This is a genomic window from Bradyrhizobium sp. CCBAU 45384, from assembly GCF_028128665.1.
Classification (GTDB): Bacteria; Pseudomonadota; Alphaproteobacteria; order Rhizobiales; family Xanthobacteraceae; genus Bradyrhizobium; species Bradyrhizobium manausense.
This window is the reverse complement of record NZ_LBIZ01000116.1, coordinates 343505-439097: the sequence shown is the minus strand read 5'-3', so window position 1 is coordinate 439097 and position 95593 is coordinate 343505. Positions and strand designations below refer to the sequence as shown.

At 64.6% G+C, this 95593-nt stretch carries 80 protein-coding genes and 1 pseudogene; 32 read left to right on the top strand and 49 right to left on the bottom strand.

Translation table 11 applies throughout. From position 1 onward, the window contains the following. Positions 1 to 13 precede the first annotated feature (13 nt). From XH80_RS31500 to XH80_RS31485, 4 genes are all read right to left on the bottom strand, one after another. Positions 14 to 2380, bottom strand: coding sequence for an efflux RND transporter permease subunit (locus XH80_RS31500; protein ID WP_271601951.1), 2367 nt, complete (start codon positions 2378 to 2380; stop codon positions 14 to 16). Between the two features lie 207 nt (positions 2381 to 2587). Next, positions 2588 to 3373 (bottom strand): ethanolamine ammonia-lyase subunit EutC, encoded by a 786-nt coding sequence (gene eutC, locus XH80_RS31495; RefSeq protein ID WP_271601950.1) that lies wholly within the window; start codon positions 3371 to 3373, stop codon positions 2588 to 2590. Beyond that, positions 3370 to 4956 carry a B12-binding domain-containing radical SAM protein gene (locus XH80_RS31490; protein WP_271601949.1) on the bottom strand — a complete coding sequence of 529 codons (1587 nt, stop codon included), beginning with the start codon at positions 4954 to 4956 and terminating at the stop codon, positions 3370 to 3372. Before XH80_RS31490 ends, eutC begins: the two co-directional genes overlap by 4 nt. 171 nt (positions 4957 to 5127) lie before the next feature. After that, positions 5128 to 6510: an ethanolamine ammonia-lyase subunit EutB gene (locus XH80_RS31485; protein WP_271601948.1), complete on the bottom strand. Its 1383-nt coding sequence runs from the start codon at positions 6508 to 6510 to the stop codon at positions 5128 to 5130. A 313-nt stretch (positions 6511 to 6823) separates the two neighbouring features. Here XH80_RS31485 and XH80_RS31480 point away from each other — a divergent pair, with 313 nt between their 5' ends. Continuing rightward, the gene (locus XH80_RS31480; RefSeq protein ID WP_271601947.1) at positions 6824 to 8554 is read left to right on the top strand and encodes a methyl-accepting chemotaxis protein; all 1731 of its coding nucleotides are present in this window, start codon (positions 6824 to 6826) and stop codon (positions 8552 to 8554) included. A 583-nt stretch (positions 8555 to 9137) separates the two neighbouring features. Here XH80_RS31480 and XH80_RS31475 read toward each other — a convergent pair. The 4 genes from XH80_RS31475 to XH80_RS31460 form a co-directional block, all read right to left on the bottom strand. Further along, the gene (locus tag XH80_RS31475; protein ID WP_271601946.1) at positions 9138 to 9629 is read right to left on the bottom strand and encodes a septal ring lytic transglycosylase RlpA family protein; all 492 of its coding nucleotides are present in this window, start codon (positions 9627 to 9629) and stop codon (positions 9138 to 9140) included. A 385-nt stretch (positions 9630 to 10014) separates the two neighbouring features. Continuing rightward, positions 10015 to 10590, bottom strand: a complete 576-nt coding sequence (locus tag XH80_RS31470) for an HdeD family acid-resistance protein (protein WP_271601945.1) — start codon at positions 10588 to 10590, stop codon at positions 10015 to 10017. Between the two features lie 104 nt (positions 10591 to 10694). Beyond that, a complete protein-coding gene (locus XH80_RS31465; protein WP_271601944.1) occupies positions 10695 to 12218 on the bottom strand; it encodes an FAD-dependent oxidoreductase in 1524 nt (507 codons plus the stop codon). A gap of 67 nt (positions 12219 to 12285) precedes the next feature. Beyond that, positions 12286 to 13176: an alpha/beta fold hydrolase gene (locus tag XH80_RS31460; protein ID WP_271601943.1), complete on the bottom strand. Its 891-nt coding sequence runs from the start codon at positions 13174 to 13176 to the stop codon at positions 12286 to 12288. Between the two features lie 330 nt (positions 13177 to 13506). Here XH80_RS31460 and XH80_RS31455 point away from each other — a divergent pair, with 330 nt between their 5' ends. The 3 genes from XH80_RS31455 to XH80_RS31445 all read left to right on the top strand — a co-directional run bounded on the left by XH80_RS31455 (position 13507) and on the right by XH80_RS31445 (position 15369). Next, a complete protein-coding gene (locus tag XH80_RS31455; protein WP_333932706.1) occupies positions 13507 to 14046 on the top strand; it encodes a sigma-70 family RNA polymerase sigma factor in 540 nt (179 codons plus the stop codon). A gap of 1 nt (position 14047) precedes the next feature. After that, the gene (locus XH80_RS31450; protein ID WP_271601941.1) at positions 14048 to 14701 is read left to right on the top strand and encodes a ChrR family anti-sigma-E factor; all 654 of its coding nucleotides are present in this window, start codon (positions 14048 to 14050) and stop codon (positions 14699 to 14701) included. Positions 14702 to 14769: 68 nt separating this feature from the next. Next, the gene (locus XH80_RS31445; protein ID WP_271601940.1) at positions 14770 to 15369 is read left to right on the top strand and encodes a sigma-70 family RNA polymerase sigma factor; all 600 of its coding nucleotides are present in this window, start codon (positions 14770 to 14772) and stop codon (positions 15367 to 15369) included. Positions 15370 to 15374: 5 nt separating this feature from the next. Here the strand turns inward: XH80_RS31445 and XH80_RS31440 are convergent, their stop codons facing one another. The 9 genes from XH80_RS31440 to hpaR all read right to left on the bottom strand — a co-directional run bounded on the left by XH80_RS31440 (position 15375) and on the right by hpaR (position 28488). After that, positions 15375 to 16202 carry an HD domain-containing protein gene (locus XH80_RS31440; protein WP_220003739.1) on the bottom strand — a complete coding sequence of 276 codons (828 nt, stop codon included), beginning with the start codon at positions 16200 to 16202 and terminating at the stop codon, positions 15375 to 15377. Between the two features lie 305 nt (positions 16203 to 16507). Next, complete coding sequence (locus XH80_RS31435) at positions 16508 to 17386, bottom strand: transglutaminase family protein (RefSeq protein ID WP_271601939.1); 879 nt, start codon at positions 17384 to 17386, stop codon at positions 16508 to 16510. After that, a complete protein-coding gene (locus tag XH80_RS31430; RefSeq protein ID WP_271601938.1) occupies positions 17383 to 19908 on the bottom strand; it encodes a circularly permuted type 2 ATP-grasp protein in 2526 nt (841 codons plus the stop codon). The genes XH80_RS31435 and XH80_RS31430 overlap by 4 nt, the downstream gene beginning before the upstream one ends. A 27-nt stretch (positions 19909 to 19935) precedes the next feature. Continuing rightward, positions 19936 to 23205: a transglutaminase family protein gene (locus tag XH80_RS31425; RefSeq protein WP_271601937.1), complete on the bottom strand. Its 3270-nt coding sequence runs from the start codon at positions 23203 to 23205 to the stop codon at positions 19936 to 19938. 211 nt (positions 23206 to 23416) lie between these two features. After that, positions 23417 to 24721 (bottom strand): methyl-accepting chemotaxis protein, encoded by a 1305-nt coding sequence (locus tag XH80_RS31420; RefSeq protein ID WP_271601936.1) that lies wholly within the window; start codon positions 24719 to 24721, stop codon positions 23417 to 23419. Then, a complete protein-coding gene (locus XH80_RS31415) occupies positions 24699 to 25220 on the bottom strand; it encodes a PAS domain-containing protein (RefSeq protein ID WP_271601935.1) in 522 nt (173 codons plus the stop codon). The genes XH80_RS31420 and XH80_RS31415 overlap by 23 nt, the downstream gene beginning before the upstream one ends. A 174-nt stretch (positions 25221 to 25394) precedes the next feature. After that, on the bottom strand, positions 25395 to 26918 hold the full coding sequence (locus tag XH80_RS31410) for a UxaA family hydrolase (RefSeq protein ID WP_271601934.1): 1524 nt from the start codon (positions 26916 to 26918) through the stop codon (positions 25395 to 25397). A gap of 95 nt (positions 26919 to 27013) precedes the next feature. After that, positions 27014 to 27790: an HpcH/HpaI aldolase family protein gene (locus XH80_RS31405; RefSeq protein WP_271601933.1), complete on the bottom strand. Its 777-nt coding sequence runs from the start codon at positions 27788 to 27790 to the stop codon at positions 27014 to 27016. A gap of 179 nt (positions 27791 to 27969) precedes the next feature. Further along, positions 27970 to 28488 (bottom strand): homoprotocatechuate degradation operon regulator HpaR, encoded by a 519-nt coding sequence (gene hpaR, locus XH80_RS31400; protein WP_057752966.1) that lies wholly within the window; start codon positions 28486 to 28488, stop codon positions 27970 to 27972. A gap of 111 nt (positions 28489 to 28599) precedes the next feature. Here hpaR and hpaH point away from each other — a divergent pair, with 111 nt between their 5' ends. From hpaH to XH80_RS31370, 6 genes are all read left to right on the top strand, one after another. Beyond that, positions 28600 to 29406 (top strand): 2-oxo-hept-4-ene-1,7-dioate hydratase, encoded by an 807-nt coding sequence (gene hpaH / locus XH80_RS31395; RefSeq protein ID WP_271601932.1) that lies wholly within the window; start codon positions 28600 to 28602, stop codon positions 29404 to 29406. A gap of 24 nt (positions 29407 to 29430) precedes the next feature. Continuing rightward, positions 29431 to 29829 carry a 5-carboxymethyl-2-hydroxymuconate Delta-isomerase gene (locus tag XH80_RS31390; protein WP_271601931.1) on the top strand — a complete coding sequence of 133 codons (399 nt, stop codon included), beginning with the start codon at positions 29431 to 29433 and terminating at the stop codon, positions 29827 to 29829. Beyond that, positions 29822 to 31360, top strand: coding sequence for a 5-carboxymethyl-2-hydroxymuconate semialdehyde dehydrogenase (gene hpaE / locus XH80_RS31385; RefSeq protein WP_271601930.1), 1539 nt, complete (start codon positions 29822 to 29824; stop codon positions 31358 to 31360). Before XH80_RS31390 ends, hpaE begins: the two co-directional genes overlap by 8 nt. 124 nt (positions 31361 to 31484) lie before the next feature. After that, entirely contained in the window at positions 31485 to 32468 is a 984-nt protein-coding gene (gene hpaD / locus XH80_RS31380; RefSeq protein WP_271601929.1) for a 3,4-dihydroxyphenylacetate 2,3-dioxygenase, read from the top strand. 3 nt (positions 32469 to 32471) lie between these two features. Next, the gene (locus XH80_RS31375) at positions 32472 to 33341 is read left to right on the top strand and encodes a fumarylacetoacetate hydrolase family protein (RefSeq protein ID WP_271601928.1); all 870 of its coding nucleotides are present in this window, start codon (positions 32472 to 32474) and stop codon (positions 33339 to 33341) included. A gap of 26 nt (positions 33342 to 33367) precedes the next feature. Beyond that, entirely contained in the window at positions 33368 to 34993 is a 1626-nt protein-coding gene (locus XH80_RS31370; protein WP_271601927.1) for a thiamine pyrophosphate-dependent enzyme, read from the top strand. A gap of 89 nt (positions 34994 to 35082) precedes the next feature. Here the strand turns inward: XH80_RS31370 and alkB are convergent, their stop codons facing one another. From alkB to XH80_RS31325, 9 genes are all read right to left on the bottom strand, one after another. Beyond that, positions 35083 to 35736, bottom strand: coding sequence for a DNA oxidative demethylase AlkB (gene alkB, locus XH80_RS31365; RefSeq protein ID WP_271601926.1), 654 nt, complete (start codon positions 35734 to 35736; stop codon positions 35083 to 35085). A 9-nt stretch (positions 35737 to 35745) separates the two neighbouring features. Then, the gene (locus tag XH80_RS31360; RefSeq protein WP_271601925.1) at positions 35746 to 36495 is read right to left on the bottom strand and encodes a 2OG-Fe(II) oxygenase; all 750 of its coding nucleotides are present in this window, start codon (positions 36493 to 36495) and stop codon (positions 35746 to 35748) included. Between the two features lie 280 nt (positions 36496 to 36775). Then, on the bottom strand, positions 36776 to 37462 hold the full coding sequence (locus XH80_RS31355) for a DUF2848 domain-containing protein (RefSeq protein WP_271601924.1): 687 nt from the start codon (positions 37460 to 37462) through the stop codon (positions 36776 to 36778). Next, positions 37455 to 38804 carry an amidase gene (locus tag XH80_RS31350; protein ID WP_271601923.1) on the bottom strand — a complete coding sequence of 450 codons (1350 nt, stop codon included), beginning with the start codon at positions 38802 to 38804 and terminating at the stop codon, positions 37455 to 37457. Before XH80_RS31350 ends, XH80_RS31355 begins: the two co-directional genes overlap by 8 nt. Positions 38805 to 38846: 42 nt before the next feature. Further along, a complete protein-coding gene (locus XH80_RS31345) occupies positions 38847 to 39566 on the bottom strand; it encodes an ABC transporter ATP-binding protein (RefSeq protein WP_271601922.1) in 720 nt (239 codons plus the stop codon). Continuing rightward, on the bottom strand, positions 39556 to 40287 hold the full coding sequence (locus XH80_RS31340) for an ABC transporter ATP-binding protein (protein WP_271601921.1): 732 nt from the start codon (positions 40285 to 40287) through the stop codon (positions 39556 to 39558). The genes XH80_RS31345 and XH80_RS31340 overlap by 11 nt, the downstream gene beginning before the upstream one ends. Continuing rightward, a complete protein-coding gene (locus tag XH80_RS31335) occupies positions 40277 to 41197 on the bottom strand; it encodes a branched-chain amino acid ABC transporter permease (protein WP_220003718.1) in 921 nt (306 codons plus the stop codon). The genes XH80_RS31340 and XH80_RS31335 overlap by 11 nt, the downstream gene beginning before the upstream one ends. After that, complete coding sequence (locus XH80_RS31330) at positions 41190 to 42113, bottom strand: branched-chain amino acid ABC transporter permease (protein WP_083514502.1); 924 nt, start codon at positions 42111 to 42113, stop codon at positions 41190 to 41192. The genes XH80_RS31335 and XH80_RS31330 overlap by 8 nt, the downstream gene beginning before the upstream one ends. A 40-nt stretch (positions 42114 to 42153) precedes the next feature. Further along, positions 42154 to 43401 carry an amino acid ABC transporter substrate-binding protein gene (locus XH80_RS31325; RefSeq protein ID WP_271601920.1) on the bottom strand — a complete coding sequence of 416 codons (1248 nt, stop codon included), beginning with the start codon at positions 43399 to 43401 and terminating at the stop codon, positions 42154 to 42156. Positions 43402 to 43607: 206 nt separating this feature from the next. Here XH80_RS31325 and XH80_RS31320 point away from each other — a divergent pair, with 206 nt between their 5' ends. From XH80_RS31320 to XH80_RS31310, 3 genes are all read left to right on the top strand, one after another. Next, on the top strand, positions 43608 to 44021 hold the full coding sequence (locus XH80_RS31320; RefSeq protein ID WP_271601919.1) for a Zn-ribbon domain-containing OB-fold protein: 414 nt from the start codon (positions 43608 to 43610) through the stop codon (positions 44019 to 44021). Positions 44022 to 44024: 3 nt separating this feature from the next. Next, positions 44025 to 45164, top strand: coding sequence for a thiolase C-terminal domain-containing protein (locus XH80_RS31315; protein ID WP_271601918.1), 1140 nt, complete (start codon positions 44025 to 44027; stop codon positions 45162 to 45164). Between the two features lie 105 nt (positions 45165 to 45269). Continuing rightward, the gene (locus XH80_RS31310; protein WP_271601917.1) at positions 45270 to 46184 is read left to right on the top strand and encodes an SDR family oxidoreductase; all 915 of its coding nucleotides are present in this window, start codon (positions 45270 to 45272) and stop codon (positions 46182 to 46184) included. Between the two features lie 92 nt (positions 46185 to 46276). On the opposite strand, the gene ppc is transcribed toward XH80_RS31310, so the two are convergent. Both ppc and XH80_RS31300 read right to left on the bottom strand, forming a co-directional pair. Then, complete coding sequence (gene ppc, locus XH80_RS31305; RefSeq protein WP_271601916.1) at positions 46277 to 49069, bottom strand: phosphoenolpyruvate carboxylase; 2793 nt, start codon at positions 49067 to 49069, stop codon at positions 46277 to 46279. Positions 49070 to 49200: 131 nt separating this feature from the next. Beyond that, positions 49201 to 49605, bottom strand: coding sequence for a YccF domain-containing protein (locus XH80_RS31300; protein ID WP_057752947.1), 405 nt, complete (start codon positions 49603 to 49605; stop codon positions 49201 to 49203). Between the two features lie 188 nt (positions 49606 to 49793). On the opposite strand from XH80_RS31300, the gene glgX reads away from it, so the two are divergent. Continuing rightward, a complete protein-coding gene (glgX, locus tag XH80_RS31295; protein ID WP_271601915.1) occupies positions 49794 to 51911 on the top strand; it encodes a glycogen debranching protein GlgX in 2118 nt (705 codons plus the stop codon). Positions 51912 to 52013: 102 nt separating this feature from the next. On the opposite strand, the gene XH80_RS31290 is transcribed toward glgX, so the two are convergent. Both XH80_RS31290 and XH80_RS31285 read right to left on the bottom strand, forming a co-directional pair. Continuing rightward, the gene (locus XH80_RS31290) at positions 52014 to 53558 is read right to left on the bottom strand and encodes an acyl-CoA synthetase (RefSeq protein WP_271601914.1); all 1545 of its coding nucleotides are present in this window, start codon (positions 53556 to 53558) and stop codon (positions 52014 to 52016) included. Positions 53559 to 53718: 160 nt separating this feature from the next. Continuing rightward, a complete protein-coding gene (locus tag XH80_RS31285; RefSeq protein ID WP_271601913.1) occupies positions 53719 to 54528 on the bottom strand; it encodes a crotonase/enoyl-CoA hydratase family protein in 810 nt (269 codons plus the stop codon). Between the two features lie 105 nt (positions 54529 to 54633). On the opposite strand from XH80_RS31285, the gene XH80_RS31280 reads away from it, so the two are divergent. Together XH80_RS31280 and XH80_RS31275 are read left to right on the top strand one after the other, a co-directional pair. After that, the gene (locus XH80_RS31280) at positions 54634 to 55506 is read left to right on the top strand and encodes an SDR family oxidoreductase (RefSeq protein WP_271601912.1); all 873 of its coding nucleotides are present in this window, start codon (positions 54634 to 54636) and stop codon (positions 55504 to 55506) included. Positions 55507 to 55768: 262 nt separating this feature from the next. Then, entirely contained in the window at positions 55769 to 57346 is a 1578-nt protein-coding gene (locus XH80_RS31275) for a fatty acid--CoA ligase (RefSeq protein WP_271601911.1), read from the top strand. 117 nt (positions 57347 to 57463) lie between these two features. On the opposite strand, the gene XH80_RS31270 is transcribed toward XH80_RS31275, so the two are convergent. Further along, positions 57464 to 58738 carry an acyl-CoA dehydrogenase family protein gene (locus XH80_RS31270; protein WP_271601910.1) on the bottom strand — a complete coding sequence of 425 codons (1275 nt, stop codon included), beginning with the start codon at positions 58736 to 58738 and terminating at the stop codon, positions 57464 to 57466. A 213-nt stretch (positions 58739 to 58951) separates the two neighbouring features. On the opposite strand from XH80_RS31270, the gene XH80_RS31265 reads away from it, so the two are divergent. After that, complete coding sequence (locus XH80_RS31265) at positions 58952 to 59731, top strand: enoyl-CoA hydratase-related protein (protein ID WP_271601909.1); 780 nt, start codon at positions 58952 to 58954, stop codon at positions 59729 to 59731. Positions 59732 to 59864: 133 nt separating this feature from the next. Here the strand turns inward: XH80_RS31265 and XH80_RS31260 are convergent, their stop codons facing one another. The 3 genes from XH80_RS31260 to XH80_RS31250 are packed head-to-tail and all read right to left on the bottom strand — an operon-like array spanning position 59865 to position 62030. Then, complete coding sequence (locus XH80_RS31260) at positions 59865 to 60242, bottom strand: DUF6285 domain-containing protein (RefSeq protein WP_271601908.1); 378 nt, start codon at positions 60240 to 60242, stop codon at positions 59865 to 59867. 2 nt (positions 60243 to 60244) lie between these two features. Beyond that, a complete protein-coding gene (locus XH80_RS31255; RefSeq protein ID WP_271601907.1) occupies positions 60245 to 61231 on the bottom strand; it encodes a phosphotransferase family protein in 987 nt (328 codons plus the stop codon). 10 nt (positions 61232 to 61241) lie between these two features. After that, entirely contained in the window at positions 61242 to 62030 is a 789-nt protein-coding gene (locus tag XH80_RS31250; RefSeq protein WP_271601906.1) for an enoyl-CoA hydratase/isomerase, read from the bottom strand. Between the two features lie 200 nt (positions 62031 to 62230). Here XH80_RS31250 and XH80_RS31245 point away from each other — a divergent pair, with 200 nt between their 5' ends. Both XH80_RS31245 and XH80_RS31240 read left to right on the top strand, forming a co-directional pair. After that, positions 62231 to 62611: a VOC family protein gene (locus XH80_RS31245; protein WP_271601905.1), complete on the top strand. Its 381-nt coding sequence runs from the start codon at positions 62231 to 62233 to the stop codon at positions 62609 to 62611. 297 nt (positions 62612 to 62908) lie between these two features. Further along, positions 62909 to 64186 carry an acyl-CoA dehydrogenase family protein gene (locus tag XH80_RS31240; RefSeq protein WP_057753141.1) on the top strand — a complete coding sequence of 426 codons (1278 nt, stop codon included), beginning with the start codon at positions 62909 to 62911 and terminating at the stop codon, positions 64184 to 64186. A 135-nt stretch (positions 64187 to 64321) separates the two neighbouring features. Here the strand turns inward: XH80_RS31240 and yghU are convergent, their stop codons facing one another. Then, positions 64322 to 65194, bottom strand: a complete 873-nt coding sequence (gene yghU / locus XH80_RS31235; protein ID WP_271601904.1) for a glutathione-dependent disulfide-bond oxidoreductase — start codon at positions 65192 to 65194, stop codon at positions 64322 to 64324. A 314-nt stretch (positions 65195 to 65508) separates the two neighbouring features. Here yghU and XH80_RS31230 point away from each other — a divergent pair, with 314 nt between their 5' ends. Both XH80_RS31230 and XH80_RS31225 read left to right on the top strand, forming a co-directional pair. Next, positions 65509 to 66642 (top strand): nitronate monooxygenase, encoded by a 1134-nt coding sequence (locus XH80_RS31230; protein ID WP_271601903.1) that lies wholly within the window; start codon positions 65509 to 65511, stop codon positions 66640 to 66642. Positions 66643 to 66830: 188 nt separating this feature from the next. Beyond that, positions 66831 to 68345 carry an acetyl-CoA acetyltransferase gene (locus XH80_RS31225; RefSeq protein ID WP_271601902.1) on the top strand — a complete coding sequence of 505 codons (1515 nt, stop codon included), beginning with the start codon at positions 66831 to 66833 and terminating at the stop codon, positions 68343 to 68345. Positions 68346 to 68495: 150 nt separating this feature from the next. Here XH80_RS31225 and XH80_RS31220 read toward each other — a convergent pair whose 3' ends face one another. The 4 genes from XH80_RS31220 to ltnD all read right to left on the bottom strand — a co-directional run bounded on the left by XH80_RS31220 (position 68496) and on the right by ltnD (position 73327). Next, positions 68496 to 70187 (bottom strand): methyl-accepting chemotaxis protein, encoded by a 1692-nt coding sequence (locus tag XH80_RS31220; RefSeq protein ID WP_271601901.1) that lies wholly within the window; start codon positions 70185 to 70187, stop codon positions 68496 to 68498. Positions 70188 to 70341: 154 nt separating this feature from the next. Next, on the bottom strand, positions 70342 to 71619 hold the full coding sequence (otnK, locus tag XH80_RS31215; RefSeq protein WP_271601900.1) for a 3-oxo-tetronate kinase: 1278 nt from the start codon (positions 71617 to 71619) through the stop codon (positions 70342 to 70344). Beyond that, complete coding sequence (otnI, locus tag XH80_RS31210; RefSeq protein WP_271601899.1) at positions 71616 to 72398, bottom strand: 2-oxo-tetronate isomerase; 783 nt, start codon at positions 72396 to 72398, stop codon at positions 71616 to 71618. Before otnI ends, otnK begins: the two co-directional genes overlap by 4 nt. 11 nt (positions 72399 to 72409) lie before the next feature. Further along, positions 72410 to 73327: an L-threonate dehydrogenase gene (ltnD, locus tag XH80_RS31205; protein WP_271601898.1), complete on the bottom strand. Its 918-nt coding sequence runs from the start codon at positions 73325 to 73327 to the stop codon at positions 72410 to 72412. A gap of 116 nt (positions 73328 to 73443) precedes the next feature. On the opposite strand from ltnD, the gene otnC reads away from it, so the two are divergent. After that, positions 73444 to 74130, top strand: a complete 687-nt coding sequence (gene otnC, locus XH80_RS31200) for a 3-oxo-tetronate 4-phosphate decarboxylase (protein WP_271601897.1) — start codon at positions 73444 to 73446, stop codon at positions 74128 to 74130. Positions 74131 to 74440: 310 nt separating this feature from the next. On the opposite strand, the gene XH80_RS31195 is transcribed toward otnC, so the two are convergent. The 6 genes from XH80_RS31195 to XH80_RS31170 form a co-directional block, all read right to left on the bottom strand. Continuing rightward, positions 74441 to 75145: an ABC transporter ATP-binding protein gene (locus XH80_RS31195; protein WP_271601896.1), complete on the bottom strand. Its 705-nt coding sequence runs from the start codon at positions 75143 to 75145 to the stop codon at positions 74441 to 74443. Further along, positions 75129 to 75860, bottom strand: coding sequence for an ABC transporter ATP-binding protein (locus tag XH80_RS31190; protein WP_271601895.1), 732 nt, complete (start codon positions 75858 to 75860; stop codon positions 75129 to 75131). Before XH80_RS31190 ends, XH80_RS31195 begins: the two co-directional genes overlap by 17 nt. After that, positions 75857 to 76840, bottom strand: coding sequence for a branched-chain amino acid ABC transporter permease (locus tag XH80_RS31185; protein ID WP_271601894.1), 984 nt, complete (start codon positions 76838 to 76840; stop codon positions 75857 to 75859). Before XH80_RS31185 ends, XH80_RS31190 begins: the two co-directional genes overlap by 4 nt. Then, positions 76840 to 77718 carry a branched-chain amino acid ABC transporter permease gene (locus tag XH80_RS31180; RefSeq protein ID WP_057753786.1) on the bottom strand — a complete coding sequence of 293 codons (879 nt, stop codon included), beginning with the start codon at positions 77716 to 77718 and terminating at the stop codon, positions 76840 to 76842. Before XH80_RS31180 ends, XH80_RS31185 begins: the two co-directional genes overlap by 1 nt. A gap of 154 nt (positions 77719 to 77872) precedes the next feature. Beyond that, a complete protein-coding gene (locus tag XH80_RS31175; protein WP_271601893.1) occupies positions 77873 to 79117 on the bottom strand; it encodes an ABC transporter substrate-binding protein in 1245 nt (414 codons plus the stop codon). A gap of 85 nt (positions 79118 to 79202) precedes the next feature. Beyond that, positions 79203 to 80018 (bottom strand): putative hydro-lyase, encoded by an 816-nt coding sequence (locus tag XH80_RS31170; RefSeq protein ID WP_271601892.1) that lies wholly within the window; start codon positions 80016 to 80018, stop codon positions 79203 to 79205. A gap of 119 nt (positions 80019 to 80137) precedes the next feature. On the opposite strand from XH80_RS31170, the gene XH80_RS31165 reads away from it, so the two are divergent. The 4 genes from XH80_RS31165 to XH80_RS31150 all read left to right on the top strand — a co-directional run bounded on the left by XH80_RS31165 (position 80138) and on the right by XH80_RS31150 (position 84600). After that, entirely contained in the window at positions 80138 to 81055 is a 918-nt protein-coding gene (locus XH80_RS31165) for a LysR family transcriptional regulator (RefSeq protein WP_057753159.1), read from the top strand. Positions 81056 to 81181: 126 nt separating this feature from the next. Next, on the top strand, positions 81182 to 82432 hold the full coding sequence (locus tag XH80_RS31160; RefSeq protein ID WP_271601891.1) for a Zn-dependent hydrolase: 1251 nt from the start codon (positions 81182 to 81184) through the stop codon (positions 82430 to 82432). 12 nt (positions 82433 to 82444) lie between these two features. After that, complete coding sequence (locus XH80_RS31155) at positions 82445 to 83356, top strand: NAD(P)-dependent oxidoreductase (RefSeq protein ID WP_271601890.1); 912 nt, start codon at positions 82445 to 82447, stop codon at positions 83354 to 83356. Between the two features lie 170 nt (positions 83357 to 83526). Then, the gene (locus XH80_RS31150; protein WP_271601889.1) at positions 83527 to 84600 is read left to right on the top strand and encodes a malate/lactate/ureidoglycolate dehydrogenase; all 1074 of its coding nucleotides are present in this window, start codon (positions 83527 to 83529) and stop codon (positions 84598 to 84600) included. 182 nt (positions 84601 to 84782) lie between these two features. Here the strand turns inward: XH80_RS31150 and XH80_RS31145 are convergent, their stop codons facing one another. Then, positions 84783 to 85856, bottom strand: a complete 1074-nt coding sequence (locus tag XH80_RS31145; RefSeq protein ID WP_271601888.1) for a tartrate dehydrogenase — start codon at positions 85854 to 85856, stop codon at positions 84783 to 84785. 156 nt (positions 85857 to 86012) lie between these two features. Between XH80_RS31145 and XH80_RS31140 the strand changes: the two genes are divergently transcribed. Both XH80_RS31140 and XH80_RS31135 read left to right on the top strand, forming a co-directional pair. After that, positions 86013 to 86789 (top strand): SDR family oxidoreductase, encoded by a 777-nt coding sequence (locus XH80_RS31140; RefSeq protein WP_271601887.1) that lies wholly within the window; start codon positions 86013 to 86015, stop codon positions 86787 to 86789. 118 nt (positions 86790 to 86907) lie between these two features. Continuing rightward, positions 86908 to 88323: an amidase gene (locus tag XH80_RS31135; protein WP_271601886.1), complete on the top strand. Its 1416-nt coding sequence runs from the start codon at positions 86908 to 86910 to the stop codon at positions 88321 to 88323. 66 nt (positions 88324 to 88389) lie between these two features. Here XH80_RS31135 and XH80_RS31130 read toward each other — a convergent pair whose 3' ends face one another. Beyond that, on the bottom strand, positions 88390 to 89493 hold the full coding sequence (locus XH80_RS31130; protein WP_271601885.1) for an amino acid ABC transporter permease: 1104 nt from the start codon (positions 89491 to 89493) through the stop codon (positions 88390 to 88392). A 2-nt stretch (positions 89494 to 89495) separates the two neighbouring features. Further along, positions 89496 to 90682: pseudogene (locus XH80_RS31125) on the bottom strand (amino acid ABC transporter permease). 87 nt (positions 90683 to 90769) lie between these two features. Between XH80_RS31125 and XH80_RS31120 the strand changes: the two are divergent. The 4 genes from XH80_RS31120 to XH80_RS31105 all read left to right on the top strand — a co-directional run bounded on the left by XH80_RS31120 (position 90770) and on the right by XH80_RS31105 (position 94843). Then, entirely contained in the window at positions 90770 to 91642 is an 873-nt protein-coding gene (locus tag XH80_RS31120) for a MurR/RpiR family transcriptional regulator (RefSeq protein WP_271601883.1), read from the top strand. 3 nt (positions 91643 to 91645) lie between these two features. Beyond that, positions 91646 to 92995 carry an aspartate aminotransferase family protein gene (locus XH80_RS31115; protein WP_271601882.1) on the top strand — a complete coding sequence of 450 codons (1350 nt, stop codon included), beginning with the start codon at positions 91646 to 91648 and terminating at the stop codon, positions 92993 to 92995. Positions 92996 to 93007: 12 nt separating this feature from the next. Next, positions 93008 to 94021 (top strand): amino acid ABC transporter substrate-binding protein, encoded by a 1014-nt coding sequence (locus XH80_RS31110; protein ID WP_271601881.1) that lies wholly within the window; start codon positions 93008 to 93010, stop codon positions 94019 to 94021. Positions 94022 to 94192: 171 nt separating this feature from the next. Beyond that, positions 94193 to 94843 carry an aspartate/glutamate racemase family protein gene (locus XH80_RS31105; RefSeq protein WP_271601880.1) on the top strand — a complete coding sequence of 217 codons (651 nt, stop codon included), beginning with the start codon at positions 94193 to 94195 and terminating at the stop codon, positions 94841 to 94843. Here XH80_RS31105 and XH80_RS31100 read toward each other — a convergent pair. Then, the gene (locus tag XH80_RS31100) at positions 94840 to 95487 is read right to left on the bottom strand and encodes a TetR/AcrR family transcriptional regulator (protein ID WP_271601879.1); all 648 of its coding nucleotides are present in this window, start codon (positions 95485 to 95487) and stop codon (positions 94840 to 94842) included. The genes XH80_RS31105 and XH80_RS31100 overlap by 4 nt on opposite strands. Positions 95488 to 95593 lie beyond the last annotated feature (106 nt).

The following is a 95593-nucleotide window of genomic DNA, read 5'->3' as shown; positions in this document are numbered from 1 at the left end:
TTAGTCGTCCCGCTCAGATCGCCGGCTTGTCGGCGCCGTGCAGCCTGGCGTGCAGGTTGATCAGCCACATCGCCGTCGGCCGCAGGATGAAGAGGTCGGCGACCAGTGCCGCCACCATCGAGAAGGCGCTGAGCCAGCCGAACAGCCGCAGCGACGGCAGGTCCGAGAAGACGGTGACGACGAGGCCGCAGGCCAGCACCACCGTGGTCAGGATCAGCGCAGGTCCGACCAGCACGGTCGCGCGCTCCACCGCGAGCGCCGAGCCGACGCCGGGCTTGCTCTCCAATCGCAGACGATTGAGGAAGTGGATTGTCGCGGACAGGCCGAGGCCGAACGAGACGGTGAGCGCGACGACGCTGGCGAATTGCAGCCCCTCGCCCATTGCCCACAGCACCGTTCCCGACATCACCACCGGGAAGATGCCCGGCAGGATGCAGGCCAGCATCACGACCCAGGAGCGGAAGGCAAGACCGATAAAGATCGCGACCAGCGCGAATTCGACAGTGAGGCCGCGGTTCAGCTTCTCGATCATGCCGGCCGAGTTGCGCGCGGCGATGGCGGCAAGACCGGTGACGGCAACCTCGTAGCCGGGATGCTTCTTGCGGACGACGTCGAGCTCGGAATCGAGCTTGTCGACGATCGGCAGAAGCTGGCTGGAATCCTTGTCCGGCACGCGGCCGGCCACGACCACCGCATCCTGCTCGGCATCGATGAAGCGTCGCACCAGATGCTCGGGGATGACGCCCACGTATTCCTTCAGCGTCGCGACGTCGCTGCTGCCGGCCTTTTCCGCCAGCCAGCGGCGCAGCGTCTCTAGCGACCAAACGTTGCCGACACCGGCCGCCTTCTCGACGGTCGCATGCACGTCTGCGATGGTTTGCAGCGTCTCCGGCGAGTACAGTGATTGACCCTTGGGGAACGTGATCAGCACGTTGACCGGATTGGCGCCGGTCAGCTTGGCGTCGAGCCGGTTGCTGGCGGCCACCGCCTGGCGCTTGTCCGGCACCTGGTCGGCGAGCCGGTAGCGCGGCTGAAGATTGGCGTAGATGACGCCGAGGCTGCCGACGAACAGCAGCGCGATCAGGCTGAACAGACCGGGCCGGCCGACCATGCGCACCGCGATCCAGTAGCAGAAATTGCGCAGCGCCTGCACGCCGGCGTCCGCGCTCTGGAACTTGACCGCAAAAATCTTCTCGTTGCGCACGAACAGCACGCCGAACACCGGCACCAGCGACAGCACCGTGATGAGCGCGATGATAGTGGCAGCCAAGCCCGCTTCGCCGAACTTGCGGATCAGGTCGGAGTCCGAGAACTGCAGCGCGATGAAGGAAATGCCGGCGGTGCCATGCGTCAGCACGCAGGCCGGGCCCACCACCAGCACCGCGTTCCTGAACGCGGTGAACTTGTCCTGTCCTGCGATCAGCCGGTCGCGCGCGGCAAAGGTGAGCTGCATCGAGTCCGAGAACGAGATCACCATGATGAGCGGCGTCATCACGTTCAGGAACATGTTCAGATTGAAATTGGCCCAACCGAGCGCGCCAAGTGCGATCAGGATCGCGATCATCGGCGGGAATGCCGCCACCACCATGAACGAGATCTTGCGGAAGAAGATGATGGCGATGATGCAGCCGGCGAGAATGCCGAGGATGTTATAGGTGAGGCCGTCGCGCTCGACCGCGTTGCGGATCTCGAGCTGCATCACCGGAACGCCGGACAGCTGCACACTGAGCCCGGTGTCGCCGAGATCCTCCTTCATCAGCGCGCGGATGTCGCCGACGACCTTGCCGAGCTTGCTGGAGGCGACCACCTGCGGATCGAGCGAGAGCACGATCAGCGCGAGCGTGCCGTCCTCGGACAACAGCTTGCCGCGGATGATCTCGTTGTTCTTGACGGTCTCGATGAACTGGTCATAGGCCGCGCCCTCGGGCAGCTCGGCCGGGAACAGAGCGGCCGGCAGCTTGCCCGGCGCCGGCGCCTGACGCGCCGAGAACAGCGAGACGAGGCCGCGCGTGCCCTCGACCAGCTGCATGTCGGTGACGAAGTCACGGAGCTTCTCGAGGTTATTCCGCGCCAGCAGGGTCTTGCCCTCGACCACGACGAGGACGTCGAACTCCTCGGCCGGGAACTTCTTGGTCACCTCTTCGTACTGGCGGAATTCGCGGGTGTTGGAGCGGAACAGCTGCGACAGCGAATCGTCGATCTTGATCCGCTCGATGCCGAACACGGCGGCGACGATCAGCGCGAGCAGGATGACGCAGGAGACGATCGGCGCCCGGACCGCGATCAGCCCGAGACGCTCCAGCCCGAAGGCGATGGAGGACGCAGGCCCCTGCTCGACCTTGTCGACATGAACCTCATTCTCGCGGTGCTTTTCGAGCATGCCTTTGTCCAGTTCCTCAATCGACTCGGTCTTGAGAGCTTATTGCGCTCCGCGAACGGCTTGAAAACGCCATACCAATGGGAGGCTTGCCCGTTGAAAACGCGCGGAAAATCGCCGGCAGCGGTTTAGCAGGTCAAGCGCCCTTCTCGCAAGCACGCCGGGGGTCTCCGAATCGATCAAGATGCGGCGATTTTGCCGGAATGCCCGTCATTCTGGCACGGCCGTGCCGATTCGACGCGGGGCGCGGTCGGCGCTCTCGTCCTTGAGCGCCACGCCCGTGACCTGGCGCGCCAGCCCCTCGCGGACCAGCCAGGCGATCTTGAGGGCCGCCTCGTCATAGCTCAAGCCGGCCTTGTGGATGTTCGACACGCAATTGCGCTCGGCATCGGTCAGGCCGGGCTTCGGCGCGAAGGTCAGATAGGCCCCGAGGCTATCGGGCGCTGATAGCCCCGGCCGCTCGCCGATCAGCATCACGATCATGCGGGCGCCGATGATAGCGCCGATCTCGTCACCAAGGGCGACGCGCGCGCCTGAGGCGACGACGACATGGCCGATCGCGACCGCCTCCTCTTCGGCGAGGCGTGGCAGCAGGCTTTGCAGCAGCCTGGCCGCATGGGCATGGACCGCAGCAGCCGACAGGCCGTCACCGATGACGACCGCAAGCTGGCACGGCGCGGCGGCAATCCGCTCCAGCGTCGCGGCGGAGCCGGCATCGAGCTGCCGTCCAAGATCCGGCCGGCGCAGATAGTCGCCGCGATCGGCGGCCCGGCTCCGGACCTCGGTGGCGGCAAGGCCGAGCGCCCTCACTTCGGCAACCAGACGCGGCGCGTCGAAGGCGGCATGCACGGCATCGCGGGCGCGGGCATGCGCCAGCGTGAAATCGAGTAGCGGCCTGGTCGGCAGGCTCGCGCCACTGCGCCCGAGCGCAACGCGCGCAGGCGTGAACGATTTGAGGTCGATGATCGGGCGCGCCGGAACGGGCTCGTCGCTCATTCGGCGGGAACGGAAGCTTCGCGCAAGCGGATCGAATAGTTCGAGGCGTTCTGCTTGCCGCTGGTGGCCGCCCGCGCAAAGGTGATGAGATGATGCGCGATCATGGTGCAGCCGATCAGGCCCTCCATGTCACCGCGGCGGATCCGCCCCAGCGCGAATTTCCAGAACACGCGCCTGTAATCGCCGAGCACGCCGACCTTCCAGAAGATGTTGCGCAGCATGACGAGGCCGCGCCGGATATTGGCCCAGGTCTTCATCTCGTCCGGCACCGGCATCTTGAGGCGGTGCACGTAGACGTGGTCGCATTGATACTGGAAGCGCTCGTAGACCTTCTCGGGCTCGTAGGCGACGCTCATGGCGTGCTTCCAGGACGCGACAACCTCGTCATAAGGCAGCAGGAAGTCGACGTTGGAATCGCGCCCCTCATCGTCGACCAGGCGCCCTTCCCTCTCCAGGCGGTCCCACAGCGGCGTCTTCGGCAGGGCCTGAAGCAGGTTGATGGTGAGCAGCGGAATGCGTGATTCCTCGACGAAGGCGAGCAGCGCATCGGAGGTGTTGGGCTTGTCGGTGTCGAGCCCCATGATGATGCCTGAGACCACCTCCATCCCGTAGGAATTGATGGTGCGCACGCCCTCGAGGATCGGGACCATCATGTTGTGGTCCTTGTGCATGGCCTTCAGTGCGTCCGGGTCCGGCGTTTCGATGCCGCAGAAGATGGTGATGAAATAGGCCTCGCGCATCTTCTTGAGGATCTCGGGACGCTTGGCGATGTTGAGCGTCGCCTCGCAGGCGAGCCGCATCACATAGCCGGTCTTCTTTTGCCATTCGATGAGGTGCGGCAACAGGTCCATCGCGGCCTTGCGGTTGCCGATGAAATTGTCATCGACGAAGTAGACCGTGTCGGTCATGCCGCATTCGCGCAGACGGTCGAGCTCGGCGATGATCTGCTGCGGCGTCTTGATCCGCGGGTTGCGGCCGTAGAGGCCGGGAATGTCGCAGAACTCGCACTCATACGGACAGCCGCTCGAATATTGGATGCTGCCGAGGAAATAGCGCTTCACGTCGGCGAGCTCATAGGCCGGGATCGGAAACTCCGTCATCGGCACGCGGTCCTTGGTCGTGAGCACGACCTGCTGTTCGGGGCGCGAGGTATCGCGCGAAAGAATCTCGATCAGCTGATTGGTGGCATCGCCGAGCTCGCCGACATGCAGATAGTCGAACGAGGGATAATAATCCGGGCAGGCGCTGACCGAGGGACCGCCGAGCGCCACCGGCAGGTCGAATTCATGGGCACGGCGGCAGATGTCGTTCATCTGCTGGCGCTGGATGTGCATGCCGCTGACGAAGACGGCCTCTGCCCATTCGAACTCCTCCTTGGTCGTGCGGCGGAGGTTCTCGTCGACGAATTTGACCTGCCATTCCCTGGGCAGGTAGGCCGCGAGCAGCAACAGGCCCTGCGGCGGCATGAAGGCGCGGACTCCATCGGTCAGCGGATAAGCGTGCTCGAAGGTGCCGAAGGATGAGGTGTAACGCGGAAAGACGCAGAGAATCTTTCGGCTCGTTCCGTTGCTTTCAGCGCGCATCGAACTTCCCCCAACCACGTTCTGCTGACGGTACTGACGAGGTCTCCAGAAACATAGCGTAACGCTGCGACCGGAATTCCTCAATATTGTGGCAGCGAACTAATTCGTGAGACGCGCCAGTGGTTTCCCCGGTTCACGGCGGCGAACAGGGTTTTGCCGGATCTTTTCGCATCACGCGATCAGCCGCGAGGCAAAATCGGGCAAGAGGCCCGCATCGCCCGCAAGCCGGAAGTCGACGCCGGCAATGCCTGATCGCACCAGCCAGTCGTCGAACTCCGGCGCGCGGGCCACACCGAAGACGTCGCGCACATAGAGCGCGTCGTGGAAGGACGTGGACTGGTAGTTCAGCATGACGTCGTCAGCGCCGGGCACCCCCATGATGAAGGTGACGCCGGCCGCGGCGAGCAGCGTCAGGAGATTATCCATGTCGTCCTGGTCCGCCTCGGCATGGTTGGTGTAGCAGATGTCGACGCCAAGCGGCAGGCCGAGCAGCTTGCCGCAGAAATGATCCTCCAGCCCCGCCCGGATGATCTCCTTGCCGTCGTAGAGATATTCCGGGCCGATGAAGCCGACCACGCTGTTGACCAGCAGCGGGGCATAAGCGCGTGCCACCGCATAGGCCCGCGCCTCGCAGGTCTGCTGGTCGACGCCGTGATGGGCGCCCGCCGACAATGCCGAGCCCTGGCCGGTCTCGAAATACATCACGTTGTGGCCGACCGTACCCCGCTTCTGCGACAGCCCGGCCGCGTGCGCCTCCTTCAGCAGCGAAAGGTCGATGCCAAAGCTGCGGTTGGCAGCCTCGGTGCCGGCGACCGACTGGAAGACGAGGTCGACGGGCACGCCCTGCCCGATCAGCGACAGCGTCGTGGTGACATGGGTCAGCACGCAGCCTTGCGTCGGGATTTTCAGCCGCGCGATGATCTCGTCCAGCAATCGCAGCAATTGCCCGATCACGGCCGGATCGTCGCTCGCCGGATTGATGCCGATGCAGGCATCACCGGCTCCGAGCAGCAGCCCGTCGAGGATCGAGGCAGTAATGCCCCTGGCGTCGTCGAAGGGATGGTTGGGCTGCAGCCGCGTGCTCATCCGCCCCTTCAGGCCGATGGTGTTGCGGAAGGCGGTCGTGACCTCGCATTTCCGCGCTGCCAGGATCAGGTCCTGGTTGCGCATCAGCTTTGACACCGCAGCGGCCATTTCCGGCGTGATGCCCCGCGCAAGCTTGCGCAAGGTCTCGGGAGTGGCGGCGTCCGATAGCAGCCAGTCGCGGAATGCCCCGACCGTCAGCGAAGAGACCTGCGCCAAGGCCCTGGCGTCATGGCTGTCGATGATCAGGCGGGTGACCTCGTCGGCTTCATACGGAATGACGGCCTCCTGCAAGAACTGCCCGAGGGGGACGTCGGCCAGCGCCATTCGCGCGGCGATCATCTGCTCGGCGCTCTCGGCAGCAATGCCGGCCAGCCGGTCGCCGGAGCGCGGCGGCGTCGCTTTGGCCAGGAGGTCGCGTAGGTCGGCGAAGCGATAGGTCGTGGCGTCGATGGTGTGGCGATAGACCAAAGGCCCCTCCTGAAATCGTCGGCCAGTGACCGACTCCGGTCGGCGCGAAAGGCGGCGCTGGTGTCAGGGAATACGCGCTTGACGGTCAGTATGCACGCCGATGTTTGGGGCATTCCGGGCGATGCCCGGATCAATCTGCCGGGAACCGATCGCGCGGCACCAAACCACTGAGATAGCTCGCATTTCCCTCGAGCTTCGGCGCACGCGCCGGACTTGCGCGTTAACACTGCGTCCATCTTCATTCTGCATAGTTTTGCGTCAATTTATACGACCGCGCACACCGGCCGCTCCTGGCCATCTGGGCCCGAACAGCATGCAAATCGACCGATCTGGGAATGCCGCCGGCCTCGCAGGCCGTTTCTCGCTTGCCACCAAGCTCTATGCGATCTTCGCGCTGTTCGCGCTGCTCACCGCGGCGATCGCGATGCTGTCCGACTACAACAGCCGCCGCAGTGCCGAGCTGACGAGCGCGATCGAGACGGCGAATGCGGCTGCGTTGAATGTCGAGCGCGTCAACTCGCTGGTCTATGCGGTCGTGATGGAATCGCGCGGCGTCTACATGTCGACCGAGCCGGCGGTGGTGAAGAAATACGGCGAGGGCCTGCTCAAGTTCAACGAGCAGATTCTCGGCGTCGTGAAGGGCTGGGAGAACATCGTCAAGGCCGATGACGCCGAGCAGTTCGCGACCTTCAAGAAGCGCATCGAGCAGTTCGTCGAGTTCCGCAAGGAGCTGGTCCGCCGCGGCATCGAGATCAATGCAGCCGCGGGACGCGAATGGGGCGACAACGACGCCAACCGCGCGGTGCGCTCGGCGCTGAACAAGGACCTCGAGGCGCTCTCCAAGGTCTATGCCGAGCGCGCCAGGCAGATCGCGCTTCAGACCGAGACCAACCGCACGCTGTCCTTGGTGCTGACCTGCCTCGCCGGCCTCGCGCTGGCGCTGGTCGTGATCGGCATCATCATCATCGCCCGCTCGATCGCCCGGCCGCTCGCCGCGATCACCGCGACCATCAAGCAGGTCGCCGACGGCGCCGAGAATGTCGTGGTGCCGCATTCGGGGCGTGCCGACGAGATCGGTGCGCTGGCCCGCGCCATCGAGGTGTTCCAGGACGCGATGGGCCGCAACCGCAACCTCGCCTCGCAGGTCTCGCAGCACTCCGCCGCGCACGAAGAGCGCGCGCGCCATATCGAGCAATCGGTCGAGGCGTTCCGCGAGGCGATCGGCGCGATCATGCGCGGGCTCAGCGACAACGCCAGTGTCATGCGCGAGACCGCGCAGACCATCACACGCGTCACCGCGGATGCGAGCAACCGCGCCGGAACGGCAGCGAACGCCAGCGAGCAGGCCTCGCACAACGTCACCGCGGTCGCAGGTGCGGCCGAGGAGCTGTCGGCCTCCGTCGAGGAGATCGGCCGCCAGGTGCGTCAGAGCGCAAGCGCGGTCGAGCAGACCGGCCAGCGCACAGAGAAATCGATCGCCGAGATCGAGAGCCTTGCCGCCGCCACGCAGCGCATCGACGGCGTGCTGACACTCATTCAGACCATCGCCGAGCAGACCAACCTGCTCGCGCTCAACGCCACCATCGAGGCCGCCCGTGCCGGCGATGCCGGCCGTGGCTTTGCCGTCGTCGCGCACGAAGTGAAGGCGCTGGCGGGACAGACGGCGAAGGCAACCGCCGACATCAGCGAGAACGTCGCGATGATCCAGGCCTCCACCCGCAACGCGGTGGATGCGGTGCGCGAGATCGGTGGCGCGGTGCGCGAGATCAACGAGGTCACCTCGGCGATAGCAGGTGCCGTCGGCCAGCAGGACCAGGCCACGCGCGAGATCTCCTCCAATGCGCAGAGCGCCGCCCAGGGCAACGAGACGCTGGTCGCCAACATCACCTCGCTGCGTGACGCCATCGGCGAGACGGATACGGCGGCATCCTCGGTGCTGTCAGCGGCGAGCAGCCTGACCGCGACCGCGGACACGCTGTCGCGGGAGGTGGAAAACTTCTTCCAGAACCTGCGCGCGGACAACCGCATCGCCAAGGCGGGATGATCGCCATCGGCATGACGTCGTCATGGTGGCGGAAAGACCGCCGAACACGATGAGGATGGGCTTGGAGGATGGGCTTGCCTATCATGCCTCATCGTCCGCCGGCGCGCCTGGATCTGCAACGGCTCGGGTACCGACAGCCTCAAAGCAGCATGGAGACGATGGCTATCAAGCCGATCGCCGTCAGCCCCCACACCAGCGAATGCAAAGCCCAAGGCTGCATCATCGCACCTCGTCCGCCTGTCCTGCCGAACGCAGGAAACGCCGGGGCGCGGTGCGTCGATTGAGATAGATCAATAGCCGAAAATGAGCACGGAAGCGGCAGCCACGGTGAAAGCAGCGGCCGCAACGACGACGACACGTATGATCAGCTCGCTGCCCATGGCCAAAGTTAACCTATGATAACGCAGCGCGTCTGTGCAGTTTGTGCCAAAACCGCAGCTGAAGCGACTGGGACGGTGCTCTCATGGGACTGAACACATACCTCAGGACCCACATGATGAGGCTCCGCACGATGCGAGCGGGAAGGCGCGATCGCATCGCGCCATCCCGCGGCATTTCCTCGTTGATCCAGATTAACGAGGCTTCAGCCTACCGGCCCCGGTGTCCAATCATTGCCGGACAGCGGCCTGACCGTGACGTCGGGAATGACGCCAAGCTTCATGCGCGGATCGAAATGGCGCATCGTCCGCTCGTTGAGGTCGATGATGCGGCCGGGCCTGAGCGGCCCCACGTCGTTGATCTTGACGATGACCTTCTTGCCGACAGCTTCGACCAGCGCAAATTTCGGTCTCGCGCCGAATTGGACCCCGCCGAACTTCCGACGCAAGCTCGTCTTGATCGCAGCGGTCCACACCTCGGGATCGTAACGCTCGCCGGAGGCCGTTTTCGGTCCGCCCTCCTCCTTGCCGGGCTTGAACGGATTATAGGTCGATGCAGCGCCAACGATCGCTCCCTCGCAGGCGGCCTCGACGACGGCACTTGATTGAACCCCACTTGTTTCACTGCGAGCAACGGTTACTGAAACGACAAGCGCAACCAGGGCGCCGCAAGTTGCGGCGCTCGAGCGGAACACCATTACATCTCCTTTGATTTTCGTGCGGTTCCCGATGTCGCAGGACATGGCCAAGCGAACGCGTCAGCGTTCTTGAACTTGCACCAGTCTCTTGCGAATTCGCGCCAACCCCTGGCCGCGGAACCGTTGCGGGAACCTAAGCGGTCCCGCGTGTTTTCGTTGTCGCTGTCTAAAACAGGGAATGAGTCAGCAACATGACCTCAGCCGTGATCGATCACATACCCCGGAGTCTTACGCGCTCAGCGGCCAGCCCTCGCGCAGGCGCCCATGAAATCCGCAGTGGCCGGGAACTCTAGCTGAACACCACGATGTGGCCGCGGCGACGAGGTCGCGCACGGCCTTGTTGCCGCCGCGATTCGTCGGCGGCCCGGCGTCGAGTTGCCGATTGCTATCCGCGCCGCTTCAGCGCGAGGCCGAGGCTGATCCAGCCTGCGCCCGCCATGATCAAATCGATGCCGAGGAACAGGCCGAGGATGTAGACGCTGTTGACCGGCCAGCGCGCCACGATCAACAGGCCGAGCAGCAGCGTGATGGCGCCTGATAACGCGACCCACACCCACGGACTCTCGCGCTTCATGCTGAAGGCGAGAAACAGCCTGACGGCGCCGGAGGCGATCAGCGATATGCCCAGGAACAGCGTCAGCAAGACTGCCGCGAACAGCGGGTTGTCGAAGGTGAGGATGCCGGCGATGACGTAGAGCACGCCGAGCAGCACCCAGATCAGGAACTTGCCCCAGCTCTTCATCTGGAAGGCGCCGATGATCTCGACCGCACCGGCGACGATCATCATCGCACCGACCACGAGCACGCTCGCCACCGTTGCCATCACGACGCTGCCGAGTGCGACGAAGCCGGCGATGAGATAGACCGCACCCATGGCGACGATCCAGCCCCATTTGCCATGCAGCGCCGCAACGCCGGAACCGAGGCCGAGATGGGAAGAGGTATCCGAAGCAGACGTCATGACGCACCTCCTGCATGTGATGCCCCAGAGCACATTTCAAGATAGCACGGGACCCGGGACCGCAACCAGCAAATCAGCCAGGCGGCCGCCGACGTTGACGCAGATCAAGCGCGCGACCGCTCCATCTCGAGCTCGGCCTTGAGATTATCGAGATCGCGATAAATCGAGGCAACGGCGAGCACCCGGCCATCCTTGCGGTACTGCAACAGGCAATCCCGGTCCTTGATGCTGCCTTCGATCGCGATGTCGTCATAGCTCTCGGCGTGGCCGACATAGTTGATCGGCACGTCGTAGTGTTGGCTCCAGAAGAACGGCACGGCGTCGAAACGCTCGCGTCTGCCGAGCATGTTGCGCGCCGCGGTCTGGCCCTGCCGCTCCGCCACCACCCAGTGCTCGACGCGGATGGTCTGCCGCGAATGCGGATCCGGCCACCGCGCGATATCGCCGGCCGCGAAGATTCCAGCGACGCTGGTCTCGAGATATTCGCTCACGCTGACGCCGCGATCGACGGCAAGCCCCGCATGCTCCGCCAGCGCGAGGCGGGGCTTGACCCCGATGCCTGCTACGACGAGGTCGGCCTCGATCATGCCGCCACTCTTCAGCGTGGCACGGGTGCCATCGAGCTTCTCGACGGTGTCCTTGAGATGGAAGATCACGCCATTGTCTTCGTGCAGTGACCGGACGAAGTCGCCCATCTCGGGGCCGAGCACCTTCTGCATCGGCCGCTCCTCGGGCGCGACCACGTGAACCTCGATCTTGCGCGCGCGCAAGGAGGCCGCGACCTCGAGCCCGATGAAACTGGCGCCGATCACCAGCGCGCGCTTGCCGCTTCCTGATGCCTTGATGATGGCGCGGCTGTCGGCGACGGAGCGCAAGATGTGGACATGCGGCTGGTCGGCGCCTGGTATCTGCAGCCTGACCGGCTCGGCACCGGTTGCGAGCAGCAGCCGATCGAATGGCAGCTTGTCGCCATTGCCGAGCGTGACGCTGCGCGTCTTCGGGTCGATCCCCGAGACGCTGGTATTGAGCCTGAGATCGATGCCGGCGTCCTGAAAATAGTCCTCGCCGCGCAGCGGCAGCCAGTCCTCCGGCGCGTTGCCGGCGAGATAGTCCTTGGAGAGGTTGGGCCGGTCGACCGGCATCGCGCCGTCATTGCTGAGCATGGTGATGGCGCCGGCAAAGCCCTCGCGGCGAAGCGTCTCGGCCGCCACGAAGCCGGCCGCACCGCCGCCGACGATGACGAATTTTTCTGACGTCGGCGCGCTGCGATGAGCGATCGAGGGCTTCGGCGCCTCGCGCTTGCGCGCAACGGTGATCCAGTCCTGATCGCGCGTGACGTCCCATGCTGCCAGCGCATTCAGCGCCGGCGGCCGCGTGGCTTCGCCTGACCGCAAGGCGAAACAGGCGTGATGCCAGGGGCAGCGGATGGTGTCGCCGACCACCAGCCCCTCGGCGAGCGGACCATGATAGTGGCTGCAAAGCGGCTCGATCGCAAAGATCTCGCTGCCGGCCTGCACCAGCAGGACGTCCTCCTCGCCGACATGGCCGAGCAGCTTGCCCTCCTTGAAATCACCAATCGCCACGCCCTTGGTCAGATCAGGTCCGCTCGGCTTCTTGTCCTCGGCCATGTGTCATCTCCCTGGCAGTTCAGGATTGGACGACGGCGACCGCGAAAAGTTCCCGTGGTCGCGAAAATCAGGACGCCGCTTTCCGCACGTCCAGCACGGCCTGCGCCCATTCGGCGGGCCGCTCCTGCGGCAGATTGTGACCGGCGCCGGCGAAGACACGCCGCTCGTAGAAACCCTCGAATTTCTCCGCATGATGAGCGGTACCAGGGATGACGCCGTCGCTGTCGCCGTCGATCGCGATCGTGGGGACGCGGACCTTTGGCTGCGCGGCGAGCTTTGCCTCGATCACGGCGTAGGCGGGATCACCCTCGACCAGCGCGAAGCGGTGGCGATAGGAATGGGTCACGACGTCGACGAAATCGGGATTGTCGAACGACACCGCAGTTCTGTCGAAGGTCGCGTCATCGAATTGCCATTTCGGCGACCACATCGTCCAGAGCTGCCGGGCAAAGCCGCGCCGGTTACGTTCCAGTGCGCGGCGGCCGCGCTCGTTGTGGAAGAAATATTGGTACCACAGCGCGGCCTCATGCGGCGGCGAAGCCGGCTCCATCGCGCGCGCGATGTTCTGGATGTTGTAGGAATTGCCGGAGACGAGCCCGACGACGCGCTCGGGGTGGAGCACCGAGACGATGCAGGCCGCACGGCCGCCCCAATCATAGCCGCCGACGACGGCGCGTTCGATTTTGAGCGCATCCATGAAGGCCAAGAGATCGGCGCCCAGCGCCGCCTGCTCGCCGGAACGCAACGTCCGAGCCGAGCGGAACCGCGTCGGCCCGTAGCCGCGCAGCCACGGCACCAGCACCCGTGCGCCCGCTTGGGCCAGGATCGGCGCGGCCTCGGCATAGGCGTTTACGTCATAGGGAAAGCCGTGGCTCATGATGCAGGGCCAGCCATCGGGCGCGCCGTAGTCGAGATAGGCAATCTCCAGAACCTCAGTCGTGACGGATTTGTATTGCATGCTGCGCACCTCGCTACCTCCCGCAGCGTAAATCGAACGCCTCCGGCAATCCATCCGTTTCGGCGCACAGCCTGATGCGGTTCAGAATGCCGAGGCTTGTCGCGCCCGGGCCCGGTCCCTAAAACAAGCCGGTTCATGGAGTGATCCGGATGGCCATGCCCGGCGTTATGGTTGGGACATGTTATCAGAGGCTCCATGACGACCGGTCTTACCGCTGCGAGCAGGCCCCTGTGGCGCAGCAAGCCTGCAGCAGTTCCCCGGGGGGATTGGCCTCGACGAGTTTCAGGCGGAAGGCCCAACGAAAGGCCCAAAGAAAGGCCCAAGGCGACAGTGGAATGGGCTGAATTGATCGGACGTGTCGCGGCCCATGGCGATCGGGACGCGTTCAAGCTTTTGTTCGAGCATTTTGCTCCGCGCGTGAAGGGATTCCTGGTCAGGACCGGGATGAATGCCGACGCCGCGGAGGAGATCGCGCAAATGACGCTCCTGACGGTTTGGCGGAAGGCGGCCCGGTTCGACCCGACGTCCGCGGGCGCGGCTGCGTGGATTTTCACGATCGCGCGCAATCTGCGCATCGATTCCGCAAGGGCTGCGACGCGGCTGGCCAAGGCTGCCGTGAGCGCGCAGCAAGATGAGACGCCCGAGGTCGCTGACTCGCCCGAAACCGTGATGAGCCGGCGCGACGACATATCGCGCGTATCGGCGGCGCTTCAGCAATTGTCAGACGAGCAATCCACCGTGATCCGAATGTCGTTTATCGAGGAGCAGCCGCATAGCGAGATCGCGGAAAGGCTCGGTATCCCGCTCGGAACGGTGAAGTCTCGCATCAGGCTCGCCATGGCGCGGCTCAGAGATCTCTTGGACGATTGACATGACCATCAACCATCATCCACCCGAAGATCTGCTGGGCGATTTCGCCGCCGGCCGGCTCGACGAAGCCGATCGCCTCGTCATCGGCGTCCATGCCGCGCAATGCCCACGCTGCCAGCGTTTCATCGCCGCGATCGAGCAGCTTGCGGGTGCCGCACTTGAACAGGCCGCTCCGGTCGCCATGGCGGACGATGCGTTCGCGACGATCATGGCTGCGATCGACGAGCCGGAGACGACATCAACGCATGCGCCGGCCTCTTCGCGGCCGGTGCCGCTGCTTGACGATGACCTGCCCGAGATGCTGCGCAAATGCCGGTTCGCCAAAAGCCGGCGCGTGGCACCGGGCGTCAAGATGCAGCCGATCGTTCTGCCTGGCGCGGACACCTCGCGCGCGTTCCTGCTGTGGTCCGCACCTGGCACGCGCATGCTGGAGCATTCGCACACAGGGACCGAGCTGACGCTGGTGCTCAAAGGCAGCTTCAGCCATCAGGGCGGCGATTTCAGGCCAGGCGATTTCGACTTCGGCGACGGCGAGGTCGATCACCAGCCGATCGTCGGCAGCGACATGCCGTGCCTGTGCCTTGTGGCCATGCGCGGCGACTTGCAGATGCACGGCTGGCTTGGCCGGTTGATCTCGCCCTTCGTGCGGCTTTGAGCATCCTCATGTGATCCAGTCGCATCGCGCCGCCGTTCTCCTGGCAAGCAATGCTGGAGGATGAGGGAATGAGCTGCGGCAGACGGACGGCACGGGACCCGACGATCGAACGCCTGAGCGATCTTCTCGCCCGGGTCGGGCGCGGCGACCAGCGCGCCTTCGCCGAGCTTTTCGCCGCGACGCGCAACAAGCTGCGCATGACTGCACGCCCGATTGCGCCTGTGAACGCCGATCTCGATGACCTGCTCCAGGACGCCTATTTGAAGATCTGGAAACATGCGGCCCGCTTCGATCCTGCCCGTTCCTCACCGATCACCTGGATGTGTGCGATCATGCGCCACACCGCGATCGACGCTGTCAGGCTCAAGCAGGTGCCGATGGCGGATTTCGACGAAGCGCTGTCGGTGCCCGAAATCTCCGAGCACGAAGGTGCGTTCGACTACGACCTCGTTCAACCGATCGCGGCTCGCGCCATTCAGCGGCTTCCCGATCAACGCCGTCAACTGCTGTCGCGGGCTTATCTCGACGGCGAAAGCCGGAGGATGCTGGCAGAGCGCTTCGGGGTGCCGGTCGGGACGATCAAGACCTGGCTGCGGCGGACGTTGGATTCCGTTCGGCGCGATTGCATCGAAGGCGCCAGCAGTGGTGCCGTCGCGCAGACCGGTTGAGAATTCTATTTCTGCGGTCCGGACAGCGAGATCTCGCGTTCGGCGCGGAACACATTGCTGTAGAGATTGGCGATCCACTGCCGGCCGATCTCGGTCTTGTTGAGATAGCCGATCTCGGTCTGGATGTGGGGTGCGACGCTGTTCCAGTAGAATTGCGGATAGCGGTTCACGATGTCGGCGGGCGAGTCGTAGCCGAGCTGGCGGTTCATGCCGACTTCCTCGAACTCGTAATAGAGCGCGTTGGCCTTGCGCAGATAGTTGGGATCGCCGAGCTGTCCGATGAAATCGGCGGCGCGCAGGATCGAGGCCTCGTGGTCGTATTCCTGGCCCTGGCGGGCCGGAAAGCGCGTCCCCTCGATGGCGCGGGCAACCCGCTCGGAGTCAACGCCACGGATCGGCGGCAACCGCCGCCGCACGAAAAGTTTCGAGCGGTCGACATGATACATCATCAGACTGGCATCGGACGCACCGCGCGGCAATGACACTTTGGTGCCGGCCTCGTCGATGATGAAACCGTCTTCGTCGTCTTCCGGAAACAGCCCGCGGACATAGCCGATATCGTGCGCAAGGCAGGCGATCAGAACGTGAATGTAATCCTCGGCATCGATATGGGCATGGAGATTGCGGCCCAGCATGATCGCCTGGGCCGCCAGCGTCACCAGCATCGTGTGCTCGATGTTGTGATAGAGCGCATCGCTGTTGCCGATGCATTCCATCGCGGTGCGTGTCGAGGCCTCCACGACCCTGGCATAGGTCTCGTCGTACCTGCGACGCATGAACGAGCCCAGCAACTTCTCCAGGGATTCAGCCGCCAGTCGCGGTAACGTCATCATGGATGCAGTCCCGTCTGTCGGTGGTTTCCCACGGCAACTCCCGAGCCTCGTTCTGGTCCTCGACGCAGCCGCCAGCATAGCCCAATCTGGGGCGACTGACCAAATCCCGGAACGAAAATACGTAAATGTGTTACTCTCCCGCCGCGCAACATCACGGATACGGTCACACTGCGATGCACGCCACGGTCAGGTTGTGCGGGCGCTCTGCCGGCATGTCCCTTGGCCGACCGTTCATGTTGTGAGGAAGCCCGGGCGCTGGCGGTACCGCGGCGCGGCCAGAGCGCCTGCACCGCATTGCGGACCGGTCATTCCACCAGCAGCACGTCCACGGCGACGCCGAGCTTCTGCTTCGGCGAGCCGACGATGATTCCGTCGACCGGAGACACATCGGAGAAGTCGCGGCCGACCGCCAGCACGATGTGGTCGTTGGCGACCAGGAGATCGTTGGTCGGATCGAAATCGATCCAGCCGAGCTCGGCCCCGCACCACAGCGACACCCAGGCGTGGGTTGCGTCTGCGCCCTGCAAGCGCGCCTGGCCCGGCGGTGGAATGGTGCGCAGGTATCCGCTGACATAGGCCGCAGGCAGGCCGAGCCCGCGCAGTCCCGCGATCATGACATGAGCAAAATCCTGGCAGACGCCGTGGCGTTGGTCGAAGACCTCGTTGAGCGGCGTCGAGATCGCAGTAGCCTTGGGGTCGTAGCGAAACTCGGCGCGGATGCGGTGCATCAGATCAACCGCGCCGGCGAGGATGCCGGTGTCGGGCTTGAAGCTCTCCGCAGCGTAGGCGCTGACGGGACGCAGGACCGGCACCAGCGGACTGGCAAAGACATAGCCGACCGGCGAGGACGGCCCGAGGCTCGTGGCCTCGAAGGCAATGTCGCGGATGCTCTCCCAGCTCGGGCTCACGGCATCGCGCGCCGGCGGCTTGCGATCGACGGAAACGCGCGAGCGCGAGTCGATGCGCAAATTGCGATGCGCGGCTTCGATGACGATGCTCTCGGTCAGCGTGCCGAAGAAGTCGCGGCGGACGTTGCGCTCGGACGGACGCGGGCGGATCTCGACCTTGTGCGAGATCAGCTCCTGACCGTGAGCGCTGTTCGGCTCGAGCCGCAGCGTGCAGCGTGCGAAGCTGACCGGGTTCTCATATTCGTAGGTGGTGACGTGCTGGATGTCGTAGATCACGCCAGCCCCGTCAGCTTTTCCGGCCGGCTCGCATTCGGACCATGCGGGAAGTAATGCAGCCCGATCGCCTCGGCGAGGCTGAGCAGGTCCTGCTCCAGCGCGAACAGCGCCTTGACCTCGAGCTTCTCGGCCTCCGCGGTCGCCAGCATCGCCTGCACCGCCACCGCAAGCCGCTGCGGCTGTTCGATCAGGCCGTGCTCCTTCAGGCTCGGCAGCGCCGCGATATGCTCGTTCAAGGTCGCGACCTGGAACGCAACCGAACGCGGATTGTAGCTGTCGAGCACCGCGAGATCGCGCACCGGCGCCAGGATCGGCGCCAGCAGATAGCGCGAGCGATAGGTGATCTGGGAATCGACAAGCGTCAGCAGGATGTCGAGATCCTCATCGCCGGCCTCGTCATAGGCGAACTGCCGCGCGAAGCGCGCGGTGTTGATGGCGCGCTCGGTGCGGCGGCCGATATCGAGGAAGCGCCAGCCGGCGGCGCGGTTCATGTTCTCCTGCGCAAGGCCGGCGAAGCTGGCAAGTTCCTGCAGGGTCAGCTCGGCCGCGCTCAGCACGCTGTCGTCGTCCTCGACCTCGTAGGAGAGACGCTCGGCCATCTCGGTGATGACCTGCCAGGCATCGGGCGACAGCCGCTCGCGCAGGGAGGTGGCCGTGCGCAGCGCCGAGCGCACCAGCGACAGCGCCGAGCCGAAACGCGCCTCGCTCTGCAAGGCTTCGGCGACGATGCGCCCCGGTGCCGCGCGCGAGGTCTGCGAGATCGCGCCCCAGGTCACCAGCAGACGCTGGATCCGTTCGGCCGATTGCAGCGAGGCCGCGGTGCCCTTGTTTGGCCCGCTCGGCGAGCCCAGCGCGCGCACCAGCCGCAGCGTCGCTTCGGCACGTTCGAGATAGCGGCCGAGCCAGAACAGATTGTCCGCGGCGCGGCTCGGCAGCACACCGGCGATGCGGCGGATGCGCACCTTGTCGGTGGCCGGCAGCAGGGATGCGGTCGAGACTTTCTTCTCGGAGACAACCCAGACGTCGGCGGCGCGCGCACCATCGCCCATCGACACCGCACGCGCGTCCGCCTGCTCGGCGATGCGGCAGAAGCCGCCGGGCATGATGGCCCAGCCCTCGGGCGTTGCGGCTGCAAAGACCCGCAGCACGAAAGGCCGCGGCGTCAGCTGGCCGTGTTCCCACACCGGCATGGTGGACAGGCGCACCACCTCCTGGCCGACATAATCCATGCCGCGCGCAGCTATGGAATCGATCAGGCGCTGACGTCCTTTGACATCGAGCTCGCTCGCGAGCACCGGACCGTTGCTATCGAAGCCCGGCACGCCGCGCTGATAGGCGCCTTCGATCGCGACCTCGTCGAGCCGCGACAACACCTCGTCGCGCGCCAATTTCTGGCCGCACCACCAGGTCGCGATATGCGGCATCTTCAGCTCTTCGCCGAGCAGGCGACGGCTCAAGGCCGGCAGGAAGCCGAGCAGCGCCCTTGCCTCCAACACGCCAGAGCCCGGCATGTTGGCGACGACCACGCCGTCCTTGCGCAGCACGTCGATCAGGCCGGGCACGCCGAGATGCGAGGAGGCATCGAGCTCGAGCGGATCGAGCGAGTTGGAATCGACGCGGCGCAGGAGCACGTCGAGCCGCTTCAGCCCCGCAACAGTGCGGATGTGGATGCGGTTGTCGCTGACGGCGAGATCGTCGCCCTCGACCAGGAGGAAGCCGAGATAGCGCGCCAGCGTCGCGTGCTCGAAATAGGTCTCGCTGAAACTGCCGGGCGTGAGCACCCCGATGCGCGGCTCGTCGCGGTCTGCACGCGCGCGCAGAGAATCGCGAAACGCCTCGAAGAACGGCGCGACGCGCGGCACGTTCATCGACTTGTAGAGATCGGAGAAGGCGCGCGACAGCACGAGGCGATTCTCGAGCGCATAGCCGGCGCCCGACGGCGCCTGCGTGCGGTCGCCGAGCACCCACCAGCGGCCGTCGGGCCCGCGGCCGACATCGGCGGCATAGAGCGAGAGATAGCGCCCGCCCGGCGGCGGCACGCCGCAGACGGGGCGGAGATATTCGGGGCTGCCGGCGATCGCGCCGGCAGGTAGCGCGCCCTCCGCGATCAGCCGGCCCTCGCCATAGATGTCGCGCAGCACGAGCTCCAAGAGCTCGGCGCGCTGGGTGATGCCGGCGCAGAGCTGCTGCCAATCGGCTTCATCGATCAGCAGCGGAAGATGGCTGAGCATCCAGGGTCGATCGGCGCTGTCGCCTGGCGCGCGATAGGTGACGCCGGCCTCGCGCAAGTGACGGTCGGCCATGCCGAAGCGCCGCTCGACCTCGTCAGGCGCCAGCGCACCAAAAGCCTCGAAGAACCGGCTCCAGACCGTGCGCGGGGCGCCATCGGGGCCCAGGAACTCGTCGGGGATGCCAGGCAGGCGGCTGTAATCGCGGACCCATTGCGCGAGGCGGCGCTGGCCGTCGCGCTGGCCTTGCCCCTTACCTGTCCCCCTGTCCCCTTCGGCTGCGCCCTCGCCCATGCGCCTCTCCCTGCCCAACCATCATACTCATTGCAGGAGCGTGGTTCGCAAGTCGAGGGTCAGGGGAAATTCACTTGTGCGTTCCTCGGGCGGCGGCTGGATCGGCCCCGGCGTATGGCCGTGGTCCTGGAAGCGCGCCAGCCGCCGCGCCTCGGCCTCGTAGGTGTTGACGGGCTTGGTCTCGTAGTTGCGGCCGCCGGGATGGGCGACGTGATAGACGCAGCCGCCGAGCGAGCGGCCGTTCCAGCTGTCGATCAGGTCAAAAGTCAGCGGCGCATGGACCGGGATGGTCGGGTGCAGGCCGGAGGCCGGCTGCCAGGCCTTGAAGCGGACGCCGGCCACGGCCTCGGCCGAGCGGCCGGTCGAGGTCATCGGCAGGCGGCGGCCGTTGCAGGTGATGATGTGGCGGCCTTCGACGAAGCCCTCGGCCTTGACCTGGAGCCGCTCGACCGACGAATCGACATAGCGCACCGTACCGCCGGCCGAGCCTTCTTCACCCAGGACGTGCCAGGGCTCCAGCGCCTGCCGCAGCTCCAACGTCACGCCGCCGTGATGGACGCGGCCGAAGCCGGGGAAGCGGAATTCGAGTTGGGCCAGATACCATTCCGGCTCGAACGCATATCCGGAGCTTTTCAGCTCGGAGAGCACATCCTGGAAATCTTCCCAGATGAAATGCGGCAGCATGAAGCGATCATGCAGTGCGGTGCCCCAGCGCACGAACTTGCCCTGTTGCGGCTCGCGCCAGAACTTTGCGATCAGCGCGCGGATCAGCAGCTGCTGCGCCAGCGACATGCGCGGATCGGGCGGCATTTCGAGCGCGCGGAATTCGACAAGGCCGAGACGTCCCGTCGGACCGTCAGGCGAATAGAGCTTGTCGATGCAGATCTCGGAGCGGTGGGTGTTACCGGTGATGTCGACGAGCAGATGCCGGAACAGCCGGTCCACCAGCCACAGCGGCACCTGATAGCCCGGCGGCGGCACGTGCGAGAGCGCGATCTCGAGCTCATAGATGCTGTCGTGGCGGGCTTCGTCGATGCGCGGCGCCTGGCTGGTCGGGCCGATGAAGAGACCCGAGAAGAAGTACGACAGCGACGGATGCCGTTGCCAATACAATACGAGGCTCTTCAAGAGATCGGGCCGGCGCAGGAAGGGCGAATCCTGCGGACTCGAGCCGCCGATCACGACGTGATTGCCGCCGCCGGTGCCGGTGTGGCGGCCGTCGAGCAGAAAACGATTGGCGCCGAGACGGACTTTGCCGGCGTCCTCATAGAGGCCCGAGGTGATCTCGACCGCGTCGCGCCAGCTCTGCGCCGGCTGGATGTTGACCTCGATCACGCCGGGGTCGGGCGTCACCTTGATGACCTCGATGCGCGGATCGAACGGCGGTGCATAGCCCTCGACATGGACCTGGAGCTGCATCTCTTCGGCGGTGGCCTCGATCGCCGCGATCAGCTCGAGATAATCCTCGATGCGCTCGACCGGCGGCATGAAGGCGCAGATCACGCCGTCGCGTACTTCGATCGACAGCGCGGTGCGGACGGGAATGGATGTGTTGAGATGCTCGGGCGCGGCGCGCGGCGGCGCTTTCGGGCGCTCCGGGAGCGTGAACACCGGCAGCTTGCCGCGCGCCTCCATCGGGTCCTGCTCGACGATGTAGGGATATTGATTGGGCGGGACATAGCCGAGCGAGCCGAGCGGCAACCGCAGGCCGAGCGGTGAATCGCCCGGCGAGAGAAACAGGTGGCCGCGCCGGAGTTGCCAGCGCTCGCTGCGCCAGCGCGGCGGCGCGTTCCAGCGCTGCACCGGCAGCACGAAGCCGCGCGGCGCGCGGAGGCCCTGGTTGAACACCCGCGCCATGCGGGCGCGCGCTTCGGGATCGGACAATTTCGAGTCGGACGGGTCAACGTTGATCGGAAGCTCGGCTTCCTTCTGGAGCCAGTAGACCGTGTCCTCATAGGCCGGAATGATGTAGCCGGGATCGAGCCCGAGCCGTGCCGCCGTGCCCTCGATGAAATCCTCGGCATCCTCGGTCTGGGCGCGCCTGGGATTCTCGATTTTAGCGATGAGGTCGGCGTTCTTCCAGATCGGCACGCCGTCCTTGCGCCAGTAGAGACCAAAGGCCCAGCGCGGCAGGCTCTCGCCCGGATACCATTTGCCCTGTCCGTAATGCAGCAGGCCGCCCGGTGCGAAGCGATTGCGCAGACGGCGGATCAGTTCGTCGCCGAGCGTGCGCTTGGTCGGACCGACGGCTTCCGTATTCCATTCCGCCGCTTCGAGATCATCGACGGACACGAAGGTCGGCTCGCCGCCCATGGTGAGCCGCACGTCCTGCGCGGCGAGATCGCCGTCGACCTGCTCGCCGAGATCATTGAGGCGCGCCCAGGAATCGTCCGAGAATGGCTTTGTGATGCGCGGCGCTTCGCGGATGCGCTTCACGCTCATGTCGAAGGAGAACTCGACCTCGGCAAAGCCGGCGCCGCCCGAGATCGGCGCGGCCGAGCGGTAATGCGGCGTGGCGGCGACGGGGATGTGCCCCTCTCCGGCCAGCATGCCCGAGGTCGCGTCAAACCCGATCCAGCCCGCGCCCGGCAGATAGACCTCGGCCCAGGCGTGCAGATCGGTGAAATCGTTCTCGACCTCGGGCGGCCCCTCGATCGGATCGATGTCGGGGCGGATCTGGATCAGATAGCCGGAGACGAAGCGGGCGGCGAGGCCGAGATGGCGAAAGGTCTGGATCAGCAGCCAGGCGGAGTCGCGGCATGAGCCGGCGCAGGAGGTGAGCGTCTCCTCCGGCGTCTGCACGCCGGGCTCCATGCGGATGATATAGCTGATCTTCTTTTGCAGCTCGCGATTGAGGTCGACCAGGAAGTTGACCGTGTTCGGCGCCTCGCGCGGGATCGAGGCCAGATATTTTGCGAAGGCCGGATCGGGCTTGATAGTCTCCAGATACGGCGCCAGTTCGGTCTTGAGATCCCTGGGATACTCGAAGGGGAAGCTGTCGGCATAGGGCTCGACGAAGAAGTCGAACGGGTTGACCGTCGTCATCTGCGCGGTGAAGTCGACCTCGAATTTCAGCTCGCTGGTCTTCTCCGGAAACACGTAGCGTGCCAGCCAGTTGCCCTGCGGGTCCTGCTGCCAGTTCACGAAATGATTGGATGGCGTGACCTTGAGCGAATAGCTCAGGATCGGCGTCCGCGTGTGCGGCGCCGGCCGCAGGCGGATGGTCTGCGGTCCCAGATCGATCGGGCGGTCGTATTTGTAGTGCGTGACGTGGTGTAATGCGACGTAGATCGACACGGGGTACGGTGCTCCAGCAGCTTTTTTGAGCAGAACACCTGACGTCAATGCGATCAAGCACTAACAACGGGCAGAGGGTGCCTATGAAGTATCCCGGTTGCCCCTCAGCCCGGATGGAGCGAAGCGTAATCCGGGGTTCTTCATCCGCGGATGGACCGCCCCGGATTGCGCTTCGCTCCATCCGGGCTACGGGAGCAAGCTAGCGGCCGCGCTACGCTGCCGAGGTCAGCCTTTGCAAAAACTGCGTCACCTCGCGCCGGAGAGTCTCGACCTCGCCATGGACGCGCTCGGAGGCGCTGTTGACGCGGGCCGCGACGCGGCCGGTGTCGGCGGCGGCCTCGCTGATGCCCGTCACATCGGAGGACATCTGCGCGGTACCGGCCGAGGCTTCCTGGACGTTGCGGGCGATCTCGCGGGTGGCGAGACCCTGCTGCTCGATCGAGGCCGCGATCGAGGCGGTGATGCCGTTGATCTCGGCGATGGTCTGTGCGATCGCCTCGACGGCCGCGACCGAGTTGGTGGTCGATTGCTGCATCTCGCCGACCTTGGCGCTGATCTCCTCGGTCGCCCTGGCGGTCTGGTTGGCGAGGCTCTTGACCTCGGAAGCCACGACCGCAAAGCCGCGGCCGGCCTCACCGGCACGCGCCGCCTCGATGGTGGCATTGAGCGCGAGCAGATTGGTCTGCGAAGCAATCTCGCTGATCAGCTTGACGACGTCGCCGATCCGCAGCGCGGCATCCGCCAGGTTTCGGATCTCGCTGCCGGCGCGGTTCGGTTCAGTCACGGCGCGGCCCGTGCTCGCGGTCGAGCCGGTGACCTGGCGGCCGATCTCGGCGATCGAGGATGCGAGCTGCTCGGCGGCACCGGCGACGGTCGCGACGTTGCGCGAGGCCTGGTCGGAGGCGCTGAGCACGCCGGAGGTCTGGCGGCTGGTCTTCTCGGCTGCGGTCGCCATCTGGCCGGCGTCGGATTCGAGATCCGTTGCCGCGCCCATCAGCGTGCCGGCGACGGCGTCGAGATGAGTACCGAACTGTCGTGCGAGATCGCCGATCTCGACCACGCGGCGGCCGAGGCTGTCGGTGCCGGAATTGATGACGGCGGCCGAACGGCGGAACGAGCCGGGCAGACCGCGCGCGAGGATCTTGCGGAAATACTTGCCTCGACTGGCATAGTCCATCGACGCCGAAGCTTCGCGGACGAAGGCGTCGGTGATGTCGAGCATGTCGTTGACCGATTTCTGGATCGATCCGATCCGGCCGGCCTGACGATCGCTCAGGATACGCGCTTCGAGATCGCCGTGCGAGGCCTTGCGGCAGACATCGGCCACCTCGTCGACGGCCACCGCCGTGCGATGCTGGCACCAGACGGCGTAGCCGAGCAGCGCGACGGTTGCGCCGAGCAAAGCCGCAGCGAAAAGTCCGGTCACGCCAAGAAGCGAGAGGACGAGCGCGACCACGGCAAAAACCCACGCGAGCGCGGCCGCTCCCTGCGCCTTAGAGAGAGAGCACAAATTCATCGTAACCGACACCCTGTTGCTTTAGGAGTCCGACCATCGCATCGAAGCTCGCATGCATGCCGTCCTTGGCATTGGCGTGCCGCGCCTCTTCGGCGCACAGCGTCTTGTAGATCGGCTTGATTCGCTCGATCTGGACGGGATCGGGCTTGCGACGGTTGGAGTGATAGCCGACAATATTGCCGCGCTCGTCGAAGGTCGGCGTGACGTGCGCGAATACCCAGTAATGGCTGCCGTCCTTCGCCAGATTGACGACATAGGCGAAGATCTCCTGCCTGGACTGCAGCGTGTCCCACAGCAGCTTGAAGACGGCGCGCGGCATCTCGGGATGGCGGATCAGGCTGTGGGGCGCGCCCATCAGCTCCGCGTAGCTGTACTTCGCCATGCGGACGAAGACGTCGTTGGCGTAAGTGATGCGGCCCTTCAGATCGGTCTTCGACACGATCAGCTCTTCCTCGCCGAGGAAACTCTCCACGCCGGTCGGTCGTATCGCACGCGTCATCTCGCCCAATCCCTCGCGAAGGGGCAGCGCCTTGAGGAGTCGAGCCCGCTTCGATTCAGGATTACGGCAGCAAATATTAATCAGCGGTGAGCACGGGAACCCGTGCGATCAAATGACGCCTACGTATGATTACGTAGCCGGCGGCCTGCTGTGTCCAGCTACCGCCGCGCGCGATCACATCGTTGCGCCAAGCACCCAGGGCGCGAACTCGGCGCCGCCGAAATCGAAGCTTTCGCTCTTGGTCGGCTGGCCGGAGGCGGTCTTCAGGATGAGATCGAAGATGCGCTCGCCGCATTGCTGGACGCTCTCCTCGCCTTCGAGGATGGTGCCACAATTGACGTCCATGTCCTCTTCCATGCGCTTGTACATCGGCGTGTTGGTGGCGAGCTTGATCGAGGGCGCCGGCTTGCAGCCGAACACGCTGCCGCGCCCGGTGGTGAAGCAGACGAGGTTGGCGCCGCCGGCGACCTGCCCCGTTGCTGCGACAGGGTCGTAGCCGGGCGTGTCCATGAAGACAAAGCCCTTCTTTGTGACGGGCTCGGCGTAGCGCAGCACCTCGACGAGGTTGGTGGTGCCGGCCTTGGCCATCGCGCCGAGCGACTTTTCCAGAATCGTGGTGAGGCCGCCGGCCTTGTTGCCGGGGCTCGGGTTGGCGTTCATCTCGGCGCCTTCCCGCGCGGTGTATTCGTCCCACCAGCGCATGAGATCGACCAGCTTCTCGCCAACCTCGCGGCTGACGGCGCGCCGCGTCAAGAGATGCTCGGCGCCATAGGTCTCGGGCGTCTCCGACAGGATCACGGTGCCGCCGTGGCGCACGATGAGGTCGCTGGCCGCACCCAGCGCCGGGTTGGCCGAGACACCGGAATAGCCGTCCGAGCCGCCGCATTGCAGCGCCACGGTGAGCTCGCTCGCGGGCACGCTCTCGCGCTTGACCTTGTTGGCGTCGGTCAGCGCCTCGCGCACGAAGGCAATGCCGGCTTCAACGGTCTTGCGGGTGCCGCCGACCTCCTGGATGTCCATCGCGCGCAGGCGGCCGGCGAGCTTCTGCTCTTCCATCAGGCCGCCGATCTGGTTCACCTCGCAGCCGAGGCCGAGCACGATGACGTGGGAGAAATTGACGTGACGCGCATAGCCGCCGAGCGTGCGGCGGAGCAGCGCGAGCGGCTCGTTCTGCGTCATGCCGCAGCCAGTCTTGTGCGTCAGGGCGACGACGCCGTCGACGTTCGGAAACTCGGCCAGCGGATTGTCGCCCGTGAAGGGATTCTTCTTGAAGACGTCGGCGACGAGGCCAGCGACATGTGCGCTGCAATTCACCGAGGTGAGGATGCCGATATAATTGCGCGTGGCGACGCGGCCGTCCGGACGGCGGATGCCTTCGAAGGTCGCGGGCAGGTCGAAATTGGGCGTCGGCTTGACGTCGGCGCAATAGGCGTAGTCCTTGGCGAAATCCCCCATGCCGATGTTCTGCACGTGCACGTGCTGACCCGGCGCGATCGCCTTCGTCGCAAAGCCGATGATCTGGCCATAGCGGATCACTGGCTCGCCCACCGCGAACGGCTTGATCGCGACCTTGTGGCCGGAGGGAATGCGCTCGACCGTGGTGACGCCGTCGGCCACCAATGTTCCCGGCGGCAGGCTGGCGCGCGCGATCAGCACGCCATCATCGGGATGCAGGCGGATGACGGGGCTGATGGTCATGGGAGTCTCCTTCGGAGGCGAGTAGCGAATGTTGAGTGGCGAATGGAAAAGGGAGCAGCCGTTCGCTACTCCCCATTCGCCATTCGCGAGACTTGTCAGGCCTTGCCGCCGGAATCCTTGCGGGTGGCGTTGACCTGCATCCTGGCGTAGGTCGTCATCATGCCGACCTCGTTCGAGAGCGTCACGAGCTTGAAGCCCATGTTGATGGCGCGTGCTGCGCCTTCGGCGCCGCTGCAATGGATCCCGGGGTTGAGGCCGCGCTTGCCGCATTCCTTGATGATCTTGTCGTAGATCGCCAGGATCTCGGGCTCGGTGCGGTCGAGCTTCGGCTCCAGGCCGTAGGAGAAGCCGAGGTCGGACGGGCCGACATAGACGCCGTCGATGCCCTCGACGTCGAGGATCGCTTCCATGTTCTCGACCGCAGTCCTGGTCTCCATCATCGGCAGCAGGATGGTGTCGGCATTGGCGGTCTTCTGGTACGAGCCCGCGGTGCCGTACATGCCGGCGCGGATCGGGCCGTTGGAACGGACTCCTTTCGGCGGATATTTCGAATAGGAAACGAGGTTCCTGGCCTCCTGCGGCGTGTTGACCATCGGGCAGATCACGCCATAGGCGCCGCCATCGAGCACCTTGCCGATGATGCCCGGCTCGTTCCAGGGCACGCGGACCATCGGGGTCACCGGGTGCTTGTCCATGGCCTGGAAGCACTGCACCATCGACAGATAGTCCTGCACGCCGTGCTGCATGTCGACGGTGACGCTGTCGAAGCCGCATTGCGCGATCATCTCAGCCGAGAAGCCGGAGGGAATGGCGAGCCACGCGTTGACCACGGCCTTGCCCGACTTCCAGATTTCCTTGACCTTGTTCGCCACGTTGCCTTCCTTCTTGTTGCTTCGACCGCTGTTTGGATCTTCGTCACCATGACGAGCGTCGCGACAGCGCGATCCTGCCTTCCGGTGCCGATTTTGGACGGATCAGCTTGGGCGGCACTTTGAGCGAAAAACGGCGGCAATGTCCATGGCTGTTGCCGCGCTGGCGCGCATATCTGGTTTCACTCCTCGGCACTTGCCTCATCGCTCGCGCCAAGCTCCGCAAGGCTCCGCTCGAGCTCTGCAAGCATCTCCTGCAATTCAGCGAGCTTGCGTGCGCCGAAGCGCCGCGTGATCTCCGCATAGATCGCTTCCGAGGATGGCGCAACGGAGGCCATCAGCTTCACGCCCTCTTTCGAGATCGAGACCATGCTGCGGCGCTGGTCGGCCTTCGCCGTCCTGCGCTCGATCAAATTGCGCGCCTCGAGATCGCGCAGGATGCGCGAGAGGCTTGGCCCCAGGAGAAAAGCGGTGCGCGCGAGTTCCGTGACCTCGGCGGCCTCGATGGCGGCGAGCGCGCGCAGGATACGCCATTGCTGCTCGGTCAGGCCATGCTCGCGCAGCGAGGGACGGAACTGCCGCATCACCGCCTCGCGCGCCCGCAGCAGCGACATCGGCAGCGAGCGCGAGAAGTCGCGCATCGGCACTTGCCGGGCGGCGGGCGCGCTTGCGCTGATCGGATCAGCCGGTCTCTTCGCCATGATACCCTTTCAGACCACCAAACGTTTGCAGTGCAGCAAGCCGGATTTGTGTTTGACGCATTCACTTAACATGTTAAGCATCTCCGGGCACCAGGTTTTGTAAGATCACGGATGGCGCTTTCCAACGACGATATCCAAGCTTGCGCGGGCCGTCTGCACCAGGCGGAGAAGACCCGCGTGCAGATCCGGCAGCTGTCGCAGGATTTCCCCGAGATCACCATCGCCGATGCCTACGCGATTCAGAGGGCATGGGTCGACATCAAGATCGCCGAGGGACGGATCGTCAAAGGCCACAAGATCGGCCTGACCTCGAAGGCGATGCAAAGCGCGCTTGACATCAACGAGCCTGATTCCGGCGTGCTGCTCGACGACATGTTCTTCGCCGATGGCGGGATCGTTCCGACCGACCGCTTCATCGCGACGCGGATCGAGGCCGAGCTCGCCTTCGTCATGAGCAAACGCTTGGCGGGGCCGGACTGCACGATGTTCGACGTGCTCAACGCCACCGACTTCGTGGTGCCGGCGCTGGAGATCCTGGACACGCGGATCGAGCGCGTCGATGCCAAGACCAAGGCAACGCGCAAGATCTACGACACCATCGCCGACAACGCGGCCAATGCCGGCATCGTGCTCGGCGGGCGGCCAATCCGTCCGCTCGAGGCTGACCTGCGCTGGATCGGTGCGCTCTGCTTCAGGAACGGCCAGCTGGAAGAGACCGGCCTTGCCGCCGGCGTGCTCAATCATCCCGCAACCGCGGTTGCCTGGCTTGCCAACAAGATCGCGCCGCTCGGCCTTGCGCTCGAGCCCGGACAGGTCGTGCTCGCCGGCTCCTTCATCCGCCCGATCGAGACCCGCAAGGGCGACACAATTCAAGCCGATTACGGTGCCTACGGCTCGGTCAGCTGCTACTTCGCTTAAGACGACCTAAGGAGTGAAACCGCCATGCCGCATTTCACGATCGAATATTCGGCCAATCTCGATGGCCGCCTCGACATCGGCGCGGTGTGCGAGGTCGTGCGCAAAGCGGCGGTCGAGACCGGTATCTTCCCGCTCGGCGGCATCCGTGTTCGCGCCATCAAATGCGAGCATTACGCGATCGCAGATGGCAGGCACGATTACGGCTTCCTCGACATGGTGCTGCGCATCGGCGAGGGCCGCGATCTGCCGACCCGCCAGAAAGCCGGCGAGCACGTCTTCCAGGCGCTCGCAAAGCATCTCGATCCGGTCTTCGCCGCCAGCAAGTTCGCTCTGTCGTTCGACATGCAGATCAACGACAAGGACACCAGCTGGAAGCGCAACAACATCCACGACGCCCTGAAAGTGGAAGCCGCCCATGGATAAGCCCGCTCCGAAAGCCGACGTATTCCAGGCCAATCGCGACCGCGTCGCGCCGCTGCTGAAGACACTCAGGGCGGACGGCATCGGTCACATGATCGACGGCAAGATCGTGCCGTCGATATCAGGCGAGACTTTTGAGACCAAGTCCCCGGTCGACGGCGCGACACTCGCAAGCGTTGCGCGCGGCAACGCCGAGGACATCGATGCCGCGGCTACCGCCGCGGCGCTTGCCTTCAAGTCCTGGCGCGACATGGGACCGGTAATGCGGCGCAAGCTGCTGCATCGCGTTGCCGATGCAATCGAGGACAATGCCGAGGACATCGCCGTCCTCGAATGCATCGACACGGGACAAGCCTATCGCTTCATGGCCAAGGCCGCGATCCGTGCCGCCGAGAACTTCCGCTTCTTCGCCGACAAATGCGCCGAGGCGCGCGACGGCCTCAACACGCCGAGCGATGAGCACTGGAACATCTCGACCCGCGTGCCGATCGGCCCGGTTGGCGTGATCACGCCGTGGAATACGCCGTTCATGCTCTCGACCTGGAAGATCGCCCCCGCGCTCGCCGCCGGCTGCACCGTCGTGCACAAGCCGGCCGAGTGGTCGCCGGTGACGGCGGCCATTCTGGCGCGGCTGGTCAAGGAAGCCGGCGTGCCCGACGGCGTGCTCAATACGGTGCACGGTTTGGGCGAAGAGGCCGGCAAGGCGCTGACCGAGCACCCCGCCATCAAGGCGATCGGCTTCGTCGGTGAGAGTGCGACGGGCTCGGCGATCATGGTGCAGGGCGCGCCGACGCTGAAGCGCGTGCATTTCGAGCTCGGCGGCAAGAACCCCGTCATCGTGTTCGACGACGCCGATCTCGACCGCGCGCTCGATGCCGTCGTGTTCATGATCTACTCGCTCAATGGCGAGCGCTGCACCTCGTCGAGCCGCCTGCTGATCCAGCAGAACATTGCCGAGAAATTCGTTGAGAAGCTGACTGCGCGCGTGAAGGCGCTGAAGGTCGGCCATCCCCTCGATCCCGCCACCGAGATCGGGCCGCTGATCCACGAGCGGCACCTCGCAAAGGTCTGCTCCTATTTCGACGTCGCGCGCCAGGACGGCGCGACCATCGCCGTCGGCGGCAAGGCTTATGACGGTCCGGGCGGCGGACATTATGTCGAGCCGACCTTGGTGACAGCCGCGCACGGCAGGATGCGCGTGGCGCAGGAGGAGGTGTTCGGCCCCTTCCTCACCGTGTTGCCGTTCAAGGACGAAGCCGACGCCATCGAGATCGCCAACGACATCCGCTATGGCCTCACCGGCTATGTCTGGACCAACAATGTCGGCCGCGCCTTGCGCGTCGCCGACGCGCTGGAAGCCGGCATGATCTGGCTGAACTCGGAGAACGTCCGCCATCTGCCGACGCCGTTCGGCGGCATGAAGGCCTCAGGCATCGGCCGCGACGGCGGCGATTACTCGTTCGACTTCTACATGGAAACCAAGCATGTCTCGCTGGCGCGGGGTACGCACAAGATTCAGAAACTGGGAATTTAGGAAACGGTACATTCCGGGTCGATGCGAAGCATCGAACGGAATCCATTCATCCACCAACTCTGCCGCGTGATGGATTCCGGGTTCGTGCTTCGCACGCCCCGGAATGACAAGAGGGGAAACGCCAATGCCCGTACCGCACCATATCTTCGAGCCGCCGTTCAACATCATCCGCTCGAGCCACGTCGTGCTCGACGTCACCGATCTGAAGCTGAGCCGCGAGTTCTACGAGATCACCGTCGGCCTGCATGTCGAGGATGCCGACGGCAACGTCGTATACCTGCGCGCCGCCGAGGAGCATCAGCACCACTCGCTGGTGCTGCGGAAAGCTGCGGCGCCGGCCTGCGCCCGGCTCGGCTTCAAGGTTGGCAATGACGGCGATCTCGACAAGGCCGCAAAGTTTCTGTCCGAAAACGGCCTCGCCCATGCCTTGGTCGATCAGCCGTTCCAGGGGCGCACGTTGCAATTCACCGATCCCTTCGGCTTCCAGATCGAGCTCTATGCCTCGATGGAGCGGCGGCCGCATCTCTTGCGCCGCTACGACCTCTACCGGGGCTGCCACCCGCAGCGGCTCGACCATTTCAACGTCTTCGCCGCCGAGGTGCAGGACACAGTCGACTTCTATGCGCGGCTCGGCTTCCGCCTCACTGAATACGCCGAGGAAGATGGGCCGAACGGCCGCATCGCCGCCGCCTGGATGCATCGCAAGGGCAACGTCCATGACTTTGCGATCACGAATGGCAAGGGCCCCCGCCTGCACCACTTCGCCTATTGGACGCCGATGGCGATGAACATCATCCATCTCTGCGACGTGATGGCTTCACAGGGCTTTGTGAAGAACATCGAGCGCGGCCCCGGGCGCCACGGCATCTCGAACGCGTTCTTCCTCTACGTCCGCGATCCCGATGGCCACCGCCTCGAGCTCTACACCAGCGATTATTTTACCGGGGATCACGACCACGAGCCGCTACGCTGGTCGCTGCGCGACCCGCGCCGCCAGACGCTGTGGGGCGCACCTGCCCCCCGCTCCTGGTTCGAACAGGGCTCGCCGTTCACCGGCCAGGCCGTACGGGAGCCGAAATTCGTCGCCGACGTGCTGGTGGCGGATTAAGCGATGAAACTCCCTCGCCTCGCTACCTATTCCGTCAAGGGTGAAACCCGCTACGGCGCCGTCCTGGAGGGCGGCATCGTCGATCTCTCGGCGCGCTACGCCAAGGACTATCCGACCCTGCGCGAGGTGATCGCCGCCGGCAAGCACGTGCCCTTCGCCGAAGAGGCCGCCAGCCGTACGCCGGTTCACGCGCTCGGCGAGATCACATGGCTGCCGCCGGTGCCCGCGCCGGAAAAGATCATCTGCATCGGGGTCAACTATCCTGACCGCAACGCCGAATACAAGGACGGCCAGGAGGCGCCGAAATATCCGAGCATGTTCATGCGCTCGCCCCGCTCCTTCGTCGGCCACGACACGCCGCTGGTGCGCCCGCGCGCGTCCGCGCAGCTCGACTATGAAGGCGAGATCGTGCTGGTGATCGGCAAGGCCGGCCGGCACATCAAGCAGAGCGCTGCGCTCGATCACGTCGCCGCGCTGACGCTCTGCAACGAAGGCTCGGTGCGCGACTGGCTGCGCCACGCAAAATTCAACGTCACGCAAGGCAAGAACTTTGATTCCAGCGGCAGCCTCGGGCCGTGGCTGGTGCCCTACATCAGGGAAGCGCAGATCGCAGACATCAGGCTGACCACGCATGTCAATGGCGAGCTGCGTCAAGACGACCGTACCAGCCGGCTGATGTTTCCGTTCCGCTATCTCATCAGCTATATCTCGACCTTCGCGACGCTGGTCCCCGGTGACATCATCGTCACGGGCACGCCGACCGGCGCGGGTGCGCGGTTCGATCCGCCGCGCTACCTGAAGCCCGGCGACGTCATCGAGGTCGCGGCCGAGGGTATCGGAGTTTTACGCAACGGCGTCGTCGACGAAGCCTAAGACAACAACACGAATGGAATGATGCAATGACCACCCTGACCGGCGGCGAAGCGATCGTAAGCGGGCTCGTCGCCCATGGCGTCGACACCGTGTTCGGCCTGCCGGGCGCGCAGGTCTACGGCCTGTTCGACGCCTTCCACCAGGCTCAGCTCAAGGTGATCGGCGCGCGGCACGAACAGGCCTGCGGCTACATGGCGTTTGGCTATGCGCGCGCGAGCGGCCGACCCGGCGTGTTCAGCGTGGTGCCCGGCCCCGGCGTGCTCAATGCCAGCGCAGCGCTGCTCACCGCCTTCGGCTGCAACGAGCCGGTGCTGTGCGTCACCGGACAAGTGCCGACGCAGTTTCTCGGCAAGGGGCGCGGCCATCTGCACGAGATGCCGGACCAGCTCGCGACCTTGCGCAGCTATGTGAAATGGGCCGATAGAATCGAAGCTTCTGCCAATGCACCGACCACGGTGGCGCGCGCCTTCCAGGAAATGATGTCCGGCCGACGCGGCCCCGCCTCGGTGGAGATGCCCTGGGATATCTTTACGCAGCGCGCGGACACCGCCGCTGCGCAGGTGCTGGAGCCCCTGCCCGCGCCGCTCCCAGACCCCGATGCGATCAAGCAGGCCGCAGCGCTCATCAAGGCCAGCAAAGCACCGATGATCTTCGTCGGCAGCGGCGCGATCGAGGCAGGCGAGGAAATCCTCGAGCTCGCCGAGATGATCGATGCGCCCGTGGTCGCCTTCCGCAGCGGCCGCGGCATCGTCTCCAATGCGCACGAGCTTGGCCTGACCATGGCCGCCGCCTACAAGCTATGGGCCAAGACGGACCTGATGATCGGCATCGGCACGCGGCTGGAATTGCCGACGATGTCGCGCTGGCCTTATCGGCCGGATGGATTGAAGAGCATCCGGATCGATATCGATCCCGTCGAGATGCGGCGCTTCATTTCGGACGCTTCCATCGTTGCCGATGCCAAGGCCGCGACCGCCGATCTCGTCGCCGCCGTCAGCAAGGTCGGCTACAGCAAGATCGCCGGCCGCCGCGGGGCGATCCGCGAGGCGACCGCGACGGCGCTGGCAGAGATCCAGCGCGTCCAGCCGCAGATGGCGTATCTCAACATTTTGCGCGAGGTGCTGCCGGCGAACGCGATCGTCACCGACGAGCTGTCGCAGTTCGGCTTCGCCTCCTGGTACGGCTTTCCGATCTACCAGCCGCGGACCTTCATCACCTCTGGCTATCAGGGCACGCTCGGTTCGGGCTTCCCGACGGCGTTAGGGGCCAAAGTCGCCAGTCCCGACACGCCGGTGGTTGCGATTACCGGCGACGGCGGCTTCATGTTCGGCGTGCAGGAGCTGGCCACCGCCGTGCAGTTCAACATCGGCGTGGTGACGCTGGTGTTCAACAACAACGCCTATGGCAATGTCCGCCGCGACCAGCGCGAACGCTTTGACGGCCGGGTGGTGGCATCCGATCTGGTCAATCCTGACTTCGTCAAGCTGGCGGAGTCCTTTGGCGTGGCATCCGCGCGCGTCACGGCGCCGGACCAGTTCAAGTCCGCGATGGAGAAGGCGCTCGCCCATCGCGGGCCGTATCTGATCTCGATCGAGGTGACCAGGGATTCGGAAGTCAGCCCGTGGGCGTTCATTCACCCGCAGAAGCCCTAGTCCGTCATTCCGGGGCGCGCGAAAGCGCGAACCCGGAATCTCGAGGTTCCGGATTCGATGCTTCGCATCGCTCCGGAACGACCGCTCTTTCAGCGCGTCCGGCGGAACGTCAAATTGATCCTGATACGTCCCAGCAGCCCGTGCTCGCCCTCGGCCAGCGGCGCGACGCCGTGATAGGCGAGCCGGCTCGGCCCGCCCCACACCACGACGTCGCCATGCACAAGGCGAAAGCGGCGCGGCTTGTCGGCGCGCGCCAGGCCGCCGAACAGGAAGGTCGCGGGCAGGCCGAGCGAGACCGAGACGATCGGCGCCGAATAGTCCAGCTCGTCCTTGTCCTGATGCAGTGAGAGCCGCGTGCCGGGCTCGTAGCGGTTGATCAGGCACGCGTCGGGCGCGAAGTGCTCGAAGCCGCCCTGCTCCGCCGCGCGGCGGGCGAGATCGCGAAACACCGGCGGCATCACCGGCCATGGCGCGCCGGTTCGCGGATCGATGGGATCATAGCGGTAGCCGGTGTGATCGGTGATCCAGCCGCGCTCGCCGCAATTGGTCATGGCCACCGACATCTGGTAGCCTCCGGGCGTGGTCATTCGCCGGAACGGCGACTGCACCACGATGGCGCGCACCGCTTCGATCAGCTCGCCCTCGATCGGCCTGACGAAGCCGCGCAGCAGCACGGCGCCGTCCGCGATCTCCTCGCGCGACGGTTGGGCTTCGGCAACGCTGTCGAACAGATCTGCCGTCAATGGCTCCGCTCATTTGGCATCATGGAAGATCACACCCAGCGTGTGGCGCTGGCCGGACCTGATCCGGCTGACACCGTGACGCAGATTAACGCGGTAGGTGCCGCGTGTCCCCTGCACCGGGCGATGGTGCACAGCAAAGGCAACGGCGTCGCCCTGCGTCAGTGGAACCACCTCGGCGCGGGACTGCATGCGCGGCCGCTGCTCGGTCAACACGAACTCGCCGCCGGTGAAATCACCTCCCGGCTCGGACAGCAGGATCGCGACCTGGAGCGGGAACACATGCTCGCCGTAGAGGTCCTGATGCAGGCAGTTGTAGTCGCCGGCCTCGTATTGCAGCAGCAGCGGCGTCGGGCGGACCTGCCCCGCCTCATGGCAGCGCTTCAGGAACGCGGCGTGCGAGGTCGGATAGCGGATGTCGATCCCCATCGCCTCGTTCCAGCGGTTGGCGACGCCTTGCAGATGCCTATAGAGCGCCGGGCGCAGCTCCGCGATCGGATCGGGCAGCGGATAGGAGAAATATTTGTACTCGCCGCGGCCAAAGCCGTGGCGGCCCATGACGATGCGGCTGCGGAAGTGCGCATCGTCTGGGTAGAGCGCGGCGATGGCGCGGCATTGCTCGGGCGTCAGCACGTTCTTCAGGACGGCGCAGCCATGGGAGTCGAGTTCGGCGGTGATCTGGGGCCAATCGAGGGTGTCGACATGGGTGGCGATTTCGGTCGTTTCATCGAAACCGACGGGAACACGTTTTGCGATGGCCATTGCTATCATCCTTCGTCATTCCGGGGCGCGACGCAGTCGCGAGCCCGGAATCCATTCATCCATCGGCGCTGCCGCACGATGGATTCCGGGCTCGCGGCCAAGAGGGCGCGCCCCGGAATGACGGAGAGTGTGTCGCAGGTTCGAGCAGCCGCGGCCACCCGATTTCCGATGACTATCTCGGACCGTCATTGCGAGCGGAGCGAAGCAATCCAGAATCCCTCCGTGGAACCAGTCTGGATTGCTTCGTCGCAAGGGCTCCTCGCAATGACGCGGAGAGAGTTCAGCCCCGCACCGGCAGCGCCACCACCTCGTAGCCGTGCCTGATGATCCGCTTCAGCACGGGATCCTCCAGCTCGAACTCGAACCGGTCCGCAGGGCGGATGCCGCCCTTGGCCGCAAAGGTGCCACCGAACATGGCGCAGCCGTCGGGGAACCTGCCGCCCGCGAAGCCCCGCGCGATGAGCTCGGCCACCGGCAGCATCGCGTCCAGCGTACCCTCCTGGTAGAGCACGCGCTGGCCGTTGATGGTGGCGTAGGAGCGCAGGATCATCTTGTCCCAGTGGCCGATGACATCCTCGAGCTCCCACAGCGTGGAAGCGATCGGCTTGTCGCACATCTGCTTGGACACGGTGACGCTGTAGGCCTCGACCTTGCGGTCGGTGTGATCCGAGCCGCAGCCGACGAAGATACGGCCCTGCCAGCCGACCAGCACGAACTCGACCTCGCCTGAGGAATCGCCGCCGGTGCATTCGATGCTGTCTTCCTGGGTCAGCCGGCGCGCCGAGGCGCGGTAGTAGATCGGCGTCGAGGCCGGCGGGGCGATACCCATCTCCTGCAGCTCGGCAATGTGCTTGTCGCGCGCAACAGGATCGCGGCCGGTCCATCCGGCGATGACCATCTGGTCGATCGCCAAGGTCAGCGGCGTGGTGGTGTCCAGGGCATCGATGGTGAAAGTCAGATCAAACACGAATGACGGCCTCCATGCCGGCAGCAAGTTCAAAAATACGGCGGTCCGAGCCGCCCGCTCCGGCAAGCATCAGGCCGACGGGAACCTCGCCCTCGCGATGCGCCGGCAGCGAGATGGCACAGCCGTCGATCACGTTGATCAGCGTGCAATTGCGCAGCGCGCGCAGGTTCTGCGTCGTGAACGCCTTGTCGTCGGCGAGATCTGCGATCTTCGGCGGCGTGTTGGCGGTGGTCGGGAGCACCAGCGCGTCGTAGGGTGCAATGCGGGCGTTGACGCGGGCGATCAGCGAGCGGCGCTCGTTGAGCAGATCGATGTAGTCGGCCGCGCTCTGCGCCTCGCCGCGCATGATGCGGACGTAGACGCGGGGATCATAGACGTCGCCCTTGGAGGTGATGAGATAGCGATGCCAGGCATAGCTCTCGGACGCCGCAAAGCCACCCTTGGCGTTCATCGGGCCGATGTCGTGGAATTCGGCCATCTCGATGCGCTCGATGATGGCGCCGTGATCGGCGAGCGATTTCAACGCGCGTTCGAAGGTTTCCGCGACCGGAGCGTCGAGATCGTCGAGCGCAACCGTGGTCGGCACGGCCAGCCGCATGCCCCTCACGGGACGCGGCGTGAGCGCCGTGACCGGCTCGTTGGCCAGCACCGCATCGAGAATGGCACAACAACTGACCGAGCGCGCCAAGGGGCCGATGCTGTCGAGCGAGAACGACAGCGGCACGGAGCCATCCAGCGGCACGCGGCGCTGCGTCGGCTTGTAGCCGACGATGCCGTTATAGGCCGCGGGAATGCGGCAGGAGCCGCCGGTGTCGGTGCCGAGCGCGCCATGGGCCATGCCGTCGAGCACGGAGACCGCCGCGCCCGAGGACGAGCCGCCCGGCACGTGCCCCTCGGCCCGGTTCCAGGCGCCTTTAGGTGTCCCATAATGCGGATTGATACCGATGCCGGAATAGGCGAACTCGGTCATGTTGGTGCGTCCGATCACGACAAAGCCGGCCTTGCGCAGCCGCGCGACCGCCGCCGCATCGTGCTCGGCCGGATCGGAATCGTCGAGCGCACGGGAGCCGGCGCGCGTGGTCTGTCCCTTGATGTCGAACAGATCCTTGATCGAGATCGGGATACCGGCATAGCGCGAGGGCGCCGCCTTGACCTTGCGCAGGGCATCCATGGCATCGGCGGTGGTCAGCGCGGCGTCCTTGTCGACATGGATGAAGGTGCGCTGCCCCTCGCCGGCGGGATCGGCGATCCTGGCGATGCACGCCTCGACCAGTTTTCGGGAGGTGGTACGGCCGCTTTCGAGATCGTCGGCCAGTGTGGCGAGAGTCGGGGCGTTCGGCATGTCTGGTTCGCCTGCGTCGGGCGCGGCCAAAACGCTGCCGCGCTATTTCAATCCAAAATAGGCGCGCCGCAGCGCCTCGTTGTCGGTCATCTCGGCAACCGTGCCGGAAAAGCGAATGCGCCCGCCTTCCAGAACAAATACGCGGGTTGCCACTTCAAGGAAACCGATATTCTGCTCGGCGATCAAAAGCGCGATCCCGCGCCCCTGCAGGCCGTTCAGGATACGGATGACCTCCTTGACGAACAGCGGCGACAGCCCGGCCGAAGGCTCGTCCATGACGAGAAGCTTCGGCTCGGCCGCGAGCGCCTTGGCGATCCCGAGCATCTTGCGCTGCCCGCCTGACAGGCTGGAGGCAGCGTCGCGGCGCTTGTCGCGCAGCACGGGAAAGAGGCCATAGAGTTCGTCGAGGCGCCGGCGCGGGTTGGCATGTCCCAGCGCCTGGGCCCCCACCAGGATGTTCTCCTCGATCGACAGGTCAGGAAACACCGCGAGCTCCGACATGTAGGTCATGCCGAGCTTCATGCGGTCGCTGGAGCGCATATGCGCGATATCCTGGCCGCCGAGCGCGATGCTGCCGTGACGGGCCTCGACCAGGCCGACCAGCGATTTCAGGAACGTGGTCTTGCCGGCACCGTTGGCGCCGAGCAGCAGGACCGTCTCGCCGGACTTGACGTCGAGATCGACGCCCCACAGCACCTGCATGGTGCCGTAGCCCGCATCGACGCCTTGCGCCTGGAGAAGAGGTGTTGCTTCAGGCGGCATGCTCGCCTCCCAAAAACACCTCGATCACCTGCGGTTCCTTCACGGCCGCAGCGAGCTTACCCTCGAAGATTTCCCGTCCCGCATTGAGAACGATGACGCGGTCGGTGATGTGCTCGATGAAGCCCATCAGGTGCTCGACGACGATGATCGACATGCCGCCTGCCGCGAGCTGCTTGATCCGCTCGGCAATCCAGTCGAGCTCGGCGGGATTGAGCCCGGCGGCGAGCTCGTCGAGCAGCAGCAGGCGCGGTCGCGTCGCCAGGGCGCGGACCAGATCCAGCATCTTCTGCTGCGCGCTGTTGAGATCGGCTGCCGGCCGATCGGCGACCGCGTCCAAACGATATTCGTCGAGCAGCGCATCGAGCGCCGGCGGCATTCCGCCAATGTGGCCGTAGGCCAGGGCGACCCTGACGTTCTCCCGCACGGTCAGCGACATGAACGGCTTCGGCACCTGGAAAGTCCTGTTGATGCCGCGATGGACCAATTTGTGGGACGCAATGCCGCCGATGGGCTCGCCATCGAAAGCGACCTCGCCGCCATCGGGGGCGTAGAGACCCGAAATCACGTTGATCGCCGTGGTCTTGCCCGAACCATTCGGACCGACCAGCCCCAGCACCTCGCCGGGCGCGGCATGAAAGCTGAGGCCGTCGAGCGCGACGAAACCGCCGAAGCGCTTCACCAGCTTGTCGACGCTGAGAATGGGTTTTGTGTCAGGGGACATGCCAGCCCCTCCGCGTCGCCAGCGAGACCAGCCCTGCCGGCAGGAACAACACCAACCCCATGATGAGAAGACCGTAGATGAGCTGGAAATATTGCGGGGTCGTGAACCCGATCAGATTGTAGACGCCGTACAGGATCAGGACGCCGATGATCGGACCGGAGATCGTCGCGACACCTCCGAACAGCGCGAAGACGATCGCGAAGATGCTGAACTCGCCGCTGAAGACATTGTCGGGATAGAACACGGACACGTACCAGGCATAGATGCCGCCGGCGAGCCCCGCCACCAGCGCAGAGGCCAGCCAGGCCGCGATGCGCATCTTGACGACGTTGACCCCCGCCATCGACGCGCTCACCGAATCCTCGCGTACGGCCTGCAGTGCAAGCCCAAAGCTCGAATTCTTCAGGAAGACGACACCGCCCACCGTCAATGTCAGCACCACCAGCGCCGCATCATAGGCGTGCGAGGGGTTGAACGTGCCCGTCAGCGACACGCCATACGGCCCCTTGGTAATGCCCTCCAATGCGGGATTGGCGACCAGGTGCAGCACAGCCAGCGACGCGGCGAGATTGGCAATGGCAAAATAGGCGCCGGAGAGCCGCAACAGCGGTGTCAGCAGCAGGCCGAGCAGCACGCCGACCAGCCCCGCCGCCAGCACGGCCACCAGCGCCGGCGACTGATAATGCATCACCAGCACCGCAAATCCGTAGGCGCCGGCCCCGAAGAAGCCGACATAGCCGAACGGCAAATAGCCGGTGAAGCCGTAGATGATGTTGACGCCCTGCGCGAGGATCAGGAAAGTGACGAAATTGAACAACAGCAGATGGTTCTGGTAGAGGCCCGGCAACACCGCAAACACGGCGATCAACGGCACCAGAATGAACAGCACATGCTTGACGGCATTAGGCAACGCGCACCCGCCTTCCAAGCAGGCCGCTCGGACGTAGCAAGAGGATCAGGATCAGCAGCACATAGGGCAGAAGGTCCGCCCATGAGCTGAGATAGGTCTGCACCAGCATATAGCAGACACCATAGACGACACCGCCGAGGGCCGTGCCGAGCGGATTGCCGAGCGAACCCAGCACGACGATCGCAAACGACGTCACCGTCGCGTCCGCGCCGAAGGCCGGCGTGATCGAGCCGAACATGAACGGCGCAAACACGCCCGCAACCGCAGCAAGCCCGAGTCCAATTCCGAACGCCGCGGCCGAGACACGATCGACATCGATGCCCGAGGCCAGCGCCTCGTCGCGTCGCGACATCACGGCGCGCGTCAAGGTGCCGAGCCGCGTGCGATAGAGATAGACGTAAACGAGACCGATCGCGACCAGGCTGATTCCGGCAGCAATCACCCACGGCGCGGGAAATCCCTGGCCGAGGATGCGGATCGGACCGTTCTGCGGCTTGCCGCCGAACAGCTGGACCTTGATGGTCGAGAACACCGTGCCGAGCAGCCGGCTCTGGATCGAGCGCTCGCTGGTGCCGGCGAAGATCGTGGTGATGGCTTCGACCACCTGCGACAGGCCGAAGAACAGGATGATCGACAGCATCTCGGGATTTGCCGATCCCTGCAGACGCGGCACCAGCACCCAATAAAGCAGCGTGCCGACCAGCAGAAACAGCACGAATGCCAGCGGCACCGCAAACAGCGGGTCGATTCCGGCCAGGGTGACGACGCCCAGCGCCACGAAGGCGCCGAGCATCAAGACGTCGCCATGCGCAAGGTTGACGATGCGCATGACGCCGAAGACGAGATTGAGCCCCATACCGACCAGGCTGAAATACAGCCCGAACAGGACGCCGGCGACCAACGCGTAGGTCAACATCAGCAGCCGACTCCCAGCACTTGCTCAGCGGGGTTTCCCGTCATGGACGCGGATAGACCGGCTTTCCGGTCGCCGTCTCATGGGGATAGATCGAGATGAACTTGAGATGCCCGTGATCGCCAAGCTCGAGCTGGCCGAGCGGCGTGAGCTCACCGATCTGACCGCCCATCTCGTCGAGCGCGAACGTGCCGTCCAGCGTTTGCAGCTGGTTGGACAGGCTGAAGGTTGCCTTGCGCAGCTCGAGCTGATCGAGGCTGGTCGCGACCGACAGGGTCTTTTCGATCACCAGAGCCGTGGTGTAGCCGGCAACCGAGTTGAAGCCGAACTCGACCTTGCCGTCAGGATATTTCTTGTTCCAGGCCGCTTTGTACTCGTCGATGTTCATGCCGAAATTCACCGGATATTTCAGCTCTTGCGGCGGCACGTAGGTGAAGACGTGCTCCAGTCCCTTCTCGCCGACGTTCTTCTCGAGCAGCTCGGTCTCCAGACCGGCATAGATCGAGAACAGCATCTTGAAGACGACGCCGACGTCCTGAACGTTGCGAAGGAAGGCGATGTCGTTCGGCGCATAGCCGAAGTGAATCACCGCGTCCGGGTTGGTGTTGGCGATGTTGTTGATGATGACGGTGTAGTTGGTCGTCTCGGTGGGAACGCCCTGATCGTAGACGATCTCGATCGGCGCGCCCGATTCCTTGACGAACTTCCGGAAGGCATTGGCCTGCGTGCCCGTGAACTCGTTGGTCGCATAGAGGATCGCGACCTTCTTGATGCCGAGGCCAGGTCCATCATGCGAGACGAAATCGGCGACCGGCTTCGGCCAGACGGTCGACACCGGGTCGGCCATCAGGGCGATGTAGGGATTGTCCTTGGAGAAGAAGCTGGCGCCCGTACCGGTCTGGTCGAACAGGAACATCTTGTGGTCGCGAGCAATCGCAACCGCAGGCGCGGTCAGCACCGAGCCGGAATCGGCAACCAGAAGATCGACCTTATCCTGGGTGATGAGCTGATTGTACAATGTCGCCGCGGTCGCCGTGTTGCTCTGGTCGTCATAGGCAACGAGCCTGATCGGGATCTTCTTGTCGAACGCCTTCACATAGACGCCGCCTTCGGCGTTCTTCTGTTCGACCCACAGCTTCAGCCCATAGTGAACCGGCATCGAGATCGAGGCATAGCGCCCGCTCGAGGCGTAGAGCGTTCCGATCTTGATCTCGGCCGGCGCATCCGCAGCAAGGGCCGGCGCAGCGAAGGTCAGACCTGCAACCAGCGCAACGCCTACTGATCTCAACATGGAATCCTCCCGATCTCTTCTTGTCTCGGCACTTATGTACCGTGCGAACTTACTGGCACACAAGCACGCCGTCAGCAATTGTGCGCATGGTGGAATACGGGGCGTGCAGAGCTCAGTGCTGGACCGTTGACGCGCGATAGTCAATTGGCGCATCAAGATTGAAACAGACGAGCATCGAGTTCTCGCCTTTGGGAGGAGCTGCCGACATGGCCGAACCGCAGCGCGCACGACCGAAACCAACGCCGGAGACCCAGCATTTCTGGGACGGCACCAAAGCGGGCGAGCTGCGCCTGCAACGCTGCGATGCCTGTGCGCATGTCTACTTTCCGCCGCGCCCGTTCTGCCCGTCCTGCGCCTCACGCAAGGTCTCCGTCTTCAAGGCGAGCGGCAAGGGTTTCCTCTACAGCTACGTCATCAACCACCGCCCTGCCGCGCCGGGCTTCACGCCGCCTTACGCGATCGCTGTCGTTGAGCTCGACGAGGGACCGCGGATGATGAGCAACATCATCGACTGCCCGCAGACGCCGGAGGCGCTCGCGCTCGACATGAAGCTTGAGGTCGCGTTCCAGCAGCTGGACGACAAGATCACCCTTCCCATATTCCGTCCGGCGAAGGGGTAAGCCATGCGCAAGAACCAGGTTGCCGTCGTCGGCGCGGCCGAGACCACCGAACTCGGAATCATCCCCAACGCCTCGCAGCTCCAGCTCCACGCGGATGCAGCACTCAATGCGATCGCCGATGCCGGGCTGAAGCTCTCCGACATCGACGGCTTTGCCACCGCGGTCGAAACGCCACAGCAGGTCTGCCACTATCTCGGCATCAAGCCGACCTGGGTGGACGGCACGTCCGTCGGCGGCTGCTCGTTCATGCTGCACGTCCGCCATGCGGCCGCCGCGATCGAGGCTGGTCTTTGCAAGACCGTGCTGATCACCCATGCCGAGAGCGGAAAGTCGATGATCGGCAAGGCGCCGCGCTCGATCCCCGCCGACAGTCTGCAGGGCCAGTTCGAGGCGCCCTATGGCGTCTACGGCCCGCCCAGCATGTTCCCGATTCCCGTGCTGCGCTTCATGAAGACCTATGGCATCACCCATGAACAGCTCGCGTCGGTCGCCGTCGTGCAGCGCGAATGGGCGGCCAGGAATCCGCGCGCGATGATGAAGGATCCGATCACGGTCGCCGACGTGCTGAACTCGCGCATGATCGCCTATCCGTTCCGGCTGCTGCAGTGCTGCCTCGTCACCGACGGCGGCGGCGCGCTGATCCTCACCTCGGCCGACCGCGCCAGGGATTTTCCGCGCAAGCCCGTTTATATCATGGGCACCGGCGAGAGCGTGGAAACGCCGATGGTGAGCCAGATGGAGACGTTCAACTCCTCGCGCGCATTCAAGACCGCGGGACCGCTCGCGTTCAAGGAGGCCGGCATCGCGCACAAGGACGTCGATCACCTCATGATCTACGACGCCTTTGCGCATTTGCCGCTGTTCGGGCTCGGCGATCTCGGTTTCATGCCGTACGAGGAGACTGGCAAATTCATCGCTGATGGCAACACGCGGCCCGGGGGCAAGCTTCCGCTCAACACCAATGGCGGCGGCCTCTCCTACATGCATTCGGGCATGTACGGCATGTACGCGCTGCAGGAGAGCGTGCGCCAGATGCGCGGCATCGCACCGGCGCAGGTAGCGAATGCGAAGATTTCCGTGTGCCATGGCGTCGGCGGCATGTTCGCGGCGTCAGGCACGATCGTGTTTACGAATGAGAGGTAACAGCCCGTCATTCCGGGGCGCGCTTAGCGCGAACCCGGAATCTCGAGATTCCGGGTCTGGTGCTTCGCACCATCCCGGAATGACGGACAAAACAGGAGGCACCACATGAGCAAATCACTGCAGGACAAGGTCATCATCGTCACCGGCGCAGGCCGCGGTATCGGGCGCGAGATCGCGCTGCTCTGTGCGGCCGAGGGCGCCAAGGTCGTTGTCAACGATCCCGGCGCGGCTGCCGACGGCGCCGGGTCGAGCGCGACGCCTGCTGAGGAAGTCGTCGAGGAGATCAAGAAGCGCGGCGGCACGGCGGTCGCCAATTTCGAGTCGGTCGCCGAAGCGATCCCCGCCAGCAAGATCGTCAAGACCGCGACCGATGCCTTCGGCAGGCTCGATGGCGTCGTCAACAATGCCGGCATCCTGCGCGACATGATCTTCCACAAGATGAGCGTGGAAGCATTCGAGGCCGTCATCAAGGTGCATCTGATGGGCTCGTTCTATGTCAGCCACGCCGCCGCGCGCATCTTCCGCGAGCAGGAAAGCGGCTCCTTCGTGCACTTCACCTCGACCTCGGGCCTGATCGGCAATTTCGGCCAGGCCAATTATGCCGCCGCCAAGCTCGGCATCGTCGGGCTGTCGAAATCCATCGCGCTCGACATGGGCCGCTTCAACGTGCGCTCCAACTGCGTGTCGCCGTTCGCCTGGACCCGCATGATCGGTACCATCCCGACCGAGACCGAGGCCGAGAAGGCCCGGGTCGAGAAGATTAAGCAGATGGGCCCGGAAAAGATCGCGCCGATCTGCGCCTATCTGCTCTCCGATGCCGCCAAGGACGTCACCGGGCAGATCTTTGGCGCACGCATGAACGAGCTGTTCCTGTTCAGCCAGAACCGCCCGTTGCGCTCGGTCCATCGCAGCGAAGGCTGGACGCCGCAGTCGATCGCCGAACACGGCATGCCGGCGCTGAAGGGCTCGTTCTACAAGCTGGATCGCTCCGCGGATATTTTCCCCTGGGATCCGGTGTAACGCTGCGCCACCGTCATTCCGGGATGGTCCGAAGGACCAGACCCGGAATCTCGAGATTCCGGGTTCGCCCTTCGGGCGCCCCGGAATGACGGCTAACCCGTATTCCTCAATCCCGCCGAGATGCCGTTGATGGTCAGCTGAATTCCGCGCAGCACCTGCTCGTCCGGGTTCTGCGCGCGATGCTCCCTGAGCAGCTCGACCTGCACGTGGTTGAGCGGATCGAGATATGGGAAGCGGTGACGCACCGAGCGCTCCAGCAGCGGGTTGCCCTGCAGCAGGCGGTCCTGCCCCATGATATCGAGCAGCGTCTCGATGCAGGAATGCCATTCGCGGCGGATGCGGCCGAAGATTTTTTCGCGCAGCGCCTCATCAGGCACCAGCTCGGCATAGCGTGAGGCGATCGCGATCGAGCTCTTCGCCAGCACCATGTCCATGTTCGACAGCAGCATGCGGAAGAACGGCCATTCCCCGTAGAGCTCTTTCAGGAACGGCATGCCCTTGTCGGGATGGTCTGTGATCCACTGCTCGACCGCGCTGCCGAAGCCGTACCAGCCCGGCAGCATCAGGCGGCATTGCGCCCAGGAGAACACCCAGGGGATCGCGCGCAAATCCTCGATCGCGCGGGTCTTCTTGCGCGAGGCCGGACGGCTGCCGATGTTCAGCGTCGCGATCTCGTTGATCACGGTCGAGGACCAGAAATAATCGACGAAGCCCTCGGTCTCGTAGACAAGACCGCGGTATGCCCTAAAGGCGAGATTTGAAAGCTCGTCCATCGCGATCAGATATTCGCGGCGCGGCGCGCTCTCGCGCGGCCGCAACAGGCTCGCATCCAGCGTCGCCGCAGCCAGGATCTCCAGATTGTTGCGTCCGACTTCGGCGTTGGAATATTTCGACGAGATGATCTCGCCCTGCTCGGTGATGCGGATCTGGCCGTTCACGGCGCCGCCCGGCTGGGCGACGATGGCGTCATAGCTCGGCCCGCCGCCACGGCCGACCGAGCCGCCGCGGCCGTGGAAAAGGCGCAGCCGCACATGATGACGCTCGAATACCTCGACGAGCCCGATCTCGGCCTTGTAGAGCTCCCAGCCCGAGGTGACGAAGCCGCCATCCTTGTTGCTGTCGGAATAGCCGAGCATGACTTCCTGCACGCTGCCACGGCTGTCGACGAGGCGACGATAATCGTGCAGCGACAGCATGCGGTCCATGATGCCTGAAGAGGCCTGCAGATCCTCGATGGTCTCGAACAGCGGCACGATGTTGATGGCGCTGCGCCCGGAGGGATGGACCAGGCCGACCTCCTTGAGCAACACCGCGACCTCGAGCATGTCGGACATGCCCTTGCACATCGAGATGATGCACTGGGGAATCGCGTCCGAGCCGAACTTCGCATGCGCCTCCGCGGCGGCATGGAAGACGTTGAGCTCGCCCATGGTCTCATCGCTGTACTTGACGAAGGGCGAGACCAGCGCGCGCGTCGAGCGCAATTCGTTGGTGAGGAGCGAGATGCGCGCCTCCTCGCCGAGCGCGAGATAGGACATTCCGGGGTTGGCGGCGTCGATCAGCTCGGCAATGGTGCGTTCGTGCACCGCCGAGTTCTGGCGGATGTCGAGCCGCGCCAGATGGAAGCCGAAGCAATCCACCGCGCGCCGCAGCAGCCGCAGCCGGCCGCGCGCGATGACGCGGGCGTTGTTGGAGATCAGCGAGCGATGCAGCACGTCGAGATCGGCCTGCAGCTCCTTGACGCTTCCGTAGGGCGCGCCCTTGCCGACCGGCCGGCGGGTGATCTCGACCTCGAGCTTCTCGGCCGTCGCGGTCAGGCGCGCATAGATGCCTGAGACCGCAAGGCGATAGGGCTCGCCGCTCCGGTGCGGCGAGGTGTCGGGCGAGCGCTCCGCGAGGTTACGGAGCTCCTCGGAGACATCGGCGAGATGGGCGGCGATCGACAATTCCGAGCCGAGCACGTGGAGCTCGTTCAGGTAGAATTGCATCACACGGCTCGACTGCAGCCGCAGCGTGCCGCGCATCACGTCGGCGGTGACGAAGGGATTGCCGTCGCGGTCGCCGCCGATCCAGCTGCCCATGCGCAGGAACGAAGCGAGCTCGCTGGCGGCCTGCTCGCCGCCGTCCTCCAGCCGGTCTTCCAGCGCGTTGACCAGTCGAGGTACCTCGCGCAGGAAGGTGTAGTCGTAGAACGACAGGCCGTTGGCGACCTCGTCGAGCACGGTGAGCTTGGTGCGGCGGAGCAGATTGGTCTGCCACAACGTCAGCACCTCGCGGCGAAGCTGCTCGTCGCTCGCGGCGGCCTCGTCCGCGGTCAGCGCAACCCGCTCGCGGCGGTCGAGCAGCGCGGCGATCTCCATCTCGCGGTCCATGGTGCTCTTGCGACGGACTTCGGTCGGATGCGCGGTCAGCACCGGGCTGACCAGCGCGGTCTTGAAGAAGCTGCGCAGCGCGTCGGCGCCGATGCCGGCGGCCTTGGCCTTGGCCAATGTTTGCGCCAGCACGCCGGACCCGTTGGCGGCGCTGCGGCTGCGCATCTGGCGGATGTTGTTCTGGTCCTCGGCAATGTTGGCGAGGTGGGAGAAATAGCTGAAGGCGCGGACGATCCGAACCGTCTCCGAGGTCGACATGCTGTCGAGGATCTGCTCGAGCTCGCGGCGGGCAATCCGGTCCTCGTCGCGGTGGAACCGGATCGAGGTCTGCCTGATGCGCTCGACCAGGTCGAACACGTCGGCACCTTCCTGGTCGCGCACCGTGTCGCCCAGGATGCGTCCGAGCAGGCGGATATCGTCGCGCAGCCGGACATCGGCCTCCAGCGCCTGGACGTCCTCAGGCCGGTTCGGGCGAAGATCGGCAGCGTCGGATGGTACGGTCTGGAGGGACATGGCTCGCTCCTTTTTCTAGAGCTCCCAATGGCTCCCCGGCGGACCGAGTGTGCGATATTTTTCTGCCGCAGTGCAAGACGAAGTTGGGGGCGGTGCACACAGCCGCCGCTGGGGCCGGCGGCCCGGCAGAGTCAGGCCGGCACGATCACCTTGCCGATCGGCCAGAGCGCGATGCCGGCGAGCTTCAGATGGGCCCAAGCAAAGGGAAGGCCGATGATGGTGATGGCGAAGAGCACGGCGGTCAGGAGGTGGCCGAGCGCCAGCCACCAGCCGGCCAGAACGAGCCAGATGATGTTGCCGATCACCCCGAGGGCGCCGGTACCGATGTCGCTCATGCCGGTGACCTCGTCACGACTGACCGCGCGCGAGCCGAACGGCAGCAGCGTGTAGATGGCGATGTTGAACGCCGCCCGCGCCCAGGGCAGCCCGATGATGGTGATGGCCATGATCACTGAAGCCACCAGCCAGCCGAAGGCCATCCAGGCCCCGCCGATGAGAATCCAGATCAGGTTGAGCAGGATGGAAACTGGGGACATGACTTTAAGAACCCTGGGATGATCCGGAGGCCAATGACCCCACTTATATAGGTGGGAAAATCGTCGTTGCGACGGCGGCACCCACTTCATCGAATTGACGCACGCATTGCCCAGAATGGCACGGCGTTTGAAACATTCGGGGCGCAATGGCATTGCTGTCGCGGCCATCGGGGCCTAGGGGGGGTCGCATGTCCGATTTCGTCATCGAGGAAGGCCTGCCCTATCCACTGGGTGCCCATTGGAGCGGCAACGGCACCAACTTCGCGGTATTTTCAGCCAATGCCACCAAGGTGGAAGTCTGCCTGTACGACGGCGATCGCGAGACGCATCGCTTCGAGCTGCCGGAATATACCGATCAGGTCTTCCATGGGTACATCAGCGGCGTCGGCCCCGGCACCTTTTATGGCTATCGCGTCCACGGGCCCTATCAGCCCGACGCCGGTCATCGCTTCAATCCCAACAAGCTGCTGCTCGATCCCTATGCCCGCGCCCATGCCGGGAGCCTGACCTGGAATCCGGCCGTGTTCGGCTACATCATGGAGACGGGCGACGATACGACCTTCGACGAACGCGACAGCGCGCCGTTCATGCCGAAATGCGTCGTGGTCGATCCTGATTTCGACTGGCAGGCCGAGGCCGCCCGGCAGAACGTGCACTGGGACGAGACCATCGTCTACGAGACCCACGTCAAGGGCTTTACGAAGAAGCATCCAGCGGTGCCGGACAACCTGCGCGGCACCTATGCCGGCTTCGCCGCACCCGAGATGATCGCGCATCTGACATCGCTCGGCGTGACCTCGATCGAGCTGCTGCCGGTCCATTCCTTCATCAACGACGACAATCTTCTGAAGAGGAACCTGGTCAATTACTGGGGCTACAACACCATCGGCTTCTTCGCACCCGACCCGCGCTACGCCTCCGACGTGCCGAATTCCTTGCGCGAGTTCAAGGAGATGGTCTCGAAGCTGCACGGCGCAGGCCTCGAGGTGATCCTCGACGTCGTCTACAACCACACCGCCGAAGGCAACGAGCTTGGGCCGACCCTATCCTTCAAGGGCATCGACAATGCGAGCTATTATCGCCTGCTGCCCGACCGGAAGCGCTATTACATCAACGACACCGGCACCGGAAACACCGTCAACCTGTCGCATCCGCGCGTGATCCAGATGGTGATGGACAGCTTGCGCTACTGGGCCGGCCATATGCATATCGACGGCTTCCGCTTCGACCTCGGCACCATTCTCGCACGCGAGGTCTACGGCTTCGACGAGCAGAGCGGATTTCTCAAGGCGATGGATCAGGATCCGCTGCTGTCGACCGTCAAGCTGATCGCCGAGCCCTGGGACTGCGGACCCGGCGGCTACCAGGTCGGCGGCTTCCCGCCCGGCTGGGCGGAGTGGAACGACAAATATCGCGACACGGTGCGCGATTATTGGCGCGGCGAGGCGCCGCCCTCTGCCCTCGCCTCGCGGCTGCTCGGCTCCGGCGACATCTTCGGCCGCTGGGGCGGCCGTCGCTCATGGGCCAGCGTCAACTTCATCACGGCTCATGACGGTTTTACGCTGAACGATTGGGCGAGCTACAACGACAAGCACAACGAAGCCAATGGCGAGGGCAACCGCGACGGTAATTCCAGCAACCGCTCCTGGAATTGCGGCGTCGAAGGCCCGACGGACAACCAGGAGATCGTCGCCCTGCGCGAGCGGCAGAAGCGAAACATGCTGGCGACCCTTTTGCTCTCGCAGGGAACGCCGATGCTGCTCGGCGGCGACGAGTTCGGCCGCACCCAGCAGGGCAACAACAACGCCTATTGCCAGGACAGCGATATCTCCTGGTTCGACTGGACGATGGGCGAGCATGCGCAGAAGCTGCTCGCCTTCACCAAGCGGGTGATCCAGCTGAGGCGCGACTATCCGATCCTGCGCCGCAGCCGCTTCCTCACCGGCGTGCATGATGCGCAGCTCGACATCCGCGATGTCGTCTGGATCAATCCCAATGGCAGCGAGATGTCGAGCGCCGAGTGGGAGAGCGGCTGGCTGAAATGCTTCGGCGCCGTGCTCGACGGCCGTGCACGCAAGACGGCCATCCCGCGCCACGGCGAGGACGACAGCGTGCTGATCATCCTCAACAGCTATGAGGGCGAAGTCGACTTCAAGCTGCCGCACACCACGGCCGGACCGTGCTGGTCGCTGCTGCTCGACACCAATGCCGCCGACGGCGCATCCGGCGTCCGGTTCGACTTCGACAGCGTCTACAAGGTACCGGGCCGGTCGTTCCTGTTGTTCGTCGGCGGAGAGCTGGTTTAGAGGTCAGCCTGTAGCCCGGATGGAGCGCAGCGAAATCCGGGGCCTTTGCATCCGGAGAGTTAAGTCCCGGATTGCGCTTCGCTCCATCCGGCTACAGGGCGTTTAAATCTTCCGCCCCGCCTGCTCCCAATAGGGATCGCGCAGGCGGCGTTTGAAGATTTTTCCGGAGTCCTCGCGCGGCAGGCCCGTGCGGATCTCGATATGCTTCGGGACCTTGTAGTCGGCGAGTGAGCTCTTCAATCGCGCACGGATGTCGGCGACGCCGAGCGTGACGCCCGGTTGCGGCTCGACCACCGCCATCAGCGCCTCGCCGAACTCGGCATCGGGGATGCCGAACACGGCGCAATCATGCACGCCCGGGATGGCATGCAGCACCGACTCGATCTCGGCCGGATAGATGTTGACGCCGCCTGATATCACCATGTCGCGCTTGCGGTCGCAGATGAAGACGTAACCATCTTCGTCGATATAGCCGACGTCGCCCGAGGTGATGAAACCGTCGCGGTCGATTTCGGCGCGCTTCTCCGGCTTGTTGTGGTAGGTGAAGTCGGCAAGCCCCGCCATGCGGGAATAGATCTCGCCGATCTCGCCGACGCCGAGCAGGCGGCCGTCGTCGCCGATGAAGCGCAGCTCGGCGCCGGGTGAGATCTTGCCGACCGTACCCGGCTTCCTGAGCGCGTCCTCGGAGGTCGCGAAGGTGACGGCGCTGGACTCGGTCGAACCGTAGAATTCATAGATCACCGGCCCCCACCACTCGATCATGGCGCGCTTGACGTCCGCCGGACAGGGCGCGGCCGCGTGAATGACGTGACGGAGCGAGGAGACGTCGTACTTCTTGCGGACCTCCTCCGGCAGTTTCATCAGGCGGATAAACATGGTCGGCACCATGAAGATGGTGTCGATCTTGTACCGCTCGATCAGCTCGAGAAACTCTTCCGCCTCGAAGCGCGGCATCAGGACCAGCGCGCCGCCGAGCTTGCCTGCACGGATACCGAACGAGTTCGGCGCGGAGTGATAGAGCGGACCTGGCAGGATCGCGCGGGCGCCGGGTTTCAACCCATAGATCGTCGCACGCATACGCTCGCCGGCCGCCTGCTGCTCCGGCGTCGGGGCGTTGCGACGTACACCCTTGGGATGACCTGTCGTGCCTGACGTGTAGATCATGTTCATCGGCTGCGGCACGACCGGGCCGTCATAGGGCTGATACTGCTCGAGCCAGGACTCGAAATCGATTGCGAAGTCCGGCGTCTCGAGGTGATCGGGATCGATCTTGTAGGTCTTCAGGATTTCCGGTGGCGTCGGCACGCTGAGCACGGTAACGCCATCAGGAATCGCATCGCGCAGGACGTGCAGCATGTCAGCATGTCCGATCAGCACGGAGGTGCCGGTGTCACCGAGGATGTAGTTGATCTCCTCCGGCTTGAAGTGCCAGTTGATCGGCACGCCGTAGGCCCCAAGCCGCATCGCGGCGTAGGCGGCCTCAAGGAAGGTGATATCGTTGCGCATCAGCATGCAGACGCAATCACCTTGCTTGACACCTGACATGGCGAGCCCGGACGCGATGCGGTCGGCGCGATCGGCGACCTCGGTGTGGGCACGGCGGCGGTCGCCGGAGACGATGCCGAGAAATTTGGACGTTTCGCTCATTCTTGTTTTCCGATCTTTCGTCGGGTTTCGACAGAGGCACAATCATGGTCGTCATTCCGGGGCGATGCGAAAGCATCGAACCCGGAATCCATGTCACGGCAGGGAATGCGGCGGGATGGATTCCGGGCCTGCGCCTGCGGCGCATCCCGGAATGACGAACTCAATCCACATACTTCGCCGCGCGCTTCTCCAGGTTCGACCGCACCGCTTCGGTCTGGTTCGGGCTGCCGATCAGCTTCTGCTGCTCGACCGACTCCGCAAGCAGCGCAGGTCCTGGATCGACCGAGAGATTGTTCAGCAGTCGCTTGGCGGCTCGGATCGCATCGGGGCTCTTGCCGGCGATCTCACGCGCGACTTCGAGCGCCGCAGCGCGCGGATCATCGCAGATGCGGGTGGCGAGACCGTAGCTCATCGCTTCCTGCGCGGAGAAGATGCGGCCCGTGTAGGTGAGATCGCGCAGGATGTCGTCGCGCACGAGGCTCGCCAGGATCGGCGTGCCTGCCATGTCAGGCACGAGGCCCCATTTGATTTCCATGATCGACATCCGCGCATCGGCGCTCAGGAAGCGCATGTCGGCGCCGAGCGAGAGCTGGAAGCCGCCACCGAAGGCAACGCCGTGCACGGCCGCAATCACCGGAACCGGAAGCTGGCGCCAGCCCCACACCGCTTGTTGCGGGAAGTTGGCCTGGCCATGCGTCCGCTTGGTGAGATCTCGATTTTCGCCACCCGGAATTCCGTTGCCGCCCTTCTCCCTCATGGCGGCAAAACGTCCCATGTCGAGACCAGCGCAGAAGGCGCGGCCCTCGCCAGACAGCACGACAGCGCGTACGCCTTTTTCCCGGGAAAGACGCTCGGTTGCCGCGACAAGCGCCTCGAACATGGCTTGATCCAGCGCATTCATCTTGTCGGCGCGCACCAGGCGCACGTCGGCAACGCCTTCCGAGATCGAGATCGAGACGCGCTCTTCCATGGATGAATTCTCCCCTGTTCTTGTTCGGTGCCGCTTTACAGAAAGCTGACGGCCGGATTTAGTCAATCGACCAATTAACTGACGATACGTACGGGAGAAACAGCCATGTTCAAGGAAAATCTTCTGGCTGGTCGGCGCATTCTCGTGACCGGCGGCGGCACCGGGCTCGGCAAGTCGATGACGGCGCGCTTCCTCGAACTCGGCGCCGAGGTGCACATCTGCGGCCGGCGCAAGATCGTCTGCGACGAGACGGCGATCGAGCTGATGGGTGAGTATGGCGGGCGCGTCACCAGCCACGGCGTCGATATTCGCAACGCGCTCGCCGTCGAGGAGATGATCGACAACATCTTTCGCGACGCGCCATTGACTGATCTCATCAACAACGCTGCGGGCAATTTCATCTCGCGCACGGAAGAGCTGTCGCCGCGCGGCTTCGATGCGGTCGCCAACATCGTCATGCACGGCACGTTCTACGTGACCCATGCGGTCGGCAAACGCTGGATCGCGCTGAAGCAGCCCGGCAACGTCGTCTCGATCACCACGACCTGGGTGCGCAACGGCTCGCCCTATGTGGTGCCGTCGGCCATGAGCAAGTCGGCGATCCACGCCATGACGATGTCGCTGGCGACCGAATGGGGCCGCCACGGCATCCGCCTCAACACCATCGCACCCGGGGAAATTCCGACCGAAGGCATGAGCAAGCGCATCAAGCCCGGTGACGAGGCCGGCGCGCGCACCAAGGCGATGAATCCGATGGGCCGGGTCGGGACCATGGAGGAGCTGCAGAACCTCGCGGTGTTCCTGATCTCCGGCGGCTGCGACTGGATCAATGGCGAGACCATCGCCATGGACGGCGCCCAGGCGCTCGCCATGGGCGGCAATTTCTACCAGCTCCGCGACTGGAGCGACGACGACTGGAAGGCCGCGCGCGAGAGCATCATGGCGCAGAACGAGAAGGACCGGGCGAAGCGGGGGTAGTCTCTCTCTGTGTAGAGAGCAGCACGGAAGTTTCGCTCCGCGCTCAAGCGTCGTCCCGGCGAAGGCCGGGACCCATACTCACCGAGAGTAGTCTGGCGAAGGCTGGTCGTGACCTGTCTTCGCAAAATTGTGTTCAGTGGTTATGGGTCCCGGCCTTCGCCGGGACGACGACGTTGAGAGAGTAGCGCCCTCCCCACCTTGTCTTCACCCGCGGATGACGCCACACTCCCCAGCCATAAAAACAAAACACCGCGGGAGAAACATGTCTACACAGCCATTGGCTGACCTCGCCGACATGGTGCGCGAGCGCGCCAAGAGCCGCGGCAACGCGACCGCCTTCGAGTTTGAGGGCCGCGTGACCAGCTTTGCCGAATTCGACGTCAACACCAACAAGGTCGCCAACGCGCTTCTCGCGATGGGCGTGAAGAAGGGCGACCGCATCGCCTATCTCGGCAAGAACAGCGATTTCTATTTCGAGCTGCTGATGGGCGCGATGAAAGCCGGCGTGGTGATGGCGCCGGTGAACTGGCGGCTCGCAGGACCCGAGGTCGCCTTCATCGTTTCCGACTGCAAGGCGCCCGTGCTGTTCGTGGGACCGGAATTCATCACGCAAATCCGTCAGATCAGGGACCAAATCCCGGGCGTGCGCACGATCATCACGACCGAGGGCGGCGCGCCGGAGTGGCAGGATTTCACGGCCTGGCGGGACGCGCAGAGCGGCGACGACCCGAAGGTTGCGATCGACACCCGCGACATCGCGATCCAGCTCTACACGTCAGGCACCACGGGCAAGCCAAAGGGCGCGATGCTGAGCCATGCAAACTTCCTCAACCTCGTGCAGACAGGCAATGCCGAGGACAAGCCGGAATGGAACCGGTGGTCGACCGACGACGTGTCGCTGGTCGCGATGCCGATCTTCCACATCGGCGGCTCGGGGTGGGGCGTGATGGGGCTCTATCACGGCGCGCGCGGCGTGATCGCGCGCGAATTCGATCCGACCAAGGTGCTGGATTTCTTCGAGCAGTCGGGCATCACTAAACTGTTCATGGTGCCGGCCGCGATGCAGTTCGTGGTGCGCCAGCCGCGCGCCAAGACGGTCGACTTCTCGCGGCTGAAATACATGCTGTACGGCGCCTCCCCCATTCCGGCGGCGCTGCTGAAGGAATGCATCGAGGTCTTCAAATGCGGCTTCGTGCAGATGTACGGCATGACCGAGACGACAGGCACCATCGTCGCACTGCCGCCGGAGGACCATATCGAGGGGCTGGAGCGGATGCGCTCGGCCGGCAAGGCGCTGCCGGGCGTCGAGATCGCGATTCTGGATGCTGACGGCCAACCTCTGCCACCGCGCCAGGTCGGCGAGATCGCGACGCGCTCCGGCTCCAACATGGCCGGCTATTGGAATTTGCCGGAGGCGACCGCCACAACGCTGCGCAGCGACGGCTGGCTGCGTACGGGTGATGCCGGCTACATGGACGAGGACGGCTACCTCTACATCCACGATCGCATCAAGGACATGATCATCTCCGGCGGCGAGAACATCTACCCCGCCGAAGTCGAGAGCGCGCTGTGCGATCATCCCGACGTCGCCGAAGCCGCGGTGATCGGCGTGCCCGACGACACCTGGGGCGAAGCGGTGAAGGCGGTCGTGGTGATGAAGCCGGGCAAGCAGGCAACCGCCACCGACATCATCAACTTCACCCGAACGCGCATCGCCGGCTACAAGACGCCGAAGAGCGTGGAGTTCTTGCCGGCGCTGCCGCGGAATCCGTCAGGGAAGATTTTGCGGCGGCAATTGAGGGAGCCGTATTGGACGGGGAAGGATAGACGGGTGAATTGATCCGCAGGTGCCGTAGGGTGGGCAAAGGCGCGAAGCGCCGTGCCCACCATCTCGTTCCGTATTCAAGGGATCGTGGGCACGCTTCGCTTTGCCCACCCTACGGCACCGGTGCAAGCCTCAATGCTTCCCCGGACCCATATAGCCGAACAGGAAACCCGCCACTTTGCGCATCTGGATCTCCTCACTGCCCTCGGTGATGCGGTAACGCCGGTGATGCCGATAAATGTGCTCGAACGGCTTGTGGCGTGAATAGCCCATGCCGCCGTGGACCTGCATGGCGCGGTCGGCCGACTCACAACAAAGACGGTTTGCAATATAGTTGCACATCGAGACACGGTCGGAGAGCGTGCGCTCGATCTGCTCCTCGGTGAGCTGGTCCATCTCCCAGGCGGTCTTGCGGATCAACAGGCGCAGCATCTCGGCTTGGGTCGCAAGCTCAACCAGCGGAAACTGGATCGCCTGGTTCTCGGCAAGCGGCTTGCCGAACGGCTTTCGCTCACGGGCGTATCTGACGCTCTCGTTAATGCAGTAGACGGCAGCGCCCAGCGAGCTCGCGGCCTGGCGGATGCGGTTTTGATGGACAAAGCATTGCGCCAGCGACAGCCCGCGGCCGACCTCGCCGAACAGTGCATCTTCAGGCACGAACACGTCCGTAAAGCTGACACGGGGATGGTCGGTCGGCATGTTGAAGGTCCACATATATTCCTCGACCTTCACGCCGTGGCTCTTGGCCGGCACCAGGAAGCAGGTGATGCCGCGCGCGTCGCCGTCATTGCCTGACGTGCGCGCGAACAGCGCGCAATGCGTGGCGACATGCATGCCCGTCGTCCACATCTTCTCGCCGTTGATGATCCAGCCCTTGACGTTGTCTCTGACCGCAGGCACCGCACGCGTCTCCATATGCGTGGCGTCCGAGCCGTGATGCGGCTCGGTCAGGCCAAAGGTGATGCGGTACTTGCCCTTGATCGAGCCGTCGATCATCGCCTTCTGGTCGTCGCGGCCGTAGCGGTCGAGCATGGTGACGACGGGAAAGTTGCCGACGATGGAGTGCTCGTTCTGGAGGTCATTGTGGAGGCCAAGGCCCTTCGCGGCAAAATGCTCGCGGATCACCGCCATCCAGAGGTTGGAGCCGTCCTTGCCGCCATATTGCTTGGGCACCGGAAAGCGCAGATGGCCAGCCGCATCCGCAAGGTCTTTCGCCTTGCGCAGCAACGCTTCCCATTCATGCCGTGGCAGGCCGCCATTCTCGAAATCGGTGCGCGCCCATTCGCGGCGATGATCGAAAAAGCGGATGTTGTCGTCGACCTGTTCCAACGGCTTGATTTCGCGCTCAATGAAGCGATCGAGCTCTCCGAGATAGGCGACGAGATCGGCAGGCAGTGAGAAATCCACAGGTTCTCTCCCGGATCGATTTTATCGTTTTGCGTTAAGGCGCTAGGCGCGCTTTTGCTTCGCACGATTAAGGTGAGAAGAGCGCGCGCAAGTCAAGCAAGCCGACGCGTGTGAGGCGCGCAGGGCGCACCCGCGCAATTCGATGGCGCTCTCGCGCTGTGGCGCGATAGTATAATTCCATTATTCCTTCACGAGAAAATGCGGGAGCGCGCGATGGAGCTGAAATTTTCAAAGGTGGAGCGCAAGGGGCCGATCACGATCGTCACGCTGTCGCGGCCCGAGGTCTACAACGCGCTGCACATCGACGCGCATTTCGAGCTCAACAAGGTGTTCGACGATTTCGCCGCGGACCCCGAGCAATGGGTGGCCGTCGTCACCGGCGCCGGCGACAAGGCATTCTGCGCCGGCAACGATCTGAAATGGCAGGCGGCCGGCGGCAAGCGCGGCTGGGACAAGGGCGGCTTTGCCGGCCTCACCTCGCGTTTCGACTGCGACAAGCCGATCATCGCCGCGGTGAACGGCGTCGCCATGGGCGGCGGTTTCGAGATCGCGCTGGCCTGCGATCTCATCATTGCCTCGGAGAATGCGACCTTCGCCCTGCCCGAGCCGCGCGTGGGCCTTGCCGCACTCGCCGGCGGCCTGCACCGGCTGCCGCGTCAGATCGGCCTGAAGCGCGCCATGGGCATGATCCTCACCGCGCGTCATGTCAGCGCCAGGGAAGGTCATGAGCTCGGCTTCGTCAACGAGGTGGTGCCGCAGGGCGAGGCGCTCGCCGGCGCGCTGCGCTGGGCGGAAATGATCACGAAGAACTCGCCGATGTCGATCCGCGCCTCGAAGCAGACCATCCGGAAGGGCCTCGCCGTGTCGCTCGAGCAGGCGATCGAGGAGCAGCGGGACTATCCAGCGGTGAAGGCGATGGTAGCCTCGCAGGATTATATCGAGGGGCCGAAGGCGTTTTCCGAAAAACGGCCGCCGAAATGGGTGGGGAAATAGGCCTCTGTCATTCCGGGCGCGCCCGCTTGGGCGCGAGCCCGGAATCCATTGTACGTCAGTGACGGTGGACGAATGGATTCCGGGCTCGTCGCTACGCGACGCCCCGGAATGACGGCGGAGAGAGTGGCGCGGCCTATCCGCCTCGCGACAGCTCTCGCTTGTAGGATGCGTAATTCGGCTGATCGACCGCGAGCTTGTCCATCGTTGTCGCCCAGAGATGCTCCGCCAGCCCCGGCGTCGCGAGATCAACCTCGCCCTTCGCGATACGCTCCGCGAGCTCGCGATTAAGCTCCGTCACCGAGCCGTCAATACCAAGCAGCGCGCGCAGCCGCTCGACCTCCTTGGCGTCACTCCCCGCCTCCCGCGTCAGCTGTCGCGTGACGAGATCGAGGATGTTGATCGCAACGCGCAGCTTGAAAGCCTGATGGCCTGATATCAGCGGCGTGATGTCGTTGCGGAGGAAATCGGCGACCGCCTTGGTCAGCTCGATCGGCGTCGGTTCGTCCTGCATGCCTAATCTCCCCGCGGCGCGAGCAGCCGCAACAGATCGATCTCAGTCTCCGAGGCGCGGCGGCCGATCATGGCGCGCTCCATGGAATGATCCGGCCCCTCGCGGAACCGCTGCATCATGCCGCCGCACATGATGCCCCAACGCAGCGTCCCCATCACTTCCCAGAACCTGACGCGCGCTGCATCGACCTTGCGGCCGGCAGCTTCATAACCGGCGAACAGCTCCTCGCGCGAGCCAAAGCCGCCGACAGGCTTGTCGATCTCGCCAAAGCGCCATGAGTTCACACAGACCCAGCCAAGATCTTCCATGGGATCGCCGAGATGGGCGAGCTCCCAGTCCAGCACCGCCCGGACACCGTCGGCCCCGATAATGAGATTGCCGTTGCGGAAATCGCCATGGACCAGCGTCGTTTCAGTCGACGGGCCCGGATCGTGGTCGCGTAGCCACCTCAGCGCAAGCTCGAACACCGGCTTTGGCCAGTTCAGGCTGCGATAGTCGCGATCGAACTCCGAGATCTCCTGCGTCGCGCTACGGCTCCGCAAGCCGGGCAATTTCTCCAGCGGAAGCCGATGCAAGCCCGCGAGCACACCGCCGATCTGCCGCGCCAGGATGGGACGCGCCGCCGCGAATTCATCATCGCGGAGAATCTTGCGGGCAATGGTCTCGCCCTCGACCCGCCGCATGATGAAACCGGTGCCGAGATCGTCATCCGGCGTCAGCACATGCATCACGCGCGGCGACGGCACGCCGGCCTCGAAGGCCAGCTGCATCAGCTGCGCTTCCGCCGCAAGCCCCGCCGCGCGCGTTGGCGCAGCACCATAGCCCTTCGGCGAACGGCGCAGGATCGCGCCGATCGGGCCGTTGGGATGGGTGATGTCGAAGCGCCAGGTCTCCTGGCTGGCGCCGCCCGACAGCTTTGCCGCGGAGGTAGCGCCGGTTGCGCCCGGACACCAGCGCTGGACGCTGCGGGAAAGCTCCGCCTCGATCATTTGCCTTTGATCATTTGCCGTTGAATTTGGCCGGCCGCTTCTCGAGGAAGGCCCCGACACCCTCGCGGAAATCCTGGGTATCGCCGGCACGGAGCTGACACTGGAATTCGAGATTGAGCTGCTCTTCGAAGGAATTTTCCGGGCTATCCCAATAGAGCTTGCGGATCAGCGACAGAGCGACCGTCGGGCCACTGGCGAGGTCGCGCGCGAGCTTCATCGCCTCCTCCATCAGCACGCCGTCATCATAGACGCGGTTGACGAGGCCCCATTCCAGCGCCTTCTCGGCCGGCAGCCGTTCGCCCATCAGCGACAGCTCGACCGAACGCGCCTTGCCGATCAGCCGCGGCAACAGCCAGGTCGAGCCGCAATCCGGCACGAGGCCGATGCGGCGGAACGCTTGCAGGAAGTAAGAGGAACGCGCGCACAAGATCATGTCGCCGAGCAGCGCGAAGCTCATGCCGGCGCCGGCGGCGGGGCCGTTGACGGCGGTCACGATCGGGCAATGCAGGTTGCGGATGCGGCGCAGGAACGGATGGAAGCCGGTCTCCAGCGTCAAGCCGGCCTTGGTCTTCTTCGACTGGTCGTTGCGGCCTTGAAGATTTGCACCGGTGCAGAACGCGCGGCCCGCGCCGGTCAGAACGACGCAGCGCACCTCGTCCTTTTTCTCCTCGATCGCGTCGAGCGCATCGGAGAGGCCGCCCAGCATGTCCACGGAGACCGCGTTCATCACCTCCTGATGGTCGAGCTTGAGGATCGCGACCGCACCATCGAATTCGAGCGTGACGTGTTTGAACTGCATGGTTTCCTCGTCAGTTGCGGCGCGATGTTTCGCAGGCCGGAATTTGGTTTTGCCGGGGCGCATATTTGATTTTTGGCGCGGTCTTGTCCATGGTGATCATGGCATAACAAGCAATCTTGCGCGCAGGGGCTGATGCGCGACATACCAAGACGTCTTGCCAAAAACAGGAAACGCGCCACAAAATCCGGGGGAACGGGCAAATGTTTTCACACGTCATGATCGGCACCAACGATCTCGACAAGGCCAAGGCGTTCTACGACGCGCTGCTCGGCACGCTCGACGTGCGTCCGGCCAAGGTCGATGGTCACCGCATCTTCTACTTCACCAGGACCGGCGTGTTCTCGGTGACTAAGCCGATCAACGGCGAGCCGGCGACCTGCGCCAATGGCGGCACCATCGGCTTTGCCGCCAACTCGCCCGAGCAGGTCGACAGATGGCACGCTGCCGGCGTCGCCGCCGGCGGAACGCCGATCGAAAACCCGCCCGGCATCCGCGAGGGCGCGGGAAACAAGCTCTATCTCGCTTACTTACGCGATCTCGATGGCAACAAGATCTGCGCGATGCATCGGATGCCGAGCTGAGCTGCAGCAACCACCACTGTCATGCCCCGCGAAGGCGGGGCATCCAGTACGCCGCGACTTCTCGGTTCTATCATTGCGGCCTCTGGAATACTGGATCGCCCGGTCTTCGCCGGGCGATGACAGCGGAGAGTGAGGCGCGTGCCTGCCGCCTCCGTCCGCACCATTCAAACAACATTTCAAACGTCTCGCGAAAATTCCATCGCATGGCATGGCTCGCGCGAAAAAATACGCGCTCGCACTTTCGGGACGCTGCGACTATTCTCCCGGCCAACACGATCAGCGCCCCCGGGAGGAACAATGACAAAACACGCCTATATTCCCCGCACCACCAACTACACGCTCAATCCGGGCGATGAGCTCAATGACCTGCGCATGTCGGACCAGGTCCGGCCGCTCTACGATCACGTCAAGAAGTTCATCCGCGAGACGGTCGAGCCGATGTCGATCGAGTTCGCCAAGGCAGGCGAAGGCAAGGAGGACCGCTGGAGCTTTACGCCGAAGCAGCTCGAGGTGCTTGAGGTCGCCAAGAACAAGGCCAAGAAGGAAGGCCTCTGGAATTTCTTCCTGCCTGATGACGAGACCGGCCAGGGCCTGAAGAATCTCGATTACGCCTATATCGCCGCCGAGCTCGGCAAGAGCCCGCTTGCATCCGAGACCATGAACTGCTCGGCGCCCGACACCGGCAACATGGAGGTGCTGGAGCGCGTCGGCACCAAGGAGCAGAAGGAGAAGTGGCTGAAGCCGCTGCTCAACGGCGAGATCCGTTCGGCCTATGTCATGACCGAGCCGAACGTCGCCTCCTCCGACGCCAAGAACATCTCGACCACGGCCAAACTCGTCGGCGACGAATGGGTCATCAACGGCGAGAAGTATTACATCTCCGGCCTCGGCGACCCCCGCTGCAAGATCCTCATCGTGATGGTGAAGACCAATCCGGACGCAGCGCCGAGCAAGCAGCAGTCGCAGATCCTGGTGCCGCGCGATACGCCGGGCGTCGAGGTGCTCGGGCCCATGTACGTGTTCGGCCAGGACCATGCGCCGCGCGGCCACATGCATATGCGCTTCAACAATGTGCGCGTGCCGAAGGAGAACATGCTGCTCGGCGAGGGTCGCGGCTTCGAGATCTCACAGCTGCGCCTCGGGCCGGGCCGCATCCATCACTGCATGCGGACCATCGGCAAGGCCGAGAAGGCGCTGGACCTGATGGTGCAGCGTGGCCTCACCCGCGAGGCTTTCGGCAAGAAGATCGCCCATCTCGGCGGCAACATGCAGATCATCGCGCAGGCGCGCTGCGAGATCGAGGCGATGCGGCTGATGGTGCTGAAGGCGGCGAAGGCGATGGACGTGCTCGGCAACAAGGAGGCCCGCGTCTGGGTCTCCATGGTCAAGGCGATGGTGCCCGAGCGCGCCTGCAAGATCATCGACCAGGCGATCCAGATGCACGGCGCCACCGGCATCTCGCACTGGACCCCGCTGGCCGAGATGTACCAGGACGTCCGTCATTTGCGCTTTGCGGACGGTCCAGACGAGGTGCACTGGATGGTGGTCGGCCGCCACGAGCTGAGCATGGCGTAGAGGTCTCTCCTCTTCCCGCTCGGGAAGAGCCATAGGGTGGGCAGAGGCGCGCTCTTCGCGCGCCGTGCCCACCATCTCGGGCGTCACAAAGAGTGGTGGGCACGCTTTCGCTTTGCCCACCCTACGCAGTTCGAGCTACGTCGCCGGCGCGAGCTTGTCCTGCGTCTTGGTCTCGAAATCGGATGCGTCGTGGCGCTCGTGGAGCTGGCTGGCGGGATCGCCGGAGACACGGTTGACCATGCGGCCCCGCTTCACCGCGGGGCGCTTCGCGATCTCATCGGTCCAGCGCTGCACGTTCTTGTAGTCCTGCACGGACAGGAACTCGCCGGCGCCGTAGACCAGCCCCTTGGCGAGCGCGCCGTACCACGGCCACACCGCCATGTCGGCGATCGTATACTCCTTGCCTGCGAGATATTCGTTGTCGGCCAGACGCCGGTCGAGCACGTCGAGCTGGCGCTTGACCTCCATCGCAAAGCGATCGATGGCGTACTCGATCTTGAACGGTGCGTAGGCGTAGAAATGGCCAAAGCCGCCGCCGAGATACGGCGCGCTGCCCATCTGCCAGAACAGCCATGACATCGCCTCGGTGCGGGTTTTGGTGTCCTTGGGCAGGAAGGCGCCGAACTTCTCGGCGAGGTAGAACAGGATGGAGCCGGATTCGAACACGCGGATCGGCTCGGGGCCGGAGCGGTCCATCAGCGCCGGGATTTTCGAGTTCGGGTTGATGTCGACGAAGCCACTGCCGAACTGATCGCCATTGCCTATTCTGATCAGCCACGCATCGTATTCAGCCCCCTTGTGGCCGAGCGCCAGAAGCTCCTCCAGCATCACCGTCACCTTCACCCCGTTCGGCGTCGCCAGCGAATAGAGCTGGAGCGGATGCTTGCCGACCGGCAGTTCCTTGTCGTGGGTGGGGCCGGCGATCGGCCGGTTGATGCTGGCGAACTGACCGCCATTCTCCTTGTTCCAGGTCCAGACCTTGGGCGGCACGTAAGGGGTATCGGTCATGCGATTGCTCCGGCGGAAAGATGCGCCTGCATTAATTAGCCCGCGAATAGCCGATCGCAAGCCCCGCCGGCTCTGCGTCCGGCGCGGGCCTCAGGCCATCGTCATGCAGTCCGGCCGGCCCAGCCTGCGCCACTGCTGATCTGGCCCACTCGACGACATCTTCCGGAGCCGAATGGTTCGTCCGCGACGCAACGCCTGCGCGCAAGATGCTCGCCCGAATCCGGCGTGGCATCATTGGCAAGGAAGGCCTGGCGTCGAACGGCCCGCCAAGCCAAACAAGAAGAGCACCACCAAGGCCGCCGGGGGAGAGGACCATGAAATCGCCGATCTGCGACATGCTGGGCATCGAGTTCCCGCTGCTCGCCTTCAGCCATTGCCGCGACGTCGTTGCCGCCGTCAGCCGCGCCGGCGGTTTCGGCGTGCTGGGCGCCACCGTCCACACGCCCGATACGCTCGAACGTGAGCTGAAATGGATCGACGATCACGTCGATGGCAAGCCCTACGGCATCGACGTCCTGATCCCGGAAAACATCTCTACATCAGGCGAAAAGCACGTCACCTGGAAGAGCCTGGAAGCGCGCGTGCCGCAGGAGCACCGCGCCTACACGCGCGACCTCTTGAAGAAGTACGACATCGAGCTGACGACGACAGAGGTGGACGACAACCAGCCGCAACCCTTCGATGCCGAGACCGCGCTGGAGCTGCTGAAAGTCTCGTTCAATCATCCGATCCGGCTGATCGCCAACGCGCTCGGCGTGCCGCCCAAGGCCATGATCGAGATGGGCAGGAAGCACAACGTGCCGGTTGCGGCCCTGGTCGGCGCCAAGGAGCACGCGCTGCGCCAGGTCGCGGCCGGCGTCGACATTCTCGTGGTGCAGGGCACCGAGGCCGGCGGCCATTGCGGCGAGGTCTCAACCATGGTTCTGGTGCCTGAAGTGATCAAGGCGATCAAAAAGGTTCGTGACGTACCGGTGCTGGCCGCCGGCGGCATCATGACGGGACGGCAGATGGCGGCCTGCATGGCGATGGGCGCAGCCGGCGCCTGGACCGGCTCGGTGTGGCTGGCGACAGTTGAATCCGAGACCAGCGAGATCTTTCGCGAGAAGATGATCGCGGCATCATCACGCGATGCGGTCCGCTCCAAGGGCCGCACCGGCAAGCCGGCGCGGCAGCTTCGCTCGGTCTGGACCGATGCCTGGGACCGCGCCCCCGAAAGCCCGGGCGCGCTGCCGATGCCGCTGCAAAGCATCGTCAGCCGCGACGCCTTCGATTCGATCGACCGGGCAGCTGCCGCCGGCAACGCCAAGGCGCGCGATCTCGTCAGCTATTTCGTCGGCCAGGGCGTCGGATTGATCGACAGCGTGAAATCGGCCGGCGCCGTGGTGCAGGAGTTCAAGGAAGAGTTTGCCGAAGCCATCGAGCACATGAATGCGCTGGTGGCGGAGTGACGGTGTACGTGGCCAGAGCAACGCCCCGCAGCCCATCCTTCGAGGCTCGCCCGCCGGCGCGTTGCGCCGCCGGCCTCGCACCTCAGGATGACGCTTCCTCCGTAGCCGTCACCCTGAGGTGGCCGCTTCTTCAGCGGCCCTCGAAGGGCGACGGCGTGCCCAAGACCTGAAACGTAAAGCAAGAAGAAATGACCAGTTTCCCCATCCCCGATCACCGCATCCCCGTCATCGTCGGCATCGGCGAGATCGTCGACCGCCCCAAAGAGATCACCGACGGCCTCGAACCGCTCGACCTGCTCGAACGGGCCTTGCAGCGCGCAGAAGCCGACGCCGGCGCAAGGCTGATCGGTGAGGTGCAGTCGCTCGACGTCGTCAACTTCCTGAGCTGGCGCTATCGCGATCCGGAGAAGCTGCTGGCGCAACGGCTCGGCATCACACCGACGCATTGCTATTACGGCCCGGTCGGCGGCGAGAGCCCGATCCGCTACATCCACGAGGCGGCAAAGCGCATCGCGCGCGGTGAGTGCACGGTAGCTGCCGTCTGCGGCGCCGAGGCGCAATCGACCGCGACGAAAGCCGATCGCGCCGGTGTCAAGCTGCCATGGACACCGTTCGCCCATGACGTCGAAGAGCCCAAGCGCGGCGCAGCGTTCCAGAAGCCCTTGGCGGTGAAGCTCGGCGTATTCCGCCCCGTCACGGTCTATCCGTTCTACGAGGCCGCCTCCTCCGCGCATTGGGGCCAGACACCGCACCAGGCGATGGCGGAATCCGGCACACTGTGGTCGCGCTATTCGGAAGCCGCCGCGCAGAATCCAAATGCCTGGCTGAAGCGGCGCTATACGCCTGACGAGATCACGACGCCGACGGCGGACAACCGGCTGATCGCCTGGCCTTACAACAAGCTCATGGTCGCCAACCCCAGCGTCAACATGGGCGGTGCGCTGTTACTCACCAGCCTTGCCAAGGCGCGCGCGGCCGGGATCGCCGAAGACAAGCTGGTCTATCCGCTTGGCGGCGCTTCGGCCGAGGAGCCGCGCGACTATCTGCTGCGCGACCAGTTTTATGAGAGCCATCCGCAGAACGCCGTGCTGAAGGCCGCGATGGATCTCGCGGGCGGCGACGGCAAGAAGTTCGACGCGATCGAGCTCTATAGCTGCTTTCCGTGCGTGCCGAAGATGGCGCGGCGAACGCTCGGCCTTTCCGCCGACGTACAGCCGACCGTGACCGGCGGCCTCACCTTCTTCGGTGCGCCGCTCAACACCTACATGACGCATGCGGCCTGCGCCATGGTGCGCCGGATACGCGGTGGCGACAAGCTCGGCCTGCTCTACGGCCAGGGCGGTTTTGTTACCAAGCATCACGCGCTGGTCGTGTCGAAGATTGCGCCGCGCGAGGCGCTGGCGCAAGAGACGAGCGTGCAACGCGAGGCCGATCGCAACAAGGGCGCGGTGCCGCAGTTCGTCACGGAGGCCTCAGGCAAGGGCAAGGTCGAGAGCTTTACGGTGCTCTATGGCCGCGGCGGAGATGTCGAGCACGGCGTGGTGATGCTGCGGACGGAAGATGACCGGCGCACGCTGGCGCGGATTCCGGCGAGCGACGAGGGCACGCTAGGGCATCTGCTGAACATGGACCGCACGCCGGTCGGCTCGCTCGGCGACATCACGATGGCCGCCGACGGCGTGCCGGAGTGGCGGGTGGCTTGATCTCGTAGGGTGGGCAAAGCGAAGCGTGCCAACGTCTTGGCCATTTGATGAAAAGACGTGGGCACGGCGCAAGAGCGCCTTTGCCCACCCTACGAGACCGCGAGCTCGATCTCCCTGCCGAGATCGCGGGCGAGTTGGATGCAATTTAGCTCACGCCGCGCGAACGTTGGTCAGGAATTTGCTGACCTCGTTCTTCAGCCGGCTCGAATCGTTGGACAGCATCTGCGCCGCCGAGAGCACCTGCGAAGAGGCCGTGCCGGTCTCGGTCGCACCGCGCTGCACGTCGGTGATGTTGGAGGAGACTTGCTGGGTGCCCTGTGCCGCCTGCTGCACGTTGCGGGCGATTTCCTGGGTCGCGGCGCCCTGCTCTTCCACCGCGGCCGCGATGGCCGAGGAGATTTCCGAGAGACGCTCGATGGTCGAGGAGATCTCCTTGATGGCGCCGACCGAGTCGCTGGTCGCCGCCTGGATGCCGGAGATCTGCTGGCCGATCTCGCCGGTCGCTTTCGCGGTCTGCTCGGCGAGCGCCTTCACCTCGGAGGCAACCACCGCGAAGCCGCGGCCGGCTTCACCGGCGCGCGCCGCCTCGATGGTGGCGTTCAGCGCCAGCAGGTTGGTCTGGCCGGCAATGGTGTTGATCAGCTCGACGACATCGCCGATACGCGAGGCAGCCTTGGAGAGCTCGCTGACCCGCTCGGTGGTGGCGCGGGCCTGGCCGACGGCGTCGCCCGCCATCCGCGCAGATTCCTGCACCTGCCGGCTGATCTCGCCGACCGAGGAGGCCATCTCTTCGGTCGCGGAAGCCACCGACTGCACGTTGGTGGAGGCTTCTTCCGACGCAGCGGCAACCGTGGTCGCCATCCGCTGCGAGCGGTCGGCGGTCGAGGTCAGCGTCGAGGCGGAGGCCTCCAGCTGGCTCGAGGCCGACGACACGGTCTGGACGATCTCGCCGATCATGGTCTCGAACTCGCGGGTGATGTTGTCGACACGGCGGCCGCGCTCGATCTTGGCTTCGGCATCGGCGGCTGCTGCCTCGTCGGCGGCCTTCTTGGCGATCAGGGCCTCCTTGAAGACCTGAAGCACGTCGGCCATGGCGCCGATCTCGGTCTTCTCGCCCCGGTGCGGGACTTCGGCGGAGAGATCGCCGCGGCCGAGCGCCTGCATCGGCCGTGTGATCGAGTCGATGCCGCTGGAGACGTCCTGGACGAGGTAGAAGCCGACGCCGATGCCGGCGATCATGGCAGCACCGAGGATGACCGCGAGCAGCATGAACGCGAAGGAGTAGCTGTCGGCGGCATCCTTTGCCGCCTGATCACCACCCTTGGTGTTGAGCTCGATATCCTTCGCCAGGACTTCGTCAGACTTCAGACCGATCTTGTTGACGGTCTTGGCATTCAACTCATGCGCCGCGTGCGGGACCTTGCCAAACTCGTTGCGCGACAATTCCATGACGTCTTCGGCGCCCTTCTGGTATTCGCTCCACAGCTTCGACCACTCCGTATAGAGCGCCCGCTCTTCCGGCGAGGTGATCATCGCCTCGTAGGCCTTTCGGGATTTACCCAGCGCCTCGGTCACGACCGCCGCAGTCTTTTCCTGCGCCAGCTTATCGTCCAGCGTCTCGGACAGCATGTGCTCGCGAACGACGTTGCGATAGGTGATGACCGCGGCCCGCATCTCGCCAAGCACCCGCACGCTCGGCATCCAGCTCGTGGTGATGTCGACGGTATTGGCATTCATCGACCGCATCTTCATGACGGCGAGCAGGCCCATGCCGGCCATTGCGGCCAGCAGGAACGCCACGACACTGATGATCTTGGCGCGGATGGAGATGGTGGCGAGCATAATCAGGTCTCTTGTGCTGGCGCGGGCGCGTCCGGGTGTCTTAAGGATCAACCAAAGGGAGCTGCGCCGACATCTGGCCGAAGACCAAATGCGACGACTCCGCGCCGATAAGGAACCCGAAAGAGATGAACAGCGCGCTAAGAATGCCCTGCGCTCAGCGCATGAGCCTCATCGCATCCGAGAAAAACTCCGGCCCGCCGAAATTGCCTGATTTCAGTGCAAGCAGCATCTCACCTGCGGCAGCGCCAACAGCGCGCAGCACCGGGACGCCCGCCGCGATCTCCACTCCGACGAGAAACCCGGGAATCCTCAATCGGTCGACGACGGCCCCGGACGTCTCACCGCCCGCGACGATCAGTCGCCGCACGCCTGATTTCACGAGATTTTCCGCGATGTCGGCCATCGTCTGCTCGATCGCGTGTCCGGCGGCGTCGCGGCCGTGGCGCGCCTGAAGGGCAGCGACGTCGGCCGGCGTCGCGCTCGATGCAATCAGCACCGGCCCCTGGGCCAGTCGTTCCCTCGCCCAGTCCAGCGCGCGCTGCGCTTCATTTGTCCCCGTAAGAATACGGTCGGTGTCGAGATGCAGTACCGGCATGACGCGTTCGGCGTTGGCGATCTGCTGCAAGGTGGCTTGCGAGCAGCTTCCGGCGAGGCACGCCACCTGTCCGCCGACGGCGGCCCCCTGCTCGCTGCTGGCCGCGGCCGACTTGACCTTGCCGGTCGACACCAGCGCGCGGGCGAGCCCGAGGCCGATGCCGGAGGCGCCGACCGAGAGCCGATGCTCTGCGGCGACAAGGCCGATGGTCTCGAGGTCTCGGTCGAACACGGCGTCGATGATCGCGGCTCCAATGCCCTTGCCCGAGAATTCGGCAAGCCGGCTGCGCACGGCCTCCGCCCCGCGCGAGAGGGTCGCGAGATCGACGAGCCCGACCTGCGTCTTGCTCTGGCGCGCCAGCACGCGCACCAGGTTGGAATCGCGCATCGGGTTGAGCGGGTGGTCCTTCAGCGGGCTCTCGTTCAGCGGCACGGCGCCGACGAACAGATTGCCCTGATAGACGGTGCGGCCGGTCTCGGGAAAGGCCGGCGTCACCAGCACGACGGCCTCGCCGCAATCGGCACGCAGCGCATCCATGACCGGGCCGATATTTCCGGCATCCGTGGAGTCGAAGGTCGAGCAGATCTTGAACAGCACATGGCTCGCGCCGCGGCTGCGCAGCCATGTCTCGGCCGCCCGCGAGCGCGACACCGCGAGCCCCGCCTCGATCGAGCGGCTCTTCAGCGACACCACGACGGCGTCGACCTCGGGCAGATCAAGATCATCCGCGGGCACGCCGATGGTCTGCACGGTGCGCAGGCCCGCGCGCGTCAGCGTGTTGGCGAGATCGGAGGCGCCGGTGTAGTCGTCGGCGATGCAACCCAGCGCAAGTGTCACGATTTCACTCCCGCATAGGGCTTGAACCAGGCGAGACCATCAGTGGTCTTGCCGCGCGGATTGTATTCGCAGCCGACGAAGCCGGCATAGCCGAGCCGGTCGAGCTCTTCGAACAGGAATGGATAGTTCAGCTCCTCGCCATCGGGCTCGTTGCGCGAGGGAATGCTGGCGACCTGGATATGGCCGATGATCGGCATCATCTCGCGCAGGCGCATGGTCACGTCGCCATGGATGATCTGGCAGTGATAGATGTCGAACTGGAGCTTCAAGTTGGGCAATCGCAGCTCCTGGATCAAATCGCGCGCGAAGCCGAAATCGTTGAGGAAGTAGCCGGGCACGTTGCGCGGATTGATCGGCTCGAGCACGATGTCGATGCCGTGGGCTGCGAAGAACTCGGCGGCCCATGCGACCGATTTGTAGAAGGCCTCGATCGCGAGGCGTTCGCCGCGGTTGGCGATGCCCGCCATCAAATGCAGCCGCTTCACGCCGGTGGCCCTGGCGTAGGGCAGCGCCGTCTCCAGGCTCGCCTTGAGATCATTGAAGCGCGAGGGAAGCGCTGCAAAACCTTTCTCACCCGCGTTCCAGTCGCCCGGCGGCAAATTGAACAGCGCCTGCGTCAGGCCGTTGCGCTTGAGCCGCTCGGCCACCGCTTCCACCGGATGCTCATAAGGAAAGAGAAATTCAACGGCGGTGAATCCGGCCTGCGCGGCCGCATCAAAGCGATCGAGGAACGGCACCTCGGTGAACATCATCGAAAGGTTGGCGGCGAAACGGGGCATTGCAGATCCTCTTACTTGTCGCCGGGAAGCTTGACGCCGGTGACCTGCGCATACATGCGCGCCACCGAAGCGTCGTCGTCGCGGCCCATGCCTGCGGCTGAGGTCATCAGGAACATCTGCAGCGCGGCGGCCGAGACCGGCACCGGGAATCTGGCGCTGCGCGCCATGTCCTGGATGATGCCGAGATCCTTCACGAAAATCTCGACGGCACTGCGCGGCGTGTAATCGCCGTCGAGCACGTGCGGCATGCGGTTCTCGAACATCCAGGAATTGCCCGCGGATGCGGTGATCACCTCATAGACCTTGCGGATGTCGAGGCCTTGCTTGGCCGCAAACGCCATCGCCTCCGAGGCAGCCGCGATGTGGACGCCGGCAAGCAGCTGGTTGATCATCTTGAACGCGGCGCCCTGGCCTGCGGCATCGCCGAGCTCGTAGAGCTTGGCCGCCATGGCATCGAGCGCGGGGCGCGCTTTGGCGAAGGCGGCCGCACTGCCGGAGGCGAGGATCGTCAGCTCGCCTTGCGCCGCCCGCTGCGCGCCGCCGGAGATCGGCGCATCCAGATAGTGCCGGCCGGTCGCTTCCAATTGCCTGGCGAGACGCCGCGCGACGTCAGGATCCATGGTGGCGGAGGAAATGAAGACGCTGTCCTTTGGCAGGGTTTCGGCGACGCCGCCCTTGCCGAACAGGATCGTGTCGGTCTGCGCCGCATTGACGACGACGCTGACGACGATGTCGGCGCCCTTGGCCGCCTCGGCCGGCGTTGAAGCGCCGGCACCGCCGTCCTTGACGAAACGCGAAACCGCGTCGGCTGAAACGTCGCAGCCGGTCACGGCGTGGCCGGCCCGCTTCAGCGAGGTCGCCATGCCATATCCCATCGAGCCGAGCCCGATGACGGCGATGCGCTGATTTTGTGTCGTGGAGGCGGACATGCGACTGACCCTTCAACTAGACCTTGCGAACGTTTCCTGGAGGACCGCCTTTGCGGCGGCTCGTGATCTCGAATAACACGGCTTGGCCGCGCTGCCAAAGCGTGAGACAAGCAGGCATGACGGCCATGAAAACCGAAACGAGCATTGAAACAAGGCTACGCGAGGATATCTGCCGGTTCGGACGGTCCCTGTTCGAGCGCGGGCTGACGCCGGGCTCATCAGGCAATATCAGTGTCCGACTGGATGGCGGCGGCTGGCTGGTGACGCCGACCAATGCCTCGCTCGGCTTCCTCGATCCGGCAAAGCTGTCGCGGCTGGACGAGCAGGGCCGGCTGGTTTCGGGCGACGCGCCGACCAAGGAAGTTCCGCTGCACACCGCGCTCTACGACACGCGCGGAAGCGCACGGGCGATCGTGCATCTGCACTCCACGCATTCGGTCGCGCTCTCGATGCTGCCGGAGATCGATCCACGCGCCGCGCTGCCGCCGATGACGGCCTATTACCTCATGAAATGCGGCGCCACCGCGCTCGTGCCCTATTACCGCCCCGGCGATCCTGCGGTGGCCGATGCGATCAAGGGGCTGGCCGGGAAATATTCATCCGTATTGCTCGCCAATCACGGCCCTGTCGTCGCCGGCGACACGCTGGAAGCGGCCGTGTTCGCGACGGAGGAACTGGAGGAAACGGCGAAGCTGTATCTGCTGCTGCGCGGGTTGAACCCGCGGTATTTATCGCCGGAGCAGGTGAAGGATCTGGTGCAGGTGTTCGGGTTGACTTTGCCGGAGCACGAGCACGAGCATTAGAGCCCAGCTCTCTCCTCGTCATTGCGAGCGCAGCGAAGCAATCCAGAATGCCTCTGCGGAGAGACCCTGGATTGCTTCGCTGCGCTCGCAATGACGGAGGATGTGGCGATGGCCGCCCACCACACCCACCGTCGTCATCCCCGCGCAACCGCGAAGCGGTTGTCGCTGGAGGTGCGAGCCTTGCGATGCCCTTGCATCGCAAGGTGAAGCCTCGAAGGATGGGCTACAGGCGCGCGCGGCGCATCCTTCGAGGCGCGCAAGGGCGCGCACCTCAGGATGACGATTGAGGTTGTGGAGGCAGCCCTGGCGGCTACAGCCCCAGATACGCCTTCCGCACGTCTGGATTCCCCCTGATCTCCGCCGACGGGCCCTGCATCAGCACGCGGCCGGTTTGCAGGATGTAGGCGCGGTCGGCGATCTCCAGGCATTCGGCCATGCGCTGCTCGACGATCAGGACGGTCATGCCGGAATCCCGGATCAGCTTCACCGCCTGAAAAATCTCGTCGACCAGTTTGGGCATGATGCCCTGCGAGGGCTCATCCAGCATCAACAGCCGCGGCCGCGTCATCAGCGCGCGGCCGATGGCGAGCATCTGCTGCTCGCCGCCGGAGAGCGTCTCGGCGCGCTGCTCGAGCCGTTCGGACAGACGCGGAAACAGCTTGAAGACCAGATCGAGCGGTTCTTCGCGGTTGGCCTCGCCGCGATAGAGATAGCTGCCGAGGCGCAAATTGTCGCGCACGGACAGACGCGGGAACAGGCGGCGGTTTTCCGGGACATAGGCGATGCCCGCGGCCGTGATGTGATGCTGCGCCATGCCGTTGAGCAGCTTGCCGTCGAAGGTCACGGTGCCCGAGCGCGGACGCTCGGCACCGGCGATCGATTTGAGCAGCGTCGACTTGCCGGCCCCGTTGGCCCCGGCGACACAGACGATCTCGCCCTTGCTGACCTCGATGCTGACCGCGGAGATCGCGACCAGGCCCTGATAGGCGGTCGTGATTTCATGCACCGACAGCATGACGATCTCCCAGATATGCCTTGATCACCTTGGGATCGCGCACGACCTCAGAAGGCTTGCCCTCGACCAGGACCTTGCCGAGGTCGAGCACGATGGCGCGATCGACCAGCGGCATCACGATCTCCATGACATGCTCGACCATCAACACCGTGATGCCGGCATCGCGCACCTTGCGCACCAGTGCCACGCCGGTCTGCGCCTCGGTCGGCGTCAGGCCGGTGAGCACCTCGTCGAGCAGCAGCAGCTTTGGCTCGGTCGCGAGCGCGCGGGCGACTTCGAGACGGCGCTTCTCGGCCGGCACCAGATCGCTCGCGAGCACGTCGGCGCGCGCGGCAAGGCCGGTGAACTCCAGCACCTGGTGCGCCTTGCGGCGCGCCTCACGCATCACCGTGTTGCGGACGAGCGCACCGACAATGACGTTGTCGATCACGGTCATGGTCTCAAAACTCTTGACCACCTGGAAGGTGCGCCCCACCCCGCGCTGGCAGCGCTCGGCCGCCGGCAGATGGGTGACGTCCTCGCCATCGAACCAGATCGAGCCCTGCGTCGGCGGCAGCACGCCGGCGATGAGATTGAACAACGTCGACTTGCCGGCGCCGTTGGGACCGATCAGGCCGACGATCTCGCCGCGACCGACCGAGATCGAGACATCGCTGTTGGCGACGAGGCCGCCGAACCGTTGCCAGACGCCGCGGGTTTCAAGGAGCGCGGTCATCGCGTGGCTCCTTTCGCTTTCGAACGAGAGAGCAGGCTCACAAGCCCCTGCGGCAGCGCCAGCGAGATCAAGACGATCAGCGTGCCGTAGACGATGAGATCCACGCCGCGGCCGGAGCCGCCGATATAGGAGCGCGTCAGCTCCGTCATCGGGATCAGGATGGCCGCGCCAAGCACCGGCCCCCAGAGCGTGCCGATGCCGCCGAGCACAGCCGGCAGCGCCATCAGCAGCGAGAACTGGAAGCCCATCACGCTTTCAGGATCGATATAGGCGAGGAACTGCGCGTAGAAGGCGCCGCCGACGGCAACGAGGAACGCGGAGACCGCGGCCGCACCCATCTTGGAATTGAACACGACGACGCCCAGGCTCTCGGCGGCTTCCGGATTGTCCTTGACCGCGCGCCACCAGAAGCCCCATTTGGAGTCCTCCAGCCACCAGGTGACGAACCAGGCGATGCAGCACAGCGCCAGCGCGAAATAGAAATACGGCAGCTTGCTGCGCATGAACTGGAATTTCAGCCAGCTGTCGCCGCGTACCGGAATGGTGATCCCCATCGCAGCGCCCGCCCATTCCCAGTTCTGGAACAGCAGGAGCCCGATCTCGGCGATGACGATGGTCGCGATCACGAAGTAATGGCCGCGGAGGCGAAAGAAGGGATAGCCGAGCCCCATCGCGATAACAGCCGCGATCCCGCCGCCCGCCAGCATGCCGAACCAGGGCAACACGCCGAACTTGGTGAACAGCAGCTCGGTGGTGTAGGCGCCGATGCCGAAATAGAGCGCGTGGCCCAGCGAGATCTGTCCGCAATAGCCGGAGAGGATGTTCCAGCTCTGCGACAGCGCCGCATACATCAAGGTCAGGACCAGGATGTTCTGGACATAGACGTTCTTGATGAACAGCGGCGCGAGCGCGGCAAGCGCGGCCAGCACCGCGGCAATGATGAGATCGCGGCGGCGCCGCGCGGCAAAATTCTTGTCCATCACATCGACCCGAACAGGCCACGCGGCCGAATGAAGACGACGAGCAGGTACACGGCATAGATGCCGACCGACTTCAGCGACGGCGGCAGCATCAGGGCGGTGACCGCTTCAACCAGGCCGACAATGATACCGCCGGCAAAGGCGCCGAACACACTGCCGAAGCCACCGAGCGCCACCGTGACATAGGCAATCAGCGCAAAGGACGCGCCCACGTCGGGGTAGATATAGAAGAACACCGCCATGATCGCGCCGGCGAGACCGACCAGCGCAGCGCCAAGGCCCCAGCCGAATGCGAAGACGCGGTTCTTGTCGATGCCGACCAGTGCGACCGCACCGGGATCTTCACGCGTAGCCTCCAGCGCGCGGCCGAAATCGGTGCGATGGATGAAGAAGTAGAGGCCGGCAAAGGCGGCGATCGAGACCAGCGCACCGACCAGCTGGGGCTCCGGCAGGAAGATGCCCGCAACCGAGACGGTTTTGCCGCCGAGCCAGGACTGCGGAATGCTGCGATAGTCCGGCGTGAAGAACAGCTGGGCCAGTCCGCGCATGACGATGGCGAGACCGAACGTGGTGAAGATCTGCACCATGCCGGCATTGGTCTTGGCCCGCATCGCGAACCGTACGATCAACAGGTAGATCACCGCGCCGAACACGAACATCGCAGCCGCGACCAGCGGTGCCGAGAGCAAGGGATCGATGGCGAAAAACGCGAACAGGAAGAAGGACGCGTACATCGCGATCATCAGGAACTCGCCATGGGCGAAGTTCGTGACGTCCATCAGGCCGAAGATCAGCGCGAGGCCGACGGCGATCAGTCCGTAGAGCAGGCCCATCAACAGGCCGCTCGCGAGACTTTGGACAATGGTTTCGACTGTCAGCAACTTGTCCCCCAGAAAAAGCCCTCACCCCGAGGGGCGACATCGAACGCGCATCGCAAAGGACGGGCGTGCCCTCGTCTTAGCCGACGCGGCCCTCCGCCTTACTCCCCATGACCAGGATCGGAAGCTATCGTGCGAGCTTCCGATTCTTTCCTCACTTCATCGGCCAGACAGCTTCGGCTACCGCCGCCTGCGCCGGGAAGATGGTAACGAACTTGCCGCCGATATATTGCAGCAGCACCGGATCGGCGTCGTTGTTCTGGCCCATGTCATCGAACTTGACCCGCTTCCAAGGCATGATGGTCTGCTCGCCCGGAATGTCGGTTGCAGCCATCGCATCGCGGATCTTCTCGCCGTCAGTCGACTTGGCGCGGTTGATGGCGTCCGCAATCACGATCATCGCCATGAATTGCCGCGACGTGTTGTCGTTGAGATCCTTGCCCGACTTCGCCTTGAACAGATCGTTGATCTTGCCGACCATCGGCCGCTTGGCGGCGAGATCGAGCGAGAAGCTGCCGCGGGTGATCGCGCCGTCGAGCTTGTCGCCGACGGCATCGTAAAGGGCCTTTTCGGAGAAGCCGGCCGCCTGGGCCAGGATCGCGTTCGGCTTGTAGCCGAGCTCGGCCATGGTCTTGACCAGCAGGATGCCGTCCGTGGTGTAGCTCGAGGGCAGCAACACGTCGGCATTGGCGGCCTTGAGCTGCTGGACTTCAGCCGACAGCGACGGCGAGTTGGCGCGGTACTTGATGTCGGCGACGATCTTGTAGCCACGCTCGGTTGCGAGCTTGGTCTGGGCGTTGGCGGAGTCGGTGCCGAAGATCGTGTCTTCGTGGAACAGTGCCAGCGTATCGGCCTTGACGCCCTTCTTTTTCATCGAGTCGAGGAAGTCGAACATCGCCGCCGAGAACATCTCGTCATGCGGCGAAGCGCGGAAATAGTACTTCAGCCCGCGGCGATGCAGGCTGGGCGAGGAATTGTCCGCCGACAGGAACGGGACCTGGTAACGCTCGCAGATCTGGCTGACCGTGACCGCGACCGCGCTCTGATAGGAGCCGAGCACTGCGCAAACCTTCTCCTGGGTGATCAGTCGCTCGGCTTCGGCGCGTCCCTTTTGCGGGTCGCCCTGGTGGTCGGCGTACACCATGCGGATCTTGGCACCACCGAGACCCGGCAAGCCGACGCCCTTTGCCAGCGGAAGGACGAAGTCCTGATCGTTGTTGATGATGTCGATTGCGGTCTCGAATGCGCGCTGCGCATCGACACCGACCTGGGCGCCGGCACCCGACAGGGGATAGGTCGCGCCGATCACCACCTCGGACGTTTGCGCGCGTGCGGCTAGCGGCAGCAGTGCGGCAGCGGCGGTGGCTCCGAGCAGAACGTCGCGGCGAGTGATCGTCATTGGCTAAGTCCCCTGTTATTCGCGCGTATCGAATGAAACGATTGGCAAACTGCGTAAAGCCCGAAGAAGCAGCAAACGCTGCCTACTAAATCACGGCCATGTTCCTGTTCTTCAGATCCGTCACCAGCATCAAGCCGGGCGAATGCGTGATTGCGAAAGGTAGCTTGGCGGCGTTGATCACCGATTGCGGCGTCACGCCGCAGGCCCAGAACACCGGAATCTCGTCATCGGCAACAGGTACGGGATCACCATAATCAGGCTTGGCGATATCCTTGATGCCGATCAAATGCGGATGGCCGAGATGCACGGGGGCACCGTGCACGGCCGGATAGCGCGAGGTGATCTGCACCGCGCGGATCGCATCGGCCGGCTTGAACGGACGCATCGAGACCACCATCGGGCCGGCGAACGGCCCTGCTTCGCCACAGGCGATGTTGGTGCGGTACATCGGAACGCGCACGTTCTCTTCGATGTGACGGATCGGCATGCCCTCGTCGAGCAACGCCTCTTCGAACGAGAACGAGCAGCCGAGTACGAAGGTCACGAGATCGTCGCGCCAATAGCTGGTGACATCGGTAGGCTCGTCCACGACCTCGCCGTCACGCCAGACACGGTAGCGCGGCACGTCGGTGCGGATGTCGAGGTCGGCGCCAAGCGCGGGGATGTAGGGGCTGCCGACATCAGACATGCCGATGATCGGGCACGGTTTCGGATTGAGCTGGCAGAAGCGGTGGAAGGCGCTGGCGTATTCGGCGGGAAGGATCGCCAGATTGCCCTGGACGAAGCCAGGGGCGACCCCTGCGGTGGATCCGACCTGGCCGCCGCGATAGGCCAGCCGCGCCTGGCGGCTCGGGAGCGTGTCGGGCGTTTCAGTTTGCTGCACTGCCACCAAAACAGTCATTTCATCGACCTGCCTATGAACTCGACAAGCCTAGCCAACATCAAGCATACTATAAAGTCTAATCGTCCTTTTTAATCGATATCGATAAAGTAAATTTATCGATTGGGAAAATCCTTCCAATGCTGGACTTCAGGTCGATCGAAACCTTCCTCTGGGTTGTGAAGCTCGGCAGCTTCCGCGGCGCCGCGGCGCGGCTCAATACCACCCAGCCGGCGATCTCCCAACGCATCGCCCAGCTCGAACGCGAGATGGGCGTCAAGCTCCTGAACCGCGATCATCGCGTGGCCTCGCCGACCCCGAGCGGCCGGCAGATGATGGTCTACGCCGAGAAGCTGATCGGCTTGCGCGCCGCGATGATGGCCGAGATCGGCGATCGCTCTGCCATGCGCGGCGTGATGCGGCTCGGTGTCGCCGAGACCATCGTGCACACCTGGCTGCCGCGGCTGGTAAAGAGCGTCAACGAGATCTATCCGAACCTGTCGCTGGAGATCGAGGTCGACATCACGCCGAACCTCACCGCGCGATTGCTCGCGCAAGAGATCGAGCTGGCTTTCGTGGTCGGACCGCTGTCGGCCTCGGGCGTGCACAACCGCATGCTCGCCGACTATCCGATCGGCTTTCTCGCCAGCCCGTCACTCGGGCTTGGCCACGGGCCTGTCACGCTCGCCGATCTCGCGCGGTTTCCGATCATCACCTTCCCGCGCAAGACCAGGCCCTACGAGGTGGTACGCGAGGTGTTCGACCGGCCCGACTTGCCGCCGATCCGTCTTCACGCCTCCGCCTCGCTCGCCACCGTGATCCACATGGCGGTGGAAGGCCTCGGCATCGCCGTGATCCCCGACGCCATCGTCGAGAACGAGCTCGCCGACGGCCGGCTGCAATTGCTCGACACCGACCTTCAGATCGCACCGCTGACATTCACGGCGAGCTGGCTCGCCTCCCCCGACGTCGTCGCAGTGCAGCGCGTCGCCGAGCTTGCATGTCAGATTGCGCAGAGCAGCCTCGCGGTTGACGCGCCCGCGCTGGCGCGTCATTGAAAAAGGCGCCGGACAACCTTTCCCGTCCTTCCGGGATGGTGCGCAAGCACCAGACCCGGAATCTCGAGATTCCGGGTTCGATGCTTCGCATCGCCCCGGAATGACAGCGAATAATGGAAGAGACGCATGAGCCGAGCCGCGACCAACCTTCAAATCGATTCCGCCCGCCTTTGGGGCTCCATCCACGAGACCGCGCAATTCGGCGCGACGGCCAAAGGCGGTGTGCGGCGGCTGACGCTCAGCCGCGAAGACAAGCAGGTTCGCGACTGGTTCCGAAAGGCTTGCGAAGACGCCGGGCTTGAGGTTCACACCGATGCGCTCGGCTCGCAATTCGGCCTGCGCAAGGGCCGCGACATGTCGAAGCTGCCCGTCGGCATCGGCTCGCATCTCGACACCCAGCCGACCGGCGGCAAGTATGACGGCATTCTGGGAACGCTCGGCGCGCTCGAGGTGATCCGGACGCTGAACGACGCCGGTATCGAGACCGAAGCGCCGATCTGCATCGTCAACTGGACCAATGAAGAAGGCTCGCGCTTCGCACCGGCAATGATGGCGTCCGCCGCTTACGTCGGCGATTTCACCACCGACGATATCCTGTCGCGCAAGGACATCGACGGCACCACCGTCGGCCAGGCGCTCGACAGCATCGGCTACCGCGGCGACAAGCCGGTCGGCTTCCTGAAACTCGGCTGCTTTGTCGAGCTGCACATCGAGCAGGGACCAATCCTCGAAGCCGAGGGCAAGACCATCGGCGTGGTCGATTCCGGCCAGGGCGTGCTGTGGTACGACGGCAAGATTTCCGGCTTCGAGAGCCATGCGGGATCGACCCCGATGCCGCTGCGGCGCGATGCGCTGGCGACACTGTCGGAGATCGTGCTGGCAATGGAGGCCATCGCGAAGAAGCACGGACCAAACGCCGTCGGCACCATCGGCGAAGCCGTGATCGCAAAGCCCTCGCGCAACGTCATTCCCGGCGAGATCGCCTTCACCATGGATTGCCGCAGCGCCGATGGCGCGATCATGGATGCGCTCGATCGGGACTTACGCGCCGCCATCGCCGAGATCGCTGCACGCCGCAAGGTCGAGGTCAAGATCGATCTGGTCTGGCGCAAGGCACCGACACATTTCGATCCGAAGCTGATCGCCGCGGTCGAGAATGCCGCCAAGACGCTCGGCTACTCCTCCCGCCGCATTACCTCCGGTGCCGGCCACGACGCCTGCAACCTCAACACCATCATGCCGGCAGCGATGGTCTTCGTCCCCTGCAAGGACGGCGTCAGCCACAACGAGCTGGAAGACGCCACGCAGCCCGACTGCGCCGCGGGCACCAACGTGCTGATGCACACCGTGCTGGCGGTTGCCGGCGTCGCATCCTGATCGGAGATAGACATGCGCGGAGTTTTCGTCGACGCCAATGAGGCGCTCGCCGTCATCATGGAGCGGCTGGAGAAGCCCGGTGATCCCAAGGTTCGCATCCACAGGGATCCCGACATCAAGCCCGAGCAATATCCTGAGATCCTCGACGGCGCCGAGATCGCGATTGTCGACCACACGGCGCTTCCGACCGAGGTTGCGAAGAAGTGCACGGGGCTGAAGCACGTCGTATTCCTTGGCACCGGCGCACGCAGCTACATGACCCCGGAGGAGCTCGCCGAGCTCGGCATCTCCGTGCATCTGATCAAGGGTTATGGCGACACGGCGGTGGCGGAATCCGCGGTCGCTCTGATGTGGGCCTCCGCCCGCGTCATCGCGATGATGGACCGCGAGATGCGCGCCGGAAACTGGCTGCGCGAGGGCGGCATGCAGCTCACCGGCAAGACGCTCGGCCTGATCGGCTTCGGCGGCATCGCGGCGGAGGTCGCACGGATCGCGTCCGGCAGCGGCATGAAGGTGATCGCCTGGAACCGCTCGCCGAAGAGCCATCCGGGCGTCGAGTTCACCGATCTCGACACGCTGCTGGCGCGGAGCGACGTCGTATCCCTGCATCTGCTGCTCAACGACGAGACGCGCGGCATGATCACCCGCGAGAAGATCGCCAAGATGAAGCCGGGCGTCGTCTTCATCAACACCGCGCGCGCCGCCATCGTCGACGAGCAGGCGATGATCGATGCTTTGAACTCGGGCCATATCCGCCATGCCGGCTTAGATGTCTTCAACATCGAACCGCTGCCGGCGGATCATCCGCTGACGAAGATTCCGAACGTGACGCTGTCGGCGCATTCCGCCTTCCGCACGCCGGAAGCGAGCGAGAACCTGATTGAGGCGGCATGGGTCCATTGCCGCCGGATCGTGAATTCGTAGGGTGGGTTAGCCCTGCAGATGCGCAGGGCGCATCTGCTAGGCGTAACCCACCTCTTTGGTTTCCTCGGAGACGGAAGTGGTGGGTTACGCCAAGGGACTGCGCTTCGCGCAGCCCGGGGCTAACCCACCCTACGCCCCCATCAAATCGTGAAGGGATAAGAGCAACAACAATGGCCGACTATCGCACCATCAAGGCGGAGCCGCTCACCAACGCCATCCGCGCCATCGTCAAGGCCGGCGGCTCCTCGGACCGCGAAGCCGAGCTCGTGTCGACCAACCTGGTCGAAGCCAATCTCAAGGGGCACGATTCGCACGGCGTCGGCATGATCCCGCGCTATGTCCAGAGCGTCGTCAATGGCGGCCTCGCCGTGAACGCGCACGTCAAGATCGTGCTCGACACCGGTCCGCTGCTCACCCTCGACGGCCTCACCGGCTACGGCCAGGTGATCGGCCATGAAGCGATGGAGCTGGCGGCCGCGCGCGCCAAGCAGAACGGCGTGTGTCTCGTCGGCCTCTCCAATTCGCACCACATCGGCCGCATCGGCCACTGGGCCGAGCAGTGCATCGACCACGGCCTCGTCTCGATCCACTTCGTCAACGTGATCTCGCGCCCGATCGTGGCGCCCTGGGGCGGCAGCGATGCGCGCCACGGCACCAACCCGTTCTGCGTCGGCATTCCCCGCAGGGGTAAGGAGCCGATCGTGCTCGACTTCGCCACCAGCCGGATCGCGCAGGGCAAGACCCGCGTCGCCCACAACAAGGGCGCCGAGCTCGAGCCCGGCACCATCATCGATCATGAGGGCAAGCCGACCGTCAATCCGCGCTACACCGTGATCCCGCCATACGGCGCCATCCTGCCATTCGGCGAACACAAGGGTTCGGGGCTCGCGCTGGTTTGCGAAATCCTCGGAGGTGCGCTCTCCGGCGGTCAGGTGGTCAAGGGCCCGTCCGACGGCAAGTACAACGTCATCAACGGCATGCTCTCGATCATCATCGATCCGGCCAAGCTCGGCACCGCGGAGAATCTTGCACGCGAGGTCGAAAGCTTCGTCGCCTGGCACACCGGCTCGCCTCCCGGCCCCGGCGTCGACAGGGTCAAGATCGCCGGTGAGCCCGAACGCGCGACCAAGAAGAAGCGGCTCGCGGAAGGCATTCCGGTCGATCCGACCACCTGGCACGAGATCATCGAGGCCGGAAAGAAGTTCGGGCTGGACCAGGCGGCGATTGAGAAGATCGCGGGCTAGCTACGACCGAAGCTTATGTTTTAATCGTAGGGTGGGTTAGTCGTGCAGAAGCGCGAAGCGCATCTGCGCGGCGTAACCCACCCCTGTTCGTATCCACGGAAACAGAAGAGGTGGGTTGCGCCCACCGGACCACGCTTCGCGCGGCGCGCAGGGCCAACCCACCCTACGCAGGGTCACCCGCCTCAGTCCACCATATCCGCAACCGCCTTGCCGCAAGCCGTGGTATCGGCATTGCCGCCGAGATCCTTGGTGCGCAGCGTACGTTCTGCCAGCGTGCGCTCGATCGCCTCGACGATCGATTTACCGGCTTCCTTCTCGCCGAGATGCTCGAACATCATCGCACCGGACCAGATCATGCCGATCGGGTTGGCGATGCCCTGCCCCGCGATGTCAGGCGCCGAGCCGTGCACCGGCTCGAACACCGAGGGGAAATTGCCTTCAGGGTTGATGTTGCCCGACGGCGCGATGCCGATGGTGCCGGTGCAGGCCGGGCCGAGATCGGAGAGGATGTCGCCGAACAGGTTGGAGCCGACGACGACGTCGAACCAGTCAGGGTGCAGCACGAAGTTCGCGGTGAGAATGTCGATGTGGTACTTGTCCCACTTCACGGACGGATACTTCTTGGCCATCGCCTCCACGCGCTCGTCCCAATAGGGCATGGTGATGGAAATGCCGTTCGACTTGGTCGCCGAGGTCAGGTGCTTCTTCGGCCGCGACTGGGCGAGCTCGAAGGCGAATTTCAGGATGCGGTCGACGCCGGTGCGGGTCATCACCGTCTGCTGCGTCACGAACTCCCGGTCGGTGTCGGGGAACATGCGGCCCCCGACCGAGGAATATTCGCCTTCGGTGTTCTCGCGCACCACCCAGAAATCGATGTCGCCGGGCTTGCGGCCAGCCAGCGGCGACGGCACGCCGGGCATCAGCCGCACCGGGCGCAAATTCACATATTGGTCGAACTCGCGGCGGAACTTGATCAGCGAGCCCCACAGCGAGACGTGATCCGGAATCTTCGCCGGCCAGCCGACCGCACCGAAATAGATCGCGTCGTGCTTGCCGATCTTCTCCTTCCAGTCGTCAGGCATCATCTGGCCGTGCTTCTCGTAATAGTCGTAGGACGAGAAGTCGAAATGATCGAAATGCAAGGACACGCCGTGCTTTTTCGCCGCCGCCTCCAGAACGCGCAGGCCCTCCGGCATCACTTCCTTGCCGATGCCGTCGCCGGGAATGACCGCGATGCGGTATTGTTTCTTGCTCATCGAGAACGTCCTTGGTTGGTCCGGCAGCCGCCGTCGTTTTGACCGCACTGCAATGGACCAAAGTCGGCAGCAGTGCAACGCTGCACTGCAATGTTGACCGTGGCGCAACCGAACGCCTACTGATTTCATCCGGTACCCATTCTGCGAGTAGCTCCCATGGATCTGCATCTGCGTGGCAAGCGCGTCCTGATCACAGGCGCGTCCAAGGGCATTGGCGCCGCCGCCGCCGAGGCGTTTGCCGAGGAAGGCGCAAACCTCCTGCTCGCCGCCCGCAGCGGCGATCAGCTCAAGGCGCTGGCCGACCGCCTGCGCTCCGCGCATCAGATCGATGCCGCGACGAGTGTCGTCGATCTGCGCAAGGAAGAGGACGTGGCACGGCTCGCCAAGGACGCCGCCGATATCGACGTGCTCGTCAACAATGCCGGCGATATCCCCGGCGGCTCCATCGACAAGATCGATGAAGCGACCTGGCGCCACGCCTGGGATTTGAAGGTGTTCGGCTACATCAACCTGACGCGGCATATCTACGCGCAGATGAAGGCCAAGGGCGGCGGCGTCATCGTCAACGACATCGGCGCAGCCGGCGAAAAGTTCGACGCCAATTACATCTGCGGCAGCGCCGGCAATGCCGCGCTGATGGCCTTCACCCGGGCGCTCGGAAGCAAGAGCCTTGCCGACAATATCCGCGTGGTCGGCATCAATCCCGGCCCCGTCGGCACCGATCGTCACGTCACCCTGCTCAAGACCCGCGCAAAACACCAGTTCGGCGATGAGAGCCGCTACAAGGAATTCCAGAAAGGCCTGCCGCTCGGCCGCCCCGCGCATGCGCGCGAGATCGGCGACCTCATGGCGTTCCTGGCATCGGATCGCGCCGGCTATACGTCCGGCGTGATCTATACGGTGGACGGCGGCATCAGCGCCGGCTGGAGCTAACTCTGTCCTCGTCATTGCGAGCGCAGCGAAGCAATCCAGACTGTCCCCGCGGATCCATTTCTGGATTGCTTCGCCGCGCTCGCAATGATGAACTCAAATAAGCACAGGAGCTAAATACTTGTCTCAAGACCTGATCCGCGAAACCGCGTGCACCGTCGTCGACATCTTGCGCTCCGGCGACGTCTCTCCGCTCGAGCTGGTGGAGGTGCTGGAGAAGCGCGTCAAGGACGTCGACGGCAAGGTGAACGCGTTGCCGATCCTGTGCTTCGATCGCGCGCGGACGCACGCGAAGGCCCTGATGCAGAAACCGGCCGGTGCACGCGGGCTGCTGGCGGGGCTGCCGGTGCCGATCAAGGACCTGACCGATGTCGCAGGCGTGCTGAACACGCAGGGCTCGCCGATCTTCAAGGACAACATCCCAGCCAAGTCCGACCTCATGGTCGAGAACCTCGAAGCCAATGGCGCGGTGGTCTACGCAAAATCCAACACGCCGGAGTTCGGCGCCGGCGCCAACACCTTCAACGACGTGTTCGGCGCGACGCTCAATCCCTGGGACACGACGAAATCGGCGGCAGGCTCGTCAGGCGGCGCGGCCGTGGCGCTCGCCACCGGCATGGCGTGGCTCGCAGAAGGTTCCGACATGGGCGGCTCCTTGCGCAGCCCGGCGGCTTTCTGCGGCGTTGTCGGCATGCGGCCGAGCATCGGCCGCGTCGCGCATACGCCCAAGTCGGCCATCAACCGCAATCTCGGCGTGGTCGGCCCGATGGCGCGCAATGTCGAGGATCTCGCGCTGCTGTTAGATGCCATGAGCGGCGACTATGCGGAGGATCCGCTCTCGCTGCCGGCACCCACAACCTCGTTCCTGTCGGCGGCGCAATCGCCCAAAAAGCCGAAACGCATCGCCTATTCGCCCGATCTCGGCATCACACCCGTCGATTCCGAAGTGAAGGCGATCACGCGCAAGGCCGCCGAACGCTTCGCGGAGGCCGGCGCCATCGTCGAGGAGGCGCATCCGGACTGGCGCGAGGCGCATGAATGCTTCCACGTGCTGCGCGCCTTCGATTTCGCCATCACCAAGGCCAATCTGCTGCGCACCAAGCGCGACCTGCTCAAGCCCGAGGTGATCTGGAACATCGAGGAGGGCCTCAAGCTCACGGTCGATCAGCTCGCCCGCGCCGAAGCCCAGCGTGTCGGCATGACCGCGCGCGCGATCGAGTTCTTCAAGACCTACGATCTGCTGCTGACGCCGACCACGATCGTGCCGCCCTTCCCGATCGAGCACCGCTATGTCGCCGAATGCGCCGGCAAGCGGTTCGAGAATTACATCCAGTGGCTCGGCATCGTCTACGCCATCACGCTCGCCTGCTGCCCGTCGCTGTCGCTGCCCTGCGGCTTCACCGCCTCGGGCTTACCGGTGGGTGTCCAGGTCGTCGGCGCACCGCGCGCGGATGCGAAGGTGATCGCCGGCGCGAAGGTGCTGGAGGACATTTTGGGCGTGCGCGGGCAGACGCCGATCGATCCCAGGGTGAAGTAGCCGCTCTCGTGCCCCCGACGCAGCGCAGCACTCGCGCGCTGCACCTTGTCCGGGACATGAGAAGCCTCACCTTCCCCTGGCCTCCAGGCTGCGGCTGTAGCGCGACATCGCGAAGCAAAAGACGAAATAGATCGCGGCAACGAAAATGTAGACCTCGACCGAAAACTGCTGCCAGGCCGGATCGATGATCGCGGTCTTGGCGGTCGTCAGCAGATCGAAGATGCCGATGATCAGCACCAGGCTGGTGTCCTTGAAGAACGCGATGAAGGTGTTGACCAGCGGCGGGATGACATGGCGGATCGCCTGAGGCAGCACGACCAGGCGATGTTTGCGCCAGTAGGACAGCCCGAGCGCGTCGGCCGCTTCATATTGCCCGCGTGGCACGGCCTGGAGACCGCCGCGGATCACTTCGGCAAGATAGGCCCCTGCGAACAGGATGATCGCGATCTGCGCGCGCAGCAGCTTGTCGATGTTGAACCCCGCGGGCATGAACAGCGGAAACATCACGCTCGCCATGAACAGCAGGCTGACCAGCGGCACGCCGCGGATCAGCTCGACATACAGCACCGAGAGCGAACGGATCGCCGGCAGCTTTGAGCGCCGGCCGAGCGCGACCAGAATGCCGAGCGGGAAACCGAACGCCAATCCGAACGTCGCCAGGATCAGCGTCACCGGCAAGCCGCCCCAGCGATCCTGCGAGACGAACGACAGTCCGAACAGGCCGCCCCACATCAGCACGCTGATCAGCATGAGCGCGCCGATCCAGAGATAGACCAGCTCGCGCCGCCACAGGGCGCGGCGGGTGGAGAGAAAGTACAGCGCGATGAACAGCGCGACCGACAGCGCCGGCCGCCACTGCTCGTCGAACGGATAGGTCCCGAACAGGATGAAGCGGTACTTTTCAGGAATGATCGCCCAGCAGGCACCTAAGCCGCGCACGGCCTTGCAGGCGCTGGAATCGTTGGCCGGCGCGAGCCAGACCGCGTTCGCGATGCCCCATTGCACGAAGCTGATCACGCCTTTGGCCAGCACCGCCAGCAGGATGATCGAGAGAATGCCGTTGGCGATCGACGAGAACAGATTGGTGCGCAGCCAGCGCAGCACCGGGTTGCCGATTTGCGGGCGGCGGGCGGCGCGTGGCAGATCCGGCATGTCGGTGATCGCGGTCATGCTCAGCGCTCCGCCAGCGCGATGCGCGCATTGTACCAGTTCATGAAGAAGCTGATGCCAAGACTGATAGTGAGGAACACGGCCATGATCAGCGAGATCACCTCGATCGCCTGGCCGGTCTGGTTCAGCGTGGTGTTGGCCACCGAGACCACGTCCTGATAGCCGATCGCGACCGCGAGCGAGGAGTTCTTGGTCAAATTGAGATACTGGCTCGTCATCGGCGGCACGATCACGCGCAGCGCCTGCGGCAGAATGATCTGCCGCAGCATGAAGCTGCGGCGCAGGCCGAGTGCGCTGGCGGCATCCCACTGCCCGCGCGGCACCGATTGGATGCCGCTGCGCACGATCTCGGCGATGAAGGCCGAGGTGTAGGTGACGAGCGCGATCAGCAGCGCAAAATATTCCGGCGCGAGCGTCAGCCCACCGACGAAGTTGAAGCCGCGCAATTGCGGCCATTCGATCGTCCAGGACACGCCGAGCAGCAGCGACATTGCGGCCGGCAGCACGGCAATGAGGCCGAGCGCAAAGGGCCAGGCCGGCCGCGGCTTGCCGTCGCGCATCTGCTGCGCGACCAGCCATCGCCTGAGGACAAGGAACGCAATGAAGCCCAGCACGGCGGTGCCGAGCACCGAGAGCTGCGGCGACAGAATCGGGATCGCCGGCAGGATCAGGCCGCGATTGGAGAGGAACACGCCGTCGATCGGCCGCCACGCCGCGCGTGCGGCCGGCAAGCCCTGCATCAGCACGTACCAGAACAGGAGCTGAAGCAGCAGCGGAATGTCGCGCAGGACCTCGACATAGACGGCGGCAAGTCGCGACAGCAGCCAATTCGCCGACAGCCGCGAGATGCCGATCAGCGTGCCCAGGATGGTCGCGAGCACGATGCCGATCACCGCGACGCGCAGCGTGTTGGCGACGCCGACGACGAAGGCCCAGAGGTAGCTGTCTCTCGGATTATACGCGAGCAGGCTGTCGGCGATCGGCATGCTGGCCTCGCGGCCGAGAAAGGCAAAGCCGGTGGTGATGCGGCGCGCCGAGAGGTTGGTGACGGTGTTGGACCAGAGGAAGACGATGACGGCACGGCAATGCCGACCACCAGCACCTGCCAGAACAGGCCCCTCAATTCGTTTGGCCCGAGCGCGCCAAGGACACTGCGGCGCGGAGGCGGCCTGGGATCATCTGAGGTCACAGCACAAAAATCCTTCTCGAAAACAGCGATTTCCGGCGGCGCGCATCAACTGTTGCATCAAAATCATTTCCATGCAACAAATGTTTCATGGTCGTATCAGCGAAATCCTCGCCGTTGAGCGAACTGCGCATTGCGTTGCCATCGCTCCCCCTGCGCTTGCAGGAGGTCGGACGTTTTGTCGCGGCCAACGATTACGACGCCACCACCCGCTCGATGCGTGATCTCGCGGCGGAGGCCGGCGCCGATCCTGCCGCGTTCACGCGCCTTGCCAAGGCGATCGGCTATTCCGGCTGGGATGAATTGCGCGCGGCGCTGACCGAGGCACGGCGGCCGTCCGAGACCTCGCCGTTCTCGGCTCGCGCAAAAGGGCGCCGCCACGGCCCGCATGCCGACGTCACGCTCATCACCGACAAGCTCGAGGCCGAAGCCGCCGGCCTGCCGCGCATCTCCGCTCACGCGATCGCGGACGCGGCCCGCGCGCTGCACGATGCAAACCGAATCTGGATCACCGGTTATCGCAGCTGCCGCAGCGTCGCCGAATTGCTCAACTACGAACTCAGGCTGTTCCGGCCCGAGCAGGTGCAGATCGTCGGCGCCTCCGGCCCCGACGATCTCGATCTCGGCGCGTTCCGTCCCGGCGAGGCCGTGATCGTGATCGGCTTCATGCCCTACACCAATGCCAGCGTCCGCGTCGCACAGGCCGCCTATCACGCCAGCGCAACGCTGATCGCGATCGCCGACAGCCTGGCCGCGCCGATGGCCGAAGGCGCCGATCACGTGCTGCTGTTCGAAGCAGCCTCCTCACCCGGATTCTTCCCGAGCCTCACCGGCGCGCTCGCGATCGCGCAGTCGCTGGCCGCGGTAACGTTCTCGCTCGGCGGCACGGCCGCCAAGAAGCGCCTTCAGGATACCGAGGCGCGGCTCGCTGCAGCCTCCACCTATGTCTCGAAGAAAGGTTGACCCATGAGTCCCCCCACCACCCGCGTGCTGCACCGCTCGCTGCGAGAGACGCCGCCGAAGGCGATCGGCGGCGAAGGCGTCTATCTGTTTGGCGAGGACGGACGGCGGGTGATCGACGCTTCCGGCGGCGCGGCGGTGTCCTGCCTTGGGCATCAGCATCCGCGTGTGATCGCCGCGATGGCGAAGCAGGCCTCGACGCTCGCTTATGCGCACACCGCGTTCTTCTCCTCCGAGCCGGCCGAGGCGCTCGCCGAAAGGCTCGTCGGCGATGAGCCCGGCGGCCTCGCCTACGCCTATTTCGTCAGCGGCGGATCGGAGGCGATCGAGGCCAGCATCAAGCTCGCGCGGCAATATTTCATCGAGCGCGGCGAACCGCAGCGGCAGCATTTCATCGCACGACGCCAGAGCTATCACGGCAATACGCTCGGCGCGCTCGCCGCCGGCGGCAATGCCTGGCGCCGCGCGCCCTACGCACCGCTGCTCTCGGCCGCCTTCAGCCATGTAACACCGGCGTTTGCGTATCATGAGCAGCACGACGGCGAATCCGACGCGCAATTCGTGGCGCGCCTCGCCGCTGAGCTCGAAGCGGAGTTTCAGCGGCTTGGCCCCAACACGGTCGCCGCGTTCCTCGCCGAGCCCGTCGTCGGCGCCACCGCCGGCGCGGTGACGGCGCCGGACGGCTACTTCAGGGCCGTGCGCGAGATTTGCGACCGGCACGGCGCGCTGCTCATTCTCGACGAGGTCATGTGCGGCATGGGCCGCACCGGCACCACGCACGCCTGGCAGCAGGAAGGCGTCGCCCCTGATATCCAGGCGATCGCAAAGGGTCTTGGCGGCGGCTATCAGCCGATCGGTGCGATGCTGGCGAGCAGGGCGATCATCGACACCATCCGCGCCGGATCTGGCGCGTTCCAGCATGGCCACACTTATCTCGCACATCCCCTCGCCTGCGCAGCGGCGCTCGCCGTGCAGGACGTGATCCGCGAGGACAATCTGCTCGAGCAAGTGAAGCAGCGCGGCAAGCAGCTCGAGCAGCGGCTCACCGAGCGCTTCGGCAATCACCGCCATGTCGGCGACATCAGGGGACGCGGCCTGTTCTGGGCGATCGAGCTCGTCGCCGATCGCGCCAAGCGCACATCTTTCGATCCGGCGCTCAAGCTGAACCACAAGATCAAGGCGGAAGCGTTCGCCAACGGGCTCGCCTGCTATCCCGGCCGCGGCACCGTGGACGGCGTCCGCGGCGACCATGTGCTGCTGGCGCCACCTTATATCGCGTCTGCAGATGAGATCGACCAGATCGTCGACAAGCTCGGCATGAGCGTCGACAACGTGTTGCGTAGTGTCAATCATTGAGGGGAGAGTAGCATGATGAGGAAAGTGGTTATCGCAGCTTGCGTGCTCGCGGCATCGACGGTGGTCGCCCAGGCGGCGACGCTCGATACGGTCAAGAGCCGTGGCACGCTGGTGTGCGGCGTCAGCGCCGGCTTTGCCGGCTTCTCGGCACCGGACTCGCAGGGCAATTACAAGGGCCTCGACGTCGACTATTGCCGCGCGCTCGCCGCCGGTGTGCTCGGCGATCCCAACAAGGTGCGCTATGTCGCGCTGACCGCACAGAACCGCTTCACGGCGCTGCAGTCCGGCGAGATCGACGTGCTCTACCGCAATTCGACGCAGACGTACCTGCGCGGCGTGACGCTTGGCCTGCGCCAGGGTCCGATCAATTTCTACGACGGCCAGGGCTTTGTCGTGAAGAAGGACCTCGGCGTGAAGGAGATCAAGGATCTCAAGGGCGCCACCGTCTGCGTCGCGCAGGGCACCACGCACGAGGTCACGCTCGGCGATTACGGCCGCGCCAACGGCATCGACTGGAAGCCGCTGGTGTTCGACCGCGTCGACACCATGTATCAGACCTTCTTCGGCGGTCGCTGCGATGCAATGACCCAGGACGCCTCGGCGCTCGCCGGCGCGGTGACGACCGCGGCGCCGAACCCGGCCGACTACGTCGTGCTGCCGCAGACCATCAGCAAGGAGCCGCTCGGCCCCTTCACCCGCAATGGCGACGAGGTCTGGAGCGACATCATCACCTGGCTGCACTACGGCCTGATCGAAGCCGAGGAGCTCGGCGTCACCCAGGCCAATGTCGACGAGATGACGAAGTCGCAGACGCCCGCCATCCAGCGGCTGCTCGGCACCACCGGCGATCTCGGCTCGCGGCTTGGTCTCGACAACAAATGGCTGGTCACGGCGATCAAGGCCACCGGCAATTACGGTGAGATCTACGAGCGCAACGTCGGCAAAGCGAGCCCGCTCAAGCTCGAACGTGGCCTCAACGGCCTCTGGAGCAAGGGCGGCCTGATGTACGCAGTGCCGTTCAAGTAAAGCCGCATGTCCCGGACGCGCTGCGGCGTTCCCGGCGATGCGAAGCATCGTCCGGTACGCCGCTGCGCAGAGCCGGGGACCCAGCAGCTACAATGGGCCCCGGCTCTGCAGCGGAATACTTCGCATTGCGCTGCGTCCGGGGGCACGAGACCTCCCAGGTAGTCACGTTCAATGACGACATCTCCTCGCATCGCCCTGATTCATGCCCTCAAGCACTCCATCGCCCCGATTGAGGCGGCGTTCGCACAGGCGTGGGCGGAGGCGCGGCTGATGAACCTGCTCGACGACAGCCTGTCGGCGGATCTGGCGCGTGACGGCAAGCTTGGCGACGCCATGATGGAGCGCTTCCTCGCGCTCGGCGATTACGCCGCAGCCACGGGCGCGAACGCGATCCTGTTCACCTGCTCGGCCTTCGGACCCTGCATCGAAGCGGTCGCGCGCGCACACGCACCGATGCCGGTGCTGAAGCCGAACGAAGCCATGATCGAGCGAGCGGTGACGATGGGCAAGCGCATCGGCTTGCTCTCCACCTTCCCGCCGACCCTGGCCTCGATGCCGCCGGAGTTTCCGGCCTCCGTCCAGATCGTGCCGAAACTCGCCGAGGGCGCGCTGGCCGCACTCGATCGCGGCGACCGCACCATGCATGACCGGCTGATCGTCGAGGCGTCAAAAGACCTGCGCGACTGCGACGTGATCGCACTGGCCCAGTTCAGCATCGCATCATCAGCTCCGCTGGTCGCGGAGGCCACCGGCCGTCCGGTCGTGACGACGCCGGACAGCGCGGTCGAGAAGCTGAAGGGGCTGTTGAAGGCAATGCCTTAAGCGCCCGCCTTCTTGCGCCGCTGCGCGTCCTTGATCGCAACGGCGAGCGCGGCCTTCGTCTCGTTGACGAAATCCTCGACCAGCTCCTCGCGCGTGGCATGCGCGGCCTCGCCGGTGAACAGGCCCTGCGCGGCCAGCATCACCACGCCGTGCAGCGCCGCCCAGATCTTCAGCGCCTGCCGCTCGCGCAAATAGCCGACCGCGGGGGCCTCCAGCGCTTCGATCACGAGCGCAAAAGTCTCCCGCGTGGCCTCGTGCAGCTCGCTGCCCTTGGCCGCGCAAGAGACGGTGCGGGACGCAAACATCAAACGGTAGACGCCGTTACGGCGCAGACCGAAATCGAGCGTCGCCTGCGCCAGCCGTGACAATTTCGATTGCTTCGACGGCTTCGTCATGGCTTCGCGCAACATCGCGCTGAACTGCCGGAAGGCCTCGGCGGTCGCCGCGGCCAGCAACGCATCGCGATCGGCAAAATGCCGGTAGGGTGCCGGCTGCGAGACGCCGAGCTGCTTTGCCAGCGCCTTGATGCTGATCGCCTCCGCTCCGCCCTGCTCCGCCTCGCGCAACGCGGCCTTGATCAGGGCGTCACGGAGATCGCCATGGTGGTAGGTATTCTCGGGCTTGCGGGCGAGTTGCGATCGCATGTTAGGGGCAAGCCTATAAGTTTGCGCTTGACAGGGGAAGCCTGCCGCGAATGTAATAGCATATAACTTAGAATGAGCGGCAAATGCCGCCGACGATAGACAAGAG

Bases quoted from the DNA above. Each gene is read 5' to 3' on its own strand.
- XH80_RS31225 (WP_271601902.1), top strand. From the start codon at position 66,831: ATGACCAGTTTCCCCATCCCCGATCACCGCATCCCCGTCATCGTCGGC.
- XH80_RS31450 (WP_271601941.1), top strand. From the start codon at position 14,048: ATGACCATCAACCATCATCCACCCGAAGATCTGCTGGGCGATTTCGCC.
- XH80_RS31430 (WP_271601938.1), bottom strand. From the start codon at position 19,908: ATGGGCGAGGGCGCAGCCGAAGGGGACAGGGGGACAGGTAAGGGGCAA.
- yghU (WP_271601904.1), bottom strand. From the start codon at position 65,194: ATGACCGATACCCCTTACGTGCCGCCCAAGGTCTGGACCTGGAACAAG.
- XH80_RS31115 (WP_271601882.1), top strand. From the start codon at position 91,646: ATGAGTCCCCCCACCACCCGCGTGCTGCACCGCTCGCTGCGAGAGACG.
- XH80_RS31190 (WP_271601895.1), bottom strand. From the start codon at position 75,860: ATGACCGCGCTCCTTGAAACCCGCGGCGTCTGGCAACGGTTCGGCGGC.
- XH80_RS31475 (WP_271601946.1), bottom strand. From the start codon at position 9,629: ATGGTGTTCCGCTCGAGCGCCGCAACTTGCGGCGCCCTGGTTGCGCTT.
- XH80_RS31460 (WP_271601943.1), bottom strand. From the start codon at position 13,176: ATGCAATACAAATCCGTCACGACTGAGGTTCTGGAGATTGCCTATCTC.
- XH80_RS31490 (WP_271601949.1), bottom strand. From the start codon at position 4,956: ATGCGCGCTGAAAGCAACGGAACGAGCCGAAAGATTCTCTGCGTCTTT.
- XH80_RS31500 (WP_271601951.1), bottom strand. From the start codon at position 2,380: ATGCTCGAAAAGCACCGCGAGAATGAGGTTCATGTCGACAAGGTCGAG.
- XH80_RS31415 (WP_271601935.1), bottom strand. From the start codon at position 25,220: ATGACGCGTGCGATACGACCGACCGGCGTGGAGAGTTTCCTCGGCGAG.
- XH80_RS31255 (WP_271601907.1), bottom strand. From the start codon at position 61,231: ATGATCGAGGCGGAGCTTTCCCGCAGCGTCCAGCGCTGGTGTCCGGGC.
- XH80_RS31160 (WP_271601891.1), top strand. From the start codon at position 81,182: ATGAGCCGAGCCGCGACCAACCTTCAAATCGATTCCGCCCGCCTTTGG.
- XH80_RS31170 (WP_271601892.1), bottom strand. From the start codon at position 80,018: ATGACTGTTTTGGTGGCAGTGCAGCAAACTGAAACGCCCGACACGCTC.
- XH80_RS31325 (WP_271601920.1), bottom strand. From the start codon at position 43,401: ATGTTGAGATCAGTAGGCGTTGCGCTGGTTGCAGGTCTGACCTTCGCT.
- XH80_RS31140 (WP_271601887.1), top strand. From the start codon at position 86,013: ATGGATCTGCATCTGCGTGGCAAGCGCGTCCTGATCACAGGCGCGTCC.
- XH80_RS31480 (WP_271601947.1), top strand. From the start codon at position 6,824: ATGCAAATCGACCGATCTGGGAATGCCGCCGGCCTCGCAGGCCGTTTC.
- XH80_RS31375 (WP_271601928.1), top strand. From the start codon at position 32,472: ATGAAACTCCCTCGCCTCGCTACCTATTCCGTCAAGGGTGAAACCCGC.
- XH80_RS31445 (WP_271601940.1), top strand. From the start codon at position 14,770: ATGAGCTGCGGCAGACGGACGGCACGGGACCCGACGATCGAACGCCTG.
- XH80_RS31105 (WP_271601880.1), top strand. From the start codon at position 94,193: ATGACGACATCTCCTCGCATCGCCCTGATTCATGCCCTCAAGCACTCC.
- XH80_RS31280 (WP_271601912.1), top strand. From the start codon at position 54,634: ATGTTCAAGGAAAATCTTCTGGCTGGTCGGCGCATTCTCGTGACCGGC.
- XH80_RS31420 (WP_271601936.1), bottom strand. From the start codon at position 24,721: ATGAATTTGTGCTCTCTCTCTAAGGCGCAGGGAGCGGCCGCGCTCGCG.
- XH80_RS31345 (WP_271601922.1), bottom strand. From the start codon at position 39,566: ATGCCGCCTGAAGCAACACCTCTTCTCCAGGCGCAAGGCGTCGATGCG.
- XH80_RS31100 (WP_271601879.1), bottom strand. From the start codon at position 95,487: ATGCGATCGCAACTCGCCCGCAAGCCCGAGAATACCTACCACCATGGC.
- XH80_RS31315 (WP_271601918.1), top strand. From the start codon at position 44,025: ATGCGCAAGAACCAGGTTGCCGTCGTCGGCGCGGCCGAGACCACCGAA.
- XH80_RS31220 (WP_271601901.1), bottom strand. From the start codon at position 70,187: ATGCTCGCCACCATCTCCATCCGCGCCAAGATCATCAGTGTCGTGGCG.
- XH80_RS31410 (WP_271601934.1), bottom strand. From the start codon at position 26,918: ATGACCATCAGCCCCGTCATCCGCCTGCATCCCGATGATGGCGTGCTG.
- XH80_RS31285 (WP_271601913.1), bottom strand. From the start codon at position 54,528: ATGGAAGAGCGCGTCTCGATCTCGATCTCGGAAGGCGTTGCCGACGTG.
- XH80_RS31350 (WP_271601923.1), bottom strand. From the start codon at position 38,804: ATGCCGAACGCCCCGACTCTCGCCACACTGGCCGACGATCTCGAAAGC.
- XH80_RS31230 (WP_271601903.1), top strand. From the start codon at position 65,509: ATGAAATCGCCGATCTGCGACATGCTGGGCATCGAGTTCCCGCTGCTC.
- XH80_RS31240 (WP_057753141.1), top strand. From the start codon at position 62,909: ATGACAAAACACGCCTATATTCCCCGCACCACCAACTACACGCTCAAT.
- XH80_RS31120 (WP_271601883.1), top strand. From the start codon at position 90,770: ATGGTCGTATCAGCGAAATCCTCGCCGTTGAGCGAACTGCGCATTGCG.
- hpaD (WP_271601929.1), top strand. From the start codon at position 31,485: ATGCCCGTACCGCACCATATCTTCGAGCCGCCGTTCAACATCATCCGC.
- XH80_RS31360 (WP_271601925.1), bottom strand. From the start codon at position 36,495: ATGGCCATCGCAAAACGTGTTCCCGTCGGTTTCGATGAAACGACCGAA.
- XH80_RS31110 (WP_271601881.1), top strand. From the start codon at position 93,008: ATGATGAGGAAAGTGGTTATCGCAGCTTGCGTGCTCGCGGCATCGACG.
- XH80_RS31330 (WP_083514502.1), bottom strand. From the start codon at position 42,113: ATGTTGACCTACGCGTTGGTCGCCGGCGTCCTGTTCGGGCTGTATTTC.
- XH80_RS31195 (WP_271601896.1), bottom strand. From the start codon at position 75,145: ATGCTGTCGGTGCATGAAATCACGACCGCCTATCAGGGCCTGGTCGCG.
- ltnD (WP_271601898.1), bottom strand. From the start codon at position 73,327: ATGTCCGCCTCCACGACACAAAATCAGCGCATCGCCGTCATCGGGCTC.
- XH80_RS31290 (WP_271601914.1), bottom strand. From the start codon at position 53,558: ATGAGCGAAACGTCCAAATTTCTCGGCATCGTCTCCGGCGACCGCCGC.
- hpaE (WP_271601930.1), top strand. From the start codon at position 29,822: ATGGATAAGCCCGCTCCGAAAGCCGACGTATTCCAGGCCAATCGCGAC.
- XH80_RS31275 (WP_271601911.1), top strand. From the start codon at position 55,769: ATGTCTACACAGCCATTGGCTGACCTCGCCGACATGGTGCGCGAGCGC.
- otnI (WP_271601899.1), bottom strand. From the start codon at position 72,398: ATGCCCCGTTTCGCCGCCAACCTTTCGATGATGTTCACCGAGGTGCCG.
- XH80_RS31260 (WP_271601908.1), bottom strand. From the start codon at position 60,242: ATGCAGGACGAACCGACGCCGATCGAGCTGACCAAGGCGGTCGCCGAT.
- XH80_RS31145 (WP_271601888.1), bottom strand. From the start codon at position 85,856: ATGAGCAAGAAACAATACCGCATCGCGGTCATTCCCGGCGACGGCATC.
- XH80_RS31340 (WP_271601921.1), bottom strand. From the start codon at position 40,287: ATGTCCCCTGACACAAAACCCATTCTCAGCGTCGACAAGCTGGTGAAG.
- XH80_RS31265 (WP_271601909.1), top strand. From the start codon at position 58,952: ATGGAGCTGAAATTTTCAAAGGTGGAGCGCAAGGGGCCGATCACGATC.
- XH80_RS31250 (WP_271601906.1), bottom strand. From the start codon at position 62,030: ATGCAGTTCAAACACGTCACGCTCGAATTCGATGGTGCGGTCGCGATC.
- eutC (WP_271601950.1), bottom strand. From the start codon at position 3,373: ATGAGCGACGAGCCCGTTCCGGCGCGCCCGATCATCGACCTCAAATCG.
- XH80_RS31130 (WP_271601885.1), bottom strand. From the start codon at position 89,493: ATGACCGCGATCACCGACATGCCGGATCTGCCACGCGCCGCCCGCCGC.
- XH80_RS31310 (WP_271601917.1), top strand. From the start codon at position 45,270: ATGAGCAAATCACTGCAGGACAAGGTCATCATCGTCACCGGCGCAGGC.
- hpaR (WP_057752966.1), bottom strand. From the start codon at position 28,488: ATGGCGAAGAGACCGGCTGATCCGATCAGCGCAAGCGCGCCCGCCGCC.
- otnC (WP_271601897.1), top strand. From the start codon at position 73,444: ATGACGGCCATGAAAACCGAAACGAGCATTGAAACAAGGCTACGCGAG.
- XH80_RS31245 (WP_271601905.1), top strand. From the start codon at position 62,231: ATGTTTTCACACGTCATGATCGGCACCAACGATCTCGACAAGGCCAAG.
- XH80_RS31175 (WP_271601893.1), bottom strand. From the start codon at position 79,117: ATGACGATCACTCGCCGCGACGTTCTGCTCGGAGCCACCGCCGCTGCC.
- XH80_RS31440 (WP_220003739.1), bottom strand. From the start codon at position 16,202: ATGATGACGTTACCGCGACTGGCGGCTGAATCCCTGGAGAAGTTGCTG.
- XH80_RS31185 (WP_271601894.1), bottom strand. From the start codon at position 76,840: ATGGACAAGAATTTTGCCGCGCGGCGCCGCCGCGATCTCATCATTGCC.
- hpaH (WP_271601932.1), top strand. From the start codon at position 28,600: ATGGCGCTTTCCAACGACGATATCCAAGCTTGCGCGGGCCGTCTGCAC.
- XH80_RS31300 (WP_057752947.1), bottom strand. From the start codon at position 49,605: ATGTCCCCAGTTTCCATCCTGCTCAACCTGATCTGGATTCTCATCGGC.
- XH80_RS31165 (WP_057753159.1), top strand. From the start codon at position 80,138: ATGCTGGACTTCAGGTCGATCGAAACCTTCCTCTGGGTTGTGAAGCTC.
- XH80_RS31155 (WP_271601890.1), top strand. From the start codon at position 82,445: ATGCGCGGAGTTTTCGTCGACGCCAATGAGGCGCTCGCCGTCATCATG.
- XH80_RS31370 (WP_271601927.1), top strand. From the start codon at position 33,368: ATGACCACCCTGACCGGCGGCGAAGCGATCGTAAGCGGGCTCGTCGCC.
- ppc (WP_271601916.1), bottom strand. From the start codon at position 49,069: ATGTCCCTCCAGACCGTACCATCCGACGCTGCCGATCTTCGCCCGAAC.
- XH80_RS31465 (WP_271601944.1), bottom strand. From the start codon at position 12,218: ATGGCCGAGGACAAGAAGCCGAGCGGACCTGATCTGACCAAGGGCGTG.
- XH80_RS31320 (WP_271601919.1), top strand. From the start codon at position 43,608: ATGGCCGAACCGCAGCGCGCACGACCGAAACCAACGCCGGAGACCCAG.
- glgX (WP_271601915.1), top strand. From the start codon at position 49,794: ATGTCCGATTTCGTCATCGAGGAAGGCCTGCCCTATCCACTGGGTGCC.
- XH80_RS31470 (WP_271601945.1), bottom strand. From the start codon at position 10,590: ATGACGTCTGCTTCGGATACCTCTTCCCATCTCGGCCTCGGTTCCGGC.
- XH80_RS31150 (WP_271601889.1), top strand. From the start codon at position 83,527: ATGGCCGACTATCGCACCATCAAGGCGGAGCCGCTCACCAACGCCATC.
- XH80_RS31390 (WP_271601931.1), top strand. From the start codon at position 29,431: ATGCCGCATTTCACGATCGAATATTCGGCCAATCTCGATGGCCGCCTC.